We start from the raw sequence: 109,835 nt of genomic DNA, 5'->3' as shown, positions 1-109,835 counted from the left end.
ACTAACGACTCGTGAAGCTGACCGGTACTAATAGGCCGATAACTTACACCACACACCACACCCGTGAAACCGGTTCAAAAGCGGTTCCACACCAGGGTTGGTAAAAAGAAAAAACAAGACTGCTTGCGTCCACTATGTGGTTCCCGAACAACAAACCATTTGTTGCAGGGAACACCAACTGAATAACAACACCACCCTGCCCTCACACGGGCAGGAAAGCATGTTGTAACCACAACACTTCCCACCCCCGGGGACACACCCGGGCGGACGGGTAACAAGGTTACGGCGGTCATAGCGTGGGGGAAACGCCCGGTCCCATTCCGAACCCGGAAGCTAAGACCCACAGCGCCGATGGTACTGCACCCGGGAGGGTGTGGGAGAGTAGGTCACCGCCGGACAACCATTAGGTCGAGGCCCCAACCACCAGGTTGGGGCCTCCCGCATTTAACGCCCCCTCCCGTGGGACCCTCTCTCACTTAACGCCCCCTCCCGGGGTTCCCTCTCTCACTTAACGCCCCCTCCCGGGGGACCCTCTCTCACTTAACGCACCCCCCGTGGGTCCCTCTCTCACTGCCCGGCCGGGCCGCCGTCGACCACCAGCGCCAAACTGCGAGAGCACCCCAGGAAACCCCGCATCAACCGAGAGAGCATCGCCGAAAAACCCGCATCAACTGAGAGAGCGTGTGAATCTTGCCACGATGCCGGCGCCTGGGCTTTTACCGTACTGCCCGGTTGGGCGACTCCACTAGAATTGATGAAGATGTACGGACTTCGAAGCGCTTGATTTCGGGTTGCGTAGGAAACGAAACACGGATACGAGCGGCTGCAGTTGCGCCAGTGGTCGGCTCACAACAGGAGGAATCCACATGGCTGAGCACAACGGCGGCAACCGCGGCGGAAATGACCGCGGCGCCTTCCGCGGCAACAACAACTCAGGCGGCGATCCGCGTGGATTCCGTTCCCGCAGCAGCCGCGACAACAGCGATTCCGGCCCTGCCTCAGGCGGCGGTGAGCGTAAGCCGTTTGGGGACCGTGACAAGAAGCCTTTTGGTGACCGTCCGCGCCGTGACGGGGAAGGTGAGCGTAAGCCTTTCGGTGCTGGAGAGCGTAAGCCCTTCGGTTCGGGGGAGCGTAAGCCGTTTGGAGATCGTGACCGGAAGCCGTTCGGGGACCGTGACAAGAAGCCTTTTGGTGACCGTCCGCGCCGTGACGGCGAGGGTGAGCGTAAGCCTTTCGGTGCTGGAGAGCGTAAGCCGTTCGGAGACCGTGACCGCAAGCCTTACGGGGACCGTGAGAACCGGTCCTTTGGTGACCGTCCGCGCCGTGACGGCGAGGGTGAGCGTAAGCCGTTTGGGGACCGTGACCGGAAGCCGTTCGGCGATCGTGACCGGAAGCCGTTCGGGGACCGTGACAAGAAGCCTTTTGGTGACCGTCCCCGCCGTGACGGCGAGGGCGACCGTCGCAGCTTCGGCGGGGGAGAGAACCGGAAGCCTTTCGGTGAACGGACCGAACGGCCCGATCGGGGCGACCGCGCCGGCCGCGGCGACCGCCAGGACCGAGCACCCCGAAGTTTCGATCGGGGCTCCAGCCGGGAAGGTGCCGGACCCCGCAACTTTGGGCGGGACCGCCAGGAAGACCGTCCCGTCCGCGTGCCCAACGCCCGGGACCTCCGGAGCGCCAACCGCCCGGACCGGGAACGTTCTCCCGAAATCGACGAGGACGTCACTGGCAAGGAACTGGACCGCGCAACCCAGCACCAGATCAAGACCCTGGAAGCAAAAAGTGCTGAGTGGGTGGCCCGCCACCTGGTCATGGCCGGCAGGCTGATCGATGAAGAGCCGGAACTCGCGTTCCAGCACGCCCTGGCTGCCAGCCGGCGTGGGGGCCGGCTCGCCGCCGTCCGCGAAGCCGTCGGACTGACGGCGTACGCAGCCGGCCACTACGGCGAGGCCCTGCGCGAATTCCGCACCTACCGCCGCATCAGCGGCTCCAACGTCCACCTTCCGGTCATGGCCGACTGTGAACGAGGGTTGGGGCGCCCGGACCGTGCGCTGGACGTGGCCCGGTCCGAGGAAGCCCAGGACCTGGACGCTCCCGGCAAAGTCGAACTCGCTATCGTTGCCGCAGGTGCCCGGACCGACCTCGGACAGCTGGACGCTGCCGTAGCCGAACTGGAAATCCCGCAACTGGACATCAACCGGGCCTTCTCCTACAGCCCCCGGCTTTTCCGTGCCTACGCCGACGCCCTCGCCGGCGTAGGCCGCGAAGCTGAAGCCGAGAAATGGCGGAAGCAGGCCGTTGTGGCCGAGAACGCACTGGGCCAGGGCGTGGACGAGGAACCGGACATCATCGACCTCGGCTGGGATGAAGAAGAAGAGGCCAGGGAAGAAGCCGAACGCCGCCGCCTGCTGGAGCGCGCGTCCCAGGCATCGGAAACCGCCACAAGCGCCGTATCCTCTACCGATGCCGCCTCAGCCGCCGGTGCAGCTGGAGCCGACTTCGCTGCCGAGTCCGCTGAACAGCAGGACACCGCCATCGAGGACCAGGAGAGTGACTACTTCGCCTCCGACGACGCCGAGTCCGACGAAGACTCGGTGGAGCCGGACGAGCTGGAAACCTCCGGGGAGGCCGCAGATGGAGCCGAAGCCGGACGTGACGGCGAACCCGATCTGGAAGACCAGGCCGGGGACCAGCAGGACCGCCGGGAAGACTGACGCATGAGTGCCGTTCCCCTGATTTCCCTGTTCGACGCCCTCCTGGCAGATCTGGACGGCGTGGTCTATGCCGGACCGCACGCCATCCCCGGTGCGGTTGAGTCCCTGAAGCAGCTCTCCGGCCTTGGCGTGGGTCTGGGCTACGTGACCAACAACGCGTCCCGGTCACCGGCGCAGGTGGCTGCCCACCTCCGGGAACTCGGGGCGCCCGCCGAGGACCATCAGGTGGTCAGTTCCTCCCAGGCCGCTGCAGACCTGCTCGCCTCACTGCTGGCTCCGGGCTCCAGGGTACTCATCACCGGCAGTCCGGCGCTGGCCGCGGAGATCGAACTCGTGGGGCTCGTGCCGGTGTACGGCCAGGAGGAGGACCCGGTGGCGGTGGTCCAGGGATTCAACCCCGAGATCGGGTGGAAGGACCTGGCCGAAGCCACTTACGTGGTGAACGCGGGCGCCCTGTGGGTGGCCACCAACACGGACATGTCCATACCGCAGGCCCGCGGCATCGCTCCGGGAAACGGCACGCTGGTGCAGGCCGTGGCAGCCGCAACGGGCCAAACCCCGCGCGTGGCCGGCAAGCCCGAAGCGCCGCTCTTCCACTCCGCCGCCAAGCGGCTTGGCGCGGAACGCCCCCTGGTGGTGGGAGACCGCCTGGACACCGACATCCTGGGCGGAAACAACGCAGGCTTCGCCACGGTGGCGGTACTGACCGGCGTCGACACCCGGCAAACCATCCTGGCTGCCCGTGCCGCCGAACGCCCGGACTACATCATCAGCTCCCTTGGGGACCTGCACCGGGTGTACCCGGAGGTCACACACGACGACGGCACCTACTCCTGCGGCGAGGCCACGGCCCGGGTGGCCAACGGTGCGGTGGGCATCATCGGCAGCCAGGACAACCTGGATTCCTGGCGGGCCGCGTGTGCAGCCTGGTGGGCAGCCACCCCGGACGCCGCCGCACCCCAGGCGCCTGAACTCGTCTGGCTGGATCACTAGACTGGTGGAATGACTGAGCTGACCGAACCCCTCCCCGCAGCAGCCCAGCCTTCCCCGGACTGGCCTGGAACCGGCGGTGCAGGTGTCACGGACCCGGTAGTGGCGCAGGCCCTGGCACGGCTTGAAGCCTTGCCGCAGGTTCCGGTGGCGGAGCACGAGACCGTTTACAGCGAACTTCACGATGAACTGCTGGCCGCGCTGAACAGCGACCCCGCCAACAGCGACCCCGCCAACAGCGCACCCGCCAACAGCGACCCCGCCAACAGTGAGCATGGAAGCACTGATCCGACGGACGGCGCCGCCTGATGCCGGTGCGCCTCGACCAGGCGTTGGTGGCCCGTGGCCTTGCCCGGTCCCGCACCCACGCGGCCGCCCTGATCGCCGAGGGCAAGGTCAGTTCCGCCGGGCAGGTGCTCGCCAAGGCGTCCCTCCAGGTTGATGAGGGCCGGGACCTTGCCGTTCAGCATGATGAACAGGACGCCTACGCCAGCCGGGCAGGACACAAGCTGGCCGGTGCCCTTGACGCCTTCCCCGAGGTCTCGGCAGCGGGGAAAAGGTGCCTCGACGCCGGAGCCTCCACGGGCGGCTTCACGGACGTGCTGCTGAGGCGCGGTGCCGCGCACGTGGTGGCGGTCGACGTCGGGCATGGCCAGCTGGTGCCCCAGCTCAGGGAGGATCCCCGCGTGGAGGTCCACGAAGGACTCAACGTCCGCTACATGTCGCCCGCGGACATTGGCGGCCCCGCATCGCTTACCGTGGCTGACCTGTCCTTCATCTCCCTCACCCTGGTGGTGCAGCCGCTGGCTCTCTGCACCGAGCCCGGAGGTGACCTTGTGCTGATGGTGAAGCCGCAGTTTGAAATCGGAAAGGACCGGCTGGGACGGACCGGCGTGGTCACCTCCGAGCGGGAACGGCGGCTGGCGGTGGAGAAGGTGGCCAGGGCTGCGCTCGACGCCGGGCTTGACCTAAGGGGCCTCGCGCAGAGTCCGCTGCCGGGCCAGGACGGAAACGTTGAATACTTCCTGTGGATAAGACGCAGGATGAGCCAAGACTTGCCTAAGATCGAAGAGCGGGAGGCAGCGGCCGCTGCCTTGCTCGGACGAATCTGGCCGAACCACTAGAGAGCGGAACCTGATGAGCAGGCGTGTACTGGTCCTCGCCCATACCGGCCGCGAGGACTCACTGAAGGCCGCCTGGGAGGCGTGCGCCCTGCTGCATGCCTCGGGCATTGTGCCGGTCATGCAGGAGTCCGAACTCGGGGACATGGAGCGGTTCTTCGGACACCTGGCCCAGCCCGTGGAGATCCTCCACGACCACGTCCAGCTCCCGGACGTTGAACTTGTCATGGTCCTCGGGGGCGACGGCACCATCCTGCGCGCGGCCGAGCTTGTCCGTGAGGTGGACGTTCCGCTGCTCGGGGTGAACCTTGGCCATGTGGGCTTCCTCGCCGAAAGTGAGCGGGCGGACCTGGCCCAGACGGTGGAATGGATTGCCAGCCGTGAGTACACGGTGGAAGAGCGCATGACCATCGATGTCCAGGTCTGGGTGCGCGGCCAGAAGATCTGGCACACGTGGGCGCTGAATGAGGCCGCCATCGAGAAGGCCAACCGCGAACGCATGCTGGAGGTGGTCACCGAGGTGGATGAGCGTCCGCTGACGTCCTTCGGCTGCGACGGCATCGTGCTGGCCACGCCCACGGGTTCCACCGCGTACGGCTTTTCCGCCGGCGGCCCGGTGGTCTGGCCCGAGGTGGAGGCCCTGGTCATCGTCCCCATCAGCGCCCATGCCCTCTTCGCGAAACCCCTGGTGGTCTCGCCCCGCTCGCGGTTGGCGGTGGAAGTCCTGAACCGTACGGATGCCCTGGGCGTCCTCTGGTGTGACGGCAGGCGGTCAGTGGACCTGCCCCCGGGAGCCAGGGTGGAGGTCACGAAGTCCGCCACTCCGGTGCGGCTGGCGCGCACGCACCAGACGCCGTTTTCCGCGCGGCTGGTCCGGAAATTCCAGCTGCCCATTCACGGCTGGCGCGGCCCGGCCCCCAAGGCTGAGTCCGTTCACACCGGCCCCATCCCCATCATCCGGACGCCCCGCCCCATGCCCCCGCTCCAGGTACCGCAAGCGGGCCAGCCCGATGTCGAAACCGATCCGCCGACCGCAAAGTGAAGCCATGCTTGAAGAACTGAGAATCCGCGATCTGGGCGTCATTGCTGACGCAACGCTGCCGCTGGGGCCGGGCCTGAGCGTGGTGACCGGTGAGACGGGTGCGGGCAAGACCATGGTGGTCACCGCCGTCGGGCTCCTGCTGGGTGCCCGCTCCGACGCCGGGGCGGTGCGGAGCGGTGCCAAGAGTGCCACCGCCGAGGCAGTGCTCAAGCTCGACGCCGGCCATCCCGCCATAGCCAGGGCTTTGGAGGCGGGTGCCGAGACGGAGGAGTTCGACGGCGGCGCGGAGCTGATCCTTGCCCGTCGCCTTGGTTCCGACGGCCGCAGCCGTGCCTTCCTGGGCGGCAGGGCGGCGCCGGTGGGTGTCCTTGCCGAGATCGGCGAGACCCTGGTGGTGGTCCACGGCCAGTCGGACCAGATCCGGCTCAAGGGAGCCGCCGCCCAGCGGGGCGCCCTGGACAAGTTCGCCGGTGAATCGCTGGCCGGTCCGCTGGCCGCCTACCAGGACCTCTACAACCACTGGAAGTCCAGCCAGGCGGAGCTGGACAGCCTCCGCACTGCCGCCCGCGACAGGCTGCGTGAGGCCGAGTCCCTGGAGACCGCCCTGGCTGAGATTGATGAGGTGGATCCGCAGCCGGGGGAGGACGAGCTGCTCAAGGCCGAGGCCGTAAAGCTCGCCAACGTGGAGGAGCTCCGCATCGCAGCGAGCACCGCCCACCAGGCGCTTATCGCTGAGGACTTCGGCGAAGCGGGGGACGCCACCACCCTGGTTGATTCCGCCAAGCGGACTCTTGAGCATGTGGCAGAGCACGACGCCGAGCTCGGCTCAGCGGCTGCGCGGCTGGCTGAGGTGGGCTTCCTGCTCAACGACATCGCCACGGAGCTGGCCAGCTACCAGGCCGGCCTGGACACGGAGGGGCCGGAACGGCTCGCGGAAATTGAGGACCGGCGGGCCGCCCTGGCCAAACTGGTCCGCAAATATGCACCGACCATTGACGAGGTGCTCGTCTGGGCGGAGAACGCCCGCGTCCGCTACGACGAACTGCAGGACGACTCAACCCGGATCGAAACCCTGGACGCCGAAGTGGTGAAGGCTGAGGCGGACCTGAAGAAGCAGGCCGCCGCAATCAGCAAGGTCAGGGCCAAGGCCGCCAAGGACCTTTCGGCCCGGGTAAGCGCCGAGCTAAAGGCGCTGGCCATGGCCGATGCCACCCTCGTCATCACCATCGCCCCCGCCGGCCAGCTAACCCCATATGGCACGGACGAGATCAGCTTCCTGTTGCAGCCCCACTCCGGTGCGACCGCCCGGCCGTTGGGCAAGGGCGCGTCCGGCGGTGAACTCTCGCGCGTCATGCTCGCCATTGAGGTGGTGCTGGCTGCCGTGGACCCCGTTCCCACTTTCGTCTTCGACGAGGTGGACGCCGGCGTGGGCGGACGTGCCGCCGTCGAGATCGGCCGCAGGCTGGCCATGCTGGCCCGCCACGTCCAGGTGCTGGTGGTCACGCACCTTCCGCAGGTGGCCGCCTTCGCGGACCAGCACATCACGGTCACCAAAACCTCCGTCCGGGGAGCCGACGGCAAAACAGCCACGGGGTTCACCTCAAGTGATGTCCGCCTCCTTGACGGTTCCGAACGGGTCCGTGAACTGGCGCGCATGCTGGCCGGCCAGGAGGATTCGGAGTCGGCGCAGGCCCACGCCCAGGAACTGCTGGACGACGCGAAACTGCTGCCGCAGCGGGCCTGAAACCCGGCCTTGCCGGGGTGCCGGCCACCGGTCACCCCTTGCTCCCGGGGCGGCCGGACCGGCAGACTTGGGCATTTGGGAAGCACTCCCAGCGATCCGTGGAAGGCTCAAATGATGATAGGCTCGAATTCCGTGGTGCAGCGATCAAATTCCCGTGTAAATTCCCGGTTCCCGGGCTCGTCCAAGACGACCAAACACATCTTCGTAACCGGTGGTGTGGCGTCCTCGCTCGGTAAAGGACTGACGGCATCAAGCCTCGGTCACCTGTTGCGTGCGCGTGGCCTGTCTGTAACTATGCAGAAGCTGGATCCCTACCTGAACGTGGATCCGGGCACCATGAACCCCTTCCAGCACGGCGAAGTCTTCGTCACCGACGACGGCGCCGAAACGGACCTGGACATCGGACACTACGAGCGCTTCCTGGACGAAAACCTGGAAGGTTCGGCGAACGTAACCACGGGGCAGGTGTACTCCACGGTCATCGCCAAGGAACGCCGCGGCGAGTACCTCGGGGACACCGTCCAGGTCATCCCGCACATCACGGATGAGATCAAGCGCCGGATGCGCCTGCCCGCCGAGGGCAAGAACGCCCCGGACGTCATCATCACCGAAATCGGCGGCACGGTGGGGGACATCGAATCCCAGCCGTTCCTCGAATCGGCCCGCCAGGTGCGCCAGGACATCGGCCGCACCAACGTGTTCTTCCTCCACGTCTCGTTGGTCCCGTACATCGGGCCGTCCCAGGAGCTGAAGACCAAGCCCACCCAGCACTCCGTCGCAGCCCTGCGGTCCATCGGCATCCAGCCTGAGGCGATCGTTATCCGCTCGGACCGCGAGGTGCCCGACGCGATGCGGGAAAAGATCGGCCGGATGTGCGACGTCGACATCGACGCCGTGGTGAACGCCGCCGATGCCCCCAGCATCTACGACATCCCCAAGACCCTCCACACGCAGGGACTGGACTCGTACATCGTGCGCGCCCTGGACCTGCCGTTCAAGGACGTGGACTGGACCAGCTGGGACAAGCTGCTCGAAGCCGTGCACAACCCCAAGCACGAGGTTGAGATCGCGCTGGTGGGCAAGTACATCGACCTGCCCGACGCCTACCTGTCAGTGACAGAGGCCCTGCGTGCCGGCGGCTTCGCCAACGACACCAAGGTCAAGATCCGCTGGGTCCCCTCGGACGAATGCGAAACCCGCGAGGGCGCTATCAAGGCGCTCGACGGCGTCGACGCCATTTGCGTTCCCGGCGGCTTCGGCATCCGCGGACTTGAAGGCAAGCTCGGCGCCCTGAAGTTCGCCCGCGAAACCAAGCTGCCCGTCCTGGGACTGTGCCTGGGCCTGCAGTGCATGGTGATCGAATACGCCCGCAACGTGGTGGGGCTGGAAGGTGCGTCTTCCAGCGAGTTCGAGCCTGATTCCAAGTACCCGGTCATCGCCACCATGGAAGAGCAGCTGGAGTTCGTCGAGGGTCGCGGCGACCTCGGCGGCACCATGCGCCTGGGCCTTTACGAAGCCAAGCTCGACGCCGGATCCGTCATCGCCGAAACCTACGGCAAGACCACCGTCAGCGAACGCCACCGCCACCGCTACGAGGTCAACAACAAGTACCGCGAGCAGATCGCGGCCGCGGGCCTGGTCTTCTCCGGCACGTCACCGGACGGCAAGCTCGTGGAGTTCGTCGAACTGCCCGCTGACGTCCACCCGTACTACGTGGCCACCCAGGCGCACCCCGAGCTGAGCTCGCGCCCCACCCGGCCGCACCCGCTGTTCGCCGGCCTGGTGAAGGCCGCGCTGGACCACCAGCGGGGCTCCGACACGGCCGCCACCGTGGGGGTCGGCGCTGTCGAGGCCGAGCATTCCGGTACGGTAGCCGCTAAGTAGTTCCAACAGAAAAAGGACGGCGCGATGCCCGGCACACCTGAAAACACCCCTGCTGCAAAGCAGGTTTCGGATGCACCGAGCCCGCGCCGTCTTTTGTCTACCGAGAAGGTCTACGAGGGCCGGATCTGGGACGTGGTCAGCGACAGTTTCCAGCTGCAGGAGACCGGTGAGGCCCTGACCCGCGACTACATCGACCACCCCGGGGCAGTCGCGGTCCTGCCCATGAACGCCGACGGCGAAATCCTCCTACTCAGGCAATACCGCCACCCGGTGGGCATGGACCTCTGGGAAATCCCGGCCGGCCTGCTGGATATCGAAGGGGAGGACTTCGTGGTCGGGGCCGCCCGCGAACTGGCCGAGGAAGCGGACCTTGCCGCGGGAACGTGGAACGTCCTGGCCGACTTCTTCAATTCCCCCGGGTCCTCCAGCGAGGCCATCAGGATCTACCTTGCCCGGGACCTCATCGACATACCCCACCACGAACGCCACGAGCGGACGGATGAGGAAGCCGAGATCGAGTTCCACTGGATCAGCCTGGACGACGCCGTGGCGTCGGTGCTGGCCGGCAGGCTCCACAACCCGTCCGCCGTCGTCGGAATCCTGGCAGCGGCCGCGGCCCGCGCCGGCGGGTATGAAGGCCTCCGTCCAGCGGATGCGCCGTGGCCGGCCCACCCCAGCCAGCGCTGATGGTCCCCACTTCCTCCGCCGGGCTGGCCCCCGCAGGGCCCGCCCCGGCAACGCCGGTCCAGGATTCCGTACCACCGCCTGCCCCGCCAACCGCCGTTGACCGCGGCATCACCGACTACCTCCAGCACATGGGTGTGGAGCGCGGACTCGCGGCCAACACCCTGGCTGCCTACCGGCGGGATCTTGCCCGCTACTCCCGTTACCTTTCCGCCGCCGGCTGCCGCCGCCCGGAGGAGGTCACCCGGCGCCACGTGACGGGATTCGTCCAGGCCCTTTCTGACGGTTCCGACGGCGGCACCGCCCTGGGAGTGCGGTCCGCGGCCAGGACCGTGGTGGCAGTGCGAGGGCTCCACAAGTTCTGGGCCCTGGAGGGGCATACCCCCTTCGACCCTGCCAGTGAGGTCCACCCGCCGATGCCCGGGAAACGGCTGCCCAAGGCCATCAGCGTCGACGAGGTGACCAGGATCCTTGAGGCGGCGGGAACGGACACGGCAACGGGGCTGCGCGACCGGGCCCTCCTTGAGTTCCTGTATTCCACCGGGGCGCGGATCAGTGAGGCCGTGGGCCTGGACGTTGACGACATTTCCTTGGCGGAGGCCGAATCGGGCCCGGCCATCGTGCGGCTCTTCGGCAAGGGGTCCAAGGAACGGCTGGTACCCCTCGGCTCGTACGGCGCCCGGGCACTGGACGCCTACCTGGTGCGCGGACGTCCCCTGCTGGCGGCCAAGGGAAAGGGCACGCCCGCACTGTTCCTGAACGCCCGCGGCGGCCGCATCAGCCGCCAGAGTGCCTGGACCATCCTCAAGGCAGCAGCCGAAAAGGCGAACATCACCAAGGACGTCTCCCCGCACACCCTCCGGCACTCCTTCGCCACCCACCTGCTCGAAGGCGGCGCCGACGTCCGCGTGGTCCAGGAACTCCTGGGCCATGCCTCGGTGACCACCACCCAGGTGTATACCCTTGTCACTGCCGATACCCTGCGGGAGATCTACGCTGCCGCGCACCCCCGGGCGCTGGGCTGAGCATGGCGGCCGCTGCAGTGGCACTGTGTTTCCTGCTCCAAGAGGTGGACGGCGTTTCCCAGGTCCTGCTGGGGCTGAAGAAGACCGGCTTCGGGCGCGGAAAGATTGTCGGCATCGGCGGGCACGTCGAAGTGGGGGAGACCGAAGCGGAAGCAGTGATCCGCGAGGTGCGGGAGGAAACCGACGTCGGGCTCCGGCACGAGGACCTTCGGGATGCCGGGGTGGTGCGCTTCGTGTTTCCTGCCAAGCCGGAGTGGGACATGGACACCCGTCTGTTCACCGCTGTCCGCTGGGAAGGCGAACCCACCGAAAGCACCGAGATCGCTCCCGCCTGGTTCGATACCGCCGCGCTGCCCGTTGACCGGATGTGGCAGGATGCGGACCACTGGCTGCCGGTGGTGCTGGAGGGAGGCAGCGTCAACATCGTGGTGACCATGGACAACGACAACGAGGCCGTCGCCTCCTCGGAAAGCCTGCTGCCTTAAGCCGTTAGACGCCGACGGCGGGCCGGGCACCGCAGCGCCCTCCCGCCGTCGTCGTGGTTTCCGCAGCAGCGGCGCCTACGGCAGGTGCCGCTCCTCGGGGCCGTTGTACTCGCTCAGCGGCCGGATCAGCGAGTTGGAGTCCAGCTGCTCCATGATGTGCGCCGTCCAGCCCGTGATGCGGCTGGCAACGAACAGGGGAGTGAACGTTGCGGTGTCGAAGCCCATCAGGTGGTAGGTGGGCCCTGCCGGGTAGTCGAGGTTGGGCTTGATGGCCTTGGCTTCGTCCATGGCGGTTTCAAGCCCCTGGTACAGGCCCAGGATCTCGGGCCGCCCGTAGTGGGCGATCATCTTATCCAGCGCAGCCTTCATGGTGGGCACCCTGGAGTCGCCGTGCTTGTACACGCGGTGGCCGAAGCCCATCACTTTCCTCTTCTGGGCGAGCGCATTCTCCATCCACGCCTTGGCCCGGGCTGCTGCCTCCTCAAGGGACTCCTCGGGCCGGATCCCGATCTCGTCGAAGGTGTGCATGACGGCCTCGTTGGCTCCGCCGTGCAGTGGTCCCTTCAGCGCACCGATGGCTCCGGTGACCGCCGAGTGCAGGTCCGAGAGGGTGGACGTGATGACCCGTGCCGTGAACGTCGAGGCGTTAAAGCTGTGCTCGGCGTACAGGATCATGGAAACGTTGAAGGCCTCCACCACCTCCGGTACCTGCTCCTCGCCAAACGCCATCCAGAGGAAATTGGCCGAGTAGCCAAGGTCGTCGCGGGGCTCCACCACGGACTGCCCGTGCCTGCGGCGCTGGTCGTACGCCACCACGGCCGGCATGGCGGCGAAGAGGTCCACCGCTTTGGCCATGTTGGCCTCCCGCGACGAGTCTTCCGCCAGCGGATGCCTGGCCCCCATCACCGACGCGGCTGTCCGGCAGACATCCATGGGGTGCGAGCTGGTGGGCAGGGTATCGACCACCTGCTTGACCACCGGGTCCAGGGCGCGCCCGGCCCGCTCCCGGGCAGTGAATTCAGCTAGCTGGTCCTGGCTGGGCAGTTCCCCGTTCCAGAGCAGGTACGCAACTTCCTCGAAGCTGCACCGGGAGGCGAGCTCCTGGACCGGGTAGCCGCGGTACAGCAGTGAGTTGGTGTCCGGGTTGACCTTCGAAACGGATGTGTAATCCACTACGACGCCGGCGAGACCTTTTTTGATGTCCTGTTCAGCCATGCTGAAACTCCCTTGTTCCTGTCGCCTTTCGGATGCCGGCCGCGGCCGGCGGTGGTGGTTTTTAGTGCTTCCCGGGGACCTGGAAATTGAAGACCCCGGTGTCGAAGCGGTTGTAGGCCTCGTAGTCAACGAGGTCGTACAGCCGCGCACGGGTCAGCATGCTGCCCACCTGTGCCTCCTGTGTTCCCTCAGCCTTAATCGAGTCCAGCGTACGCTCAGCAGCGCCCATGGCACTACGGAGCAGGGTCACCGGATAAATCACCATGTTCACGCCCACCCCGGCGAGCTGGTCCACGGTGAAGAGTTCGCTCTTTCCGAACTCCGTCATGTTCGCCAGGATTGGCACGTCCACGGCGTCGCGGATGGCCTGGAACTCGTCCAGGGTGGCCATCGCTTCGGGGAAAATGGCGTCCGCACCGGCATCCACGAGGGCGCGGGCCCGGTCCTGGGCCGCTGCGAGTCCGTCGGTGGCGCGGATGTCGGTGCGGGCCATGATGAGGAAGTTCGGGTCGCGGCGTGCATCGGCCGCGGCGCGGATGCGCTTGGTGGCAGTCTCAAGGTCCACCACGTTCTTGCCGTCGAGGTGGCCGCAGCGCTTGGGGTTGAACTGGTCCTCGATGTGCAGCCCGGCCAGCCCGGCATTCTCGATTTCCTGGACGGTGCGGGCCACGTTCATGGGTTCACCGAAGCCGGTGTCCGCATCCACGATGGCGGGCAGGTCCGTCATGCGGGCGATCTGTCCGGCGCGGGTGGCGACTTCGGTGAGGGTAGTCAGGCCGATGTCCGGCAGGCCGAGGTCGTTGGCCAGCACGGCGCCGGAGATGTAGACGCCGGCGAAGCCCTTCTCCTCGATCAGCCGTGCCGAGAGCGGGTTGAAGGCGCCCGGGAACTGCTGGATGGTCCCGGAGGCCAGGAGTTCCCGGAACCGGATCCGCTTCTGCTCCGGAGTGGTCTTGGAGTACAGCATCAGAACAGGCCCTTCGGTGCCGCGCCCAGGTCGATGACCCCCGGCGCCGCAGTGATGTTCAGTTGGTCCAGTTCGCCGGCGGCGAGTTCCGGGAGGCGTTCGGCGGCGGCGAGGAACCTTTCGATTTCTGCTTCCTCCACCAGTCCGGCGGCGAGGGTGCGGAACTTGTTGACGTACTGCTCCCGGCCGAAGGGGCGCGCGCCGAGCGGATGGGCGTCGGCCACGGCGATCTCGTCCGTGATGACTGTGCCGTCCGCCAGGATGATCTCCACGGAACCGCCGAAGGCCTTCTCGGCAATGTCCAGCGAATGGTAGCGCCGCGTCCACTCAGGATCTTCCTCGGTGCTCACCTTCTGCCACAGGTCCACCGTGTCCGGGCGTGCGGCGCGTTCGGGGGCGTAGGAGTCCACGTGGTGCCACGCGCCGTCCTGCAGTGCCACCGTGAAAATGTAGGGGATGGAGTGGTCCAGGGTTTCCCGGCTGGCCTTGGGATCGTACTTCTGCGGATCGTTGGCGCCGGAGCCGATCACATAGTGCGTGTGGTGGCTCGTTTTGATCAGCACGGACTTCACGTTCGCGGGGTCGGTAGCCTCGGGGTGCTCACGGTTCAGCTTCCGCGCGAGGTCGATCCACGCCTGGGCCTGGTACTCGGCGGAATGTTCCTTGGTGTACGTGTCCAGGATCGCGCGCTTGGCCTCCCCGGCTTCCGGCAGCGGGACCATGTACGAGGCGTCCGGGCCGTCCAGCATCCAGGCGATCACCCCGTCCTCGCCTTCATAGATCGGCACGGGCGAGGTCTGGCCCCGCATGGCACGGTCCGCGGCCTCCACGGCCATCTTCCCTGCGAACGCCGGAGCGTGCGCCTTCCAGGTGGAGATTTCGCCCTTGCGCGACTGCCGCGTGGCGGTGGTGGTGTGCAGTGCCTGTCCCACGGACTGGAAGATGGTCTCGACGTCGAGCCCCAGGAGCGTGCCGATGCCCGCCGCAGCCGACGGGCCCAGGTGGGCCACGTGGTCGATCTTGTGCTTGTGCAGGCAGATGGCCTTGACCAGGTTCACCTGGATCTCGTACCCGGTGGCGATGCCCCTCACCAGGTCGTGTCCGCTGGCCCCGGTGTGCTGGGCAACGGCAAGGATCGGCGGGATGTTGTCGCCAGGGTGCGAATAGTCGGCCGCCAGGAAGGTGTCGTGGTAGTCCAGTTCGCGCACCGCCACCCCATTGGCCCATGCCGCCCATTCGGGGGAAACGCGCTCGCCGATACCGAAGACCTTGGCCCCCTGGCCCCCGGTGCTGGGACCATGCGCCAGCGCCTGGGCCCGGGCGGCCACGATGGGGCTGCGGTTCAAGGACGCGATGGCAACCGAGGCGTTGTCGATCACCCGGTTGATCACCATGTCTGTGACCTCGTCGGTGACCGGGACGGGATCGGTGGCTACCTTGGCGATCTTGTAGGCGAGCTGCTCCTCGCGGGGCAGGTTTTCCTCGCTCTTGTAAACGCGGACGTGGTGTTCCTTAACCATGGTGCTCCTTGTCGTGGGGCGTGTGCGTGTTTTTGACGTGTGAAAGGCTTCTGTGCAGGTGGAGCGTGGTGGCTGCCTCGGCCAGCCGGGGGTTTCCGGCGGCGATGGCCTCGGCGATGGCCGCGTGCTCGGCGGCAGCGGCAGTGAGCCGGTGCGCGTCGTCGGCGGCAAGCCTGCGGACCCGGACCAGGTGCACACGCAGGCCGCGCATGGCCTGGGCCAGGTAGGAGTTGGAAGCAGCAGCATCGATGGCCGCATCGAGGCGCCCCGCGAGCTCGTAATAAGCGTGCCGGCCCGGGTCGCTGCCATCGATGAGGGCGGGCGCTTCGAGGAATTCCTTCTGCAACTGCACGAACACGGCAGAGTCGCCGCGTTCGGCTGCGAGCGCTGCCGCTTTGCACTCCAGGGTTTCGCGGAGCTCGAAAAGTTCGTCGATGTCGTCGAGTGAAACGTCGGTGACGACGACGCCGCGGCTGCCGGCCGTCGTCGTCAGCCCTTCCGCCGTGAGACGGCTCAGCGCCTCCCGGAGGGGCGTGCGCGAGACGCCTAGGCGTTCCGACTGTTCCACCTCTGCCAGCACCGTGCCCGGCAGGAGGCGCCACTCGGTGATGTCATCGCGCAGCGCTTCGTAGGCCCTGTCGCTGGCGCGCATCGTTGCCTCCTTCGGTGGTTTGACCTTTCCAGTGTATACAGAACCCGGACAAAAACCAGCCCCTGGACGCAACTGTGGCAGAAATTCGCCACGCATGTATACATTGCTCTTGTTTTCCCTCCGACGGCCGGGCTAGCATGGCGTCATCACAATGTCGTGGACGGGATGCGCTTCATGGTTACCAACAGCTATCGGGACACGTACGAACACAGCCTCAGGGAGCCGGGGGAGTTTTGGCTCAGCGCGGCCGCAAGGGTCTCCTGGTCAACGCAGCCCCGGCGCGCCCTGGACTCCAGTAAAGCGCCGCTGTACGGCTGGTTTCCCGACGGTGTCCTCAATACCTCCTACAACGCCCTGGACCGCCATGTGGAGGCCGGCCGGGGGGACCAGGATGCCCTGATCTTCGATTCGGCCATGCTCGGCATCCAGCGCCGGTTCAGCTATGCGGAACTCACCGGCCTCGTGGCGCGCTTTGCCGGGGCCCTCCGCAACCGCGGCGTGGGCAAGGGCGACCGCGTGGTGATCTACATGCCGATGATTCCCGAGGCCGCCATTGCCATGCTTGCAACTGCACGGCTTGGGGCAGTGCATTCAGTGGTGTTTGGCGGATTCGCCCCAAAGGAGCTTGCGTCCCGCATTCGGGACGCCGCCCCCGCCCTCGTGGTCACTGCCTCGGGCGGAATCGAACCGTCGCGCCGCATTGAATACCTCCCCGCCGTCGCGGACGCCCTCGCCCTGGCCGGCGTGCCGGATCTCCCCGTTATTGTCACGGCACGGGAAGGTTTCGCCGCCACGGCAGCGGAGCACGGCTGGCTGGACTGGGATGCTGAAATGGCCGCCGCCGAACCGGCCGGGCCGGTGGATGTCGCTGCTACGGATCCGCTGTACATCCTGTACACCTCGGGTACTACCGGGACGCCCAAAGGCGTGGTCCGGGACAACGGCGGACACGCCGTCGCCCTCAGTTGGACGCTGGACAACATCTACGGCATCGGTCCGGGGGACGTCATGTGGACCGCCTCGGATGTCGGCTGGGTAGTGGGGCACTCCTATATCGTCTACGGCCCTCTGCTGGCCGGCGCCACAACGGTCCTCTACGAGGGAAAACCGGTTGGAACCCCGGATGCCGGCGCTTTCTGGCGCGTGGTCCAGGACCACGGCGTCAACGTCCTGTTCACGGCGCCCACGGCACTGCGGGCCATCCGGAAGGCGGACCCGGAAGCAACCCTGCTGGGCGCCTACGACATTTCCAGCCTGCGTACCCTCTTCACGGCAGGGGAGCGGCTGGACACGGACACGTTCCACTGGGCCTCGCGGACGGTGCGTGTTCCCGTGGTGGACCACTGGTGGCAGACGGAGACGGGCTGGGCGATCTGCGCCAATCCCCGGGGACTGGAAGAGCTGCCGATCAAACCGGGTTCGCCCAGCGTTCCCATGCCGGGGTTCAAACTCCGCATCGTGGACGGACTCGGGGAGGACTTGGGGCCCGGAAGCGAAGGCAACATTGTGCTGGACCTGCCGCTGCCGCCCGGGACGCTGGCAACGCTCTGGGGCGACGACGAACGCTACATCTCCTCCTACCTGCAGGCTTTCGAAGGCTGCTACGCCACCGGGGACTCCGGCTACCGGGACGGGGACGGCTACGTGTTCGTCATGGGGCGGACCGACGACATCATCAACGTTGCGGGGCACAGGCTGTCCACGGGCGCCATGGAACAGGTCATTGGGCAGCACCCGGCCGTGGCCGAGTGCGCGGTGATCGGCCTGGCGGATCCGCTGAAGGGCCAGCGTCCCAGCGGCTATGTTGTGCTCAAGTCCGGGGTCGACGTGCCGCAGGACGTCCTGGAAAAGGACCTGGTGGCGCTGGTGCGCCGGGATATCGGGGCCGTGGCGGACTTCAAGCACGTGACTGTGGTGGATGCCCTGCCCAAGACCCGGTCAGGAAAGATCCTCCGCAAGACCATGCGCCAGATTGCCGACGGCGGGGAATACACGGTGCCGTCCACCATCGAGGACGCCGGGGTGATAGACCAGCTCATCGGGATCCTCCGCCCCACGGCAGGGTGAGATCCCGGCGCAGTTCAGCGCCCGCTCCAGCGGTACTCGTTCTCCGGCCTGCCCGGGGTGCCATAGCGGGCAGTCCTGGAGACCGTACCTGCATCGGCCAAATACTCCAGGTAGCGCCGCGCAGTGACACGGGACATGCCGAGGGCGTCCATGACTTCCGTGGCCGAGACGGCATCGCGCTGCTGTTTGACGAAGTCCTGCACTGAGCCCAGCGTGGAAACCGAGAGGCCCTTGGGCAGGGGGAGTTCCGACGGTGCCCGCAGGCTGGCGAAAGCCTGGTCCACTTCGCTTTGGGACGCGCCGGTTTTCCCGGATCCTGCGTCATGGCCTGCGAGCTGCTGCCGGAACTGCCGGTAACTCTCCAGCTTGTCGGCGAAAGTGGCGAAGGTGAACGGCTTGATCAGGTACTGGACCACCCCAATGGCCACCGCGCTCCGGACGATCGCCAGTTCCCGCACGGCCGTGATGGCGATGATGTCCGCCAGGATGCCGGCCGCCCGCATGCGCCGCGCAATGTCCAGCCCGTGGAGGTCCGGGAGGTTCATGTCCAGGAGGACCAGCTCCACCGGGTTGCCTGCGGCGGAAAATTCGCCGAGCAGGCGGAGGGCAGACTGGCCGTCAGGAGCGCTTCCGGCCAGTTCAAAGCCCGGCAACCGCCCGATGTAGGCCGCGTGTGCGGCTGATGCGATGGCCTCGTCCTCAACGATGAGGACCCGGATGTTGCTCACGGTGTGTGCTCCTTCTGCGGGGACACCGCTGCGGGAAGAAATACTTCGAACTTCGCTCCGCGCCGTCCGTTGATGGTCAGCGTACCGCCCAGGCGGTGTACTGCCTGCCGGACCAGCGCCAGCCCGATGCCCCGTCCGCCGGGTCCGGAAGGCTTGGTGCTGAAGCCGTGCCGGAAGATGTTGTCCGCTGCCTGGGAGTCCAGCACGGCGCCGGAATCGTGGACGGCGATGTCCAGCCCTTCCTCGTCCGACTCCACTGTCAGCTGCACCCGCCGCGGCGGAGGAGCGTCTGCTGCCGCGTCAATCGCGTTGTCCAGCAGGTTTCCCAGGATGGTGACCAGGTCCTGCACCGCAACTCCCGCCACACTACCGGAACCCAGCGTGGCAACGTCCAGCTGGACGCCGCGTTCGTGGGCTTCAGCCACCTTGCCCATGACCAGGGCACCCAGCACGGGCTCATCCACCGAGCTGACCATGTCGTCGGTCAGCTGCTGGCTCAGTTCCAGGTCCCGGGTGGCAAAGTCCAGGGCTTCCTGGGTCCGGCCCAGTTCCAGGAGCGAGACCATCGTGTGGAGCCTGTTGGCGTGCTCGTGGGTCTGGGCCCGGAGCGCTCCGGAGAGGGTACGCATGGTTTCAAGCTCGTTGCCCAGCGCCTCAATCTCGGTCCGGTCCCGCAGCGTGGCCACCGTGCCGTAGACGGCTGACCTGCCGCGGTTCCCCGGAACCCCGGGCGCCTTGGCCGGTCCCTGGTTGACCACCAGGACCCGCGAGCCGGTAAGGACAATTTCGTCCTTGGCAGTCCGCCCCGACTCGAACAGCTCCCGGAGCTCCTCCTCGAGCGGCAGCTCCGCCAGTGTCGGCGGCCGGGTGGGGTCCTTGCTGCCGGACCCCTCAAGGCCCAGCAGTTCGGCCGCGTGGTCGTTGTACATCACCACGCGGCCCTTGGCATCGATGAGGATCAGCCCTTCCCGGACCGAGTGCAGGACGGACTCGTAGTATGCGAACAACTGCGAGAGCTGTTCCGGCCCCCAGCCGCGGGTGACCCGGCGAAGATACCGGCCCAGCAGCCAGGAGGCCAGCGAGCCTCCCAGCAGCAGGGCAAGGCCAATCGCCAGCAGGGCAGGCAGGCGTCCCGCGAACGCAACATCCACCGTGCGCACCGTGACACCCGCCGCCACCAGCGCCTTCACATTGCCGGCCTCATCCTTGACCGGGACAATCGTCCGCACTGACGGGCCCAGCGTCCCCGCCGTCACTTCCGTGTACTGCTCACCCCGCAAGGCGGCGTCGATCGAGCCGATGTAAGGCCGGCCGATTTCCTCCTCCCGCGGGTGCGTCCAGCGGGTCCGGTCGGGAGCCATGATGGTCACGAAGTCGACGTCGGCAGCGGACATAACGTCGCTGGCGTAGGGCTGCAGGACGGCTGAGGGGTCCGGGCCGGCAGCTGCCTCCAGCACCAGCGGGCTGGCTGCGATCGAAGCGGCGATCCCCGCCATGCGCATTCCGGCCTCGTCATAGGCGCGGTCACGGGCGTCAACGTAGGTGGCTGAACCAACGATGGCGATGAACACCACCACAATCAGCAGGTTCGCCACGAAGAGCCGGCGGGCGATACTCCAGGGGTGGATCATCCGTACCTCCCACGCACCTTCCACGACCAATATGAACGCAACGGTGAGCTGGGTCACGGCGTACCCAATGATGGATATCACACCGGAGGACGTGTTGAGCCCAGATACTGTGCCGCAGCGTCTATCAGATTATCCATACAAGGAGACACATCATGGCTTCTCAACGAGGAGAGTCGCTTGACACCGTGAAGACGCGGCGCAAGGGCATCGACAAATCGCACTACCTGTACATCGCCGTCATCGCCGCCGTGATCCTCGGCGCCGTGGTGGGCCTGATGTTCCCGGAGGTCGGCAAGTCCCTCAAGCCGCTCGGCGACGGGTTCATCAAACTCATTAAGATGATGATCGCCCCGGTCATCTTCTGCACCATCGTCCTTGGCATCGGCTCGATCGCGAAGGCTGCCACGGTGGGCAAGGTAGGCGGCCTGGCGCTGGGCTACTTCATCCTGATGTCCACGTTCGCGCTCGCCATCGGCCTGGTGGTGGGCAACCTGATCCACCCGGGTGAGGGCCTGAAGCTGGCCCCCTATGACCCTAACAAGAAGGCGGAAGTAGACAGCACCGTTGCTTTCCTCCTTGGCATCATTCCGGGAGATATTCCGGTCCTGCCCACCCTCTTTGCCGCCATCCTCGTAGGCTTCGCCCTCCAGAAGATGGGCCCGCAGGGCGCTCCCATCCTCAAGGCCATCGGCCACGGCCAGGTCCTCGTGTTCCGCATCCTGATCATGATCATGTGGCTCGCCCCCGTGGGTGCCTTCGGTGCCATCGCCGCCGTCGTGGGAGCCACCGGATTCCAGGCCATCGTCAGCATGTTCACCCTGATGGCTGCCTTCTACATCACCTGCGCACTGTTCATCGTGATCATCCTGGGCGGCCTGCTCAAGGTTGTCACCGGCGTCAACATCTTCAAGCTGATGAAGTACCTGGGCCGCGAATACCTGCTCATCTTCTCCACGTCCTCCTCTGAAGCTGCCCTGCCCCGCCTGATCGCCAAGATGGAACACCTCGGTGTCTCCAAGCCCGTTGTTGGCGTCACGGTGCCCACCGGCTACTCGTTCAACCTTGACGGCACGGCCATCTACCTGACCATGGCCTCCCTGTTCGTTGCCAACGCCATGGGCACGCCGCTGGACCTGGGCGCCCAGATCTCCCTGCTGATCTTCATGATCATTGCCTCCAAGGGTGCAGCCGGCGTCACCGGTGCCGGCCTCGCCACGCTGGCTGCCGGCCTCCAGGCCCACAAGCCCGAGCTGCTGGGCGGCGTAGGCATGATCGTGGGCATCGACCGGTTCATGTCCGAGGCCCGCGCCCTGACCAACTTCACCGGCAACGCCGTAGCCACCGTCCTGATTGGCACGTGGGTCAAGGAGATCGACGGCGTACAGGTCAACAGCGTCCTCTCCGGCGAGGAACCCTTCGACGAAGCAACCATGCTGGCCCACCACCACGGTGAAGCCGCTCCGGAGCAGGCTGAAGCCCGCCCGGTTCCGGCCAACGCCTGACCACTCCGGCCAACAGGCAACCGCCCCCGCAGCAAGCGCTGCGGGGGCGGTTCCTTGTCTGCGGAGCGGTAACCTTCGACCTCAGCTAGAGGGTCAAGGCTCAACATGGGCCGAAAGTCAAGTTCCCTCGAATGCCGTGTCGGTCGCTGTAACCTTGGGAAGAAGAAGGAACGGCGCTGGCAATCAGCGGCAGGAAATCACCGTCATCGAAAGTGTGGATAGATACGTGAGCAGCGAACAGGGTTCGGCAACTCTGGAGGGCACGGAATTTGACCTGGACAACGCGGTGATGGGGCCCACCGGGCGCCCATACCGCGAGTTTCCGGAACCCGCGCCGCTGTCCTCCCACGGTCCGGCCCGGGTCATCGCCATGGTGAACCAGAAGGGCGGCGTCGGCAAGACCACCTCAACGATCAACCTCGCCGCGGCGCTGGCGGAATACGGCCGCCGCGTCCTCCTGGTCGACTTCGATCCCCAGGGTGCGCTTTCGGCGGGCCTCGGCGTGAATCCACACGAGCTGGACCTCACTGTCTACAACGTGCTGATGGACCGCAAAGTGGACATCCGCGACGCCATCCACCAGACCGGCGTTGAGAACGTCGACCTGCTGCCGGCCAACATCGACCTCTCCGCCGCCGAAGTCCAGCTCGTCAATGAAGTTGCGCGCGAGCAGGTCCTGGACCGGGCCCTCAAGAAAGTCGAGGACGACTACGACGTCGTCCTCATCGACTGCCAGCCCTCCCTCGGGCTCCTGACCGTCAACGCGCTCACCGCGGCGCACGGCGTCATCATTCCGCTGATCTGCGAGTTCTTCGCCCTCCGCGCCGTGGCGCTGCTGGTGGAAACCATCGACAAGGTGCAGGACCGCCTCAACCCGCGCCTGCAGGTGGATGGCGTCCTTGCCACCATGTACGACGCACGGACGCTGCACAGCCGCGAGGTCATCACCCGGCTGGTGGAGGCCTTCGGCGACAAGGTCTTCGAGACCGTCATCAAGCGCTCCATCAAGTTCGCGGACGCCACCGTGGCCGCCGAGCCGATCACGAGCTACGCCGGCAACCACGTGGGCGCCGACGCCTACCGCCGCCTGGCCAAAGAGCTGATCTCGCGCGGCGGCGCACCCTAGCCACGCCGTGGCCGAAACCAAGCCCGGCTTCGAGGTGCGGCTGGCCAACTTCACGGGTCCGTTCGACCTCCTGCTGGGGCTGATCGCCAAGCACCAGTTGGACATCACCGAGGTGGCCATCGCCACGGTGACCGACGAATTCATCAAGTACATCCGGAAGCTGCAGGAACTGGGCGAGGACTGGGCCCTTGACGAAGCCAGTGAATTCCTGGTGATCGCCGCGACACTGCTGGACATCAAGGCTGCCAGGCTCCTTCCCGCCGGGGAAGTGGAAGACGATGAGGACATGGCCCTGCTCGAAGCCAGGGACCTGCTCTTCGCCCGGCTGCTCCAGTACAAGGCCTTTAAGCATGTGGCCGGGCTCCTGGGCGCAACCCTGCACCAGGAAGCACGGCGTTTTCCCCGGCAGGTTGCGCTGGAGGAACACTTCGCGGCGATGCTCCCTGAACTCGTCTGGAAGCACACGCCCGAACAGTTCGCAGCCATGGCCGAAGCGGCGCTGCAACCCAAGGCGCCCAAACCCACGGAGGTCGGGCTGGCCCACCTCCACGGCGGCAATGTCAGCGTCAAGGAGCAGGCAGAGATCGTGGGGTTGCGGCTCCAGCAGGAATCGCCGCTGACTTTCCGGGCCATCATTGCGGACGCCGAGTCCACCCTGGTGGTGGTGGCCAGGTTCCTGGCGCTGCTGGAGCTATTCCGGGACAAGGCAGTCTCCTTCGACCAGCTTTCGCCGCTGGCCGACCTTGCCGTCCACTGGACAGCCGGGGGCCGGCAGTGGTCGGCGGAGAACCTGAGCGAAGAATTCGAGGAGCAGCTGTGACCAAGGAAGCTACCGAAGCCATGCGCCAAGGGGAGGTGGACCTCGAAAGCCTTCCCGGCGGGGCCAAGGCTGCCATCGAGGCCGTGCTGATGGTCATCGACCAGCCGGCAACAGAGGAAGAACTGGCTGCCGGGCTTGGGCTGACCGTTGAAACGGTCAGCACCCTGCTGGCCGAACTTCAGCGCGAGTATACCGGCTATACTGTTAAAGCCCCGGATATGGAACAAGCCAGCGCCGCTGGTTTCGGCTCCAGCCCCCGGGGTTTTGAATTGCGGAACATCGCCGGTGGCTGGCGGATCTATTCCCGCGCGGAATTCGCCGACATTGTCGGCAAGTACGTGCTGGAAGGGCAAACGGCCAGGCTCACCCAGGCGGCCTTGGAAACGCTGGCGGTCATCGCGTACCGGCAGCCTGTCTCCAGGGCAAGGGTGTCCGCAATTCGGGGCGTCAATGTTGACTCTGTGGTCAGGACACTCGCCCAGCGCGGGTTGATCGAGGATTCGGGAACGGACCCGGAGTCCGGGGCCATCCTCTACCGGACCACATCGTATTTCCTGGAGCGGATGGGAATCGGCTCGGTGGCCGAGCTGCCGCAGCTGTCTCCACACCTTCCAGGGTTGGACGGCATCGCGGAGTACTACGACGCCGACGGGATCTAGGCGGGTTCGCCCGGCCTGGGCAAAGAGTATTTATCAGGGCAGACTATTTCTGCACGGCTGGTTAAGGTTGTCTGTGGACACCTTTCCGGCCAAACAATTGTAAGGACGGGTCATGACACAGGCGGGACGCCAGGGTTCACCACGTAACAGTTCGGGACGCAACGGTTCGGAACGAAACAGAACACAGCGCAACACCTCCCAGGGTGGGAGTTCAGCGGGCGGGTTCCGCAGCGGTGCCCCCAAGCGGGGCGGCGGGTTCGGCAGCGACCGCCCGCAACGCGCACCCAAGCCGCGCGAGGAGCGCTTCATCGATCCGGATTTGGCTTCGGACGGCCCGCAGCAGGGCCGCGGCGCGGTTGATCCAAAGGCGGCCAGGCCGTCCTCCCGGAAGCCTGCAGCCCGCAAACCCGGGGCCAAGAAAGCACCGGGCACTCCCGGCGCCCTCAAGCCGAAGCCACGCACCGGCGCCCCGGGCGCCGCGGCCTCCCGCGCGTTCGGCAGTGAACGCTTCGGCCAGAACCTGGGGCCGGTGCGCAGGCCGTCCCGCAAGAAGGGCCCGCGGGGCGATGTTCCCCAGTCGGAGCTTCACGACGCCGACGGCGTGCGCCTGCAGAAGGTCATGGCCTCGGCCGGGGTTGCCTCCCGCCGCGTCTGCGAAGAGATGATCGCCGAGGGCCGTGTGGAAGTGGACGGCCAGGTGGTCACCGAACTCGGCGTCCGCGTCGACCCCAAGACCGCCGTCATCCACGTGGACGGGCTGCGGATCCAGCTGGATGAAGACCTGGTGTACATGGTGTTCAACAAGCCCAAGGGCGTTGTTTCCACCATGGAGGACCCCGAGGGGCGTCCTTGCATCAGCGACTTCCTCAAGAACAGCAAGAACAAGGGCGAACGCCTGTTCCACGTTGGCCGCCTCGACGTCGCCACCGAAGGCCTGCTCCTGCTGACGAACGACGGCGAACTCGCCAACCGCCTGACGCACCCTTCCTACGAGGTTCCCAAGACCTACCTCGTGCAGGTCCGCGGTCCCTTCCCGCAGGGGATTGGCGCGCAGCTCAAGGAGGGTGTGGAACTCGAGGACGGCTTTGCGTCCGTGGACTCCTTCCGGCTTGTCGACTCCACTCCGGGCCACGTCCTGATCGAGGTAGTGCTGCACTCCGGCAAGAACCGCATTGTCCGCCGCCTGTTCGACGCCGTCGGCTTCCCGGTCCTGCGGCTGGTCCGCGTGAAGGTGGGCCCCATCGGCCTGGGAGACCAGCGACAGGGCAGCATCCGCAACCTCGGCAAGCAGGAAGTCGGCCACCTGCTGGCATCCGTAGGGCTCTGAGGCATGTCCGCTTTCCACAGCCAGGGCCGCGGGCACCTGGACGGTCCGGTCGTGGTCCTTGGCACCGGACTGCTGGGCACCAGCATCGGGCTGGGGCTGCGCGGGCGCGGCGTGCCCGTGTTCTTGTCCGACCCCTCGCCCACCAACCAGGCGGTCGCCGTGGATATCGGAGCGGGCCGGCCACTGGCTGAGCTGGATGGCAGGGTTCCGCAGCTCGTGGTGGTTGCCGCTCCGCCGGACGTCACGGCCGATGTCGTGGCAGCAGCCCTGTCCGAGTACCCTGACTCGGTTGTGGTGGACATCGCCAGCGTTAAGGCTGAGATCCTGGGCCAGCTGCGCCGCCGCGGCGTTGACCTCTCCCGCTACGTGGGAACCCATCCCATGGCCGGACGGGAAAAATCAGGTCCCGTAGCTGCGCGCGGCGAGCTGTTTACCTCGATGCCGTGGGTGGTGTGTCCGTCGGAGGAGACCTCCGCCGCCGCCCTCCAGACGGCCCGGTCCCTGGCCGCAGACCTGGGCGCCGTCGTCTCCCAGTTCACGGCCGACGAACATGACGAAGCCGTGGCCCTGGTCTCGCACCTGCCCCAGGTGATGTCGTCGCTGGTGGCGAGCCGGTTGCAGGGCACACCCCTGCACGCGCTGTCCCTGGCCGGCAACGGCCTGCGCGACGTCACCCGCATTGCTGCCAGCGATCCCGCCCTCTGGGTCCAGATCCTTGGCGGCAACGCGGCGAAGGTGGTGGACATCCTGTACGGCGTCCGGGATGACCTCAACCGGCTGATTGGCACCTTGGAAAAGCCCACAGCGCCTGGGGCGAGGCTGGACCTCGCCCAGCTCATGAGCGAAGGCAATGCCGGCCAGGCACGCATTCCGGGCAAGCACGGCGGACCCCCGCAGGCATACTCCTGGCTGACCGTCCTGGTGGATGACAAACCGGGGCAAATCGCCCGGCTCCTCACCGAAATCGGGGAGATCGGCGTCAACCTGGAGGACCTCCGCCTTGACCATTCGTCCGGCCAAAACGTGGGTATGGTGGAAATATCCGTGTTGCCGAACAAGCACGACCACCTGATCGAAGCACTAAACGACCGCGGATGGCGGGTACTTCAGTAATGACACAGGAACTTCTCGACACCATGCCCGCGCTCCGCGTCGGACGGCCGCTGGTGGTGGCCATTGACGGCCCCTCCGGCTCCGGCAAGTCCAGCGTGAGCAAGGAGGTGGCCCGCAGGCTCCGGCTCGCCTACCTGGACACCGGCGCGATGTACCGCGCCCTGACCTGGGATTGCGTCGCCAGGGGAATCGACCTCGACGACGCCGCAGCCGTGGAGCAGGCCGCCCGGGACCTGGTACTGGACCTGAGCACCAGCCCGCACGACGACTACGTCCGGGTTGACGGCGTGGACGTCACTGACGCCATCCGCGAACCGGCAATCTCTTCGGCCGTCAGCGCTGTGGCCACCACCCTCGGCGCCCGGACTGAACTTATCCGCCGCCAGCGGGAGCTCATCGAAAAGCACCACCGCCGCATGGTGGTGGAAGGCAGGGACATCACCACCGTCGTCGCGCCCGGGGCGGAAGTCCGCATGCTGCTCACCGCCAGCGAGGAAGCGCGGCTGCGCCGGCGCGGGATGCAGCTCGGCGGCACCCAGGACGCCGAGCAGCTGGCGGCCCAGGTGACCCACCGCGACGCGAAGGATTCCACGGTGGTGAACTTCACGAAGGCGGCCTCCGGGGTTGTCACGCTGGACTCATCGGACCTCGACTTCGAGCAGACCGTAGCAGCGGCCCTGGTGATCGTCACGAAGGCCCTCAACCGTGACTGACGGCAAGCGGGGTGTCCCGTCCGGGCTGACCATGACGTGGAGCAGGCCTGTGGGCTGGATCCTCGACCATCTGGTGTACCGGACCACCGTCACGGGCAAGGACAACGTGCCCACCGGAGGCCCGGTGATTTTCGCCGCGAACCACATCAGCTTCCTGGACGGGCCGGTCATGTTCGGTGCCTCGCCACGGCCCATGCACATCCTGGTCAAGCAGGAAATGTTCCAGGGATTCCTCGGCCGGGTGCTCAACGCCTCCGGCCAGTTGCCGGTGGACCGGAGGGGCGACCGCGCGGCACTGCAGCGCTGCAAGGAAGTGCTCGACGCCGGACGGTGCGTAGGGATCCTTCCCGAAGGTACCCGGGGGAGCGGGGCGGCTGCGGACATTAACGGCGGCGTGGCCTGGCTGGCGCTGAACTCCGGAGCGCCGGTGGTTCCGGTGGCCATCCTGGGTACGCGCAGAGGCGACGAACACCTTGATTCAGTGCCCCGGCCGGGCAGGCGTTTCCACGTCAGCTTCGGAAATGCCCTCACCCTTGGCCGCAGGGCCGGGGAAAGCGGGCGTGCTTCAATGGACAGGGCGGCGCTGGAAATCCGCGCTGCGCTGGCTGGGCACGTCCAGGACTCCGTTCAACTCAGCGGGCAGCCCCTGCCTACGGCAGATGCCCATAAAGACTTAACAGCAGTAGCCGGGACGCCGGCAGATGACCACTAAGGACAGTGCAATGAGCGATACGACTCAAACTCCCGGCCACCCCGGCGCCGGCGAAGACGACTACACGCCCACGGGCACGGACCAGGTGGCCGAACGGCTGGCTGCCATTGACGACGAGGAGGCCGAGCTCCGCGCCGCGTCCCTCCGGGCGGGCCTGGAGGACTATGACCTCGACGAGGAAGACGCCGCACTGCTCAGCGGCGAGTACGGCGACGAGGACTTCGACGGCCCCGTCAAGCTTGATCCGGTCCTGGCCATCATCGGACGGCCCAACGTGGGCAAGTCAACCCTCGTGAACCGCATCCTGGGCCGACGTGAAGCAGTGGTTGAAGACACCCCCGGTGTCACCCGCGACCGCGTCATGTACTCCGCCAGCTGGAACGGACGCAACTTCACCCTCGTGGACACCGGCGGCTGGGAACACGATGCCCGCGGTATCCACGCCCGCGTGGCCGAGCAGGCCGAGATGGCCGTTGAACTCGCCGACGCCGTGCTCTTCGTGGTGGACTCCGCAGTAGGGGCTACGGCCACCGATGAAGGCGTCATGAAGATGCTCCGCCGCAGCAAGAAGCCGGTCATCATGGTGGCCAACAAGGTGGACGACTTTGCGCAGGAAGCGGACTCGGCCACCCTGTGGGGCCTGGGCTTTGGTGAGCCCTACCCGGTGTCGGCGCTGCACGGCCGCGGGGTTGCGGACCTGCTGGACCACGTGATGGACGTGCTCCCCGAGTTCTCCACCATTGAGGGAACCGACCGTTCCGGCGGCCCGCGGCGCATTGCCCTGATCGGCCGCCCCAACGTGGGCAAGTCCTCGCTGCTGAACAAGCTGGCAGGCACCGAGCGCGTGGTGGTGGACAACACGGCCGGAACCACCCGCGACCCCGTGGACGAGTTCATCGAACTCGGCGGCCGGACGTGGCGCTTCGTGGACACGGCAGGCATCCGCCGCCGCCAGCACATGGCGCAGGGGGCGGACTTCTACGCCTCCCTGCGGACCCAGGCCGCACTCGAAAAGGCGGAGGTCGCCGTCGTGCTCCTCGCCGTGGATGAGGTCCTCAGCGAGCAGGACGTCCGGATCCTGCAGCTCGCCATTGAGTCCGGCCGTGCCCTGGTGCTGGCGTTCAACAAATGGGACCTGCTCGACGACGAACGCCGGCGCTACCTGGAACGTGAAATCGAGCAGGACCTGGCTCACGTGAACTGGGCACCCCGGGTGAACATCTCTGCCAAGACCGGGTGGCACAAGGACCGCCTGGTTCCCGCCCTGGACCTGGCACTGGAGAACTGGGACAAGCGCATCGCCACCGGCCGCCTGAACGCCTTCCTCGGCGAACTCGTTGCCGCGCACCCGCACCCCGTCCGAGGCGGCAAGCAGCCGCGCATCCTCTTCGGCACCCAGGCGTCCAGCCGGCCCCCGAAGTTCGTGCTGTTCACCACCGGATTCCTGGACCCGGGATACCGCCGCTTCATCACCCGCCGCCTCCGGGAAACCTTCGGCTTCGAGGGCACCCCCATCGAGGTCAGCATGCGGGTCCGGGAAAAGCGGGGCAAGAAGCGTTGATTCCGGTGATCTCCGCAACACGCGGAGCGCCGGAAGCCGGAAAGTGTCACTGGCACCCTCCGGAATCGTGTAAGCTCTTCTAGGTGGTTCGGCCGGACTGCTGGTGAACTCCTCGGAGTGATTTGAGGGTTCAGCTCAGCGGAGAACGGCGGAACCAGCGGGCTGTAGCGCAGCTTGGTAGCGCACTTGACTGGGGGTCAAGGGGTCGCAGGTTCAAATCCTGTCAGCCCGACCACAAAGCCGCGGAAACTTCAGGGTTTCCGCGGCTTTTTGCATTGGCGGGATTCCCGTGATGACGCGATGAGCCCGACCAACCTGACGATCGGCACCCACGGCGGGATCACCATCCGCCGCCGCCCGAGGGGTGCCCTGCACAGGGGCCAGCTAGCCGAGGGCGGCGTCGAGGGTGACGAAGCCGTAGCCTGCCGCCGGGAGCTGGGAGATCACCTCTGGGAGGGCCGCGGCGTCGAGCGTTGAGCCGTCGTCCGGGTTGGAGCCGAGGTGCATGAGGACGATCTCCCCGGGCTGCGCGGAAGCCAGGACGCGCTGGACGATGAAGCTCGGGCCGCGCGTTCCGTTCATGGTGCCTTGCCAGCCCAGGGTGTCAACGGTCCACCGGACCGCCGCGTAGCCAGCGGCGTTGACGTCTGCGATCGTGCGGGAATCGCGGGCGCCGAAGGGGAAGCGGAAGAACGGGCGCGGGTCTCCTCCAGCGGCCTCGATGGTCCTCTGCGCGCTGCTGATCTCGGCCGCGATCTGGGCGTCGGTCAGGGTTGTGAAATCTGGGTGGGTCATGGAGTGATTGCCGATCCGATGCCCCGCGTTGTAGATCAGCGCCGGGTTGGAGGGGAACTGGTTGACCCAGTCTCCGGTGAGGAAGAACGTGCCCGGGACGCCGTGGGCTGCGAGGGTGGCGAGGATCGATCGGAGGGCGGCGTCGTTGGCGCCGGCGTCGAACGTGAGTGCGACAACCTTCTGCGTGGTCGGAATGCGCTCAAGATCCACGCCTAGGAGCGCCGACGGGACGCTGGTGTAGATGACCTCGATCCTGCCGCTGGCCGCGTGCCACAGGATAGAACCGTGCTGGAAGTCGTTGCGGCGGCCGCCCGTGATGCTGTACTCGCCGCTGATCGGGTAGCCGAGCCGGCTGCGCTCCCAACCGAGGGCCACCCACTGGGCTCGGATGGCTCCGTACACCTCGTGGGCTCCCGTGGCAGGCGACCAGTAGATCGACGAGCCGGCGTTCGTGCCGCTGAAGTGGTTGAACCGACCGACCCCGTCGGGGGTGCCGGTCTCATCCGTCACGGGGAATCCAAGCACGCCGGCCGGTCCGCCGAGCTCCAGGTAGTGTCCGCGGATGGCTCCGTGGACCTCGTACGCTCCGGTGCCGGCGCTAAAGTAGATCGCCCCTCCGGCGAAGTTGTTGTGGCGGCCAGCGGCGCCGGGGGTGGAGGTCTCGTCGGTGAGCGGGAAGCCCAGGAAGCCGGCCGGTCCGCCGAGCTCCAGGTAGTGTCCGCGGATGGCTCCGTGGACCTCGTACGCTCCGGTGCCGGCGCTAAAGTAGATCGCCCCTCCGGCGAAGTTGTTGTGGCGGCCAGCGGCGCCGGGGGTGGAGGTCTCGTCGGTGAGCGGGAAGCCCAGGAAGCCGGCCGGTCCGCCGAGCTCCAGGTAGCGTCCGCGGATGGCTCCGTGGACCTCGTACGCTCCGGTGCCGGCGCTAAAGTAGATCGTGCCGCCGGTGTAGTCCTGGGCGCGGCCCCCAGCGACGTCGTACGCGCTGCCGACTGGCGTGCCGAGAAACGATGCGCTGCCGCCGAGCTGCTCATAGTGCTGGAGGATCGCGTCGTCGCCGGCCTGCTCGACCACCATCGACGCCGGAACGCTCCGTTGCGCAGCCACCGCTGATGCGGCGGACGCGGGCGGCCCCAAGGCCGTGCCCCCGAGGCCCCCGCCGAGGGCGAGGGCCAAGGCCATTCCGAGGACGGCGGATCGAGACCGGCGCATTGTGACCCCTTCGTGCTGACCGAGACATGCGAGCCTTGGTCAAGACGCTACGCCCCAGGGGCATGCCCGGGCAGGGGCAGAGGTCCCGAATCGCAATCAGATCACCCGCGACACCCCGTCCGCGGTGCTGCCGCAGTTGCCGCGTTCCGGGGTCCCATGTCATGTTCGAGCGGATGACCGCGGGCGGTACGCTGTTGCAGGACCAAGGCCTCATTTCCGCAGCCAAGTCGTCCACAATGACGGTCGACATCTACCAGCTTGGCTGCCGGATCTTCCTACTTCAGGAACTTAGAGGTCCTGCGGTCAGCCAGGATCTTGCCCTTGGTCTGGCAGGTGGGGCAGTACTGCAGGGCGGTATCGGCGAAGGAAACCTCGCGGACAGTATCTCCGCACACGGGGCACGGCTGACCGGCCCGCGCATGGACGCGCATGTGGCTCCGTTTGACGTCCTTCAGGTCCTTGGGCGGCTTGCCCTGCGCCTCGGCCATCGCCGTGCCAAGGATGGTGTGGATGGCGTCGTACAGGACCTGGACGGTTCCGCGGTCCAGGGACTTGGCCGTGGCAAAGGGGGAGATCCTTGCCGCATGCAGAATCTCGTCGCTGTAGGCGTTCCCAATCCCGGCGATGACGCCCTGGTTCCGCAGGAGCCCCTTGATCTGCTGGGAGCTGCCGGCAAGGATCTCAGCCAGCATGTCGGCGTCGAACGCCTCAGCGAAGGGGTCCGGCCCCAGCGACGCTATACCCGGCACTTCCTGCGGATCCCGGACCACGTAGACCGCAAGGCTCTTCTTCGTTCCGGCCTCGGTGAGGTCGAAGCCGCGCGGGCCCCCGGGGCCGGTGAAGGCAAGGCGGGCGGCGATGTGCCCTTTTCCCATTTTCAGCTGGGCGTCGGTGGGGGAGTCCGTGAAGCGGACCCAGCCGGCCCTGGCCAGGTGAAAGACGAAGGAGATGCCGCCGGTGTCAATGCTGATGAACTTGCCGAAGCGCCGTACGCCTGTGACGGTCCTGCCCTCGAGGGCGCTGAACGGGGGATCGGCCGTCTTGAGGACGGCGAAGGAAACGATCTGCACTTTTGACACGACCGCTCCCTGCAGGTGGTCACTCAGGAACCCGGCAAGGCCGGCGACCTCGGGCAGCTCAGGCATCCGCTAGCTGCCTTCCCCGACGTGGACGCCGGCTGTGCATGCGCTCATGCGTCCCATCTTGGCAGAAACCCCGCCGAACGCCCGGGCAGATGTGCCTATACTTTCAGCGGCGGCCCGTTCCGGGGCCCCGTTGACATTGGTGTTCGACCCGATGAAAGGCCCCTGATGAGCAACATTCCCGAAGATCTGTCCTACACAGCCGAACACGAGTGGGTCACCGCCCCCAATGCCGACGGCGTGGTCCGGGTAGGCATCACCGACTTTGCCCAGGACGCACTCGGGGACGTTGTCTACGCCCAGATGCCTGAAGTTGGCACCAAGATTACGGCGAACGAAGTTGTGGGCGAGGTGGAGTCCACCAAGAGCGTCAGCGACATCTATGCCCCTGTAACCGGCGAAGTTGTGGCCCGCAACGAGTCACTGGACACCGATTCCGCGCTGATCAACACAGATCCCTACGGTGAAGGGTGGCTCATTGAGATCAAGCTCGCCGAAGCTGACGCCGTTGAATCATTGCTCAGTGCATCGGAGTACGAACAGCAGGTAGGCTAAAGCTAACCGGTATTTCCGGTCCGGCCCCGCCGTGAAGGCAGAACGTCTTCGCACGTCAGCGGCCGGATCGGCGGGCCGGGACCGGGCCTGCGTTGCAGGTCCGGAGGGCAGATGTTGGTTGCAGGCCTGAGGGCAGCAACGGAAAGAGGAGGAGTCCATGGCTGGCCACACACAGAACCCTGCCGACGGGGAACACGGCTCGGGTGCGGCCAGGGCGTCGGAGACTACTTCGATCCATCTCACCCCGGTGAGGGATGAGCCCACGATTGCCCCCAAACTCTCGTCCGATGAGCGCAGCTCGGTTGAGGCGCTCCCGGCCGGGTCAGCACTGCTGGTTGCGCACAGCGGCCCCAACGCCGGCGCCCGCTTCCTGCTTGATTCCGATGTCACCACGGCCGGACGGCACCCGGATGCGGATATCTTCCTGGACGACGTCACCGTTTCCCGCCGCCATGTCGAGTTCCGGCGCACCGCCCGGAGTTTCGAAGTGGTGGACAAAAACAGCCTGAACGGCACCTACGTCAACCACGACCGCGTGGACAGCGTGGAGCTCAAGTCCGGCAGCGAAGTCCAGATCGGCAAGTTCCGCCTCACCTTCTACATGAGCCCTGCCAACGCTGCAGGCCGCGGCTGAACCGGGGACCGCTGCCTGTGGCAATGGCACAACCGGAACGCCGGGGACCCCAGGTCCTCAACATCGGGGAAGTCCTCGCACAGCTCAGCGGGGACTTTCCCGGCATGACTGCGTCCAAGATCAGGTTCCTTGAGGAAAAAGGGCTCATCAACCCGCGCAGGACACCGGCGGGCTACCGCCAGTACTCGGACGGCGACGTCGAGCGGCTGCGGTTCGTCCTGGCCCTGCAGCGTGACCAGTACCTCCCCCTGAAAGTCATCAAGGACTACCTCGATGCCATCGACAGGGGCGAACGCCCCGAGAACCTCCCGCCCGGCGTCGTGGTGTCCCCGCGCATCGTCTCGGATGAGCTGGCGGCGGAACTGCAGAACCGGGGGCGCAAGCTTACGGAAGAGCAGCTCCGCACGGAATCCGGTGCCAGTGTGCCGCTGCTGCAGTCCCTCCTGAGTTTCGGCCTGATTAGCCACAGCAATGGCCAGTTCGATGAGCACGCCCTCCAGGTGGCGCGCGCCTGCGTCCAGCTGGAGAGCCACGGGCTTGAACCCCGCCACCTCCGCCCCTTCCAGGCGGCTGCGGAACGGGAGTTTGGCCTGGTGGAGCGCGTCGTGGCGCCATTGGCGTCCCGCAAGGACTCCGCGTCCCAGGCACGGGCAGCTGAGGCCGCCCGTGAGATTAGCGACCTCTGCCTCACCCTGCACCGTGCCTTGGTGCAGGACCATATCTCACGCATGGACATCTGATGATTGAAGTCGAGATTGTGGGCGTTCGCATCGAACTGCCTTCCAACCAGCCACTGGTCCTGCTTCGGGAAATGCACGGGGAACGGCACGTCCCCATATGGATCGGGACGCCTGAAGCCAGTGCCATTGCCCTTGCCCAGCAGGGCGTGGTCCCGCCCCGCCCCATGACCCACGACCTCCTGGTGGACGTCGTGGAGTCGCTGGGGCACTCGGTGGTCAGCGTGAACATCGTTGCGGTGGAGGACAACATCTTCTACGGCCAGCTGCAGTTCGAGAACGGGACAACAGTCAGTTCGCGGGCCTCGGACGCGCTGGCCATAGCCCTGCGCGCAAAGTGCCGGATTTGGTGCGCGGATTCAGTCATGGATGAGGCCGGAGTCCGCATCACCGAGCATGACGAGGGCGAGGACACGGAACCCGGTCCCACCGTTGATGAAGAGCGCGAACTGCGCCGGTTCCGGGAGTTCCTGGACGATGTTGAGCCCGAGGACTTCGACGGCTGAGGTCACGTTAAGGTTAAAGTTGAGGGTGAATCTTTCGACACGCCCCTTTTAACCCTGCAGGGTCTTTGACCTTGCGACCCCCCGGGCCTAACGTCGAAGTATCGAGTTCCCATTGCTTACGGCAGCCGCGCAAGTCACACTGGAAAGTGCGCCCCGCGAAAATTACATGCATGGTCTTCATGCACTGCTGCTGCAGCAGTTTCCCCGGGAGCGTATGACAAGGAGGATCCAGGTGAGTCCCAAAGGTGAAGCAGGCGGGCTGAAGCAGCCCACGGCTGGTGTTGCTGTGCCGGCGAGCGGTGCCCAGGGCCTCCTGTTTACCGAAGACCTTCCTGTGCTGGATGAGGACGCGGGCTACCGCGGGCCCACCGCATGCAAGGCGGCCGGCATCACGTACCGCCAGCTCGACTACTGGGCACGCACCGGCCTGGTGGAGCCCGCGGTCCGCGGCGCCGCCGGTTCCGGCTCCCAGCGACTGTACGGCTTCCGCGACATCCTGGTCCTGAAAGTCGTCAAGAGGCTCCTGGACACAGGGGTATCGCTGCAGCAAATCCGCACCGCCGTGGAACACCTGCGGGAACGCGGCGTCGAAGACCTCGCCCAGATCACCCTGATGAGTGACGGCGCGAGCGTCTACGAGTGCACCTCCGCTGACGAGGTCATCGACCTCGTCCAGGGCGGCCAAGGTGTGTTCGGCATTGCCGTCGGACGGGTCTGGCGTGAGGTGGAGGGCAGCCTGGCCTCGCTTCCCAGCGAGCATGCCGCTGAGCCGTCCTTTCCGGACGACGAACTGAGCAAGCGCAGGGCAGCGCGCAAGATCAGCTGAAATATTGAGCAAGGGGCCGCTCTCCATCCGGAGGGCGGCCCCTTGGCTGTTAACCAGGCGGGTTGCCCTACCTGGCGCGGCTGCGCAGGCTGCTGCCCACAGCCATCAGGTTGGCCAGCAGTTCATCGAACAGGGCCGCAGCGGACTTCGCGGAATCACCGGGCCAGTGGTGCACGGGGTGGGCGGCGCCCTGGATCTGCTGCCAGTTGGCCTGTTCCGGAATCCGCGGGCTCAGGAGGAGTTCTCCGAACATGGACTCCATCTCCGCAAGCCGGTACGCGTGTTCCGAGGAACCCGACCGCACCCGGTTGGCCACGATGCCTGCCGGGGAAAGGTTGGGGGCGAACTCCTGGCGGAAAAGCTGGATGGCCCGCATGGTCCGCTCGGTGCCGGCCACCGAGAACAGGCCGGGCTCGGCAACCAGCGCCACCTTGTCGCTGGCGGACCAGGCCATCCGGGTCAGGCCGTTCAGGGACGGCGGGCAGTCCACTAGGACAAGCTGGTAGTCGTCCCCGGTGGCCAGGACAGAGGAGAGCCTGCGCAGGTCGCGGCGGCCCAGGTCCGGCCGGTCATAGATGCCGGTGTAGGCAGAGCCGACGGCGACGTCCAGTACGGCGGAGCCGGTGCCGTTGGACTGGGTCTTGGCGGTCCAGCTGCTGCGCACCACGTTTTCGGACAGCTTTGCCCGGCGGGGACTCTTGAGCATCCGGCCGATATCCAGCTGGTCGCCGGGCTGGACTCCCAACGCAGTGGTGGCATCCGCGTGCGGATCAAGGTCCACCACCAGCGTGCTGATGCCCGCGGCCAGCGCCGCAGACGCCAATCCTGTGGTGACGGAAGTCTTGCCGACTCCACCCTTAAGGCTGCTGATGCTGACTACTTGCACTTGAGAGACCAAAACCTAACGCCGGATGCCGTGTTGGGGGTAATGTTTGCTCCGGCAGTGCCGAAGCCGGACGGTCCTGCCGCCCTACTCATCATATGTTGATGCGTCGGCGAATCCTGCTTTATTGGGCGTCGGCATGGCACCGACTGTGCTGCCGGGGCGGTTTCCGCCCGAGCCGGCAGAAGGCTTCGGGACATGACGGGGAAATTAGTGATGGTGGCCACAAAGATTTGTGTTTGTCCTTGTAGGTCCTAGACACTGTGACCACTCACCGATCCACCCGCAATGATGCAGGAGAAGTATGTTTTCCAAAGTTCTGGTGGCCAACCGCGGCGAAATCGCGATCAGGGCCTTCCGCGCCGGCTACGAGCTGGGCGCCAAGACGGTTGCCGTTTTCCCCCATGAAGACAGAAACTCGATCCACCGCCAGAAAGCGGACGAGGCCTACCTGATTGGCGAAGAGGGCCACCCCGTCCGAGCTTACCTGGACGTAGAAGAAGTAGTGCGGGTGGCAAAGGAGTCCGGTGCGGACGCCATCTACCCGGGCTACGGGTTCCTTTCCGAGAACCCGGACCTCGCCCGGGCCGCGAAGGCCGCGGGCATCACCTTTGTTGGTCCGCCTGCTGAGGTCCTTGAACTCGCGGGCAACAAGGTAGCGGCGCTGAAGGCAGCCCGCGACGCCGGCGTTCCCGTCCTGAAGTCCAGCGCGCCCTCCAAGGACCTGGACGAACTGATCGCTGCGGCCGACGAGATCGGGTTCCCCATCTTCGCCAAGGCAGTGGCCGGCGGCGGCGGCCGCGGCATGCGCCGGGTGGACACCCGTGAGGCCCTGCCCGAAGCCCTGCAGTCAGCCATGCGCGAGGCCGATGCCGCCTTCGGCGATCCCACCATGTTCCTGGAACAGGCCGTCCTGCGCCCGCGGCACATTGAGGTCCAGATCCTGGCCGATGCCGAGGGCAACGTCATGCACCTCTTCGAACGCGACTGCTCCATCCAGCGGCGCCACCAGAAGGTCATCGAGATCGCCCCGGCCCCCAACCTCGACGAGGGCATCCGGCAGGCGCTGTACCGGGATGCCGTCAAGTTCGCCAAGGCCCTGAACTACGTCAACGCCGGCACGGTGGAGTTCCTGGTGGACACGGTCGGGGAGCGCGCCGGCCAGCACGTCTTCATCGAGATGAACCCGCGCATCCAGGTGGAACACACGGTCACCGAGGAAGTCACCGACGTCGACCTGGTGCAGGCACAGATGCGGATCGCCGCCGGAGAAACACTCGCCGACCTCGGCCTCTCCCAGGACACCGTCAAGCTGCGTGGCGCGGCGCTGCAGAGCCGCATCACCACGGAAGACCCCGCCAACGGCTTCCGTCCGGACGTCGGAAAGATCACCGGCTACCGTTCCGCCGGCGGCGCGGGTGTGAGACTCGACGGCGGCACCGTTTACTCCGGTGCCGAAATCAGCCCCCATTTCGACTCCATGCTCGTCAAGCTCACCTGCCGCGGCAGGGACTACCCGTCCGCCGTCGCCCGTGCACGCCGGGCCCTGGCGGAATTCCGCATCCGCGGCGTCTCCACCAACATTTCCTTCCTGCAGGCAGTGCTTGACGATCCCGACTTCATCGCGGGGGACGTCGCCACCTCCTTCATTGACGAGCGCCCGCAGCTGCTCAAGGCCCGCGTCTCTGCGGACCGCGGCACCAAGCTCCTCACCTGGCTGGCCGAGGTCACGGTCAACAAGCCCAACGGCGAACTCAAGGTCCACTCCAACCCGGCCAGCAAGCTGCCGTCGGTCAAGGACAAACAGGCCGTTCCGGGCTCCCGGCAGAGGCTCCTCGAGCTGGGCCCCGAAGGCTTTGCCAAGGCGCTTCGCGAACAGAACGCGGTGGCCGTCACGGACACCACGTTCAGGGACGCCCACCAGTCGCTGCTGGCAACCCGCGTCCGCACCCGCGACCTGGTGGCGGCCGGACCCGCCGTCACCGCGCTGCTGCCGGAACTGCTGTCCGTTGAAGCCTGGGGCGGGGCCACCTATGACGTGGCGCTCCGGTTCCTCGGCGAAGACCCCTGGGACCGCCTCGCTGCGCTGCGCAAGGCGCTCCCCAACGTGTGTTTGCAGATGCTGCTCCGTGGCCGCAACACCGTGGGCTACACGCCGTACCCTGAAGAGGTGACCGAAGCCTTCGTGAACGAGGCTGCCGCCACCGGCATCGACATCTTCCGGATCTTCGACGCCTTGAACGACGTCAGCCAGATGGCCCCGGCCATCCGTGCGGTCCGGGCCACCGGCACCGCGGTGGCCGAGGTGGCACTCTGCTACACCGGGGACATGCTGGACCCGGAAGAGACGCTCTACACGCTTGACTACTACCTGGGTCTTGCCCAGAAGATCGTTGACGCCGGCGCCCACATCCTGGCAATCAAGGACATGGCCGGCCTGCTCCGTCCCGCCGCGGGAGCGAAACTCGTTTCAGCCCTCCGGGAACGCTTCGACCTGCCGGTGCACCTGCACACCCACGACACGGCAGGAGGCCAGCTGGCCACGCTGCTGGCCGCCGTGGATGCCGGTGTTGACGCTGTGGACGTCGCGTCGGCGTCGCTGGCAGGAACCACCAGCCAGCCCTCGGCCTCTGCCCTGGTGGCAGCCCTGGCGCACACTCCGCGGGACACGGGGCTCAGCCTGGCTGCGGTCAGTTCGCTGGAACCGTACTGGGAAGCGGTCCGCCGCGTATACGCACCGTTCGAGTCCGGACTTCCCGGCCCCACCGGTCGCGTCTACCAGCATGAGATCCCCGGCGGCCAGCTCTCCAACCTGCGCCAGCAGGCCATTGCGCTGGGACTGGGGGAGCGCTTCGAAGCCATCGAGGACATGTACACCGCGGCCGACCGCATCCTTGGGCACCTGGTCAAGGTGACGCCGTCCTCCAAGGTGGTGGGCGACCTCGCCCTGCACCTGGTGGGCTTGAACGCGGACCCGGCGGACTTCAACGAGAACCCGCAGAACTACGACATCCCGGATTCCGTGATCGGCTTCCTGTCCGGCGAGCTCGGCGATCCGCCAGGAGGCTGGCCGGAGCCCTTCCGCACCAAGGCCCTGCAGGGCCGCAGCGTGAAGGTCAGGGACGTGGAGCTCAGCCCCGAGGACAGCGCTGCCCTGAAGTCCGATTCCAAGACCCGCCAGCACACGCTGAACCGGCTGCTCTTCGATGGACCCACCAAGGACTACCTGAAGAGCGTCGAGACCTATGGCAACATCTCCGTCCTGGATACCCGCGACTACCTCTACGGCCTGCAGCGTGGCACTGAGCACGAGATCCAGCTGGAGAAGGGCGTGCGGCTGATCGCGTCGCTGGAAGCGGTATCCGAGGCGGACGAAAAGGGCATGCGCACCGTCATGTGTACCCTCAACGGCCAGTCCCGGCCCGTCGTGGTGAGGGACCGCTCCGTGGTCAGCAACGTGAAGGCTGCCGAAAAGGCAGACCCGGCCCAGCCCGGCCACGTGGCCGCACCGTTCGCGGGCGCCGTTACGGTGACGGTCAAGGCCGGCGACGAGGTCAAGGCAGGAGACACGGTAGCCACCATCGAGGCGATGAAGATGGAAGCATCCATTACGACGCCGGTGGCCGGCAAAGTCTCACGGCTCGCCATCTCATCCATCGAGCAGGTGGAGGGCGGGGACCTGCTGCTGGTGGTCGAGCAGTAGAGCCCGGACGCTCGATTAACAATTGAAGGGTCCTCCCCGTCGGGAGGACCCTTCCTTGTGGTGGGCTGCGGTTGAGGCAGGGCCCGATCCTCTGCGTGCTATTCCCCCCGCCCTGCTAAGGCCGCTTCGCGGCGAGCGGGGGCGCGGGGCCCCTTTTACGCACGCTGCCGGACCGGGCCCTGCCTCTTTGCGGCGCTTCCTACGGACGGGGCGAGCTGTACATCTCCTCGATGACAGTTTCGAAGTCCTTCATGACCTGGGCCCGCTTGACCTTCATGGACGGCGTCAGGTGCCCGGACGCTTCGGTGAAGTCGGCCGGCACGATGCGGAAGGACTTGATGGCCTCGGCCTGGGAAACCGACGCATTCGCGGCCGTGATCAGGTCCTGGACTGCCGCCTTGACTACCGGGTTCTTGGCGGCGTCCGCCAGGGAAGTGTCTGCCGGGAGGTTGTGCCGCTGCAGCCAGCCGGGCAGGGCTTCCTGGTCCAGCGTGACCAGGGCGCCGATGAACGGCCGGTTGTCGCCGACCACCAGCACCTGCGAGACCAGCGCATCGGCCCGGATCTGGTCCTCGAGCAGGGCGGGGATGACGTTCTTGCCGCCCGCGGTGACAATGATCTCCTTCTTGCGCCCGGTAATCCACACAAAGCCGTCGTCATCGAGCCGGCCGATGTCCCCGGTACGGAACCATCCGTCGTCGAACGTTTCGCCGGTGAGGTCGGGCCGCTTGTAGTAGCCGCGCATTACGCACACGCCCTTGGCGAGGATCTCGCCGTCCTCGGCGATCTTCACGGCATTTCCGGGCAGGGGCTTTCCCACGGACCCGATCTTGATCAGCGACGGGGTGTTCACCGTAATGGGTGCCGTGGTTTCCGTCAGGCCGTAGCCTTCAAGCACCTGCAGCCCGATGCCCTGGAAAAAGTGGCCCAGCCGCTCGCCCAGCGGGCCGCCGCCGGACACCGCATGGGCAACATGGCCGCCCATCGCGGCCCGCAGTTTGCCGTAGACCAGTTTGTCGAACAGTGCGTGGCGCAGCCTGAGGCCCAGGCCGACGCGGCCCTCCTGCCGTGCCTTGGAGAAGGCGATGGCGGTATCGGCTGCCTTATGGAAGATGGCTCCCTTGCCGGCGTCCTCCGCCTTGGTCATGGCAGAGTTGTAGACCTTTTCGAAGACCCGCGGCACCGCCAGGATGAAGGTGGGCTCGTAGCTCTGGAGGTCCGCCAGGAGGTTCTTGATATCCGGTGTGTGCGCCACGGTGGTGCCGGCAGCCATGGCCAGGACGGAGATGAAGCGGGCAAAGACGTGCGCCAGCGGGAGGAACATGATGGTCTTCGCGTTCTCGTGGACGATCTCGCCAATGATGGCCAGTGCGTTGTCGGAAAGCTCGACGAAGTTGCCGTGCGTCAGTTCGCAGCCCTTGGGCCTGCCTGTGGTGCCGGACGTGTAGATGATGGTGGCGGTATCACCCAGGGTGGCTGTTTTCCTCCGGGCTTCAAGATCCTCGTCGCTGACCTCCCGGCCGGCTTCGCGGAGGGCGTCAAGTCCCTCGCCTTCCAGCTGCCACACGTGCTGGAGGGATGCCAGGCCTTCCGCCGTTACCGCCTGGCGGATGATGTCCTCATGGTGGGCTGCCTCGCCGAAAGCGGCCACCGCGCCGGAGTCGCCCAGGTTCCAGGCCACCTGGGAGGGCGAGGAAGTTTCGTAGATGGGGACGGAGACGGCGCCGGCGAACCAGATTGCGAAATCCACCAGGGACCATTCGTACCGGGTGCGGGACATGATGCCCACGCGGTCGCCGGCACCCACTCCGCTGGCCATCAGCCCCTTTGCCAGTGCCCGGACGTCGGCCACGAAATCAGTGGCGGAAATGTCCTGCCAGGACCCGGAGGCGTCGCGCCGCGAAAAGAGTGCGGGGTTGCCGGCCTTGGCTGCCTGCCGCAGCACCAGATCGGTGATGTTGGTTTCCGGTGGGACTACAACAAGAGGCGGAACACTGAATTCGCGCACTATAGCTCCTTTGATATCCGAGGTCCCGCACGGGGGCATGCCTAAAGCCTAGTACGCCGGTGCGGGGCCGTGCAGTATATAAAGTTACTGGCCAGTAACTTTCCCGTCAACGACGCCGGAAGACACGCGGGCGGCATCCGTGGCTGCCGCGGGCTTCGGCGGAATATGCGCACCTAGAATGGGGGATTATGTATGTACCGCCCCCCGGCGAACAGGCCGGGCCCCTCAGAAGACCTGCCCCCTGGAGGCGCCGGCCCACCACTTCCAGGGCAAGGACGCGGCACGACGGCGAAGGCTTCCGTGAGCACCTGCGCCTCGGCCGCAAGGGCCTCGCCATTGGGATCGACATCGGCGGGACGAAGGTGGCCGCCGGCGTCGTTGATGCAGACGGCCGCATCCTCAGCGAGGCACGGCGTGCCACCCCCGGCAGCGATCCCCGGGCAGTGGAAAAGGTCATCGTGGAGTTGGTCGAGGAACTGGGCAAGGGGCACCGGATCTGGTCCGTGGGCATCGGCGCCGCAGGGTGGATGGACCTCGACGGCGGGACGGTGCTTTTCAGCCCCCACCTCGCCTGGCGCAATGAACCACTACGCGCCAACCTGCAGCGGCTCCTGCGCCGGCCGGTGCTCCTTTCCAACGACGCCGACGCCGCCGCGTGGGCGGAATGGCGCTTCGGTGCGGGCCAGGGGGAAGACCGGCTGGTCTGCATCACGCTGGGTACCGGCATCGGCGGTGCCATGGTGATGGACGGCAGGGTGGAGCGCGGCCGTTTCGGTGTGGCAGGGGAATTCGGGCACCAGATCATCATGCCGGGCGGGCACCGCTGCGAATGCGGAAACCGCGGCTGCTGGGAACAGTACGCCTCCGGGAATGCGCTGGGCCGGGAAGCAAGGATCCTGGCGCGGGCCAACTCCCCGGTGGCGCAGGACCTGATAGCGGCCGTGGGCGGGCGGACCGAGGCCATCACCGGTGCGATCGTGACGGAACTGGCGCTGGCAGGCGACCCGGTATCACGTGAATTGCTTGAGGAAGTAGGGGAGTGGCTCGGGCTGGGACTCGCCAACCTTGCTGCCGCCCTGGACCCGGGACTTTTCGTCATCGGCGGCGGCCTGTGCTCGGCAGGGGACCTGCTGGTGGAACCTGCCCGCAAAGCTTTCGCCCGCAACCTGACGGGCCGCGGTTTCAGGCCTGCCGCGGGGATCCAGCTGGCGGCCCTGGGGCCGAATGCCGGACTCATCGGTGCTGCCGATCTGTCCCGCGTCAGCAGCAGGACGCGCCGCTAGACGCGGGCGCCGTCGTCGTCCTCGTCCTTCTCCTGCGGAAGCTGCATGATCAGGTACACGGTTCCCAGCACGAACACGGCGACGATTCCCACGATTGCCAGGAGCGGCGCGGAGCGCCAGAACATCGCTGAGAACAGCAGCGCCACCGGTCCGCCCACGGCGGCGAGCCAGGCAAGCATGGTCAGCGGATCCGTACCGGCGAGGCTGGGTGGTTCCTCCGGGACGAACGCACCGTCTTCCCCGTCCACGTCATAGTCGCGTGGCCCGGCTGGAGCGTCTGCGTCTGCGCCTGTGCCTGCGTCGTCCCCGGCAGCCTGCCGTTCGGCCGCAGACATCTCGGCAGGTGCCGCGCCAGCCAGGCCCAAGGGATCGAAGTCCCGGAACGAGGCTGGCCGTCCACCCGCCGTCGAATCGTCCCGTGGAGCGGCGGCAGCGCCCGGATCGGTGCCGGCGCCGTTGGCGCTGCCGGTGCCTCCGGCGGGGGAATCGGCTTCCAGCCGGGCCACCAGGTCCAGCCAGACGGCGTCATCCTGGTTGGCGCCCTGGTCAGGGGAGCCCGGGTCAGGCCTGTTCATGGGACGCGACCTCCAGCGTTGAGGGCGCACTTGCCGTTGAACGCCCGGGAGCCCCGCCGGAAGCAACCGAGCGGATGAACTCAACGGATCCCTGAAAAATCCGGTCGGCATCATTGTCCAGGGTTGCCACATGGTAGCTGTTCTCAAGGTAGACCAGGTCCAGGGGAGCATGGGTGAGCCCGCGGCGGAGCGCCACGAGGCTTGAGTCGGACACCACGTGGTCAACCGTGGAGCGGAAGGCCTTGACCGGGGCCGTGATCCGGGGAAGGAGCCTGATGGTGTCCTTGAACATCTTGTTGACTTCGTGCGCCGCAGCAACCGGGGTCCGGGGGTAGGCGCCCTCGTCCATGCCTTCCTTGAGAATGTCGTTGGCGATGGCCGGCGTACTTTTCATCACCAGCTTCAGGATCCCGGCGATCGGTGCGCGCGGGTCATCGATGACCAGCCCCGGGTTGACCACGATCACGCCGGCCACGGGCCGGGTGGCCGCAATCCGCAGCGCCAGCGCCCCGCCCATGCTCAGCCCGGCCGCAAAGACATAGTCGCAGTCCGCATCCAGTTCAAGGTAGGCCTCGTCCAACGCCCTGTGCCATTCCTGCCACCGCGTCCGTGCGAGTTCCTGCCAGCTGGTGCCGTGGCCGGGCAGCAGGGGCATACGGACGGCGAAGCCGGCATCGGCCAGGCTCCGGGCCCAGGCGCGCAGTCCGTGCGGACTGGCGGTAAAGCCATGTGAGAGGACCACGCCGACGCGGGGCCCGTCGCCGATGGAACTGCTGCTGAACGGGCTGTGGTCCGGGCCGGAGGTCATGGGGTCTCCAATGAGGTCTTCTGGCGGGCGAGGGCGTGGAAGAAAGCGCTGGATTTTGCATGGATCTCCGGCGCGTCCACGTCCAGCGTAGCCACATGTCCGCTGCTGTGGAGGTCCACCACTTCAGCAAGGTTTCCGCCCAGGCCTTTTCGGAGCAGTGCCAGCGAAGTTTGCGGAACCACCGCGTCCGTGCGCGACTTGAACACCTGGACCGGGGCAGCCACCGTGGGCAGGCACCGCGCCGCCGCACCAAAAAGTCTCTTCAGTTCGTGCACTGCCGCCAGGGGAGTGCGTGAATAGTCGCCGTCATTGGTGGCTGCCGCCGTCGGCTGTTCCTCCTGGATAGGAAGGGTTGTCCGCTGGAAATACTTCAGTACGCCGATCACCCGGACCCGCCGGTCGTAGAAACTCAGGCCCGGGTTGACCACGGACACTCCGGCCACGTTGTGCCGGGAAGCGGTCAGCAGCGCTATGGCGCCGCCCATCGAGAGTCCGGCCACAAAGGTTGTGTCGGTCCGTCCTTCCAACTCCAGGTAGGCAGCCTCAAAGCTGCGGTACCAGTCGCCCCAGCGTGTCCCTGCCAGTTGGCGCCAGTCGGTTCCGTGGCCCGGCAGCAGGGGAACGGTGACCGCATAACCCTGCGAAGCGAGGTGCTCAGCCCACGGCAGCAGGCTGAGCGGGCTGCCGGTGAAGCCGTGGCAGATGGCCACACCGGTGCGTGCATTGGTTCCGTGGCCGGGATAGCTGAAAGCGGCAGGAGGGGACGGGGTGCTGCTTTCGCTCATGCCTCCATCGTGTCACTGTTCCGGACAAATCTCACTAGAGTAGGGTTGCATTGAACTGCTGGCCAGGCCCGACGCGGGGTCCGGGGGCCGCCTTCCGGAGAGGTTTCTCACGTGTTCTATTGGGTCATGAAGCGGATTTTCCTTGGTCCTGTGCTGAAGCTTCTTTTCCGCCCCTGGGTTAAGGGGCTGGACAATATTCCTGCCGAGGGCGCGGCCATTATCGCCTCCAACCACCTGTCGTTTTCCGATTCGATTTTCATGCCGCTGATGGTGCGGCGCCCCGTGGTCTTCCTGGCCAAATCGGAGTACTTCACCGGAACCGGGATCAAGGGCAGGCTGACCGCGCTGTTCTTCCGCCTGACCAACCAGTTGCCCATGGACCGGTCCGGCGGGGCTGCATCGGCCGCCTCGCTGAGTGCCGGAATGGAGGTCCTCAACCACGGCGGCCTGCTGGGCATCTACCCCGAGGGCACCCGGAGTCCGGACTCGAAGCTGTACAGGGGCAAGGTGGGCGTGGCCAGGCTCGCGCTGCAGGCCGGAGTTCCGGTGATTCCGGTGGCCATGATCGGCACGGACAAGGTGCAGCCCATCGGCAAGCGGCTGCCAAACATCCGCAGGATCGGCATGATCTTTGGTGAGCCGCTTGACTTCAGCCGGTATCGGGACCAGGCAGAGGACCGGGATATCCAGCGGAAAGTCACGGACCAGATCATGTTCGAACTGATGCGGCTCTCCGGGCAGGAATACGTGGATGAGTACGCCGCCGTCGTGAAGCTCCGGCTGGCGGGAAAGCCCCCCGAACCCGTGGCCGCCGCGGAACCCCTGGTGTCGCCGGCGCCTGCCGGGGCCGGGGCCGGGAGTCCGTCCGGCGATGCGGGCCCGGCGGAAGGCGCCGGAGGCCTCCGGAAAGCGGAGGACGACGGCGGGGCTGCCGCCAGGGAGTGAAGCGGTTGTGACGCGCCCGGGCGGGTGCGTGACGGTACGGTGTCCCGGGGCCCGGCGCGACCGTTAGTCTTAGATGGTGACTGAGCTATCTGCAAAACCCGCCTTTTCGCTGTCCAGCACCGCCCAGAGCGGAGCAGCCAACTATCCCGGACTCGACGACTGGCGGGACCTCCCCATTTCCCAGCAGCCCAGCTGGCAGGACCGGGACGTGTTTGAAGCCTCCGTGAAGGAGCTCTCCGTACTTCCTCCCCTGGTGTTCGCCGGCGAGGTGGACGTCCTCCGCGAACGCCTGGCTGCCGCTGCCCAGGGCAAGGCTTTCCTCCTGCAGGGCGGTGACTGCGCGGAGACCTTCGAGGCCGCGACGGCGGACAAGATCAGCGCGCGCGTCAAGACCATCCTCCAGATGGCTGTGGTGCTCACGTACGGTGCGGCCATGCCGGTCATCAAGATGGGCCGCATGGCGGGCCAGTTCGCCAAGCCCCGCTCCTCCAACGACGAAACCCGCGACGGCGTGACCTTGCCCGCCTACCGCGGCGACATCGTCAACGGGTACGACTTCACGCCGGAGTCCCGGGGCCACGACGCCTCGCGCATGCTCCGCGCCTACCACACGTCCGCTTCCACGCTGAACCTCATCCGCGCCTTCACCCAGGGCGGGTTCGCCGACCTGCGCTCGGTGCACCAGTGGAACAAGGGCTTCACCGAGAACCCGGCACACGCACGCTATGAGTCCCTGGCCCGCGACATTGACCGCGCCATCAAGTTCATGGCCTCCTGCGGCGCCGACTTTGAGGCGCTCAAGCGCGTCGAGTTCTTCGCCAGCCACGAAGCCCTGCTGCTGGACTACGAGCGCGCGCTGACCCGGATCGATTCCCGCACCGGATTCCCCTACGACACCTCCGCGCACTTCCTCTGGATCGGGGAGCGGACCCGCGAACTGGACCACGCGCACGTCGACTTCCTGTCGCGGGTGCGGAACCCCATCGGCGTGAAGCTGGGCCCGTCCACCACCGGCGACGATGCTCTCCGCCTGATTGACAAGCTTGACCCGGAGCGCGAACCCGGCCGGCTGACCTTCATCACCCGCATGGGTGCGGGCAACATCCGCGAGAAGCTGCCCGCCGTCGTCGAGAAGGTCACCGCGTCAGGCGCGCAGGTGCTCTGGGTTACCGACCCCATGCACGGCAACACCGTCACGTCCCCCAACGGGTACAAGACACGCAACTTCGACGACGTCATTGACGAAGTGCGCGGCTTCTTCGAAGTGCACCACGCCCTTGGCACCGTTCCCGGCGGCCTGCACGTTGAAATGACCGGCGACGACGTCGCGGAGTGCCTTGGCGGCGCCGACCCGGTGGACCAGGACGCCTTCCTGGACCGCTACGAGTCAGTCTGCGATCCGCGGCTGAACCACATGCAGTCGCTGGAAATGGCGTTCCTGGTGGCCGGCGCCCTCGCCAAGCACTAGGCGGCGCGCACTTCCCACGTGAACGGTGGTGCGGCCGGCAGGTCCGGCTACACCACCGTCAGGGTAACGACTGATCCCTCCGGAACCTCCTTGTTAACCGGATCCTGGTCCCGGACCGTGCCGAAGAAGCCGCCCAGGATATTGTTCACGCGTACCTGGAAGCCCAGGCCCTCCAAGGCCTTCCGGGCATCAGCGGCCTGCTTGCCGATGAAGCTGGGCACCTGCACCATCCGGGGTCCCTTGGAAATGGTCAGCGTGACGGTGCCGCCGCGGGTAAGCGTTCCGGTAGCCGGAGCCTGGCTGACAACCGCGCCCTTCGGGACGTCCCTGCTGAACACTTCCTCGCGCGCAACCTCAGCCGTGAGGCCGGCCTCCTCGATGGCATCAACGGCATCCTTCTCGTCCTGGCCCACCACCGAAGGGACAGGAATGGGCTCGGGACCCTTTGAAACCACCAGGCTGACGGGCGTGCCATGCCGGACGGCCGTACCGGGAGCGGGGTCCTGGGACAGGACTGTGCCGGCAGGGACCTTCTCATGAAACTGTTCCGTCACCGGGCCGAGCGCCATTTCCGCCGCGTTGAGGCCAGTCTTGGCCTGCTCCAAGGTGCCGCCGTCCAGCTTCGGCAGCGGGAACAGCTGGGGACCCTTGGAAACAAGTAGCGAGACCGGCTGGAACTTGCGGATTTCGGCGCCCGCCGCGGGTTCGCTGCCCACCACGAGGCCTGAGGGCACGTCGTCGTCGAAAATGTCCTTGGTGGTGGACCGGAACCCGGCCTCGTCCAGGAGCTGCTGTGCCTGCGCCACTGTCTTGTTGGCCACGGAAGGGATGGTGGCGGCGGCGCCCGGGCCCATGCCGAAGAACCAGCCCGCCCCGGTTGCCAGGAGGGCAGCAATCAGCAGGACAACTATCCACAGGATTCCCCGGCGGCGCGGGCTGCCCTCACGCAGCGTACGGGCCGGGGTGGCGGCCGCACGGGCCCGTGCCCTCTCGTCCTCCTTGTCCGCCTTGCGCTGGGCGCGCTTGCCCAGCGTCGGAGGCGGTGGAGACCACGGCTCGACATCGTCGCCGGGCGGTGTGAGGGTGTGCCGGGCAGCTTCGGGTTGGGCAGGACCGGCGTAACGAGGCTGGCCCTGTGACGGCGGGTAGGCGGGCGCAGCCGGCTTGCCGAACGGCATCACAGTTGTTGGATTGTTGGCCCGGCCGATTACCTCTGTGGGGTTCTGGTGGCCAGGATCCTGGAACCGCCCGGGATCGGTGGGCGGTGCGGGAACCTGGGAGTGGGCCATGGCGCCTCCGGCCGCAGCCGCCGGCGGATGCAGGTCCAGCTCCGCATCGGTGAGGTTGGTCCGGATATGCCGAAGCTCCTGGAGCAGCGCGTTCCCGTCCACGGGCCGGTTTTCCGGATCATTGGAGGTGCACCACTGCACCAGCTCGTCCACTTCAGCAGCCAGTCCGGGAACCAGGGCCGAAGGCGGTCCCACTGTCCCGTTCACATGCTGGTACGCCACCTGGATGGGGACATCGCCGTTAAACGGCTGCTGCCCCGTGAGCATTTCGAACAGCATGATGCCCACGGAGTAGATGTCGCTGCGCGCGTCCGCCGGCTTTCCAAGGACGAGCTCAGGGGGGAGGTACGCAACTGTTCCGAGCAGGGCGCCGGTGCTCGTGGAAGTGGTGACGGCGCGTGCCAGCCCGAAATCTCCAATTTTGATCCGTCCATCGTCGGAAATCAGGACGTTTTCCGGCTTGACGTCACGATGGATGAAGCCGGCGGCATGCGCAGCGCCTAGTCCTTCAACCACCGGGTCGATCAGCGCGAGGGCAAGTCGGGGCGGCAGCGCACCCTTCTCGGCGATGACGTCACGAAGGGTGTGGCCCCTGATGTATTCCATGACCAGATACGCAGTACGGCCGTCGTTCCCCTGGTCGAGCACCCCCACCACATGGGGGTGGGACAACCTGGCTGCCGCCTTCGCCTCCCGCCCCAGCCTGCCCAGGAAATTCTCGTCTGCCGAAAGGTGCGGATGCAGCACCTTGAGCGCCACGTCCCGTTCCAACCGCTGGTCCGTGGCCAGGTAGACAGTGGACATTCCGCCCCGCGCAAGCTTGGACCTGACGGCATACCGGTTGTCCACCAGTGTCCCAACAAGGGGGTCTGACACGTGTTCCTGCACCCTTCGATCCTAGTCCCCGCAATGAAACGGGCCCGAACCGTTGCCGGTCCGGACCCAAGTCAAATCTTCCTGCGAGCCGGCTGCGGGTGGTGCCGGGCGGTGCAGGTCAGCCGAAGTTCTTCTGGTGGGCCTTGATGGCGGCGACGTAGGCCTTGGTGTCGTCGTACATCCCGTATTTGCTCACTGAGTATTGGCCCTGGTAGTAGCCCGCAATGGCAGTGTCCGTGTCCTTGCTGGTGGCGAGGAGACGGCGGATGATGGCGACGCCGGCCGTTGCATTGTCGTAGGGGTCCAGGAGGTTCAGCTTGCGCCCCACCAGATCCGATGCCCACTGCCCGGAGCTCGGGATGACCTGCATGGTTCCGATGGCGTTCGCCGGAGACACTGCGCGCTGGTCAAACCCGGATTCCTGGTGCGCAAATGCAAGGGCGAGCGAGGGTTCCACGCCCATCCTGCGCGCGGTGTCAGCCACGATGTTCCGCATTTCGCTGCGGGAGGGCACCGGAGAGGCGTTCAACAGGGCTTTGTTCTCGTTGGCCGAGCTGACCACCGCAGAAGGGTAACTGAATCCGAGGAATGAACTTGGGACGAGGGGCGTCACTGAGGCAGCCGGCTGCGGGGCCGCCGGCTGGGCCGAGGCTCCAGGGATGGCCAGTTTGTTGCCCGGGTAGATGACACTGGTCATGCTCAGGCGGTTGGCAGAGAGCAGTTCGGAGAGTTTTACGCCGTGGCGCGTGGCGATGGCCGAAAGGGTATCTCCGGCTTTCACCGTGTAGGAGCCGGAAGCCGGCGCCGGAGCCGGAGCCGCCGGTACCGGCGCAGCCGGCGCGGACGTTGAGGCCAGGCCTGCCGAAGCAGGAGCGGCAGCGGGGGCCGGGGCAGTTTCGCCGGCGCCCACCTTGATCTTCTGGCCCGGGTAGATGATGGAGCGCATGCTGAGGTTGTTCCAGGCAAATACGTCAGCCAGGCCCACGTTATGCCGGGCCGCAATGGCGCCCAGCGTGTCGCCTGCCTTGACGGTATAGGTGGCACCGGATGCCGCGGCGGGAGCGGGAGCGGCAGGTGCAGGAGCGGCAGCGGGGGCGGCCGGCGCAGCGGCTGAGCCTGAGAGCTTGATCTTCTGGCCCGGGTAAATGATGGTGTTCGGCTGGAGGTTGTTCAGTTTCAGGATGTCAGCGGTGTTGAGGCCGAACTTTCCAGCGATCGCACTGATGGTATCGCCGCGCGCAATGGTGTACTCGGCGGGCGCCTGCGGCTGGGTAGGCCTAAAGGCGGCCGGGATGGCAGTGGACACGGCGGAGGCGGGGATGACCGCCGCAGTGGCTTTTGCAGCCTGGGCTTTCATGGCTGCGGCAAGCGTTCCCGGGATGGCACGGACTGGTTGCACGGCTGCAGCGGGCTGGGCCAAGGCCAAGGATGACAATACAACCGCTGGCAACGCCGCAGTGGTGGCAGCAAGCATTGGCAGGCTCGGCTTGGGGGGCTGCTTGTGCGAGCGGGACATCGTCATGGAAAGAATCCTCTTCTCAACTGCGGGCGCGGGCGGGGGTGCCGCTGTCATTTCTCGATACTACTGTTACTGCTGTTAATTTTGTTACGTATGTGGTCAATGAGAATCTCTCACGGATTTCGAAATAGCACAAGAATTCCGGGAATGGCCGCAAGGAAGAATTCCGGGTGTGTCTGCAGGTCAGGAGCGCCCTATAGGGGTATCGACTAGGCGGCAGGGCGCACAGCGTGGCAACCTTGATCCGTGAGTAATGTAGAAGAGCTTGTGGGCGAATGGTTGCCCCTACCCGACGTCGCCCGTTTATTGGATGTTTCCATCACCAGGGTTCACAGCCTGCTTGATGAGCGTGCCCTTGCGGCATTGCGTGTCGGGGAACGAAGAATCCGTTCCGTGCCGGCCGAGTTTATCCAGGACGGCCAGGTTGTAGACAGCCTCAAGGGCACGATTGTTGTCCTGGCTGACGCCGGGTATTCCGATGAGGACCTGATCGTTTGGCTTTTTACCCCGGATGAATCGCTGCGGGGACGGCCCATTGACGCCCTGCGCGAGGGCCGCAAAACGGAAATCAGGCGACGGGCCCAAACCCTCGCCTGGTAAACCACTGGCCGGGGATGTTCGGCAACACCAAAAGCCCGCCATCCCCGGCCAACAAAGCGTGGTTGCTCAGGAGGCGCGGCTGACTGTAGCTTCAGCCAGCCTCCGCAGGGCGGTTTTCGGCAGTTCGTCCAGGGGGAGCGATTCAAGCGCCTCGAATGCGGCCGCCCCAAATTCATTGATGAGGACTTCGGTGGCCGCCAACGCACCGGATTCCTCGATAATGCGCCGGAGTTCAAGGATGTCCTCTTCGGAGAGGTCCGGGCTGCCAAGCCTGGCATCGATGAAGGCAGACTCGGCTGCCGATGCCTGGTCCAGCGCCAGGGCAACCAGCACAGTGCGCTTTCCTTCCCGCAAATCGTCCCCGGCAGGCTTGCCGGTTGTCAGCGGATCACCGAAGACACCCAGCACGTCGTCCCGGAGTTGGAAGGCTTCGCCCAAGGGCAACGCAAAAGCGGAGTAGCCGCGGAGCAGCTCATCCGAGGCTCCTGCCAATGCTCCACCCAGGGCCAGTGGATGCTCCGTGGAGTATTTTGCGGACTTGAACCGGATGATGGACTGTGCGCGGGTCACGGCCCCGGCCCGGTCCCTTACCGGACCGGCAACTTCTTCCAGGATGTCCAGGTACTGGCCGGCCATCACCTCCGCCCGCATGAGGTTGAAAATCAGCCTGGCCCTGGTGCCGGCGGCTGCCCGCTCGCCAATGTCCGTGAACGCCTCTTCGCTGAAGGAGAGGCACAGGTCACCTGTCAGGATTGCCGCCGCGTGCCCGAACCGTTCGCTGTCCAGCGCCCAGCCCCGCGACCCGTGCAGTTCGCTGAAACGGCGGTGGACGCTTGGGCCGCCCCGCCTGGTATCCGACCGGTCGATGATGTCGTCGTGGATCAGGGCCGCCGCCTGGAACAATTCCAGTGCGGCGCCTGCGGTCACCACCTGTTGTGCGGCGGGCTGTCCGCCCGCGCCTCGCCAGCCCCAGTAGCACATCAGCGCGCGCAGGCGCTTACCGCCCGTGACCAGGTTGGAGATGGAACCCATAAGGGGTTCGATATCCGGAGAGATGCCGGACATGATGGCCTGCCGGGAGGTGAGGAACCCCGTCAGCTCGCCGGCAACCGCCGCAACGAAGTCTGCCTGTTCATTCCTCAGCTGTTCCGCTGCCGTCACTTGGCGGACTCAGCTGCCACGTTGGCGCCGATGGTGAATGTGGCAACGCCCGAAGCTTCAACCACCGAGAGGTTGACCGTTTCGTTGTCCCCGCGGACAAAGTCCTTGGACGCCACTGCTCCCACGGCTTCGCCAGGAACTGCCTTGAAGCCCTGCCCTTCAAGGGCCTTGGTGTAATAGTCCACAACCGCAGCGGTGGGGGCTGCGATGCTTCCCACCAGGGCGGCAGTGGCGGGGGCTGACGCCTTGTCAAAACTGCTCGATACCACCTTGGCTCCCGGCATAAGGGGAAGGAGCTGCTGCGGGAAGCCCTCCACCACCGCCCCGACGGTCGCCGAGGTATTGGGCGACGCGGAGGGGCTGGGGGAAGCTGTGATGGTTGATCCGGCAGTTCCCGGAGTCGAAGCGGAGGCAGAAGGATCCGGGGCTGCTGACGGAGTCGGGCTGCAGGCTGCAAGCAGCAAAGCCGCGCCGGCAGCGAATACTGCCAACCCTGCTGGCTTAAGGTTTCCAAAGACCGTCACAGGGACATTCCTCCTGGTGTTGATGCCGGATTCAGCCTCCAGTTTAGTCAGTACAAAACGGATAGGATTGCAGCCGTGGGGCCCGAAGGTAAGAACCAGCCGCCCGGAGCGCGCCTTCCGGGACGCAGGCGCAAGTGCATCATGCACGTGGACATGGATGCCTTCTATGTCTCGGTGGAGCTGAGGACCCGTCCTGAACTCATGGGCAGGCCCGTCATCGTCGGGTTCCCCGCGGACCGTTCCGTGGTCCTCTCAGCCTCCTACGAAGCCAGGGCATTCGGCGTGAAGTCGGCCATGCCGATGGCCGTGGCCGCCCGCATGTGCCCCCACGCGGTCATCATCGAACCGCGCCACAAGCTGTACTACGAAGTGTCCGCCCAGCTGATGGGCATTTTCGAATCCATTACGGAGCTCGTCGAACCCCTCAGCGTCGATGAGGCCTTCCTCGACGTCACCGGCGCCATCAGACGCCTGGGTGCGCCGAAGGGAATTGGGGAAATGATCCGGCGGCAGGTTAGCTCTGAGCTGGGCATCACGGCGTCGGTGGGGATAGCGGAATCAAAATTCGTGGCGAAAATTGCCTCCACCCGCTGCAAGCCGGACGGACTGCTCATGATCGCGCCCGATGAGACCGTGCCGTATCTTCATAGCCTGCCGGTCGGCGCCCTGTGGGGAGTAGGTGCCAAGACGGCGGAGGTGCTCGCGAGGATGGGCATCAGGACCGTTGCGGACGTGGCGGCAACGCCGGTCTCTTCCCTGAAGAAGATGCTGGGCGCCACGGGGGAGCACGTCCACCAGCTTTCCTGGGGCATAGACCCCCGGCCCGTCACCCCGGTCCGGCTGGAGAAGAGTATCGGGGCGGAAGAAACGTTTGCCGTTGACACCGCCGACGACGCCCTGCTCCACCGGGAACTGCTGCGCCTCTCCCACCGCACGGCCGCGCGCCTGAGGAGTTCAGGCATGGTGGCCCGGACCGTCGCCCTGAAGCTCCGGTTCGCGGACTTCTCCACCATCACGCGCAGCAGGACGGTCCAGACTCCCGTGGACAGCGCCCAGCTGATCTACGCAGTCGCCCTGCAGCTGCTCGAGTCCGTGGGGGACAGGGCAATGACCGTTCGGCTTGTGGGGGTGCGCGCCGAGCAGCTCGAAGACGCTGCCCGGACCTCGCTTCAGCTCAGCATCGACCGGCGGGACGACAACTGGCGGGCGGCTGAGCAGGCACTCGACGAAGTGGCACGCAAATTCGGCAGCAAGTCCGTCCTTCCCGCCCGCCTCATGGAGCCCGGAAACACCCCCGAATAACGGCCGCCGGAAGCCTTGGCGGGGCCGCCGCCAAAGTCTTTTCCGTCTTTCAGAACAGCCCTCGACAAACTATCCTTAGATATACATAGTTTTCGAGTGACTGGACTTACTGCCGGACCCTCTTGGACATGCTCCCGCTCCTGCGACGGCATGCCGGGTTACCGATTTCCGCTTTTGCCGGCGGAGCGGGAACCTCTTAGGCATAACAGCCGTTAAGGGTGCAGAAGTAGTGGCTGGGATCAGCCCGGACGTTGGCCTACAAAAGGAGGTCGTGATGCCGCTGTCGGAGCACGAACAGAAGCTGCTTGAGCAGCTGGAGAAGCAGCTTCACGAGGACGACCCGAAGTTCGCGAATTCCATGGGTTCAGACCCGGGGCGTTCATGGTCCACGAGGCACGTGGTGATTGGCGTCCTCTGCGCCCTGGCTGGCGTCTTCCTGCTACTCGTGGGTGTCACTCTCCAAAACATCTTCGTCGGAGTCCTGGGCTTTGTGGTGATGGGCGGCGGCGTCTATTTCGCCACCATGCGGAGCAGTTCGGCCGGGGCGAAGCCGGGATCCAAGGCCGGCGGCCGAAAGCCGGGGAAGTCCAGGAGTTCCTTTATGAGCAGCCTTGAGGAACGGTGGGATGAAAGGCGCAGGGGAGAACCCTAAACGCCTCCCGCCGAATTACTCCCGGCACCTCCACTTCGCTCCCTGTTGGAGGGGGCAGGCGAAAAGACCCGCACTTTGCGGGTCTTTCCGCATTTAAAACGCGCCCGATAAATACGGCCGGAATTGAAGAACGTCGTGGATGCGGCGCATGCCGGGCGATCACCAGCAGTTTTGCCGGCAGGTGATGCCGGCGCCAGGAACTTGCCGTCAGCCCGTGGGGCAAAAGTCCTCCACTTTCCACCACCGGCAGGAATCCCTGCAATTCCGGCGTTCTTTTCCCATAAATAACCTGCCATCGGGCCGCGTTCGCGTTGACTGTGGGGGAAAGTGGAGTAATGTGGAGGACATAAGAGGGTGGTTGCAACATAGGGGATGTGCAGTTCCTGACAGCGGACAGGCGGTGGGCCAGTGTTTCTGGGCACTCACTCGCCACGTCTGGATGAAAAGGGACGGATCATTCTCCCCGCCAAGTTCCGGGAGGAACTTGCCAGCGGGCTGGTGCTCACAAGGGGCCAGGAACGTTGCATCTACGTCTTCAGCGAGAAGGAATTTGCGCGGGTCCACGAGCAAATGCGGGAGGCGCCAATCTCCTCTAAGCAGGCACGCGACTATATCCGCGTCTTTCTCTCTGGAGCCTCTGACGAGGTACCTGACAAGCAGGGGCGCGTTACCATTCCACCCGCGCTCCGGGAATACGCAGGCCTCGGCAGGGAACTCGCCGTGATAGGCGCCGGATCCCGGGCCGAGATCTGGGACGCCCAGGCTTGGAATGAATACCTCGCGGAGAAGGAAACAGCCTTCTCTGAAACTGATGACCCCATTCCGGGCATTCTCTGACCGGAACAGGACAGCAGGCAGCTTCTTGGATGAGATCTCCAGCCGCCCATCGGCTGGCCATCCTGGCTCACTTCCCCGGAGCCAGGCTGGCGGACGATAGGCGCGGATGGGGATCTGGTCCCAGAAGCCACCACAAGGTGACACCAACGGCGAGAAAGGACGAGGCATGAACGAACACCCCAAGCCAACGTCCGAACGCCATGTGCCGGTCCTGCGGGACCGGTGCATCAATTTGTTGGCACCTGGATTCGAGGCGGCCAGGCTCCGCGGCGAAACGCCGGTGGCCGTCGACGCGACCCTGGGCATGGGCGGCCACTCCGAGGCCATGCTGCAGCGCTTTCCGGACCTGCACCTCATCGGCATAGACAGGGACGAGGAAGCACTCGCCCTCGCCGGGGAGAGGCTGGCCCCTTTCGCCGCCCGCACGGACCTGGTGCACGCCGTTTACGACGAGATAGCGGACGTCCTGGCGGACCTGGGCGTCGCTGAAGTCCACGGAATCCTGATGGACCTCGGAGTGTCATCCCTCCAGTTGGACGAACGCGAACGCGGCTTCGCCTACTCCTTCGACGCCCCGCTGGACATGCGGATGGACACCAGCCGTGGGCAGACCGCGGCAGACGTAGTAAACAACTACAGCGAAGAGGAACTCGTCCGGATCATCCGGAAGTGGGGCGAGGAGAAGTTCGCCGGCCGGATCGCCAACAGGATTGTCACCGCCCGTGCCACCAAGCCCTTCACCACCACCGGAGAACTCGTGGAGCAGATCCGGGCGGTAGTTCCGGCAGCGGCGGCCAAGTCCGGCGGGCACCCCGCCAAGCGCACTTTCCAGGCGCTGCGGATCGAAGTGAACGAAGAACTCGACGTCCTTGAACGCGCCGTGCCTGCCGCCGTCGACTCCTTGGCCCTGGGCGGGCGCATCGTGGTCATGTCCTACCACTCCCTCGAGGACAAGATCGTCAAGAGCGTCCTGCAGGCACGTTCCAAATCCTCAGCTCCGCTCGGGTTCCCGGTGGAGCTGGAAGAACACAAGGCCGAACTTAAGACCCTGACCAAAGGCACCGAGGTGCCCACCGCCGTCGAGATCGCCGAAAACCCGCGCGCTGCATCAGCAAGGCTGCGCGCGGCGGAACGAATCAGAGCCAGGAGAGCTGCATGAGCACCGCTGCCGTCAAGAACTTTCCCGCCGCGTCCGGCAGTTCGGCGGCCGGCAGGGCCCTTCCGGCACACACCCCCGCGGACGGCCGGAAGGGCCGGACTCCGCTGTCAGTGGTGCGCACCGTACCCCGCAAGCGCCGCGCACCATTCGTAGTGCTCTGCTTCGCCCTGCTTGCCGTGGCCCTGGTGGCCGTGCTGGTGTTGAACATCTCCGTGTCCACCGCGCAGTACCAGCTGGTGGAGCTGCGGGCACGGCAGAGCACGCTGACCAAGCAGAACCAGGACCTCACCCAGCAGGTGCAGAACTTCGAAGCGCCCCAGAACCTGGCGGCCAAAGCTTCGGAGCTCGGTATGGTGGCCTCCACGGTCAAGGGCCAGATCGACCTGTCCACCCTGACGGTCACGGGCAAGGCGACACCGGCAGTTAAGGGCGGTCCCGCCGGGGCCGTTATTCCCGCACCTGCCGTGGCAGGGCAGCTGATTGTGGTTCCGCCGGCAACCAGGGGTGAACCGCTGGCAAGCCGCAAACCGGCAGAGGCGGGAGCCCAGGGTGCTGCAGCGGCTGATGCTGCGGGCTCCAAAGCAGCGACCCCGGATGCGGCCACGCCTGCCGGTCCACCTGCCGGCCTTCCCGCAGCGGCGGCTGCCGCAGCGGCTGCTGCAGCAGTGGAGCTCCACGGCGGATCCGTCCCCGCACCCGAGCAGAAGGTGCCCGGGCAGTAAAACGGCAGGTCTGACAGGCAGCAGGGTCGAGCAGCAAGGAATTTCACGGTGGCGCAGAGGTCCGGCAAGGCAGTCAACAGCAAGGTGCCCAATGCCACCAAGCGCTTGCGCCTGGGGCTTGGCATCATGCTGACGCTCCTGTTGGTGGTGGGCGGCAAACTCTTCCTCGTCCAGGGGCTCGATGTAGGGGGCATGGCGGAAGCCGCCCTCAACAGCCGGATGAAACAGACCGTCCTGCCGGCGGAACGGGGCAGCATCCTGGACTCCCGGGGCACCGTGCTGGCCAACAGCGTGATCCGCTACAACGTGGTGGTGGACCAGCGGGTCAACACAAAAACGGAGACTTTCAAGCGCCTGGACGACGCCAAGGAGAAACTGGTTGATGTCAGCCGGGAACAGGGGCTGACGGAACTGGCGGCTGCCCTGGGCATGGAGAAGGACGCCATCCGCGAGGCCGTCACCGGGCAGCAGCCGTATTACATCGTGGCCAAGGACGTAAAGCCCGATGTCGAGGACCGCATCTCGCAGCTCCAGATTCCCGGCATCGTGACCGAAGGCATCAGCAAGCGCGTCTATCCCAACGGGTCGGTTGCCGGCGGGATCATCGGCTTCCTCCAGGACGGCACCACCGGCCAGGCCGGCATTGAACAGACCCAGGACGAACTCCTGAAGGGCTCGGACGGCAAACGGCTCTTTGAGATCGGTGCGGACGGCCTGCGGATCCCCGTGGGGGTTGACGAACTGACGCCCCCGCAGGACGGGAAGGACGTCAAGCTCACCCTCAACTCGGACCTCCAGTACTTCGCCCAGCAGGCGATCCAGAGCCAGTCCGACAAACTGGGCGCCGAGTGGGGCGTCATCATCGTGATGGACGTCAAGACGGGCAACCTGGTTGCCATGGCCGACACCAATTCGCCGGATCCGAATGACCCTGGCCGGGTAGCGGCCAAGGACCGCGGCGTCCGTGCCGTTACGGCCGCCTACGAGCCCGGTTCGGTTGAGAAGATGATGACGGCGGCGGCGCTCATCGAAGAGGGCAAAGCCAAGCCGCTGGACACGTTCACCCTCGGACCCACCTACACGGTGGACGGGCAGACCTTCAGCGACTCCTTTGCCCATGGAACCGAGGAGCGGACCCTGGCCGGCATCCTGGGCTATTCGATGAACACCGGCACCGTCATGGCCGGGCAGCGCCTGAGCAAGGAACAGCGCTACGACTGGCTGAAGAAGTTCGGGGTGGGCGAAGCCCCGGACATCGGACTGCCGGCCACTGCCTCCGGCATCCTGACGCCCTGGGAACAGTGGGACGGCCGGCAGGAATATACAGTCCTGTTCGGGCAGGGGGTTTCGCAGTCCACCCTGCAGACAGTGCGCGCGTTCCAGTCCATCGCGAACAATGGCGTGATGCTCCAGCCCCGCCTGATCGACTCCTATGTCTCCGCTGACGGAACAGAGGAAAAGGTTCCGGCCGCGGAGCCGCGGCAGATCGTTTCCGAGGACACCGCCCAGCAGGTCCAGGACATCCTCGAAAGCGCAGTCACCGAGGGCCAGATCAAGGACGCGGCCATCGACGGGTACCGGGTGGGAGCCAAGACGGGCACCTCCGAGTCTCCCTGCGACGACGGCAAGTCCGGGTTCTGCGGCTACACGGCCTCAATGGTGGGCATGGCACCCATGGATGATCCGCGGTTTATTGTGGAGGTGGTACTCCAGCGGCCCAAGGGCAGCATCTACGGGATTACCAACGGGCCGGTCTTCCGGTCGGTCATGAGCCAGGCACTGCGGACCTACAACGTCCAGCCGTCCACGGGCGAGCCGGCCAGACTGCCCCAGTTCGCCAAGTAACACCCCGGCAGCATCCGGAGCAGCCGCCGCTGCTACGGTTCATCCATGCCGGACACGGTCCACTAGCACCATCGGAGATCCCTTGTCAGAGTTCAACCCGTCCCACCATCATGCAGCCCCGCAGGGACAAGCCCCGCAGGGACAAGCACAGGACGAACAAGCACAGGACGAACAAGCCCTGCAAGGACCCGCACGGCTGGGACCGGACCAGCCCCGCTTCCGGCCGTCCGCCGTTGATGCCGTCCGGCTGGACAGCATCGGCGAGGCGGTCGGCGTCGTAGTTCCGGGAGCCTCCGCTGACGTGGCGGTGACCGGCATCTCCCTGAACTCCCGGACGGTTGAACCGGGCGACCTGTACGTCGCCCTTCCGGGCGCAACCCGGCACGGCGCCGACTTCGCTGCCCAGGCCATTGCGGCGGGAGCGGCGGCCATTGTGACGGACGACGCCGGTGCCCGCCTCCTGGCCTTGTCCTCCGACACGTCGGTTCCGGTGCTGGTGGTCGATGCCCCGCGGAACGTGGTGGGCCCGCTGTCCGCCATGATCTACCGGGGCAGCCAGGAGGGGGCGGCGCTGCAGCTTTTCGGCGTGACGGGCACGAACGGCAAGACCACCACCACCTACTTCATCACCTCGCTGCTGCGGTCCCTGGGCAAAAAGCCGGGCCTGATCGGGACCATCGCGATCCTGGCCGGCGGCGAACCGATTCCGAGCCTCCTGACCACGCCGGAGTCCCCGGAAGTCCACGGGCTGCTGGCACTGATGCGGGAGAAAGGACTTGCTGCGGCCGCGATGGAAGTCTCCTCGCACGCCATCTCCTACCAGCGCGTGGACGGAGTGCAGTTCGACGTTGCAGGGTTCACCAACCTCACCCAGGACCACCTTGACCTGCACCACACCATGGAGGACTACTTCGCCACGAAGACCGAACTGTTCACGCCCGCCCGCGCGCGGAAGGCCGTGGTGACGGTCGACGACGAATGGGGGCGCCGCCTCGCAGCCAGCACCCAGGTGCCCGTCACCACGCTCGCCACCGTGCCCGGAAACAGTGCCGACTGGACCGTCACGGAGGCAAAGCCCCGCGGGCTTGGCACGGAGTTCACGCTCAGCGGGCCCGGCGGCACTGTCCTGACGGTCCACACGGGGCTTCCCGGGACCTTCAACGTTGCCAACGCAGCCCTGGCCGCGGTCATGGTCCTCACAGGCGGCGTTGACGCCGCTACGCTGCAGGCGGCCCTGCATGCGGGCGACCCCTTCACGGTGGCCGTCCCGGGGCGCATGCAGCTGGTCTCCGAGCGGCCGGCCGCCGTGGTGGACTTCGCACACAACACGGACGCGCTGGCCAGGGCGCTGGAAGCCGTCCGGTCGGCCGAACCGGAATCCCGGCTGATCGTGGTGTTTGGCGCCACAGGCCAGCGCGACCAGGGCAAACGGCCGGCCATGGGCGCGATCGCGGCCCGGCTTGCGGACACCGTGATCGTCACGGACGACGACCCCCACGACGAGGACGCCGCAGCCATCCGCGCCGACGTCCTCGCAGGGGCGCTGGAAGCCCGGGCCAGTGAGTCCCTGCCCTGCGAGGTGCTGGAGGTTTTCCCCCGCGACAAGGCCATTCAACGAGCCGTGGAACTCGCCCGGCCACAGGACAGCATCCTGGTTGCCGGCCGCGGCCATGAAGTATGGCAGGAGGTGAAAGGCGTCAACCTCGCACTGGATGACAGGGTGGAACTGCGCAGCGCCTTGACAGCCAGGGGATTCAACGTTCTCCAAGACGACCGGATAGAGTCCTAGACCGAGATGATTGCATTTACCGCGGCGGAAATCGCCGACATCACTAAAGGGCGCCTGGACGCCGATCCCGGGATCACGCCTCTGTCGGTGGTCACCGATTCCCGCGAAGCCACGCCGGGATCGCTCTACGTCGCAAAACCCGGCGAGTATGCGGACGGACACGACTTCGTCGAAGCCGCCTTCACCGCCGGTGCCGCCCTGGCACTAGTGGAGCGCCCAGTGGCAGCACCGGACGGTTCGCCGTACCCGTCCGTGGTGGTTCCCGACGCCGTGCTCGCGATGGGCGCGCTGGCCGCGGAAGCCGTCCGGAGGATCCGTGCCGCCCGCGCGGAGGCCAACGAAGAACTGACTGTCATCGGCATCACCGGCTCTGCCGGAAAGACCACCACCAAGGACCTGCTTGCCGGCATACTTTCCCGGCACGGCGCCACTGTGGCGCCGCAGGGGTCCTACAACGGTGAAATCGGAGTGCCGCTCACCGTCTTCACCGCCGGAACCGACACCCGCTACCTCGTGATCGAGATGGGCGCCACCGGCATCGGCCACATCAGGTACCTGGCCGAGATGGTCAGGCCTGACATCGGAGTGGTGCTCGGCGTCGGGACAGCGCACGCCGGCGAATTCGGGGGAGTGGAGAACATCGCCCGCGCCAAGGGCGAACTCGTGGAAGGCCTGGCAGCCTCCGGCACAGCCATCATCAACCTCGACGACGAGAGGGTGGCGGACATGCGCGCACGCACCTCCGCGTCCGTCGTCGGCTTCTCCGCCGAAGGCCGGCCCGGCGCCGGCGTGCAGGCGCTCAATGCGGACACCAACGCGGAGGGCCACCCGGAATTCGAACTCCTCCTTCCCGGTGCGGACACGACCCACCACGTCAGCAGCCGCCTGATTGGTGCCCACCATGTCAGCAACTTGCTGGCAGCGGCCGCAGCCGCGTGGGCGGCAGGAATTCCCGGCACGGACATCGCCGCGGCCCTCAGCGGCCAAACGGCAGCCAGCCGGTGGCGCATGGAGCGCACCGAGCGGGAGGACGGCGTCACCATCATCAACGACGCCTACAACGCCAACCCGGAGTCAATGCGCGCAGCCCTGCGCACACTCGCGGACCTGGGCCAAGGAAGGCGCACCTGGGCAGTCCTGGGCGCCATGCTCGAACTCGGCGAGGATTCCATCCGCGAGCATACGGCCGTGGGCACCCAGGTGGTGCGCCTTAACATTTCCCGGCTGGTGGTAGTGGGCCGGGAAGCCCGTGCCCTCTACGTATCCGCCGTCCAGGAGGGCTCCTGGGGTGACGAATGCGTCTTCGCCGAGACCGCCGACGACGCGTACGAGCTGCTGTCAGCGGAACTCAAACCCGGCGACCTGGTGCTGTTCAAATCATCCAACAGCGTGGGACTTCGCCATTTGGGCGATCGGATAGCATTACCCCCACAAACCCCGCAGCCCGCCGATGAAAGGAGCACACAGCTGTGATTGCACTTTTGATCGGCGCCGGACTGGCGCTCCTCTTCGCCCTGGTGGGCACGCCGCTGTTCATCCGGCTCCTGGTCCGCCGCGGCTACGGCCAGTTCATCCGCGACGACGGCCCGACCTCCCACCACACCAAACGCGGAACACCCACCATGGGCGGGACCGTCGTGGTGGCAGCGGTCCTTTTGAGTTACGGCCTGACGCACCTCATCATGCTCATGGTGAATCCGGATTCGCCTGGCCCGTCCGCCTCCGCCCTGATCCTGCTGTTCCTCATGGTGGGGATGGGGCTTGTCGGATTCCTGGATGACTTCATCAAGATTTCGCGGCAGCGCAGCCTGGGGCTCAACGCCAAGGCGAAGCTGATCCTGCAGGCAGCAGTGGGCGTCATCTTCGCTGTGCTGGCCCTCAACTTTCCGGATGAAGACGGCCTCGCGCCGGCCTCCACCAAGATCTCCCTGGTCCGGGACCTGCCCTGGCTGGACCTCGCCTTCGGCGGAACCGTGCTGGGCGCCATCCTTTTCGTCATCTGGTCCAATCTGATCGTCACTGCCGCCACCAACGGCGTAAACCTCACGGACGGCCTTGACGGACTGGCGGCCGGGGCCTCGGTCATGGTCTTCGGCGCCTATACGCTGATGGGCATTTGGCAGAGCAACCAGGCCTGCGGCTCGCCCCGGGAAGCCGGCAGCGGGTGCTACCAGGTCCGGGACCCCCTGGACCTGGCCCTGCTGGCCGCCATCATGAGCGCTGCCCTGGTGGGATTCCTTTGGTGGAACACCTCGCCGGCCAAGATCTTCATGGGGGATACCGGCTCCCTCGCCATTGGCGGTGCGATCGCAGGTTTTGCCATCCTTTCCAGGACGGAGCTGTTGCTGGGGATCATTGGCGGACTGTTCGTCCTGATCACGCTTTCGGTGATCATCCAGGTGGGTTATTTCAAAGCCACAGGCGGTAAACGCGTCTTCAAGATGGCGCCGCTGCAGCACCACTTCGAACTGAAGGGGTGGGCTGAAGTGACCGTGGTGGTCCGGTTCTGGATCCTCGGCGGGCTCTTCGTCGCCGTGGGCCTGGGAATTTTCTACGCTGAATGGGTTGTGCTGCTGTGACCGTTTCCCCACGCCTCCAGGAGCTCGTGAGCTGGGATTCAGACTGGGCCGGGCTGCGGGTGGCAGTCACCGGCATCGGCGTGTCAGGGTTCGCCGCCGCTGACACGCTGATTGAACTCGGTGCCCGCGTGGTGGTGGTTGACGCCGCCACCAGCGATACAGCGAAAGCCCACGCTGAAACCCTGAAGATCGTCGGCGCCGCCGACGTCCTGCTCGGCGATGATGCAGTGACGCGCCTGCCAAAGATCGACGGCAAACTTCCGGAGCTGATCGTGACATCGCCGGGCTGGCGTCCGGACCAGGCCCTGCTGGCCGCTGCTGCGCGGGCGCACATCCCGGTATGGGGCGACGTTGAACTCGCCTGGCGGGTGCGCGTGCGGGAGGGCCGCAAGACAGCGGACTGGCTGGCCATCACCGGAACCAACGGAAAGACCACCACGGTGGGACTTACCGAATCCATGCTGCGCGCCGCCGGACTGAAGGCCATCGCCGTGGGCAACGTGGGTACGCCGATTCTGGATGCCATTCGGGACCCGGTCGAGTACGACGTTTTCGCCGTCGAACTCTCCAGCTTCCAGCTGCACTGGTCGGAATCCCTCTCGCCGGTGGCCAGCGTGTGCCTCAACGTCGCCGAGGACCACGTTGACTGGCACGGCTCCTACGACTCCTACCTTGCGGACAAGGCCAAGGTCTACGAACGCACCCAGAAAGCCTGCCTCTACAACGCCGAGCAGATTGAAACCGAGCGGATGGTGGAAAACGCCGACGTGGTGGAGGGCTGCCGGGCCGTCGGTTTCACTACCCTCACCCCCGCCATCAGCATGCTGGGCGTGGTGGAAGGCCTGCTGGTGGACAGGGCATTCATCGAAGAGCGAAGGGACAGCGCCGCGGAACTTGCCTCGATGGCCGACCTTGGCGCCATTGCACCCCGGCACATGGTGGCCAACGCACTGGCGGCCGCAGGCCTGGTACGCGCCTACGGCGTGGAGCCCAGGGCCGTGCGGCAGGGGATCCAGGACTACGTGCCCGGGAACCACCGCATCCAGCCGGTGGCCCGCCACAACGGAGTCCTGTGGATCAATGATTCCAAGGCCACCAACCCGCATGCGGCCGCCGCTTCGCTCGCTGCATTCAGCAACGTCATCTGGATCGCGGGAGGACTCTCCAAGGGTGTCACCTACGACGACCTTGTGCGGGAGCACGCGCACCGGCTCAAGGCGGTGGTCCTGATCGGAACAGACACTTCCGCGCTGGCCGGCGCCCTCTCGCGACACGCGCCCGATGTCCCGGTGATCCAGCCGGCGGCGGGTGACACTGGACAGGTGCAGACTGCTGCAACAGACGGCATCCAGGCCGGTTCCCCCCTGGCCGGGAAACCGGTGATGGCCCGGGCGGTTGCGTCAGCAGCCCAGCTGGCCGGTTCCGGCGATACTGTGCTGATGGCCCCGGCAGCTGCTTCCATGGATCAGTTCTCTTCCTACGCTCACCGCGGTGACACTTTCATCGAAGCTGTCCGCGAGCTGGTGGAAGGGCAGGCCCAGACCGGCGAGGAGTAACAATGGTCAGCACGCCAACACGCCCGCCTGCCCGGCAGCAGGCCGGCAAGCCGCGTCCCGGCTCCTCGGCATCGCCGGCCAGCCGTCCCGCCACTGCCGTAACCCGGCTGCGGGCCGGCTACCGCAAGTTCTGGTCGGCGCTGGAAGGAACCGGAACTTCCCGGAACGGCTCCACCTACTACCTCATCCTGGGATCCACCCTGGCGCTGACGGCGATCGGCATCATGATGGTGCTCTCTGCGTCCAGCGTCGAGTCGATCGCCGCCGGCAAGTCACCCTACGGCGATGCCCTAAAGCAGGGGATGTTCGCCGCAATCGGCATCTTCACCATGTTCGTGCTGTCCCGCATCAATGTGGTGTGGCTCAAGCGGCTCGCATGGCCCGCCATCATCGGCGCCGTGGTCCTCCTGGGACTGGTGCAGCTTGTGGGTGCGGAGGTCAACGGCAACAAGAACTGGATCGACCTCGGCGGCATCACCTTCCAGCCGTCCGAAGCGTCCAAGCTGGCCCTCGCCCTGTGGATGGCTACCGTTTTGGCCAGGAAGGGAAAGCTCCTCAGCCTCTGGCAGCACGTCGCGGTCCCTGCCGTCCCGATGGCCATCATCATCGTGGTGCTGGTCCTGGTGGGCAATGACCTCGGAACGGCCATGATCATCATGATGATCACGGCTGCCGCCCTCTTTTTTGCCGGGGCACCCCTGTATCTCTTCGGTATCGCAGGCCTGGTGGCCGCCGCCGGAACGGCCGTCATGGCTGTGACCAGTTCGAACCGCATGTGCCGGATCACTTCGTGGTGGACCGGCGAGTCCTGCGCCGACGGCATCGACGCCAACTACCAGGCCACCAACGGGCTCTACGGGCTGGCGTCGGGTGGCTGGTTCGGCGTTGGGCTGGGGCAGAGCCGGCAGAAGTACAGCTGGATCCCCGAAGCCCACAACGACTTCATCTTTGCCATCATCGGCGAGGAACTCGGCCTGGTGGGGACCGTCGTCGTCCTCATCCTCTTCGCCATCCTGGGCGCCGCGATCTACCGTGTGGTAGTGGCGCAGGCGGACATGTTCCACCGCGTGCTGGCCGGCACCATCATGGTGTGGCTGCTGGGCCAGGCCACGGTCAACATGTCCGTGGTGACCGGCCTGATGCCCGTCATCGGTGTGCCGCTGCCGTTCATCTCCTACGGCGGCTCGGCGCTGCTGATGTCGCTCTGCGCCATCGGCGTGGTGCTCTCCCTGGCCAGGGAGCAGATGGCCCCGTCCATCCGGCCCAAGCGGATGCTCAAGTTCAAGGCCAAGCCGGCGCGGAAAGACGCGGCCCGGAAGAAGACTGCAAGAAAGCGTGCCTAGCCCTCCATGACCTCCAAAACCCCTTCCATCGTCCTGGCAGGCGGCGGCACCGCCGGGCACATCAGCCCGCTGCTGGCCATCGCCGCCGCCCTCCGGAGCGCGTCTCCCGCTGCCGCCATCCTTGCCGTCGGCACGCCGTCCGGGATGGAAACCAGGCTTGTTCCGGCTGCAGGAGTGGAGCTGGCGACCATCGACAGGGTTCCGTTCCCACGGAAACCTTCGGCTGACCTGGTGCGGCTTCCCGCCCGGCTCGCCGGCGCCGTGCGCCAGGCCGGAGCCATCCTGGACAAAGCGGCTGCGGACGTCCTGGTGGGCGTCGGCGGCTACGTGTGCACGCCCATGTACCTGGCTGCCCGCAAACGGCGCATCCCCATCGTCATCCACGAGGCAAATGCCCGGCCGGGCCTCGCAAACCGGGTGGGTGCCCTGATGACCCACAGGGTGGCCGTCGCCTTCGCCAACACCCCTCTGCGCCATGCAACCCACGTGGGAATGCCGATGCGTTCCGAGATTTCCGGGCTGGACAGGGCCGCGGCGCGCACCGCCGCCCGGGAGGCCCTGGGCCTGGACCCGGCACAGCCGGCGCTGATCGTCACCGGGGGATCCTCCGGGGCGCAGAGCATCAACAGGACCATCGCCGCCGCAGTGGACCGCCTTGCCGGCGCGGGCATCCAGACCCTGCACATCACCGGGCGCGGCAAGACCGTCCTGGACGCCGCCGGCAACCCCCTCGCGGCCGACGGCTACCGGCAGGTGGAATACATCGACGGCATGGAGCTTGCCTATGCCGCGGCGGACGTACTGCTCGCCCGTTCAGGTGCGGCCACGGTATGCGAGGTTGCCGCGGCGGGGGTACCGGCAGTCCTGGTGCCGCTGCCCATTGGCAACGGCGAGCAGGCCCTGAACGCTGCAGGATTGGTGGCTGCCGGGGGCGCGATCCTGGTCAGCGACCGGGACTTCACGGCCGAATGGGTGGACAAGGAGCTGGTTCCGCTGGTCACGGACCAGCCACGGCTTGCCGCAATGTCAGCCAGTTCCTACCGGCTTGGCATCCGGAACGCCGATCAGCGGATGGCTGATCTCATCCTGGAAGCGGTGAAAGCATGAACCACGCCAAAATTCCGGCCCTTGAATCGCTGGGCAGGGTCCACTTCGTGGGCATCGGGGGCGTCGGCATGTCAGCCGTGGCCAGGATCATGGTGGCCCGCGGCGTTCCGGTCAGCGGCTCCGACGCCAAGGACCTGCCGGTCATGGCCGACCTCGCGGCGGCCGGTGCGCGCATCGCCGTCGGATATGCCGCCGCGAACCTTGGTGACGCCCAGACGGTTGTGGCCGGCTCGGCCATCCGCCCGGACAACCCGGAGCTTGTTGCGGCGAGGGAAGCCGGCCTGCCGGTGCTGCACCGGTCCGAGGCGTTGGCGGCCACCATGGGCGGCGACACGGTGGTTACCGTGGCGGGAACCCACGGCAAGTCCACCACCACCTCCATGGTCACCGTCCTGCTCCAGGGCGCGGGCCTGGACCCCTCGTTCGCCATCGGCGCCAATGTCCCCGCGCTCGGCGTCAACGCCGCCCACGGAAGCTCCGGGATCTTCGTGGCGGAGGCCGACGAGTCCGACGGATCCTTCCTCAACTACCGGCCCAGGATCGCCGTGGTCACCAACGTGGAGCCGGACCACCTGGACCACTACGGAACGGCTGAAGCGGTCTACGAATCCTTTGACCGGTTCACCGCGCTGCTGCCCGCCGACGGGGTGCTGGTTGCCTGCGCGGACGACGCCGGCGCGCTGGCCCTCGCCGAAAGGACCCGGCAGCGGGGCACCACGCGCGTGGTGCTTTACGGAACCGGAGAGGGTGCGGACCTCCTGCTGCACGACGGCGGTCCCGGCGACACGGCCGTCTCCACACCGTCGGGCCGCTATCCGCTTGACCTGCAGGTGCCAGGGCGGCACAACGCGCTGAACGCGGCGGCCGCCTTCGCTGTCGCCCTTGAACTGGGAGTTGACCCCGGCATTGCGGCCGCCGCCCTGGCGCACTTTTCCGGTGCCTCCCGCCGCTTTGAGCTCAAGGGCGAGGCGAGGGGAGTGCGGGTGTTCGACGACTACGCCCACCACCCGACGGAAGTCCGCGCTGCCCTCGCCGCAGCCCGCTCCGTTGCGGGGGACCACAAGGTACACGTCCTCTTCCAGCCGCACCTGTTTTCCCGCACCCGGGAGTTCGCGCAGGAGTTCGCCGATGCCCTCAACCTGGCCGACACCGCCTTGGTCCTGGACATCTATCCCGCCCGTGAGGATCCCATCCCGGGTGTAACCAGCCAGCTCATAGCCGACCACCTGGATGAGGGCGGCCGGCTGGTGGCGGCCGGGGACGCCGTCGCACTCCTGGCTGCTTCCGCCGCGGACGGGGACATCGTGTTGACCGCAGGCGCCGGTGATGTCACCGCGTATGGACCGCAGATCGTAGAGGCCCTGCGTGGCTAGCACCCGCCGGCCCACCTACACCTCCACCGGCCGGTCCGGCGGAGGCGGTGGCGGGGACGATGTCATTTCGGCGTCCCGGAGTGTCCCCGAGCCTGCTCCCGAAAAACCGCAGAAGCCGAAGAAGCCCCGGCAACCCGCAAAAGCGGTCATCCGCGGTTTCGGCCGTGGCAACGGTAAGGGGAACAAGGCGGAGGCCCCGGCGCCGTCCGGGACAGCCGGGGCGAACGTGGTGGCTTTCCCCGAGCCGAAAGGGAAGCGGCGGAAACGGAATCTCCTGACGGCGGCGGGCATCCTCGTTGCGGTTGTGGCGGGGCTGCTGGCAACGGCCATTTTTTCCCCGGTCCTGGCTGTCCACACCATCTCCGTGTCCGGGACGCGCCTGCTGACGCCTGCCCAGGTGCAGGCCGCGCTGGAGCCATTGCAGGGGAAGCCATTGCCGCAGGTCACCGACGAAGAGGTGGCCCGGCTGCTGGAACCGCTGGTCCAGGTCAAGTCCGTGTCCGCGCAGGCGAGGCCGCCGTCCGGCCTTGCCGTGGCTGTGCGGGAAAGGGTGCCGGTGGCGCTGGTCAAGCAGGGGGAGCAGTACCAGCTGGTGGACGTAGACGGCGTGCAGTTGGCTGCCACGGCCGATCCTGCCTCGGTGTCGCTGCCGGTGATCGACGGCGGCGCGGGCACCATCGGCCAGGATCTCTTCCGTGCCACGGCCGCAGTCCTTGGCGCCTTGCCGGCAGACGTGCTGGCGAAGCTGTCCAACGCCTCCGCCCAATCGGTGGACGCGGTGGAGCTCAAGCTCGTGGACGGCCAGACCATCATCTGGGGCAACGCCGGCGAAAGGGAACTCAAGGCCAAAGTGCTGGCCGCGCTCCTGAAGGTTCCGGCCGACCCCAAGAATCCCGTGAGGGTCTACGACGTGAGCGTGCCCCGGCACCCGGTGACCCGCTAACGCTTTATTTTCCGGTATTAATCCGACACGCGGAGCCGGTTATTGAATGTGGCAACCAGAGGAAATACCGTCACAGACATGAGTTACTTGACATAACTATAACCTTCAACTCGAAGGTTAAGGTTGCAGGCTTCAAGCTCTCCATCAGTTTTCGCAATAAGACACGAACAAGGGACACGTAACGTGGCAGCTCCGCAGAATTACTTGGCCGTCATCAAAGTCGTCGGCATCGGCGGCGGTGGCGTGAACGCAGTCAACCGCATGATCGAGGTCGGCCTTCGAGGTGTTGAATTCATCGCCATCAATACCGACGCCCAGGCCCTGCTCATGAGCGACGCGGACGTGAAGCTCGACGTCGGACGCGAGCTGACCCGCGGGCTGGGAGCAGGCGCCAACCCCGAGGTGGGGAAGCAGGCCGCCGAGGACCATGCGGACGAGATCGAGGAAGTCCTGCGCGGCGCCGACATGGTCTTCGTGACGGCCGGCGAAGGAGGCGGCACCGGCACCGGCGGCGCTCCCGTCGTCGCCCGCATCGCCCGTTCCCTGGGTGCGCTGACCATTGGCGTGGTCACCCGCCCCTTCACGTTCGAAGGCCGCCGCCGTGCGGGTTCCGCAGAAGCAGGCATCGACGCCCTGCGTGACGAAGTCGACACGCTGATCGTGATTCCCAACGATCGACTCCTGTCCATCAGCGACCGCAACGTTTCCGTGCTGGACGCCTTCCGGTCTGCCGACCAGGTGCTGCTGTCGGGCGTCCAGGGCATTACGGACCTCATCACCACCCCGGGCCTGATCAACCTCGACTTCGCGGACGTCAAGTCCGTTATGCAGGGTGCGGGCTCCGCGCTCATGGGCATCGGCTCCGCGCGCGGCGAGGACCGGGCGGTCAAGGCTGCCGAACTCGCCATCGCGTCCCCGCTGCTGGAGGCCTCGATCGACGGTGCCCACGGCGTCCTGCTGTCCATCCAGGGCGGTTCCGACCTCGGCCTGTTCGAGATCAACGAGGCCGCGCGGCTGGTGCAGGAAGTTGCCCACCCGGAGGCAAACATCATTTTCGGCGCCGTGATCGACGACGCCCTGGGTGACGAGGCCCGGGTGACGGTCATCGCTGCCGGCTTCGACGACGTCAAGGCCACTTCGCCCTCCATGGACCAGTCCCAGCCGCAGGTGGCGCCCCAGCGGCCCGCCGCTCCGGCCGCTGCTCCCGCCCCGTCCCAGGCGCCGTCCGCCGGCAGCCACCAGGCGCACGTCCAGCCTGTCCATGCAGGGGTAGGTGCAGGCCTCAGCAACTGGGGGCAGCAGCGCCCGTCCGCCGTTCCGGCTGACTCCGGCTTCGATGTGGACCTTCCCTCCGTGGTGGAACCTGACCTGACCGGCAGCCACTCGGATGACCTGGATGTCCCCGACTTCCTGAAGTAGGCCGCGGCTTGTTCCATTGGCGCGCCGAGATCCTGCCCGGGGTGTCTGCGGCGTTCACTGACACCGGTGCCGGAAACCTTGCACTCCACGTGGGCGACGACCCCCTGGCGGTGCGGCGGCGCCGTGAACAGCTGGAGGCTGCCACGGGTATCGGGCCTGACGGCCTGCGGTTCATGAACCAGGTTCACGGAACTGCCGTTGCCGTGATGGAGCGCGCCAGCGTGGCTCCGCAGGCCGACGCCATGGTTTCGCACGGGCTGCCGCTCGCGGTGATGGTGGCCGACTGCATTCCGGTCCTCCTCGCCGGCGAGTCCGCCGACGGTCCCGTCCTGGCCGCCGTGCACGCGGGGCGGCCAGGCGTGGCCAACGGCGTCATCCCCTCGGCCGTGGACAGCATGAGGTCCTTGGGCGCTTCGGGCATAAAAGCCTGGCTTGGGCCATCCATCTGCGGCAGCTGCTACGAGGTTCCTACGGCACTGCGGGATGAGGTGGCCGCCCTTGTGCCCGCGACGCGGTCCACCACCTCCTGGGGCACGCCGGCACTGGACCTGCCGGCCGGCGCCCGGAGCCAGCTGGAGCGCGCCGGGGTAGACGTGGAGTACGCCGGTCCGTGCACCTTCGAGACGAACTCGCTCTATTCATACCGCCGCGACAGGAACACGGGGCGTTTCGCCGGCTTGGTCTGGTGCCATGGGTGAGCCCTCCGCGAACGGCGGCGAGGCTGGCCGCCGGGATGCGCCCGGCAGGGATCCACGCACCGCAGAGTTGGCCGGCCGGCTGGAAGCGGTCCGCGGCCGGATCGGTGCTGCCGCCGCGGCGGCCGGACGTGGGGACCGGCTGCCCACACTGATCGTTGTCACCAAGTTCCATCCGGTGGAGGACATCCGGCGGCTCGCGTCCCTCGGCGTCACCGACGTCGGGGAAAACCGCGACCAGGAGGCAGCCGGTAAAGCGGAACTCCTGGCCGACTGCGGGCTCACCTGGCACTTTGTGGGACAGCTGCAGACCAAGAAAGCCAAGTCGGTGGTCCGCTATGCCGCCGCCGTCCATTCGGTGGACCGGCCCCAGCTTGTGGATGCCTTGGCCAAGGCCATGCGGATCCAGCAGGACAGCACGGTACGGGCGCCCCTGGACTGCTTCATCCAGGTCAGCCTGGAAGAGGACGCCGGTGCCCACCGGGGCGGCGCCGCCCCGTCCGAGGTGCCGCTGCTGGCCGACCGGATAGCAGCAGAGGAGGGCCTTCGCCTGGCAGGCCTGATGGCCGTGGCCCCGCTTGGCGCTCCGCCCGGGCCCGCCTTCGAGAAGCTTGCCGGGCTTTCGGCCCTGCTGGTTGCACAGCATCCCGGTGCCACCGCCATCTCCGCCGGCATGAGCCAGGATCTTGAAGCCGCCATAGCCTTCGGGGCGACACACCTGCGAATCGGTTCCGATATTCTCGGATCGCGTCCCCCGGTGGGGTAGCGTCGGTCCTATTGGAAGTGATGGGCGGGGGACTCCAGTGCTGTCAAGTCATTGGGCGGCCCGCATACGGGACACGATTAGGAGTCGACCATGGCCGGCGCTCTGCGCAAGACAATGATCTATCTTGGGCTCGCCGACGGCGATGAGCATTACGAGTCCGAGCACCAGTCAACACGTAAGGATGAGGACGAAACTATGGAAGCTGACCGCGAGGAGCGCCGTGCACCTGCACCCGTCCGCGAGGTCAGCCGCGAAGCGTCCTACACCCCCGAAGAGGAATACCGCGCCCCAGTGACTCCCATTAAGCGAGCGGCCTCGAGCCGCGAAGAAACCAGCGGACTTCGCCAGATCACCACAATCCACCCCCGTTCATACAACGATGCCAAGCTCATCGGCGAGAGCTTCCGGGACGGCATTCCGGTGATCATGAACGTTACCGACATGGGCGAGGCCGATGCGAAGCGCCTGGTGGACTTCTCCGCCGGCCTGGTTTTTGGACTCCGCGGGAGCATCGAGCGGGTCACCAACAAGGTCTTCCTGCTGTCGCCGTCATACGTTGAGGTCATCGGCGATGACAAGAAAGCCAGCGAAACACAGGCAAGCTTCTTCAACCAAAGCTGAGCACCAGGCGGTGCGTGGATGCCAGACAGGGACACCTGTCTGGCATCTGTGCTGAAATAGAACGGACACATCGGCAGCACGCCGCGGTGCACATATGGACATGGAGATATGAGTTAAGTCATGGGAATCGCTTTCGGACTTGTCTATCTCGCGCTGCTTCTGTTCTTTGTTGCACTGATCATCCGACTGGTCTTTGACTGGGTGCAGATGTTTGCGCGGGAGTGGCGCCCGCGGGGCGTAGCCCTGGTGGTGGCCCACGCCGTGTATTCAATCACCGATCCGCCCCTGAAAGTGCTTCGCCGGCTGATCCCGCCCCTGCGTTTGGGCGGCATCTCCCTGGACCTTGGTTTCCTGATCCTCTTCATTGCCGTCAGCATTGCGATGGGGATCACCAGGGGACTTGCCTGATTTACCCGAAATAGACCTAGCAGCGCAGGTGGACCCGTCCGGGAACAGCTACTGTGAAGCGAAGAAAACTCGTGTTTGACACCGCAGTGTTGAATTAGAGTAACCAGACCAAATTTAGGTACCGTAGTTTTGACGGCCGGAAGGCCTACTGACTAACTAGACCAGTGAGGTGACCAGATGGCTTTGACGCCAGAAGACGTTGTCAACAAGCGCTTTCAGCCGACCAAGTTCCGCGAGGGCTACGACCAGGACGAAGTTGATGACTTCCTGGACGAGATCGTTGTTGAGCTCCGCCGCCTGAACCAGGAGAACGACGAACTTCGCAAGAAGCTCGCCGAAGCCGGGTCCAGCGTTCCGGCCAGCTCGGCCGCTTCCCCCGTTGTGGAGAAGGTCCCCGCGCCCGTCAAGGCCGACAAGGATGAGGCACGCGAAAAGGCGGAAGCCGAAGCCAAGGCTGCCGAAGCAGCGAAGAAGAAGGACGTTCAGCCGTCCGCCCCTGCCGCGGCAGCCCCCGCAGTCTCCACCGCGGTCGGAACCCCCTCCGCTGAGTCCGCAGCCGGCCTGCTGGCCATGGCCCAGCAGATGCACGATCGGCACGTCGCCGACGGCCAGGCCCAGAAGGACAAGATCATCGCCGAAGCGCAGATCGAAGCCAGCAGCCTGGTCAACGACGCACAGGAGAAGTCCCGCAAGATCCTTGGCGCCCTCGAGCAGCAGCGCTCCGTCCTGGAGCGCAAGGTTGAACAGCTCCGCGGCTTCGAACGCGACTACCGTTCACGCCTCAAGGCCTACATCGAAGGCCAGCTGCGCGACCTGGATGCCCGCGGTTCCGTTGCTACGCCGGAAGTCAGCGAAGCCAACTAATCCGTCAAGCACGTATTCTGAAAGCCGGTGGCTGAGGATTCCTCGGCCACCGGCTTTTGGCATTGACACCGGTTTTATGAATGAAAGCACCATGACTGACGAACTTGCTGCGGACCCCGCACGCCCTGTCCCACCTGCCCCGCGTCCAGGCCGCGGGGTGCTGCTCTCCGTCTTCGCAGGGTTTGCACTTTTCGCCTACATCCTGGACCAGCTCACCAAGCTGTGGGTGACGTCCAGCATGGTGGAAGGCGAACGGATCCCGGTGCTCCCGCCGCTGCTGCACTGGTACTTCATTCGGAATTCCGGCGCGGCGTTTTCCATCGGAGAGAACGTCACCTGGGTGTTTTCCATCATCATGGCCGGTGTGGCTGTGGCAATTCTCTTCCAGATCCGGAAACTGGGGTCGCTCTGGTGGTCCCTCGCGCTGGGCCTGCTCCTGGGCGGTGCACTGGGCAACCTTACCGACCGGCTCTTCCGGGAACCGTCCTTCGGCATGGGACACGTGGTGGACTTCATCCAGCTTCCCAACTTCGCGATCTTCAACATCGCCGACTCGGCGGTGGTTTCCGCCGTGTCCATCATCTGCATCCTGACACTGCGCGGCATAGCCCTGGACGGCAGCCGGCTCACCGCTGAACGCAAGGACAAGTCCGGCGATGCCTGAAACGATGCCTGAGCGGATTGTCGTTGCCGACGAATACGGAGGAACGCGGGCCGATGCCGGCCTTGCCGGACTCCTGGGCATCTCGCGTTCCCTTGCCGCGTCCCTCCTTGCCGAGGGCCATGTGCAGAGCAAGGGCAAAACGCTGGGCAAGTCGGAAAAGCTGGTTGCGGGCGACGTGCTCCACGTCAGCAGGCCGGAACGGCGTGACCCCCTGGAAGTCGTGGAGGAAGTTGTGGAAGGCCTGAAGATCCTGCTGGATGACGAGGATTTCGTCGTCGTTGACAAGCCGGTGGGCGTTGCCGCCCATCCGTCGCCCGGGTGGGTCGGGCCCACGGTGGTGGGTGGCCTGGCCGGGGCCGGCTACCGCATCTCCACCTCCGGATCGCCGGAGCGGGCGGGCATCGTGCACCGGCTCGACGTCGGAACGTCGGGTGTCATGGTGGTGGCAAAGTCCGAGCGCGCCTACACGGCCCTGAAGCGGGCCTTCAAGGAACGAACGGTGGACAAGGTCTACCACGCCGTTGTCCAGGGCCTTCCGGACCCGCTGGCGGGAACCATTGATGCACCCATCGGCCGGCACCCGGGGCATGACTGGCGCTTCGCGGTCATCGAGGACGGACGCCACTCCGTCACGCACTATGAGGTGATTGAAGCCTTCGGCAAAGCCAGCCTGGTGGAAGTCCACCTGGAAACCGGCCGCACCCACCAGATCCGCGTGCACTTTTCCGCGCTGCGGCATCCCTGTGCCGGAGACCTGACCTACGGTGCCGATCCGCGGCTTGCTGCCACCCTTGGCCTGACGCGGCAGTGGCTGCATGCCCGCGAACTGGGATTCGAGCACCCGGTGACGGGGGAGCCCGTCCGGGTCACCAGTGATTATCCGCAGGACCTCGCTTTTGCCCTGGAAGTGCTCGCGTCCGGGCAGGCCTGACGCAGGCCAGCCACACCCGGCGCATAGAATAGTGCGGTGACTTCCAGCAACGACTCGTTTGTCCATCTCCACAACCACACCGAGTATTCGATGCTGGACGGCGCCGCCAGGCTCGGCGAGCTGTTCGATGAGACGGAGCGGCTGGGCATGCCGGCCCTCGCCACCACGGACCACGGCTATCTCTTCGGGGCCTTCGACTTCTGGAAAAAGGCCACCGACAAAGGGATCAAGCCGATCATCGGCGTCGAAGCCTACGTGACTCCGGGAACTGCCCGCGGCGACAAGAGCCGCGTGCGCTGGGGTGAGGAACACCAGCGCAAGGACGATATTTCCGGCGGCGGCTCCTACACCCACATGACCCTGCTCAGCTACAACAACGCAGGCATGCGGAACCTGTTCCGGGCGTCCTCCATCGCCTCGCTGGATGCAGTCTTCGGCAAATGGCCGCGCCTGGACCGGGAGCTGCTGAACACCTACTCGGAGGGCCTGATCGCCACCACGGGCTGCCCGTCCGGTGAAATACAGACGCGGCTGCGGCTGGGCCAGTACCGCGAGGCGCTCGAGGCCGCAGCCGAGTTTCGGGACATTTTCGGGGCGGAGAACTACTTCTGCGAACTCATGGACCACGGGCTGGACATCGAGCGGCGCGTCACCGGGGATCTGCTGCGGCTCGCCAAGGAGCTGAACCTCCCCCTGGTGGCCACGAACGACCTCCACTACACCCACGAGCACGATGCCAAGGCCCACGAGGCCCTGCTGGCCATCCAGTCCGGTTCAACCCTCCTGGAACCCACGTACGACAACGGCGGGTCCCGCTTCGCCTTCTCCGGCAGCGGCTACTACCTGAAGTCGCCCCGGGAAATGCGGGAACTGTTCCGCGACCACCCCGACGCATGCGACAACACCCTCCTGATCGCCGAACGCTGCGAAGTGTCCTTCAACACCGGGGCCAACTACATGCCGCGGTTCCCCTGCCCGCCGGGCGAGGATGAAACGTCCTGGCTGGTCAAGGAAGTGGCCAAGGGACTTGAGTACCGGTATCCGGGCGGCGTCCCCGACAACGTCCGCGCCCAGGCCGACTACGAACTGGGCGTCATCACCTCCATGGGTTTCCCCGGCTACTTCCTGGTGGTGGCGGACTTCATCAACTGGGCCAAGAACAACGGCATCAGGGTTGGCCCCGGCCGTGGTTCCGGCGCCGGCTCGATGGTGGCCTACGCCATGCGCATCACCGACCTGGACCCCCTGCGCCACGGCCTGATCTTCGAACGGTTCCTGAACCCGGACCGCGTCTCCATGCCCGACTTCGACGTCGACTTCGATGACCGGCGCCGCTCCGAAGTCATCGACTACGTGACCCGGAAGTACGGCGACGAACGCGTGGCCATGATCGTCACGTACGGCACCATCAAGACCAAGCAGGCGCTGAAGGACTCCTCGCGCGTGCTGGGCTACCCGTTCAGCATGGGTGAAACGCTCACCAAGGCCCTGCCGCCGGCGGTGATGGCCAAGGACATCCCGCTGGCGGATATCCAGAACCCGGAGGCCAAGCGCTACGGCGAAGCGGGCGACTTCCGCCAGCTCATCAGCACGGACCCCGAAGCTGCGAAAGTCTTTGAGACCGCGCTGGGCATCGAGGGCCTGAAACGGCAGTGGGGCGTGCACGCAGCCGGCGTCATCATGTCCTCGGATCCGATCATCGACGTCATTCCCATCATGCGCCGGATCCAGGACGGCCAGGTCATTACCCAGTTCGACTACCCCACATGTGAGGGCCTCGGCCTGATCAAGATGGACTTCCTGGGCCTGCGGAACCTGACGATCATTTCCGACGCCCTGGAAAACATCAAGATGAACCGCGGCATCGACCTGGACCTGGAAAACCTGGAACTCGACGACGCCCCTTCCTATGAGCTGCTGGCCCGCGGCGACACCCTGGGCGTCTTCCAGCTCGACGGCGGACCCATGCGGTCCCTGCTCAAGCTGATGAAGCCTGACAACTTCGAAGACATTTCCGCCGTGCTCGCCCTGTACCGGCCGGGCCCCATGGGCGCGAACGCCCACACGGACTATGCGCTGCGGAAGAACGGGATCCAGGAAGTCATTCCCATCCACCCGGAACTGAAGGAACCCCTTGCGGAGATCCTGGGCGGAACGTACGGCTTGATCGTGTACCAGGAACAGGTTATGGCGGTCGCCCAGAAGCTGGCCGGCTACTCGCTGGGCCAGGCAGACATCCTCCGCCGCGCCATGGGCAAGAAGAAGAAATCGGAACTGGACAAGCAGTTCGCCGGTTTCTCCCAGGGCATGCAGGACAACGGGTACTCCATGGAAGCCGTGAAAACCCTCTGGGACATCCTGCTTCCCTTCTCCGACTACGCCTTCAACAAGGCACACTCGGCCGCCTACGGCGTCATTTCCTACTGGACCGCTTACCTCAAGGCGCACTACGCGCCGGAGTACATGGCCGCGCTCCTGACCTCCGTGGGTGATGACAAGGACAAGTCGGCGATCTACCTCAACGAATGCCGGCGCATGGGCATCACCGTGCTGCCGCCGGACGTGAACGAGTCCGCGCTGAACTTCACCCCGGTGGGCAACGACATCCGCTTCGGCATGGGCGCCATCCGCAACGTCGGCGTCAACGTGGTGGAGGCCATGGTGGCTGCCCGCGAAAGCGAGGGCGCGTTTACGTCGTTCAAGGACTATCTGATGAAGGTCCCCGCCGTGGTCTGCAACAAGCGGACCATTGAATCGCTGATCAAGTCCGGCGCCTTCGACTCGCTGGGCCACCACCGCCGGGCCCTGGCCATGATCCACGAAGAGGCCATCGACTCCGTCATCACGCTCAAGCGGAACGAAGCGATCGGACAGTTCGACCTCTTCGCAGGGTTCGACGAAGCCGAATCCGAGTCATCCCTGAGCATCGAGATCCCGGACCTGCCGGAGTGGGAGAAGAAGGACAAACTCTCCTTCGAACGGGACATGCTGGGACTCTACGTTTCGGACCACCCCCTGCAGGGCCTCGAAGGGCTGCTGAGCCAGCATGCGGAGATGAGCATCACCTCCGTCCTGGGCGAAGACGGACCGCAGGATGGCGCGATCATCACCATCGCCGGCATGATCACGTCGCTGAGCAGGCGCATTGCCAAGGCCAGCGGCAACGCCTACGCCAGGGCCGAAGTGGAGGACCTGGGCGGCTCGATGGAAGTCATGTTCTTCGGCCAGGTCTACGGCCCCATCGCATCTGTCCTCGCCGAGGACCTGATCGTGGTGGTGAAGGGGCGCCTGCAAAAGCGCGACGACGGCGCCATCACCCTGAACTGCATGGAACTGTCCGTTCCGGACCTCAGCGAGGGGCTCAACGGCCCGCTGGTGATCACCATGCCCACCTACAAGGCCACGGAAGCGGTGGTCACCGAACTGGGCGACGTCCTCCGTACCCACCGCGGGAACTCCGAAGTGCGGCTGCACCTGCAGGGTGACACCCGGACGGAGATCATGGGCCTGCCGGTCCACCTGCGCGTGAACCCCAGCCCGTCCCTGTTCGGCGACCTGAAAGTGCTCCTCGGGCCCGCCTGCCTGGACGCCTGACGGAGGCACGGACGACGGCGGGCGGCAAGTACCGCCGTCGTCGTCCGGAGCTAGTGCCTCAGATCTCGTAATCCAGCGGGACCGGCTGGCCGTACGCCCCGCCGTGGTACAACAGGGGAGAGCCGTCCCCGCCCACCTGCCCGTCCACCACCTGGACCACAACAACGGCGTTGTTTTCGAAGGACAGGCGCATCTGCACTTCGCCGATCAGCCAACCGGCTACGCCCTTAAGCACCGGCACGCCGTGCGGACCCACCTCCCAGTGGTCCCCCTCAAAGCGGTTGCCGGCACCGGCAAACCTGTCAGCGAGCTGCTGGTTCTCCAGGCCCAGCATATGGACCCCCAGGTAGGTGGTGTTTGCCACGGCCGGCCACGACCGTGAGCTGCGGGCCATGTTGAAGGTGAAGCGCGGCGGCTGCGCGGAAAGCGAGGCAACGGAGGTGGCGGTGAAACCGTAGGGCTGGTCCTGGTAGTTCACCGTGATGATGGCGACGCCCGCGGCATGGCGCCGGAACATCTCCTTGAACGTCCGTTCGAACGGAACGTCAGCTGTTGTCACGGAAACTCCTGGTGGGCTGGATGGTTTGGTATTTATGTTCTCCTTCAAGGGTATGGGTCCGGCGCGCCGGTGGAGAATCCCCTGGAGCCCGCGCACGGCGGCTATCCTGCCGAAACATTTGTTAAGGTTTGTTGCATGACGAAAGCCACCCGCCGCACGCGCCCGCGGCTGTCCTGGGCGTTGTTCGCGGTCCCTGCAGCGGCGGGTGTCCCGGTGGGCATCCTGTGGTGGCTCCTGGCTCCTGGCGGCCTCAACCTGGTCACCCGGGATCCGGCCCTCTCCAGCGGCACCAATCCGGTTGTCTGGCTCCCGCGGGACCTGACGCTGGCCGGCCTGCTGGTCCTTGCCGGGTGCCTCCTGGCCGTTTTCCTGGCGGACCGGAAGCGCGCGGATCCGCAGGCGGACCTCCTGATGGGCCTGGCTGGTGCCCTGTGCGGCGCAGTGGTCGCCTGGCAGGCGGGGCTCCTCAGCGCGCAGTTATGGGCGCCCGCCGTCGATGCCTCGGCGAATGCCAGCATCGCTTTTTCGCTGCGCGCCTGGCCGGTGCTGCTCCTATGGCCCGCCGCCACGGCCGTGTCCGTTTTCGCGCTGGAGCTTCTTAACCTCTTGGGCGGGAAGTCCGACGACGGCACCCACCAGTCGCGGCACGCTGCGGCGGGGCCCGTAAAATAGACCAGTGACCATTTCTTCGGAGAATCCCGCCAGCCCAGCCGCCGCCGTCGTAAACTTCCGCACCGTTGACCTGCGCGGCCAAAGCCTGACCCTCGCCGGCTTGCGCGCCGCTGTCCCGCGCGCCCAGGGCCAGACCGTGGCGGACGCTGAAGAAAAGGTCCTGGACATCATTGCGGCCGTCCGGCGGGGCGGCTTCGAGGCACTGGGAGAACTGGCCCTTCGCTTCGACGGCGTGCAGCAGCGCCACCCGCTGGTTCCGCAGGAGGCCCTGGCCGCCGCGCTCGAGGAACTCGAGCCGTCCGTCCGCAGCGCACTGGAGGAGTCCATCAGCCGCGCACGGCGCTTCGCCGACGGCCAGCGTCCCCGGAACATCGAGGTCCGGCTCGGCGACGGGGCCGTGGTGGCGCAGAACTGGGTGCCGGTTGCGAGGGTGGGACTCTACGTCCCCGGCGGCCTCGCCGTCTACCCGTCCTCTGTGATCATGAACGTTGTTCCGGCCCTCGCTGCAGGGGTGCGCTCGATTGCCCTGGCCTCGCCTCCGCAGAAGGAGTTCGCAGGACTGCCGCACCCCACCATCCTTGCCGCCGCCGCACTGCTGGGAATCACCGAGGTGTATGCCATCGGCGGCGCCCAGGCCATCGCCGCGTTCGCCTACGGTGTTGAGGCAACGGATGCCGGCCCGGCGCTGGAGCCGGTGGATGTGGTGACCGGGCCGGGCAATATTTTCGTTGCCACCGCCAAGCGCCTGGTCAAGGGCGTCGTGGGGATCGATTCGGAGGCCGGCACTACGGAGATCGCCATCCTGGCAGACTCCACGGCCCGGCCGGCCCTCGTGGCCGCCGACCTCATCAGCCAGGCTGAGCACGACCCCAAGGCGGCCTCGGTGCTGATCACCGATTCCGAGGACCTCGCCACGGCGGTCCGCGCCGAACTCGGCCGCCAGGCGGCGGCAACCAAGCACTCGGCGCGCGTCCTCGAAGCGCTGTCCGGCCCGCAGTCCGGGGTGGTGCTGGTGGACAACCTGGAGCAGGGCATCGCCGCCTGCGACGCCTATGCGGCCGAGCACCTGGAGATCATGACCCGGGACGCCGCCGGCGTCGCCGCCAGGATCCGGAACGCCGGCGCCATCTTTGTGGGCGACTACAGCCCCGTCAGCCTGGGGGACTACTGCGCGGGGTCCAACCACGTCCTGCCCACCAGCGGCACCGCCGCTTTCTCATCCGGCCTGAACGTCACCACGTTCCTGCGGGCCATCCAGGTGGTCAACTACAGCCGGGAAGCGCTTGCCGAGGTCAGCGGGCACATCGTCAGCCTGTCCGGCGCGGAGGACCTTCCCGCGCACGGGGAGGCAGTGACGGCCAGGTTCGCCTGAAAACCCCCAGGAACCGATATCTAGTAGCCCCAACCACAACATGTAGTATTACACGCTTGTTATTAGCGGTGCCCAGGACATAAAATGGAGGCGCTGAAGTTGCGCCTGCACTGGCGCCTGGGAAGGAGGGTGGCACTATGTACTGTCCGTTCTGCCGCAACCCGGACTCCCGGGTAGTGGACAGCCGCATGGCGGATGACGGCTCAGCCATCCGCCGGCGCCGCCAGTGCCCGGAATGCGGCCGGAGATTCACCACGGTGGAAACCACCAGCCTTTCCGTGATCAAGCGGTCCGGCGTGGGGGAGCCCTTCAGCCGCAGCAAGGTGATCAACGGAGTACGGAAGGCCTGCCAAGGGCGGCCCGTCAGCGAAGACGACCTCGCGCTGCTGGCGCAGGAGGTCGAAGAGCAGATCCGTTCCTCTGGCGCTGCCGAGATCGACGCCCACGAGGTGGGCCTGGTCATCCTCGGTCCGCTGCAGAAGCTTGACAAGGTCGCCTACCTGCGGTTTGCTAGCGTCTACCAGGCTTTCGAATCCCTTGAGGACTTCGAAACTGCTATCGCCCTGCTCCGGCAGGAAGAGGATGGCGCCCCGGGAATTGCCGCGAAGGGCGCGAAGAGCTCCGAGAAGAGCCCCCTGTAGTCTCCGGTGGCGGCAGCGGAGGGGAAGCCGCAGCCGCCACCGAAAGACTGAGCCGTGCCGCCGTCGACTGCCGGGCAGTTGGCGGCGGCACGGCTTTTGCTACTTTGCGAGCTTGTGCTTCAGGGCGATTTCGATGGCGGCACCTACGATGCCGGCCTCGTTGCGAAGGACCGCCGGCACGATGGGGGTCCGGAGTCGAAGGTTGGGCAGGTACTCGTCGGCACGCTTGGAGATGCCGCCGCCCACAATGAACAGTTCGGGCGAGAACAGGAATTCGACGTGGGAGAAGTAGCGCTGCAGCAGGACGCTGTATTCGTCCCAGGACAGCCCGTCGCGTTCCCGTGCCACCGCCGAGGCTTTGGATTCGGCGTCGTGGCCGTCGATTTCCAGGTGTCCCAGTTCAGCATTGGGGACCAGCTTGCCATCGAAGATAAAGGCCGAACCGATTCCCGTGCCCAGGGTGATCACCAGGACGGTGCCCTTGACGCCGGCCCCGGCGCCGTAGCGGGCTTCCGCCAGCCCGGCAGCGTCGGCGTCGTTGATGACCTCCACCGGCCGGCCCAGCCGGGCGGTCAGGAGCGCGTCGATGTCCGTGTTGAGCCAGCTCTTGTCCACGTTGGCCGCGGAGTGCACCACGCCGTGCTGGATGATGCCGGGGAAGGTCACGCCCACGGGCGAGCCGGCGGCCGGGGCCTCGGGCCGGGCAGAAAGCTCGGAAACCACCAGCGCCACGGCCTCGGCAACGGATTCCGGGGTAGCCGGCTGGGGGGTGGGGACCCGGAACCGTTCACCCAGCAGTTTGCCCTTCTTCAAGTCGACGATGCCGCCCTTGATTCCGGTGCCACCGATGTCGATGCCGATCAGGGGGGCGTTCTTGTTCGACTTTTCGTCATTCTTGGCCAATGGGTATCCGTTCGTGGCAGAGGCGGGCAGGGTAGGAGCGGCCGGAAAGCCGCCTGGGATTTGTGTCCGGTCAGGAACCGGGGAGGGCGTGCAGCGATCAGTACATCAGGCTGGAGGCCAGGTGAACAGGCTACGGCAGGGTCAGGATCTCCGCGCCGGAGTCCGTCACCAGCAGGGTGTGCTCGAATTGGGCAGTGCGCTTCCGGTCCTTCGTGACCACTGTCCAGTCATCCGCCCACATGTCCCACTCCACGGTGCCGAGCGTCAGCATCGGCTCGATGGTGAAGACCATGCCGGCCTCGATCACCGTGTTGTAGGCCGGGGCGGCGTCGTAGTGCGGAATGATGAGCCCTGTGTGGAAGGCTTCACCCACGCCGTGGCCGGTGAAATCCCGCACAACACCGTAGCCGAAGCGCTTGGCGTAGGACTGGATGGCGCGGCCGATCACGTTGATTTCCCGGCCCGGTGCCACTGCCTTGATGGCCCGGTTCAGCGACTCCTGTGTCCGTTCCACCAGCAGCCGGGATTCCTCGTCCACATCGCCCACCAGGAAGGTGTAGTTGGTGTCTCCGTGGACACCGTTGATGAAGGCGGTGATGTCGATGTTGAGGATGTCGCCGTCGTGGACCACGGTGCTGTCCGGGATGCCGTGGCAAATGACCTCGTTCAGGGACGCGCACAGCGACTTGGGGAAGCCCCGGTAGCCCAGGGTGGAAGGGTAGGCGTGGTGGTCAAGGAGGAACTCGTGGCCCACCTTGTCCAGCTGGTCCGTGGTGACGCCCGGCTGGATGTGTTTGCCCACTTCCACGATGGCCTGGGCGGCGATCTTCGAAGCTACCCGGATCTTTTCGATCGTTTCGGGGGATTTGACCTCGGAGCCGGTGAACTTTGCCGGGGCAGGCTTGCCCACGTACTCCGGCCGGGGGATGGACGCCGGGACGGGACGCTGCGGACCTATGGTCCCCGGGGTGAGGGTGCCGATGGGTGCAGTCGAGGCAAGGGAAGGCATAGATTGATCATATAAGGCACTGCAGAACGCCAAACAACCGGAAGCCGCGCGGGACCTGCGAAAGAATCTACGTTACGCGGATCACGCCGCGGCTTCCCCGCCGCCGGAACGAGGAGCAACGATGACTGAGTACTGGTACAACGTCAGGACGCATGAGATCGAAGAGGACCGGCTGTCCGACTGGAGCCAGCTGATCGGGCCTTACAAGACGCGGGAAGAAGCCGAACACGCCCTTGAAAAGGTCCGTGCCCGCAACGAGGCGTGGGAAAAGGACGACGACGACTGACCGCGGGGATGGCAGGCCCGCCTGGTGCGGGCGTGCGTTGCCGGCGGCCGGCCGCCCGGCGGTGGAACCTGTCCGGCGCTAGAACGAGTGTTCAGGACCGGGGAACCGGCCGGACCTGACGTCCTCGGCGTAGGCAGTGGCCGCATCCATCAGCGTGCTCCGCAGGTCCGCGTACTGCTTGACGAACTTGGCCATCCGGCCGCCCCGAAGCCCCGCCATGTCCTGCCAGACGAGCACCTGCCCGGTTGTTTCCTTGCCGGCGCCTATCCCTACGGTGGGAACGGAGACCGCCGCATCCACTGCGGCCGCCGTTTCGGCCGGAACCATTTCCATCAGCACGCTGAAGGCCCCCGCATCAGCCAGCGCGACGGCGTCGTCAATCAACCGCTGTGCGTCGCCGCCGCGGCCCTGGACGCGATACCCGCCCAGTGCGTGCTCGCTCTGGGGGGTGAAGCCGATGTGCGCCATCACCGGAATGCCGGCCTGCACCATGGCTTTCACGGTGGGGGCATAGTATTTGCCGCCCTCGATCTTCACGGCGTGCGCCAGGCCTTCCTTGAGGAACCGGACACCCGCGGCCACGGCCTGCTCAGGGGAAACCTCGTAGCTTCCAAACGGCAGGTCGGCCACGATCAGCGCGCGCTTGGCGGACCGCGCCACCGCCCGGCACAGCGGGAGCAGCTCGTCCACGGTCACCGGAAGGCTGGTTTCGTTGCCGAAGACGTTGTTCGAGGCCGAGTCGCCCACGAGGAGCACCTCGATGCCGGCAGCGTCGAAGATCTCCGCCGTGTACTGCTCATAGGCGGTCAGCATCGCGAACCTGGTCCCGTCCCTCTTGGCCTGCTGGAGGTGGTGGATGCGGACCTTGGCGGGCTTCCGTTCCGAAGCGGACGCAGCCGCCTGCCCGGGCCCGCTGCCGTAGGGGGCGGGGACGTCGGCGGACATGCTGGAGTCGGAGCTGTTGCTTGAGGCCATGGCACGAGCGTAGTGCGGTACCGGCCGTCCTAGCTACCGGCGGTCATCGCCCCCGGTGGTGATAAGCGTCATAGAAAGGCGCCGGAGCAGGTCCCCGGAAGCGGGCGAGGGGTGCACTCCGGAGGCAAAATCGGGCGGGGAGGTGTTAACGCTGTGTTACGCGCGGGGCAGGCTCCAGCATCGGGGCCGAATGCTTAGTACAGTGTTGGTGAACTGCTGCCGGCTTTTCCCCTCTGCGGACCCGGAGCATGGACGTTGACCGGAGAAGAGGCCATCATGGACCGCCAGCAAGAGTTTGTCCTGCGCACAATCGAAGAGCGCGACGTACGGTTCGTACGCCTGTGGTTCACCGACGTCGTGGGCTCGCTCAAGTCCGTGGCACTTGCCCCCGCTGAAGTTGAGGGCGCCTTCGAGGAAGGCCTGGGGTTCGACGGTTCCGCGATCGAAGGCCTGGCCCGGGTGTTCGAATCCGACATGCTGGCCCAGCCTGATCCCTCCACGTTCCAGATCCTGCCGTGGCGCGGCGAAACGGAGCAGACCTCCAGGATGTTCTGCGACATCCTCACGCCCGACGGCGAGCCGTCCGCGGCGGATCCGCGCAATGTGCTGAAGCGGACCCTCGCGAAGGCGGCGGACATGGGCTTCACCTGCTACACCCACCCGGAAATCGAGTTCTACCTCCTCAAGTCGCAGGAACCCGGGCCGGACGGTGCACCCGTGCCGGTGGACGAGGGCGGCTATTTCGACCACGTTCCCGGCGGCGTGGCACAGGACTTCCGCCGCACGGCAGTGACAATGCTCGAATCCGTGGGCATCTCGGTGGAGTTCAGCCACCATGAGGCAGGCCCCGGCCAGAACGAAATCGACCTCCGCTATGCGGATGCACTTCAGACGGCGGACAACATCATGACGTTCCGCACCGTAATCAAGGAAGTGGCACTCCAGCAGGGCACCTACGCCACCTTCATGCCCAAGCCGTTCACCGCCCATCCCGGATCCGGCATGCACACACACTTCTCCCTGTTCGAGGGGGACACCAACGCCTTCTATGAGGCCGGCGCGGAGTTCCAGCTGTCCAAGACCGCCCGCCAGTTCATCGCAGGCATCCTCAAGCACGCCCCCGAATTCACTGCGGTGACCAACCAGTTCGTCAACTCCTACAAACGGCTCTGGGGCGGCGGGGAAGCTCCCAGCTACCTGAGCTGGGGGCACAACAACCGCTCGGCGCTGGTCCGGGTTCCGCTGTACAAGCCGGGCAAGGGCCAGTCCGCCCGGATCGAGTACCGCGGCATCGATTCCGCGGCCAATCCCTACCTGGCCTACGCCGTCCTGCTGGGCGCCGGCCTGAAGGGCATCGAGGAAGGCTACGACCTTCCCGCCGCCGCCGAGGACGACGTCTGGTCGCTCAGCTCGGCGGAACGCCGCGCCATGGGCCACGATCCGCTTCCCGCCAGCCTCCATGACGCCATCCGGACCATGGAAGAGTCCGAACTGATGCCGCAGATCCTGGGAGAGCAGGTTTTTGAGCACTTCCTGCGCAACAAGCGCGCCGAGTGGCAGGACTACCGCCTGCAGGTGACGCCCTACGAGCTGCAGCGCAACCTCGGCATCCTCTAGGCGGCGGGCGTGAGCCTGGCACGCCGCCTCATTGCGGCCGGTTTCAGCGACCTTGAAAAGGGTGAGCGGTTCCTGGCTGCCCCGGAGCTGGAAGGACTGGACCAGGACAGGCTGTTCGCGGGCCTGCACATGGCAGCCAGCCCGGACACTGCCCTCCAGTCCCTGGTCCGCCTGATCGAAAAGCACCCGGACCTCCGGGACCTGGCCGCCGCCGACCCCGACACCAGCGAACCGATGTACAGGGTGCTCGGTGCGTCCGAGGCGCTGGGGGAGTTCCTGATCCGCCACCCGGAACACCTGGAGGCCTTCCGGGTCCGGGCGAGCCCCGAGCCGCTGCAGTCCGATCCTGCCACCCTGCGCGAAGTCCTCCTGCAGTCCGTGGGCGCCGACCCGCGTGCCGAGCGCCCGATGGCAACCAGCACCGGAGCCGACGCCTATGCCGCCCTGCGCACGGCCTACCGCAGGGGGGTGGTGGACCTCGCCGTCAAGGACCTGTGCGCCGCCGATCCGTTGGACTTCCTGCCGGCCGTGGGCGGCGAACTCGCAGACCTCGCCGGGGCAGCCATCGAGGCGGCCCTCGCGGTCTCGCGTGCCGAAGCCGCCGGCCAGTACGGCGCGGACGCCGTCGCCGGCGTCGGACTGGCCGTCATCGGCATGGGCAAATGCGGCGCCCGGGAGCTGAACTACATTTCCGATGTCGACGTCATTTACGTCGTGGACCCCGGCGCCCTTGAGGACGCGCAGGCGAGCACCATCGGCTCTGCCCTTGCCAGCGGCATATCCCGTGCCATTTCCTCCGTGGCGCGCGAACCGGGCCTGTGGGAGGTGGACGCCAACCTGCGGCCGGAAGGTAAGTCGGGGCCCCTGGTGCGCACCTTGGCCTCGCACGAGACGTACTATGCCCGCTGGGCCGAAAGCTGGGAGTTCCAGGCACTGCTGAAAGCGAGGACCATTGCCGGTGACGCCGCCCTGGGCCGCCGCTACGAGGAAGCCGTCGCGCCGCTGATCTGGAGTTCGGCAAGCCGTGACGGTTTCGTGGAATCCGTCCAGGCGATGCGGCGCCGGGTCACCGAGCACATTCCGGCCGCGGAGGAGCAGCGGCAGATCAAACTGGGCCGCGGCGGGCTCCGCGACGTTGAGTTCACCGTCCAGCTCCTTCAGCTTGTGCATGGAAAGGCAGATGAAACGCTGCGACGGCGTGACACCACCTCTGCCATCGCCGCGCTGTCCGCCGGAGGGTACATCGGGCGCGCCGACGCTGCTGCGTTCGACAACGCCTACAGGTACCTGCGGCTGCTGGAGCACCGTATCCAGCTTTTCCAGCTGCGCAGGACCCATCTCATGCCGGTGGCTGAACCGGCCCTCCGGTCGCTGGCCAAGGCCGTGCTGGGGCCCTTCTCAAACGAGCGGCCCCATCCTGACGCACTGCTGGCCACGTGGCAGAAAACCAAGCGTTCGGTACGGGAACTGCACGAGCGTATCTTCTACCGGCCGCTGCTCAACACGGCGGCCAAGCTCAGCAGCGAGGACGCGAAGCTGACCCCGGAAGCCGCCCAGGGCAGGCTGGCAGCCCTCGGATATCGGGATCCGCAGGGCGCCATGCGCCACATCGAGGCACTCACGGCGGGGGTCAGCAGGCGCGCCGCCCTGCAGCGGCAGCTGCTGCCAATCCTGCTGGACTGGCTGGCCGAGGGCGTGGACCCGGATGCCGGGCTGCTTGCGTTCCGGCGCGTCAGTGAAGCCCTGGGAACCACGCACTGGTACCTGGGAATGCTCCGGGACTCCAGCGCCGCAGCAGAACGCCTGTGCCACGTGCTCTCGAATTCCAGGCTGATAGCCGATCTCCTGGAGGTCTCGCCCGAGTCCGTGGCCTGGCTGGGCCACGACAAGGACCTGGTCCCCTTGAGCTTCGAAGCGCAGTGGCAGGAGATCACCTCCAAGATGTCCCGGCATGCGGATCCGGAGAGTGCCATGCGGCTGATCCGGCTGATTCGGCGGCGGGAAATCCTCCGGATCGCCGTGGCAGATTCAGCCGGGCTGCTGGCCCAGGACCGGGTGGGGACGGCGCTGGCGGACACCGACCGTGCTGCCGTCCTGGGTGCCCTGCGGGTGGCCGAAGGCATCGTCTCCGCCGGCGGGCCGCTTAAGACGGCCGTCCTGGTGGTGGCCATGGGCAGGCAGGGCGGCCGCGAGATCGGCTACGGTTCGGATGCGGACGTTATGTATGTGCACAGGGCCCTGCCCGGTTTCAGCCAGGAGGAAGCGCAGGAGCAGGCCGCACGGATCGTCGCGAAGGTCTCCACCCTGCTGACGCAGCCCCTTAAGCCGGCCATCATGGCCGAGCGCGTCCTGCAAATGGACGCGGACCTGCGGCCGGAGGGAAAGAACGGGGCCATGGTCCGCTCCTTGGACTCCTTTGCCGAGTACTACCGGAGATGGTCCCTGATCTGGGAAGCCCAAGCGCTCCTGAGGGCACGCCCCATGGCCGGTAACGACGATCTTGCCAAGGATTTCATCGAGCTCATTGACCCCATCAGGTACCCGGAAAGCATTGCGGATACCGAGGTGCGGGAAATCAGGCGGATCAAGGCGCGCGTGGAGGCAGAACGGCTTCCCCGCGGGGCAGATCCCGCACGGCACCTGAAACTGGGCCGAGGCGGGCTGAGCGACGTCGAATGGCTGGTGCAGCTACTCCAGCTTCGGCACGCCGGCCGGCACCCCGAACTGCGGACAACCTCGACCCTTGCGGCGCTGGAAGCCGCCGCCCAGCTGGGCTTGCTGGCCCGGGCGGATGCCGACCTCCTGGCCCGTGCCTGGCGCCTGGCCAGCCGCATCCGGTCCGCCAACGTGATCTGGAGCGGAAAGGCCTCGGACCTGCTGCCCTCTTCCCGCCGCGACCTGGAAGCCGTGGCGCGGTGGTGCGGGTACGAGCCCGGCCAGGCAGCCGTCCTTGAAGAGGACTACCTGCGGGTCAGCAGGCGGGCCCGGGCAGTCTTCGAGCGGGTTTTTTACGGACAGTAGCCGCCCCAGGCAGCCGGGCGACTCCCTGGCGATGGCTGCGATTGGCTGACACCCGCCCTGGCCGGTGCTACTTTGAGCCCATGGCAACCCAAATCTATTTCAACCTGCCCGTCAAAGACCTGAAACGCTCGGTGGACTTTTTTGCGGCCCTTGGCTTCTCCTTCAACCCGGACTATACCGACGAGAATGCCACCTGCATGATCGTCAACGAGAACGCCTACGTCATGCTCCTGGTGGAGTCCTTCTTCAAGACCTTTACCTCCAAGGACGTTGCGGACAGCAAGGGCTCCGCGGAGGCGATCATCGCCTACTCCGTGGACAGCCGGGAGGCCGTGGATGAGGCCGTCAGGACAGCCCTGTCCTCCGGCGGGTCCCCGTCCGAGAAACCCCAGGACTACGGATTCATGTATAACCACAGCTTCCAGGATCCGGACGGCCACCTCTGGGAAGTGATGTGGATGGATCCGGCCGGTCCGCCGGCCGAGTCCGCAGCCGGCGGCAATTCCGCCGGGCCGCAGGCCTGAGCGGCATGGGCCGGAGCGTATGGCTCATCCCGCTCCAGGACCTCGACGCCGACGCCCGGGCTGTCCAGCTGGGAGCCGTGGCAACCCTGGAGCCGGGCCCCGGGCAGGAGCGGTTCGTCGGTGACCCGCTCCGGATGGCCCTGGCAGGACTGGCTGAGGAATCGCGGCGGCCCTACGTCATTGAGTGCGCCGGCAGGGCCGTCGGCGTGCTGACCCTGCAGGCCGGGGCAGCACGCCTGGCAGGATGGCCGGACGAGGCGTCTGCGTGGCTGCTGAGGGGTTTCCTGATCGACCGGCGGGAACAAGGCCGCGGGCTCGGCGGCCTCGCCGCAGCCGCCGCTGTGGCGGCCGCTGAAAAACTCACCGCCCGGCACCAAACCCGGGAGGCCGGCGTCGTCCTTTCAGTCAACGAAGCCAATCCTGCGGGCGTGTCCGCCTACCGCCGGGCCGGGTTCGAGGACCGGGGCCAGTACACCGGAGGGGCGGCAGGACCCCAACGCATCATGTTCCGAAGTTTTCGGCCACAATAGCGTCTCGGCGCGGGGGCGCCGTTTGCACTGAGAAAGCGATTGCCCGATCATGTGGATTGGCGGTGTTCTCCAACCTTGTTGGGGGGAAGGCTGGAACGGTCTTCATCCCGGGGGGCATTCGTCAGGGGGTCCGGTTCCCGGTCTCAGCACGTCTGGAACCGGGCCCCCACCTCCATTTCCGTCCCGGGTGCGACTTTCCCGGGCACGCAAAAGGCGGCCACCGGATAACCGGTGGCCGCCTTCGCTGCCTTAGGAGTCCTGGAGACCAGGTCCGGGACTACACGCCGTAGTAGAGCTCGAACTCGTAGGGGTTCGGGCGCAGGGACAGCGGACGGATCTCGTTCTCGTACTTGTACTCGATCCAGGTATCGATCAGGTCCTGGGTGAAGACACCGCCGGCCTGCAGGAACTCGTTGTCCTCGCGCAGGGCCTCCAGTGCTTCTTCAAGCGTGCCCGGAGCCTTGGGGATGTCCTTGGCCTCTTCGGCGGGGAGCTCGTAGAGGTCCTTGTCGATCGGGGCCGGGGGCTCGATGCGGTTGCGGATGCCGTCAATGCCGGCCATCAGCTGGGCAGCGAACGCCAGGTACGGGTTGGAGGAGGGGTCCGGCGCGCGGAACTCGATGCGCTTGGCCTTCGGGTTGGTGCCCGTGATGGGGATACGGATACCGGCGGAGCGGTTGCCCTGCGAGTAGACCATGTTGACCGGAGCTTCGAAGCCCTTGACCAGGCGGCGGTAGGAGTTCACCGTCGGGTTGGTGAAGGCCAGGACGGCGGAGGCGTGCTTGAGCAGGCCGCCGATGTACCAGCGGGCGGTGTCGGACAGGCCGGCGTAGCCCTTCTCGTCGTAGAACAGCGGCTCGCCACCGTTCCAGAGCGACTGGTGGCAGTGCATGCCGGATCCGTTGTCGCCGAAGACCGGCTTGGGCATGAAGGTTACGGACTTGCCCCAGGCGTCCGCGGTGTTCTTGATGACGTACTTGAACTTCTGCAGGTCATCGGCAGCGTGGGTCAGCGTGGTGAACTTGTAGTTGATCTCAGCCTGGCCGGCGGAGCCAACTTCGTGGTGGCTGCGCTCGACCTCGAGGCCGGCTTCGTCCAGTGCAACACACATGGCGTCGCGGAGGTCAGCCTGCTTGTCGGTGGGGGAGACCGGGAAGTAACCGCCCTTGACGGGGGTCTTGTAGCCGAGGTTTCCGCCCTCTTCCTCGCGGCCGGTGTTCCAGTGGGCTTCCTCGGAATCGATCTTGTAGAAGCTGCCCTGCGGGGAGGACTGGTACTGGACGTTGTCGAACACGAAGAACTCGGCTTCGGGAGCGAAGAACGCGGTGTCCGCGATGCCGGTGGATGCCAGGTACGCCTCAGCCTTCTCGGCAACGCCGCGGGGGTCGCGGTGGTACGGATCGCCGGTGCGCGGGTTGACGATGGAGAAGTTCAGCGCGAGGGTCTTCTCCATGCGGAAGGTGTCCAGGAACGCCGTGGTGACGTCGGGGATGAGCTGCATGTCAGACTCAGCGATGCCCTGGAAGCCGCGGATGGAGGATCCGTCGAAGAGCTGGCCGTTGATGAAGAAGTCGGCGTCAACACTCTTCGCAGGGACGTTGAAGTGCTGCTGGACGCCCGGAAGATCGGTGAAACGGATGTCGACGAACTTAATATCTTCGTCCTTGATGAACTTGAGGACTTCGTCCGCAGTCTTGAACATCTATGCTCCTTACGCATATGTAAATATCTGGCGTGCAAGCCAGCTGATCCAGCGCAATCCGAAGGCAGGGAAACAACGCGGTGTTCCCCTGCCTTCAGTACCCTGCCGCAATAGCCTGCCGTGTACTACCTGCTGTGTCTTGCCTTCCGGCGGATTGCTTGAAACTGGTAACAGCCTATGGACGCGGCATTTCCCGTCCATGTCCGCATTGTTTCGGGCAGGTTACAGAATGCCCTGATATGGCAACGCTATCCTCTGTCCACACTGTGGTCTAACCCCATCCACAGTGTGGTCGGCAGGAAGTCGCTAAACTTGGACGGTGGTAGATCGCAAAGACATCGGCTCCTGGCTCTCCGGCCCCGACACCTCCGGCATATCCAAGTATCCGGGGGAGCGGCTGGGACTGCCGGAGTCAGGGCCGGGCTCCATTGCGCGGGCGGGCCGCAGGATCGCCGCGATCACGATCGACTGGACCGTTGCGCTGCTGATCAGCAACTTCGCCTTCGCGGGCGACGCCTGGGCCACCCTCGCAATCTTCGCCGTAGAACAGGCCCTGCTGGTAGGGACCCTCGGCTACAGCATTGGACACCGTGCGGTGGGCATCCACGTGGTGAGGGCCGGGGGTGGTGCGCCGGGTCCTCTGGCCGCACTGGTAAGGTCCCTGCTGCTTTGCCTGGTGATTCCCGCGGTGATTTTCGATCCTGACCACCGCGGCCTCCACGACAAGGCAATGAATACGCTGCTGCTCCGCCGCTAGGGGCTCGAAGCCCCGGCGGCGCGGAGCGCACCCGGCATGCTAGACCGAACTTGGTTCCCGGACAGTGGCTGCGCCGGAAGGTGCCCCGGCAACGCTGAGGTACCGGCGCTGTCCTGCCCACCGTTCGAACAGGATGGTGGCGAACGGGAACACGGCGGACAGGCCCGCGAACAGGGCCACCACAAAGGGCCAACGCTGCAGCCGCCAGAGTCCCAGGGCGCAGACGCCATACCCCACGAACAGGGCTCCGTGAATGGGGCCCGCCACCTGGACGCCAATTTCCGTGGTGCCGGCGATCCACTTGAAGTACATGCCGATGAGGAGGGCCGCCCAGCTGAAGGCTTCCGCGACGGCCAGGATCCGGAACGCGCGGATCACTGCTTTGGTGAGGGTCATGGTGTTGTCCTGTCCTGCCTTGGGGGCTGCAAAGAAAACGCCCCGGCTGCCGGCCTAAGCCGGAACCGGGGCGGGTTCAAAACCTAGCGTCCGCGGTTGGGACGCGCCTTGTAGGGGTCAATGCCCTTGGGAATCGGGAGGCGGTTGCCCAGGGATGCAATCCGCTTCGACACCGCATTCACCTCAAGCTTGGTCAGTTCCTTCTTGAGCTTGCCCATCTTCTTGGCCACTTCGCTGAGGGGAACCTGGCCCTCGCCGCGGCCGCTTTCAATGACGTGCACGGTGACGTTGGGCAGGATGCGCGCGAGGCGCTTGCGCTCGGCCTCCAGCAGCGGCTTTACGCGGTGCGTGGGGCCTTCGCTGACGAGCACGACGCCGGGACGGCCAATTGCGCGGAAGACGGCGTCCTGCGTGCGGGGGTTGACGGCAACGGGCTGTTCCTCGGTGATCCAGCCGCGCCGCAGGGTGCCCAGGGCAGCGCCGGAGGCGCCGGGCTGATCCTCGATCTGCGCGAAGGCGGCACGCTCGGCCCGGCGCGACAAGATGAACGTGGCACCGAGCAGGCCCAGCGGGAGGCCGATGATCAGGCCGGTGATCCAGTTGTCCAGCCAGAAGCCGACCAGGAAGCTGACAGCCACAACGCCAAGGAAGACCAGCAGCATAAGCCACGGAACCATGGGGTCATGACGGCGCGTCATGGTGAAGACTTCGCCGATCTGCTTGAGCCGGCTGGGCTTCTTGACCTTGGCCTCTTTGGGCTTCCGCGAGAAGAGGCCACGCTTGACTGCGCTGGAGCCAGACGGAGTGGAGTTGCTGGAATCAGGGGATTTCGCCATAGTTCCTCAATTCTACGTGACCAAAGCCCAAGGGCCGGCACCGGAGTCTTCCGGTGCCGGCCCTTGGGTGGCGCTGTGATTTTGTGGCGGTGCGCAGCTCAGGAACGGGCGGCGAGCAGTGAGCTGGCTTCCTGGCGGGTGGTGCCGGAGTCCTGGATGCCGTCGGCGATGTGGGCGAGTTCGGCGGGGATGTCGCGGCCCTTCTTCCGCATCGCGGTGGCCCAGAGCCGGCCGGCGCGGTAGGAGGAACGGACCAGCGGGCCGGACATGACGCCCAGGAAGCCGATCTCGTTGGCCTCGTCCTGGAGGTCCACGAATTCCTGCGGCTTGACCCAGCGGTCCACCGGCAGGTGCCGCTCGGACGGGCGCAGGTACTGGGTGATGGTGATCAGGTCGCAGCCGGCCTCGTGCAGGTCCCGCAGCGCCTCGGAGATCTCTTCCCGGGTTTCGCCCATGCCAAGGATCAGGTTGGACTTGGTCACCATGCCCAGGTTCCGGCCCTGCGTGATCACGTCCAGGGACCGCTCATAGCGGAACGCGGGCCGGATCCGCTTGAAAATCCTCGGCACCGTCTCCACGTTGTGCGCGAAGACCTCGGGCCTGGAGTCGCAGATCGCTTCGATGTGTTCGGGTTTGCCGGAGAAGTCCGGGATCAGCAGCTCCACCCCGGTGCCGGGGTTCAGTTCGTGGATCTTGCGGACCGTTTCGGCGTACAGCCACACGCCCTCGTCCTCGAGGTCGTCGCGGGCCACCCCGGTGACGGTGGCGTAGCGCAGCTGCATGGCCTGCACGGAGCGGGCCACCTTGGTGGGTTCGAACCTGTCCACCGGGGAGGGCTTGCCGGTATCGATCTGGCAGAAGTCACACCGCCGGGTGCACTCGGACCCGCCGATCAGGAACGTGGCTTCCTTGTCCTCCCAGCACTCGAAGATGTTGGGGCAGCCGGCCTCCTCGCACACCGTGTGCAGGCCTTCCTTCTTGACCAGGTTCTTGAGCTGGACGAACTCCGGGCCCATCTGGACCTTGGCCTTGATCCAGTCCGGCTTCCGCTCCACCGGGACAGCCGAGTTGCGCTGTTCAACGCGCAAAAGCTTCCGGCCTTCAGGTGCCAATGTCACAGTAGAGCTCCTTCGGGGGTAGCGACCAGGGCGTCTTCATTCTTGCGCAGTTCTTCGGTGATCCGGGAAACAAGGTCAGCGGGGGCAACGTCATGGCCGGTTTCCCGGGCAATGGTTGTCACGCCGGCATCCGTGATTCCGCAGGCGATGATCTGCGAGTACGGTGCAAGATCGTTGTTGCAGTTGATGGCGAAGCCGTGCATGGTCACGCCCTCGTGCACCCGGATGCCGATGGCGGCGATCTTCCGGTCCGGACCCTTGCTGTCCGCGGTGATCCACACCCCGGCCCTGCCCTTGATGCGCACGGCGTTGATCCCGTAGTCAGCGAGGACCGCGATGATCACGGATTCCAGGCGTTCGACGTAATCGCGGATGCCTGCCCGGTTCTTCAGTTTGATAATGGGGTATCCCACCAGCTGGCCCGGACCGTGCCAGGTCAGTTTCCCGCCGCGGTCCACCGGGACCACCGGGGTGCCGTCGAACGGCCGTTCGTGGTCCTCGGTCCGTTTTCCGGCGGTATACACCGGTGCGTGTTCCAGGAGGAGGACAGTGCTGGGTGCCATCCCCGCGACCACTTTGTCATGGAGTTCGCTCTGGATTTCCCAACCACGTGTGTAATCGACAAAATCCGGAGCAAGACCCAGCTGTGAAAACTCAAGAGTCATGGCATCCAGCTTAGACCCCGCGGCGTCCCGCGCCCGGTTTAGTGGTTAAGCTCACCCACCTGCAGGGGGCACGTCACAGGGGCTCCGGCACAAGCGCGGAGCCCCTGATGGCATGCCTGTGGATAACTTCTGCAGGCCCTGCCGGATTCGGCTAGACATGAGCTATGGAAGATTTGCAGGCACCCGAGGTGCCGGGCTTCGCCGTCGAACGCCTGCTAGGGCAGGGCGGGAGCGCGGTTGTGTGGCTGGCCAGGGAGCAGAAGACGGGGCGGAGCTTCGCGGTGAAATGCTTCCGCTCAGGCCCGGCCCGGTCAATCCGCCCGGAGACGGTGACGGAAGACGCCGTGCGGCGTGAGATCCGGATCCTGTCCGTCCTGGACCACCAGCACCTGGTCAAAGCGCGTGACGCCGTCCGGCTGGGAGGACAGCCGGACGGCGGGACGGCGCTGGTCATGGACTACGCTTCCGGCGGGTCCCTGGCCGCCCTTGTATCCAGCCGCGGCCGGCTCACTGTTGGCGAAACAGTGACGGTACTGACGCCCCTGGCCCAGGTCCTGGGCTACCTGCACAGCAAGGGATTCACCCACTCGGACGTCTCCCCGGGAAATGTCCTGTTCACCGGACAGGGCAAACCGCTCCTGTCCGATCTCGGCATAGCGCGGATGCTGGGTGACCCGGGCAGTACCGCGCTTTCCGGGACGCCCGGCTTCGTGGACCCGGCCCCGGTGGACGCAGTGCGGGGCCTCCAACCGGAACGGGACGTCTATGCGACGGCGGCACTCGGCTGGTTTTGCCTGACCGGCCAGGCTCCGCCCCGTACGGTTGACCGGCCGCCGCTTTCCCTCCTGGTTCCGGATGTTCCACGGGAGCTGGCGGCCGCCCTGGAGGCCGGGCTCAATGAAGACCGGAGGCGCCGGCCCACGGCGGCTGCCCTGGCCACGGCCGTCTACCGCAGTGCCTCGCCCCGGCCGTTGGACCTCGCGGCCTCGGTCCATCCCACGGTGATCCCGGAATTGATGACCCGCCGGCACATCCCGGCGCCGTCCCGGCGCGGAGCAGTCAAGGACAGGGCCGCGGCCGCCGGCAGGCGGTTCGCCGCTGCGAAGTGGGGGGCGCTGCCGCTTTCCAGGCAACGCATGCCCTTCCCGAATGCCACGGGTGAGGTTCGTCCTTCCCAAGGAAGGCACGCTCTCGCAGCGCCGGGCAGGGGGCGGCGCCGTTCTCCGGTGTTGCGGCGAGTGCTGCCGGCGGCCGCGGCGGTGGCTGCCGCAGGCGTGTGGTGGCTCGCTGGAACCGGTGGTACGGCCGCCGAAACTGCCCCCGCCGCCCGGGGATCAGCTGCCGCCGCTGCGCCGCCACCCGCGGCTGCCGGTACGGCAGCCGCTGGAACAGGGAGCGCCACTGAGGGCGGGGCAGGCCCTGCCGATGCCGCCAGGCAGCAGGCCGGGGACTCCGATCCCGTCCAGGCGGTGGAGGGACTCGCCCTCCTGCGGGACCTGGCTTTCAGCAGGGGCTATTGGGAACTGCTGGCAGAAGTCAATGCCAAGGATTCGCCGGCAGCGGCCTCGGACCAGCAGGCAGTGGAGCGCCTGCGCAGCTCCGGCCACATCCTCGACGGGTTCGCCAGCAACCTTGCGGAGCTTCGCACCGAGGACGGCGCAACAGCCGAGCGCGCCGTGGTGCGTGTCTTGTCCAGTTCCTCCGCCTATGAGGAGAAGGACGCCCAGGGCGTGGTCGTTGGGGCCGGGCCGGCCGCCGGAGCGCGCCAGCTCAGGCTGGTCCTCGTAGCCGGGGACGGCAGGTGGCGGATCAGCGAGATCCTGCCGGGCTCCTGATCTTGCCGGGCTCCTGATCCTGCCGCAGCGGCCGGCTGCCTTAGCCCAGGCCGGCCCCTTCTTTGCCGGCAACCTTGTCTTGGCCCGCAACCCACTGCGCGGCCTGTGCCAGCGTGGGATGCTGCCACTGGAATCCGGCCGCCCGAAGCACGGCAGGCTCCATGCGCTGGCTGGACAGCAGGAGTTCGTCCGCCAGCGCACGCATCACCAGCCGGAGGACCGGGGCAGGTACCCGCAGGGCCGCGGGGCGGTGCACGGCGCGGGCAAGCGCCGACACCAGGGTATTGACGTCGGCGTCCTCGGGAGCACACAGGTTGACCGGCCCGCTAACGCGGGACTCCAGCAAAAAGAGGAACGCCGCGGAAACATCCGGAAGGGTAATCCAGGGCCAGTACTGGCGGCCGTTTCCCAGCGGGCCGCCCACGCCCAGCCGGATCAGCGGCATCAGCCTGCCCAGGGCGCCTCCCTTCCGGCTGAGTACCACGCCCGTCCGGGTCACCACCACCCGCACACCCGGGGGAGCGGTGGCAGCGGCGTCCTCCCACTCCCCGCAGATCGCGGCCAGCGTCCCGGAACCCCGCGGCGCATCTTCACGGAGCACAGTATTTCCCGCGTTGCCGTAGTAGTTGGAGCCGGACTGGCTCAGCAGGACATGCGGCGGGGAATCCATCTGCTGCATCGCCCGGGTGAGGGTACGCGTTGAATCCACCCGCGAGCGGAAGAGCTCCTCAACGCGCCTGCGGGTCCATGGCCGGTCACCGATGCCGGCGCCGGAGAGATTGACGACGGCGTCAGCCCCGGCCAGGGCCTGCGGGTCCAGTTCCCCCGCGGCAGGGTTCCACCGGACTTCCGCGGCCGTGCCGGGCTTCCGCCTGACCAAGGACACGACGTCGTGTCCGGCGTTCCGGAAGGTTGCTGACATGGATTTGCCGATCAGCCCGGAGGCCCCGGCCATGACGATACGCATGGTCCATCTCACCACGCCACGTGCGCGGCGGCACCTCCCGACAGGCCGCAGGGGGGTTGACTATGATCGAACGATGACCTTTTCGAGCTACTTCCGTTTCCCGCATCTGCATGGTGATCTGGTCACTTTCGTGGCCGAGGATGACGTGTGGATTGCGCCCCTGGGCGGCGGCCGCGCCTGGCGCGTCTCGGCACTCCAGCTGCCCGCCCGCAATCCCCGCTTCACTCCCGACGGGAAGCGGCTGGTGTGGACAGTGGTCCAGGGAACGGCGCCTGAGGTGGTATCGGCGGAGGTCGACGGCGGGGGATACCGCCAGCTGACGTACTTCGGCCACAGCACCACGAGGGTAAAGGGCTTCACCGCCGGCGGTGCGGTAGTGGTCACGAGTGCCTTCCGCCAGGCCGAAAGCAGGCACACGCACGCGTACAGTGTCCCGCTGGAGGGCGGCTGGGCCGAGGAACTCCCGTACGGGCCGGTTGAGTCCGTGGCCTTTGGCCCGGAGGTGGGTGACGAGCGGCCAGTGGTGGTGGGCAGCGTGCTGTCCCGCGAACCCGCCTGGTGGAAGCGCTACCGCGGCGGCACGGCAGGGAAGCTGTGGATCGACACCGACGGCAACGGGGAGTTCGAGCGCCTCCTTCCGGAGCTTGAGGGCAACCTCGCTGATCCAATGTGGGTGGATGGCCGCATTGCGTTCCTTTCCGACCACGAGGGTTACGGCAACCTGTATTCGGTCCTGCCGGGCGGAAAGGACCTGCGCCGGCATACGGACCACGAGGACTTCTATGTCCGGCACGCCTCCACAGACGGCAAACGCGTGATCTTCGAGTCCGCCGGTGAGCTCTGGGTGCTGCACGACCTCAGTTCCGACGCCGTCCGGCTGGACATCAGCCTGGGCTCCGCATCGCAGTCCAGGCGCCCTGCACTGCTGAAGGCGGCCAAACACCTCGGCGCGGTGGTACCGGACACCAGCGGCACTGCAAGTGCGGTCGAGGCCCACGGCACCATCCACTGGCTCCGCCACAAGGATGGTCCGTCCCGCATCATTGAGGCAACGCCGGGGGTCCGCGCCCGCCTGCCCCGGCCCCTTGGCGACGGCCGGCTTGCCTACCTGGCGGACCACGATGGCGTGGAGGCGCTGTACATCAAGGACATCGCGGCCCCTGTGCCGCACCCTGCCGCTGCAGCCGGCACGGCTGCAGCGGGCACAAAGGGGACCAGCGCGGCATTGGACAACGGCGCGCCGCCGGAGGACGCCGTGGTGCTGCCGCAGCCCGTCCCTGCTGCCGGCGCTGCCGTGCTCGCCGGGAACACGCCGGCCGCCCATGCCTCGGACGAGCAGGCCGACGTCGCGCCTGAATCCGGCGCCCCGGCTGCGGAGGCACCGGCAGGGCCGGCCGCAACCCGCATCGCCTTCCCCAAGCCGTCGCGTGCCAGTGCCCTCGAGGCGAGCCCGGACGGTCGCCGGATAGCCCTGGGCACATCCTTCGGTGAGGTCTACGTGGCAGACACGCGCACGGGCGAGCTGACACTGGTGTCCAGCATCGGCGAGGGCACGGTTGCGGACCTCGCATGGTCCGGGGACTCGCAATGGCTCGTATGGTCGGAGCCGGTCACGTCCTTTGGTTCGCGCAGCCGGCTGCGGCTGGCCAACGTGGCAAAGCCCGGAGCCCCGGTGGAAGTCACCGACGGGCGCTTCTGTGACCAGTCGCCGGCCTTCACCCCCGACGGCAAGTTCCTGGCCTTCCTCTCCAACCGCAGCTTCGATCCGGTGTACGACGGACACTCCTTCGACCTCTCCTTCCCCAGCCCCATCAAGCCATACCTTGTAGCACTCGCCTCGGAGACGCCGTCGCCCTTCGGCCCCGCCGTGGACTCCGACGGTGCAGGCACGCCGTCCGCCGAGGCAGCCGGGCAGCAGGACGGCACCGGCCCGGAGCAGCCGGAGGTCCGGGTGGATCCCGAGGGCCTGGCGCACCGGGTCATCACCGTGCCCGTGCCGCAGGGCAACTACACGTCCCTGAAGGCCGCCGAGGGGGCGCTGCTGTGGCTCGACTGGGCCTTGGCCGGCGTGACCGGTGATGGAAAAGCCAGCCAGGAGGACAAGGATTCCCGGCCCAGCCTGGTCCGGTACGACCTTGGCCGGCGCAAGCAGGCCACCCTCGTGGACGCGCTGGACAGCTACCGGCTGTCAGGGGACCGCAGCAAGGTGGTGCTGATCTCGGACAAGCAGGTGACAGTGGTCCCGGCCGACGCCAAGGTGGACGAGGAGTCCGGGAAGCTGGTCAAGGTTGACCTCGGCCGGATCAGGGTCATGATGGACCCGCTCAGTGTCTGGGGGCAGGCTTTTGACGAGGCCTGGCGGCTGCAGCGCGATTTCTTCTGGACCGAGGACATGGCGGGGCAGGACTGGGATTCCATCCACCGGCGTTACCGTCCCCTGGTGGAGCGCCTCGGCTCGCACGATGATTTGGTGGACCTCCTGTGGGAGCTGCACGGCGAGCTGGGGACGTCCCATGCCTACGTCCGGCCGGCGCCCGTCACCGAAAACGGCAGCCACGGCCAGGGCAGGCTCGGCGCGGACCTGGCGTACGTCTCCGGCGGGTGGGAGATCACCCGGATCCTTGCCGGCGAGTCCTCCGATCCGCTGGCCACTTCACCCCTGACCAGGCCGGGAGTCGGCGCAAAGGCCGGCGACTTCCTGCTGGCTGTCGACGGCGTGCCGCTGTCCGAAGGCATCACCCCGGCCATGCAGCTGGTGGGAGCAGCCGGGCGGGCTGTGGAGCTCACCCTCCTGAATGGTCCGGCACACGGGGCCGCAGCAGGCACCCAGCGCCGCGTCGCCGTCGTTCCCGTCAAGGACGAGGAGCGCCTGCGGTACCAGGAATGGGTGGCCTCAAACCGGCGCACCGTCCGCGAAGCCTCCGGGGGCAAGTTCGGCTACCTGCACATTCCGGACATGATGGCCAACGGCTGGGCACAGCTGCACCGGGACCTTGACACGGAAACTGCGCTTGACGGCCTCATTGTCGATGTCCGCCGCAACCGTGGCGGGCACACCTCGCAACTGGTCGCAGAACTGATCGGCCGCAAGGTGACCGGTTGGAGCATGCCACGCGGGGAAAAGCCGCGAACCTACCCGCACCACGCACCGCGCGGACCCGTGATCATTCTGGCCGACGAATTCGCTGGCTCGGACGGCGACATCATCACCCAGGTGTCCAAGCTCAGGGGGATCGGACCGGTCATCGGCACCCGCACCTGGGGCGGCGTGGTGGGCATCGACAACCGCTTCTCACTTGCCGACGGCACCGGCGTGACGCAGCCGCGGTACGCCACCTGGTTCGGCGGCGGCGTGGGCTGGGGCGTGGAGAACTACGGCGTCGACCCGGACATCGAGGTCACCTACCCGCCGCACGCCTATGCGGCGGGCCGGGACCCACAGCTGGAGTACGGCATTGGGGCGCTGAAGGAAATGGTCCAGGAGCTGCCCACGGACCGTCCGCCGGCCCGGGAAGGGTACCGCCGGCTGCGTCCGGCTCCGCTCCCGGCGCGCCGACAAGGCAACTGACCGGGGCCGCGCGGGAAGCAGAAAAAGGCCCCGCCTGTCCGGAACATTCCGGACAGGCGGGGCCTTTTGCCATCAGCGCCGGATCAGGACTCCAGCGTTGCATCCAGGGTGATGTCGATGCTGGCCAGGGCGCCCGAAACGGGGCAGCCCACCTTGGCCTCGCCCGCGATCTTCTGGAACTCCTCCTCGGAAATGCCGGGGACCCGTGCCGACATGGTCAGGTGGCTGCCGGTGATTCCGGTACCGGGGACAAACGTCACGTCAGCCTTGGTGCGGACTTCCTCAGGCGCGTGGCCCGCCTTATCGAGTTCGTTGCTGAACGCCATCGAGAAGCACGCGGCATGGGCTGCGGCGATGAGTTCCTCCGGGCTGGTCTTGCCGTTGGCCGCTTCGGTACGGGCCTTCCAGGTGACATCGAACGTGCCCAGGCCTGAGGTGGCCAGGCTGGTGGTACCGGCGCCTTCCGTCAGGTTGCCGTTCCATACTGCGTTTGCTGAACGCGTTGCTGCCATGTTCACTCCTCAGATTGATCGAATCCGGGGCAGGCCGCTGCCTGGACCCCGCCGTGTCCCATCCTAGGGACTTCGGCGGCTGCTTGCACCGGGTGTCCGCTGTCAGTGGATTATGACCCGGCGGCGGGCTGCCGCCGGCGGACCATCACTTCCAGATGGTGGCGATGGCGATGTTCAGCAGCGCGAGTCCGCCCACGGCGTGCGCCAGGCCGGTGCTGATTGGCTCGTTGTTCTTGTACTTGCGGCGGCCGATGAACGCCAGTACGCCGACGGCGAGGGCGATCACGAACTTGATGCCCAGCTTGGCGTAGTTGGCGTCCATATCCAGGGCCGGGATCAGTCCCATCAGCGCGACCCCGGTCAGCAGCTGGAGCATGGCGCCGTCGAACTGGCGGGGGTGGACGGTGGGCTTCTTCATCTGGCCGATCCAGATGCCGACGATCATGGCGGCGCCGACGATGTGCAGGAAAACCACGATGTTATAGACGATGTTCATGGGACCAGTGTAGCCAAGGGTTCTACGGCTTGTAGTAGTCAGGTTCCGTAGCAGTTAAATGACGACGGCGGTGCAGGCCGCCCAGTGGATCCCTACCGGTGCCTGCACCGCCGTCGTGCGTTCCGGCCTGTTACAGCCCCAGGTCAGCCTCGAAGGCGCCTTCTTCAAGGCGTGCCTTCAGGGTCTGGAGGAACCGGCCGGCGTCCGCGCCGTCCACCAGGCGGTGGTCGTACGTCAGGGACAGGTACATCATGGAGCGGATGGCGATCGAGTCGTCGCCGTTCTCATCGGCCACCACCACGGCGCGCTTGACGATGGCGCCGGTGCCGAGGATGCCCACCTGCGGCTGGTTGATGATCGGGGTGTCGAACAGGGCCCCGACCGAGCCGATGTTGGTGATGCTGAACGTGCCGCCGGACAGTTCGTCCGGACCGATCTTGCCGTCGCGGGTGCGGCCGGCTACGTCGGCGATCTTGCCCGCCAGTCCGGCGAGGTTAAGGCTGCCGGCGTCGGAGATAACAGGGACCAGCAGGCCCTTGTCGGTGTCGACGGCGATCGCCAGGTGCTCGGCGTTGTGGTAGGTGATTTCCTGCTTGTCCTCGTCGTACGCAGCGTTGAGCTTGGGGTGCTGCTTGAGGGCCTCGGCCACCGCCTTGGCGATGAACGGCAGGAAGGTCAGCTTGACGCCGTTCTGCGCCTGGAAGGAGTTCTTGGCGCGGGCACGGAGCTTGGCAACCTTGGTCATGTCCACTTCGTGGACCTGCGTGAGCTGCGTGGAGACCTCAAGGGATTCGCGCATGCGGCGGGCAATGACCTGGCGGATGCGCGGCGCTTTCTGCGTGGTTCCGCGCAGCGAGGAGACTGCGCCGTTGGATGCTGCAGCGGCGGATGCTGCCGGCGCGGACGCGGCCGGAGCTGCTGCCGGTGCAGCCTTTGCCTCGGCTGCGGCAATGACATCCTGCTTGCGGATGCGGCCGCCGACGCCGGTGCCGGAGAGGGAGGTGATGTCCACACCGTGCTGGTTTGCCAGCTTTCGGACCAGGGGAGTGACGTAGCCGGACTCGCCGCCGGCGGCGGGTGCCTCGGCTGCGGCCGGAGCGGCCTGCGGTGCCGGTGCCGGAGCTGCCGCGGGGGCCGGAGCTGCTGCCGGTGCAGGTGCTGCTGCGGGGGCTTCCTGCTTCGGCTCTTCCTGCTTGGGGGCTTCCTGGGCGGGGGCGGCCTGCGGTGCTGCGGGTGCGGGCGCTGCTGCCGCGCCTGAGCCGATGACGGCCAGGACGGAGCCCACCTCTGCGGTTTCGTCCTCGTTGACGCGGATCTCCTGGAGGGTGCCGGCCACGGGGGAGGGGATTTCGGTGTCTACCTTGTCCGTGGACACCTCCAGCAGGGGCTCGTCCACCTCGACGGCGTCGCCGACGGCTTTCAGCCAGCGGGTGACCGTGCCCTCGGTGACGCTCTCGCCGAGGGCCGGGAGGGTGACCTCGTGGCTCTCGCCGCCGCCGGCGGCCGGAGCCTCAGGCGCGGAAGCTTCCTGGGCGGGGGCCTCCTGTGCAGGTGCCTCCTGTGCAGGGGCTTCGTCCGGTGCGGGGGCTTCAGTGGACGGGGCCTCGGCCGGTGCGGCCTGCTCAGCGGCAGGGGCCTCTTCGGCGGGGGCGCCGGCGCCGGAGCCGTCGCCGATGCGGACCAAGGGAGCGCCGACCTCGGCGGTCTCGTCCTCGGCAACCAGGATTTCCTCAATCACGCCAGCTACAGGAGAGGGGATTTCAGTGTCTACTTTGTCGGTGGAGACTTCGAGCAGCGGCTCGTCCACCTCTACCCGGTCACCTACCTGCTTGAGCCAGCGGGTGACGGTTCCTTCGGTGACGCTCTCACCGAGGGCGGGCAAGTTAACGGATTCAGACATGTCGTCCCCGTTCTCCTTATTGATCTTTAGTGCGGATGGTTGCTGCCTGTTGGCCAGCCTAGTGCACCCGGCATTCCGTGCCGGGTGCACCAGGCCCTTTGGTGCTGAGGGAAACTAGCCGTGAAGCGGCTTGCCCGCGAGTGCCAGGTGGGCTTCGCCCAGGGACTCGTTCTGCGTGGGGTGGGCGTGCACCAGCTGGGCCACATCCTCCGGGTAGGCTTCCCAGTTGACGATCAGCTGGGCTTCGCCGACCTGCTCGCCCATGCGGGCGCCGATCATGTGGACGCCCACCACGGGGCCGTCCTTCTGGCGGACCAGTTTGACCAGGCCGGACGTGCCCAGGATGGAGCTCTTGCCGTTGCCGGCGAGGTTGTATTCCTGGGTCTGCACCTGGTCCTCACCAAACTTTTCCTTGGCAGCCTTTTCGGTGTAGCCGACGGTGGCGATTTCGGGGTCGGAGTAGGTGACCTTCGGGATGTTGATGTCCTCGACGACCACCGGCTTCAGGCCGGCGATTTCCTCGGCCACGAAAATGCCCTGCTGGTAGCCGCGGTGCGCCAGCTGCACGCCCGGCACGATGTCGCCGACGGCGTAGATGTTGCCGACGCCGGTGTGCAGGCGTTCGTTGGTGATGACGAAGCCGCGGTCGATTGTGACGCCCGCTTCCTCGTAGCCAAGGTTGGCGGTGACGGGGCCGCGGCCTACGGCAACGAGGAGGAGATCGGCTTCGAAGGTCTTGCCGTCCACCAGGGTGACCTTGACGCCGTCGTCATTCTGCTCGACGCCCTGGAAGAACACGCCGGTGGAGAACTTGATGCCGCGCTTCTTGAAGGCCCGTTCGAAGTTCTTCACGATGGTGGCGTCCTCGTTGGGAACCAGCGAGGGCAGGCCCTCGACGATCGTGACGTCCACGCCGAAGGACTTCCAGACGGAGGCGAATTCGACGCCGATCACGCCGCCGCCCAGGATGAT

General features: G+C 66.4%; 95 protein-coding genes, 1 tRNA gene and 1 rRNA gene (1 of these 97 running past the window's edge). 66 read left to right on the top strand and 31 right to left on the bottom strand.

Annotation, left to right across the window (positions count from 1 at the left end; all coding sequences use genetic code 11):
• The first annotated feature begins 281 nt into the window (after positions 1 to 281).
• The 11 genes from rrf (at position 282) to U7114_RS11485 (ending at position 11,689) form a co-directional block, all read left to right on the top strand.
• A 5S ribosomal RNA gene (gene rrf, locus U7114_RS11535) occupies positions 282 to 398 on the top strand.
• Between the two features lie 468 nt (positions 399 to 866).
• Positions 867 to 2,714 carry a hypothetical protein gene (locus tag U7114_RS11530; protein WP_321215897.1) on the top strand — a complete coding sequence of 616 codons (1,848 nt, stop codon included), beginning with the start codon at positions 867 to 869 and terminating at the stop codon, positions 2,712 to 2,714.
• Positions 2,715 to 2,717: 3 nt separating this feature from the next.
• Complete coding sequence (locus U7114_RS11525; RefSeq protein WP_323057410.1) at positions 2,718 to 3,707, top strand: HAD-IIA family hydrolase; 990 nt, start codon at positions 2,718 to 2,720, stop codon at positions 3,705 to 3,707.
• A gap of 9 nt (positions 3,708 to 3,716) precedes the next feature.
• Positions 3,717 to 4,013: a hypothetical protein gene (locus U7114_RS11520; protein ID WP_323057409.1), complete on the top strand. Its 297-nt coding sequence runs from the start codon at positions 3,717 to 3,719 to the stop codon at positions 4,011 to 4,013.
• Positions 4,013 to 4,828, top strand: coding sequence for a TlyA family RNA methyltransferase (locus tag U7114_RS11515; protein ID WP_323057408.1), 816 nt, complete (start codon positions 4,013 to 4,015; stop codon positions 4,826 to 4,828). The genes U7114_RS11520 and U7114_RS11515 overlap by 1 nt, the downstream gene beginning before the upstream one ends.
• A gap of 13 nt (positions 4,829 to 4,841) precedes the next feature.
• Positions 4,842 to 5,867, top strand: coding sequence for an NAD kinase (locus tag U7114_RS11510; protein WP_157238544.1), 1,026 nt, complete (start codon positions 4,842 to 4,844; stop codon positions 5,865 to 5,867).
• Positions 5,868 to 5,871: 4 nt separating this feature from the next.
• Entirely contained in the window at positions 5,872 to 7,611 is a 1,740-nt protein-coding gene (gene recN / locus U7114_RS11505; RefSeq protein ID WP_323057407.1) for a DNA repair protein RecN, read from the top strand.
• A gap of 114 nt (positions 7,612 to 7,725) precedes the next feature.
• Positions 7,726 to 9,495 (top strand): CTP synthase, encoded by a 1,770-nt coding sequence (locus U7114_RS11500; RefSeq protein WP_157242551.1) that lies wholly within the window; start codon positions 7,726 to 7,728, stop codon positions 9,493 to 9,495.
• 24 nt (positions 9,496 to 9,519) lie between these two features.
• The gene (locus tag U7114_RS11495; RefSeq protein WP_157238542.1) at positions 9,520 to 10,182 is read left to right on the top strand and encodes an NUDIX domain-containing protein; all 663 of its coding nucleotides are present in this window, start codon (positions 9,520 to 9,522) and stop codon (positions 10,180 to 10,182) included.
• Positions 10,182 to 11,204 (top strand): site-specific tyrosine recombinase XerD, encoded by a 1,023-nt coding sequence (xerD, locus tag U7114_RS11490; RefSeq protein ID WP_323057406.1) that lies wholly within the window; start codon positions 10,182 to 10,184, stop codon positions 11,202 to 11,204. The genes U7114_RS11495 and xerD overlap by 1 nt, the downstream gene beginning before the upstream one ends.
• Positions 11,205 to 11,206: 2 nt before the next feature.
• The gene (locus U7114_RS11485; RefSeq protein ID WP_157238540.1) at positions 11,207 to 11,689 is read left to right on the top strand and encodes an 8-oxo-dGTP diphosphatase; all 483 of its coding nucleotides are present in this window, start codon (positions 11,207 to 11,209) and stop codon (positions 11,687 to 11,689) included.
• A gap of 75 nt (positions 11,690 to 11,764) precedes the next feature.
• Here the strand turns inward: U7114_RS11485 and U7114_RS11480 are convergent, their stop codons facing one another.
• The 4 genes from U7114_RS11480 to U7114_RS11465 all read right to left on the bottom strand — a co-directional run bounded on the left by U7114_RS11480 (position 11,765) and on the right by U7114_RS11465 (position 16,043).
• Positions 11,765 to 12,904: a bifunctional 2-methylcitrate synthase/citrate synthase gene (locus U7114_RS11480; protein ID WP_157238539.1), complete on the bottom strand. Its 1,140-nt coding sequence runs from the start codon at positions 12,902 to 12,904 to the stop codon at positions 11,765 to 11,767.
• A 61-nt stretch (positions 12,905 to 12,965) separates the two neighbouring features.
• Complete coding sequence (gene prpB / locus U7114_RS11475; RefSeq protein WP_157238538.1) at positions 12,966 to 13,871, bottom strand: methylisocitrate lyase; 906 nt, start codon at positions 13,869 to 13,871, stop codon at positions 12,966 to 12,968.
• Positions 13,871 to 15,391, bottom strand: a complete 1,521-nt coding sequence (locus U7114_RS11470; protein WP_323057405.1) for an MmgE/PrpD family protein — start codon at positions 15,389 to 15,391, stop codon at positions 13,871 to 13,873. The genes prpB and U7114_RS11470 overlap by 1 nt, the downstream gene beginning before the upstream one ends.
• Complete coding sequence (locus U7114_RS11465; RefSeq protein ID WP_157238536.1) at positions 15,384 to 16,043, bottom strand: GntR family transcriptional regulator; 660 nt, start codon at positions 16,041 to 16,043, stop codon at positions 15,384 to 15,386. The genes U7114_RS11470 and U7114_RS11465 overlap by 8 nt, the downstream gene beginning before the upstream one ends.
• Positions 16,044 to 16,217: 174 nt before the next feature.
• Between U7114_RS11465 and U7114_RS11460 the strand changes: the two genes are divergently transcribed.
• Entirely contained in the window at positions 16,218 to 18,110 is a 1,893-nt protein-coding gene (locus U7114_RS11460) for an AMP-binding protein (RefSeq protein ID WP_157238535.1), read from the top strand.
• Positions 18,111 to 18,124: 14 nt separating this feature from the next.
• Here the strand turns inward: U7114_RS11460 and U7114_RS11455 are convergent, their stop codons facing one another.
• Both U7114_RS11455 and U7114_RS11450 read right to left on the bottom strand, forming a co-directional pair.
• Positions 18,125 to 18,838: a response regulator gene (locus tag U7114_RS11455; RefSeq protein WP_323057404.1), complete on the bottom strand. Its 714-nt coding sequence runs from the start codon at positions 18,836 to 18,838 to the stop codon at positions 18,125 to 18,127.
• Positions 18,835 to 20,469: a sensor histidine kinase gene (locus U7114_RS11450; RefSeq protein WP_157238534.1), complete on the bottom strand. Its 1,635-nt coding sequence runs from the start codon at positions 20,467 to 20,469 to the stop codon at positions 18,835 to 18,837. The genes U7114_RS11455 and U7114_RS11450 overlap by 4 nt, the downstream gene beginning before the upstream one ends.
• A gap of 152 nt (positions 20,470 to 20,621) precedes the next feature.
• Between U7114_RS11450 and U7114_RS11445 the strand changes: the two genes are divergently transcribed.
• From U7114_RS11445 to U7114_RS11400, 10 genes are all read left to right on the top strand, one after another.
• Complete coding sequence (locus U7114_RS11445) at positions 20,622 to 21,971, top strand: cation:dicarboxylate symporter family transporter (RefSeq protein ID WP_157238533.1); 1,350 nt, start codon at positions 20,622 to 20,624, stop codon at positions 21,969 to 21,971.
• A gap of 226 nt (positions 21,972 to 22,197) precedes the next feature.
• Entirely contained in the window at positions 22,198 to 23,097 is a 900-nt protein-coding gene (locus U7114_RS11440) for a ParA family protein (RefSeq protein ID WP_013600617.1), read from the top strand.
• A gap of 7 nt (positions 23,098 to 23,104) precedes the next feature.
• Positions 23,105 to 23,917 (top strand): ScpA family protein, encoded by an 813-nt coding sequence (locus tag U7114_RS11435; RefSeq protein ID WP_321215908.1) that lies wholly within the window; start codon positions 23,105 to 23,107, stop codon positions 23,915 to 23,917.
• A gap of 20 nt (positions 23,918 to 23,937) precedes the next feature.
• Positions 23,938 to 24,576: an SMC-Scp complex subunit ScpB gene (gene scpB, locus U7114_RS11430; RefSeq protein WP_157242548.1), complete on the top strand. Its 639-nt coding sequence runs from the start codon at positions 23,938 to 23,940 to the stop codon at positions 24,574 to 24,576.
• Between the two features lie 112 nt (positions 24,577 to 24,688).
• Entirely contained in the window at positions 24,689 to 25,903 is a 1,215-nt protein-coding gene (locus tag U7114_RS11425) for a pseudouridine synthase (RefSeq protein ID WP_157238532.1), read from the top strand.
• A gap of 3 nt (positions 25,904 to 25,906) precedes the next feature.
• Entirely contained in the window at positions 25,907 to 27,016 is a 1,110-nt protein-coding gene (locus tag U7114_RS11420; RefSeq protein WP_323057403.1) for a prephenate dehydrogenase, read from the top strand.
• Entirely contained in the window at positions 27,016 to 27,729 is a 714-nt protein-coding gene (cmk, locus tag U7114_RS11415) for a (d)CMP kinase (protein ID WP_323057402.1), read from the top strand. The genes U7114_RS11420 and cmk overlap by 1 nt, the downstream gene beginning before the upstream one ends.
• Positions 27,730 to 27,760: 31 nt before the next feature.
• Entirely contained in the window at positions 27,761 to 28,441 is a 681-nt protein-coding gene (locus tag U7114_RS11410; protein ID WP_157242547.1) for a lysophospholipid acyltransferase family protein, read from the top strand.
• A gap of 10 nt (positions 28,442 to 28,451) precedes the next feature.
• Positions 28,452 to 30,002 (top strand): ribosome biogenesis GTPase Der, encoded by a 1,551-nt coding sequence (der, locus tag U7114_RS11405; protein WP_157238529.1) that lies wholly within the window; start codon positions 28,452 to 28,454, stop codon positions 30,000 to 30,002.
• Positions 30,003 to 30,160: 158 nt separating this feature from the next.
• Positions 30,161 to 30,237: transfer RNA gene (locus U7114_RS11400), tRNA-Pro, on the top strand.
• Between the two features lie 149 nt (positions 30,238 to 30,386).
• Here U7114_RS11400 and U7114_RS11395 read toward each other — a convergent pair.
• Together U7114_RS11395 and U7114_RS11390 are read right to left on the bottom strand one after the other, a co-directional pair.
• Complete coding sequence (locus U7114_RS11395) at positions 30,387 to 32,006, bottom strand: polysaccharide deacetylase family protein (protein WP_323057401.1); 1,620 nt, start codon at positions 32,004 to 32,006, stop codon at positions 30,387 to 30,389.
• A 275-nt stretch (positions 32,007 to 32,281) separates the two neighbouring features.
• Complete coding sequence (locus tag U7114_RS11390) at positions 32,282 to 33,151, bottom strand: Fpg/Nei family DNA glycosylase (RefSeq protein ID WP_157238527.1); 870 nt, start codon at positions 33,149 to 33,151, stop codon at positions 32,282 to 32,284.
• Positions 33,152 to 33,316: 165 nt separating this feature from the next.
• Between U7114_RS11390 and gcvH the strand changes: the two genes are divergently transcribed.
• The 5 genes from gcvH to U7114_RS11365 all read left to right on the top strand — a co-directional run bounded on the left by gcvH (position 33,317) and on the right by U7114_RS11365 (position 36,406).
• Positions 33,317 to 33,703: a glycine cleavage system protein GcvH gene (gene gcvH, locus U7114_RS11385; protein WP_157238526.1), complete on the top strand. Its 387-nt coding sequence runs from the start codon at positions 33,317 to 33,319 to the stop codon at positions 33,701 to 33,703.
• A 157-nt stretch (positions 33,704 to 33,860) separates the two neighbouring features.
• Positions 33,861 to 34,337: an FHA domain-containing protein gene (locus tag U7114_RS11380; protein ID WP_157238525.1), complete on the top strand. Its 477-nt coding sequence runs from the start codon at positions 33,861 to 33,863 to the stop codon at positions 34,335 to 34,337.
• Positions 34,338 to 34,360: 23 nt separating this feature from the next.
• The gene (locus tag U7114_RS11375) at positions 34,361 to 35,077 is read left to right on the top strand and encodes a MerR family transcriptional regulator (RefSeq protein ID WP_104997481.1); all 717 of its coding nucleotides are present in this window, start codon (positions 34,361 to 34,363) and stop codon (positions 35,075 to 35,077) included.
• Positions 35,077 to 35,580 carry a bifunctional nuclease family protein gene (locus U7114_RS11370; RefSeq protein WP_013600629.1) on the top strand — a complete coding sequence of 168 codons (504 nt, stop codon included), beginning with the start codon at positions 35,077 to 35,079 and terminating at the stop codon, positions 35,578 to 35,580. Before U7114_RS11375 ends, U7114_RS11370 begins: the two co-directional genes overlap by 1 nt.
• A gap of 232 nt (positions 35,581 to 35,812) precedes the next feature.
• Positions 35,813 to 36,406 (top strand): MerR family transcriptional regulator, encoded by a 594-nt coding sequence (locus tag U7114_RS11365; RefSeq protein ID WP_321215910.1) that lies wholly within the window; start codon positions 35,813 to 35,815, stop codon positions 36,404 to 36,406.
• A 67-nt stretch (positions 36,407 to 36,473) separates the two neighbouring features.
• On the opposite strand, the gene U7114_RS11360 is transcribed toward U7114_RS11365, so the two are convergent.
• Positions 36,474 to 37,292, bottom strand: a complete 819-nt coding sequence (locus U7114_RS11360; protein ID WP_323057400.1) for a ParA family protein — start codon at positions 37,290 to 37,292, stop codon at positions 36,474 to 36,476.
• A 301-nt stretch (positions 37,293 to 37,593) separates the two neighbouring features.
• On the opposite strand from U7114_RS11360, the gene U7114_RS11355 reads away from it, so the two are divergent.
• Positions 37,594 to 40,992: a pyruvate carboxylase gene (locus tag U7114_RS11355; RefSeq protein ID WP_157238523.1), complete on the top strand. Its 3,399-nt coding sequence runs from the start codon at positions 37,594 to 37,596 to the stop codon at positions 40,990 to 40,992.
• Between the two features lie 199 nt (positions 40,993 to 41,191).
• Here U7114_RS11355 and U7114_RS11350 read toward each other — a convergent pair whose 3' ends face one another.
• The gene (locus U7114_RS11350) at positions 41,192 to 43,000 is read right to left on the bottom strand and encodes an AMP-dependent synthetase/ligase (protein ID WP_323057399.1); all 1,809 of its coding nucleotides are present in this window, start codon (positions 42,998 to 43,000) and stop codon (positions 41,192 to 41,194) included.
• Positions 43,001 to 43,188: 188 nt separating this feature from the next.
• Between U7114_RS11350 and U7114_RS11345 the strand changes: the two genes are divergently transcribed.
• Positions 43,189 to 44,283 (top strand): ROK family glucokinase, encoded by a 1,095-nt coding sequence (locus U7114_RS11345; RefSeq protein WP_157238521.1) that lies wholly within the window; start codon positions 43,189 to 43,191, stop codon positions 44,281 to 44,283.
• Here the strand turns inward: U7114_RS11345 and U7114_RS11340 are convergent.
• Genes U7114_RS11340 through U7114_RS11330 form a run of 3 tightly spaced genes read right to left on the bottom strand, consistent with a single transcriptional unit; the run spans position 44,280 to position 46,451 of the window.
• Positions 44,280 to 44,858: a hypothetical protein gene (locus U7114_RS11340; protein ID WP_321215913.1), complete on the bottom strand. Its 579-nt coding sequence runs from the start codon at positions 44,856 to 44,858 to the stop codon at positions 44,280 to 44,282. The genes U7114_RS11345 and U7114_RS11340 overlap by 4 nt on opposite strands.
• On the bottom strand, positions 44,845 to 45,666 hold the full coding sequence (locus U7114_RS11335) for an alpha/beta hydrolase (protein ID WP_321215914.1): 822 nt from the start codon (positions 45,664 to 45,666) through the stop codon (positions 44,845 to 44,847). Before U7114_RS11335 ends, U7114_RS11340 begins: the two co-directional genes overlap by 14 nt.
• On the bottom strand, positions 45,663 to 46,451 hold the full coding sequence (locus U7114_RS11330) for an alpha/beta hydrolase (RefSeq protein ID WP_323057398.1): 789 nt from the start codon (positions 46,449 to 46,451) through the stop codon (positions 45,663 to 45,665). Before U7114_RS11330 ends, U7114_RS11335 begins: the two co-directional genes overlap by 4 nt.
• A 111-nt stretch (positions 46,452 to 46,562) precedes the next feature.
• Between U7114_RS11330 and U7114_RS11325 the strand changes: the two genes are divergently transcribed.
• Positions 46,563 to 47,396: a lysophospholipid acyltransferase family protein gene (locus tag U7114_RS11325; RefSeq protein WP_323057397.1), complete on the top strand. Its 834-nt coding sequence runs from the start codon at positions 46,563 to 46,565 to the stop codon at positions 47,394 to 47,396.
• A 73-nt stretch (positions 47,397 to 47,469) separates the two neighbouring features.
• Positions 47,470 to 48,864 (top strand): class II 3-deoxy-7-phosphoheptulonate synthase, encoded by a 1,395-nt coding sequence (locus U7114_RS11320; protein WP_104997491.1) that lies wholly within the window; start codon positions 47,470 to 47,472, stop codon positions 48,862 to 48,864.
• 47 nt (positions 48,865 to 48,911) lie between these two features.
• Here the strand turns inward: U7114_RS11320 and U7114_RS11315 are convergent, their stop codons facing one another.
• Both U7114_RS11315 and U7114_RS11310 read right to left on the bottom strand, forming a co-directional pair.
• The gene (locus U7114_RS11315) at positions 48,912 to 51,041 is read right to left on the bottom strand and encodes a Stk1 family PASTA domain-containing Ser/Thr kinase (RefSeq protein WP_323057396.1); all 2,130 of its coding nucleotides are present in this window, start codon (positions 51,039 to 51,041) and stop codon (positions 48,912 to 48,914) included.
• Between the two features lie 106 nt (positions 51,042 to 51,147).
• A complete protein-coding gene (locus U7114_RS11310) occupies positions 51,148 to 52,551 on the bottom strand; it encodes a LysM peptidoglycan-binding domain-containing protein (protein WP_323057395.1) in 1,404 nt (467 codons plus the stop codon).
• Between the two features lie 243 nt (positions 52,552 to 52,794).
• On the opposite strand from U7114_RS11310, the gene U7114_RS11305 reads away from it, so the two are divergent.
• Positions 52,795 to 53,148 (top strand): Rv2175c family DNA-binding protein, encoded by a 354-nt coding sequence (locus U7114_RS11305; RefSeq protein WP_321215918.1) that lies wholly within the window; start codon positions 52,795 to 52,797, stop codon positions 53,146 to 53,148.
• Positions 53,149 to 53,214: 66 nt separating this feature from the next.
• On the opposite strand, the gene U7114_RS11300 is transcribed toward U7114_RS11305, so the two are convergent.
• Entirely contained in the window at positions 53,215 to 54,309 is a 1,095-nt protein-coding gene (locus U7114_RS11300; protein WP_321215919.1) for a polyprenyl synthetase family protein, read from the bottom strand.
• Complete coding sequence (locus U7114_RS11295) at positions 54,306 to 54,833, bottom strand: hypothetical protein (RefSeq protein ID WP_323057394.1); 528 nt, start codon at positions 54,831 to 54,833, stop codon at positions 54,306 to 54,308. Before U7114_RS11295 ends, U7114_RS11300 begins: the two co-directional genes overlap by 4 nt.
• Positions 54,834 to 54,908: 75 nt before the next feature.
• On the opposite strand from U7114_RS11295, the gene dinB reads away from it, so the two are divergent.
• The 23 genes from dinB (at position 54,909) to dnaE (ending at position 82,002) form a co-directional block, all read left to right on the top strand.
• A complete protein-coding gene (dinB, locus tag U7114_RS11290) occupies positions 54,909 to 56,135 on the top strand; it encodes a DNA polymerase IV (protein WP_321215921.1) in 1,227 nt (408 codons plus the stop codon).
• A gap of 274 nt (positions 56,136 to 56,409) precedes the next feature.
• A complete protein-coding gene (locus U7114_RS11285) occupies positions 56,410 to 56,787 on the top strand; it encodes a DUF3040 domain-containing protein (RefSeq protein ID WP_157238514.1) in 378 nt (125 codons plus the stop codon).
• Positions 56,788 to 57,195: 408 nt separating this feature from the next.
• Complete coding sequence (mraZ, locus tag U7114_RS11280; RefSeq protein ID WP_009358613.1) at positions 57,196 to 57,624, top strand: division/cell wall cluster transcriptional repressor MraZ; 429 nt, start codon at positions 57,196 to 57,198, stop codon at positions 57,622 to 57,624.
• A 166-nt stretch (positions 57,625 to 57,790) separates the two neighbouring features.
• On the top strand, positions 57,791 to 58,783 hold the full coding sequence (gene rsmH / locus U7114_RS11275; RefSeq protein WP_323057393.1) for a 16S rRNA (cytosine(1402)-N(4))-methyltransferase RsmH: 993 nt from the start codon (positions 57,791 to 57,793) through the stop codon (positions 58,781 to 58,783).
• Positions 58,780 to 59,505 carry a hypothetical protein gene (locus tag U7114_RS11270; RefSeq protein WP_321215923.1) on the top strand — a complete coding sequence of 242 codons (726 nt, stop codon included), beginning with the start codon at positions 58,780 to 58,782 and terminating at the stop codon, positions 59,503 to 59,505. The genes rsmH and U7114_RS11270 overlap by 4 nt, the downstream gene beginning before the upstream one ends.
• A gap of 48 nt (positions 59,506 to 59,553) precedes the next feature.
• A complete protein-coding gene (locus U7114_RS11265; RefSeq protein ID WP_323057392.1) occupies positions 59,554 to 61,350 on the top strand; it encodes a penicillin-binding protein 2 in 1,797 nt (598 codons plus the stop codon).
• Positions 61,351 to 61,528: 178 nt separating this feature from the next.
• On the top strand, positions 61,529 to 63,139 hold the full coding sequence (locus U7114_RS11260; protein ID WP_323057419.1) for a UDP-N-acetylmuramoyl-L-alanyl-D-glutamate--2,6-diaminopimelate ligase: 1,611 nt from the start codon (positions 61,529 to 61,531) through the stop codon (positions 63,137 to 63,139).
• Positions 63,140 to 63,145: 6 nt separating this feature from the next.
• Entirely contained in the window at positions 63,146 to 64,612 is a 1,467-nt protein-coding gene (locus U7114_RS11255; RefSeq protein WP_323057391.1) for a UDP-N-acetylmuramoyl-tripeptide--D-alanyl-D-alanine ligase, read from the top strand.
• The gene (mraY, locus tag U7114_RS11250) at positions 64,609 to 65,718 is read left to right on the top strand and encodes a phospho-N-acetylmuramoyl-pentapeptide-transferase (protein WP_321215926.1); all 1,110 of its coding nucleotides are present in this window, start codon (positions 64,609 to 64,611) and stop codon (positions 65,716 to 65,718) included. Before U7114_RS11255 ends, mraY begins: the two co-directional genes overlap by 4 nt.
• A complete protein-coding gene (gene murD, locus U7114_RS11245) occupies positions 65,700 to 67,274 on the top strand; it encodes a UDP-N-acetylmuramoyl-L-alanine--D-glutamate ligase (RefSeq protein WP_323057390.1) in 1,575 nt (524 codons plus the stop codon). Before mraY ends, murD begins: the two co-directional genes overlap by 19 nt.
• A 2-nt stretch (positions 67,275 to 67,276) precedes the next feature.
• The gene (gene ftsW, locus U7114_RS11240) at positions 67,277 to 68,617 is read left to right on the top strand and encodes a putative lipid II flippase FtsW (protein WP_157238509.1); all 1,341 of its coding nucleotides are present in this window, start codon (positions 67,277 to 67,279) and stop codon (positions 68,615 to 68,617) included.
• A 6-nt stretch (positions 68,618 to 68,623) separates the two neighbouring features.
• Complete coding sequence (gene murG, locus U7114_RS11235; RefSeq protein WP_323057389.1) at positions 68,624 to 69,724, top strand: undecaprenyldiphospho-muramoylpentapeptide beta-N-acetylglucosaminyltransferase; 1,101 nt, start codon at positions 68,624 to 68,626, stop codon at positions 69,722 to 69,724.
• Positions 69,721 to 71,097, top strand: a complete 1,377-nt coding sequence (murC, locus tag U7114_RS11230) for a UDP-N-acetylmuramate--L-alanine ligase (protein ID WP_157238507.1) — start codon at positions 69,721 to 69,723, stop codon at positions 71,095 to 71,097. The genes murG and murC overlap by 4 nt, the downstream gene beginning before the upstream one ends.
• Positions 71,090 to 72,040 (top strand): cell division protein FtsQ/DivIB, encoded by a 951-nt coding sequence (locus tag U7114_RS11225; RefSeq protein WP_323057388.1) that lies wholly within the window; start codon positions 71,090 to 71,092, stop codon positions 72,038 to 72,040. The genes murC and U7114_RS11225 overlap by 8 nt, the downstream gene beginning before the upstream one ends.
• A gap of 183 nt (positions 72,041 to 72,223) precedes the next feature.
• Positions 72,224 to 73,459 carry a cell division protein FtsZ gene (gene ftsZ / locus U7114_RS11220; protein WP_321215930.1) on the top strand — a complete coding sequence of 412 codons (1,236 nt, stop codon included), beginning with the start codon at positions 72,224 to 72,226 and terminating at the stop codon, positions 73,457 to 73,459.
• 8 nt (positions 73,460 to 73,467) lie between these two features.
• A complete protein-coding gene (locus U7114_RS11215; protein WP_323057387.1) occupies positions 73,468 to 74,157 on the top strand; it encodes a polyphenol oxidase family protein in 690 nt (229 codons plus the stop codon).
• The gene (locus tag U7114_RS11210) at positions 74,150 to 74,920 is read left to right on the top strand and encodes a YggS family pyridoxal phosphate-dependent enzyme (protein WP_323057386.1); all 771 of its coding nucleotides are present in this window, start codon (positions 74,150 to 74,152) and stop codon (positions 74,918 to 74,920) included. Before U7114_RS11215 ends, U7114_RS11210 begins: the two co-directional genes overlap by 8 nt.
• A gap of 90 nt (positions 74,921 to 75,010) precedes the next feature.
• Positions 75,011 to 75,541, top strand: coding sequence for a cell division protein SepF (locus tag U7114_RS11205; RefSeq protein ID WP_104997513.1), 531 nt, complete (start codon positions 75,011 to 75,013; stop codon positions 75,539 to 75,541).
• A gap of 120 nt (positions 75,542 to 75,661) precedes the next feature.
• A complete protein-coding gene (locus U7114_RS11200) occupies positions 75,662 to 75,949 on the top strand; it encodes a YggT family protein (RefSeq protein ID WP_139028864.1) in 288 nt (95 codons plus the stop codon).
• Between the two features lie 177 nt (positions 75,950 to 76,126).
• A complete protein-coding gene (locus U7114_RS11195; protein WP_157238503.1) occupies positions 76,127 to 76,813 on the top strand; it encodes a DivIVA domain-containing protein in 687 nt (228 codons plus the stop codon).
• Positions 76,814 to 76,904: 91 nt separating this feature from the next.
• The gene (gene lspA / locus U7114_RS11190; RefSeq protein WP_323057385.1) at positions 76,905 to 77,477 is read left to right on the top strand and encodes a signal peptidase II; all 573 of its coding nucleotides are present in this window, start codon (positions 76,905 to 76,907) and stop codon (positions 77,475 to 77,477) included.
• A gap of 4 nt (positions 77,478 to 77,481) precedes the next feature.
• Entirely contained in the window at positions 77,482 to 78,408 is a 927-nt protein-coding gene (locus tag U7114_RS11185) for an RluA family pseudouridine synthase (RefSeq protein WP_157242536.1), read from the top strand.
• 36 nt (positions 78,409 to 78,444) lie between these two features.
• On the top strand, positions 78,445 to 82,002 hold the full coding sequence (dnaE, locus tag U7114_RS11180) for a DNA polymerase III subunit alpha (RefSeq protein WP_323057384.1): 3,558 nt from the start codon (positions 78,445 to 78,447) through the stop codon (positions 82,000 to 82,002).
• A 58-nt stretch (positions 82,003 to 82,060) separates the two neighbouring features.
• On the opposite strand, the gene U7114_RS11175 is transcribed toward dnaE, so the two are convergent.
• Entirely contained in the window at positions 82,061 to 82,519 is a 459-nt protein-coding gene (locus tag U7114_RS11175) for a flavin reductase family protein (RefSeq protein WP_104999690.1), read from the bottom strand.
• Positions 82,520 to 82,696: 177 nt separating this feature from the next.
• Here U7114_RS11175 and U7114_RS11170 point away from each other — a divergent pair, with 177 nt between their 5' ends.
• The 3 genes from U7114_RS11170 (at position 82,697) to nrdR (ending at position 85,246) form a co-directional block, all read left to right on the top strand.
• The gene (locus tag U7114_RS11170) at positions 82,697 to 83,233 is read left to right on the top strand and encodes a hypothetical protein (protein ID WP_321215934.1); all 537 of its coding nucleotides are present in this window, start codon (positions 82,697 to 82,699) and stop codon (positions 83,231 to 83,233) included.
• A 4-nt stretch (positions 83,234 to 83,237) separates the two neighbouring features.
• Complete coding sequence (gene hisD / locus U7114_RS11165; protein WP_321215935.1) at positions 83,238 to 84,605, top strand: histidinol dehydrogenase; 1,368 nt, start codon at positions 83,238 to 83,240, stop codon at positions 84,603 to 84,605.
• A gap of 137 nt (positions 84,606 to 84,742) precedes the next feature.
• Positions 84,743 to 85,246 (top strand): transcriptional regulator NrdR, encoded by a 504-nt coding sequence (gene nrdR, locus U7114_RS11160; RefSeq protein ID WP_157238500.1) that lies wholly within the window; start codon positions 84,743 to 84,745, stop codon positions 85,244 to 85,246.
• A 99-nt stretch (positions 85,247 to 85,345) separates the two neighbouring features.
• On the opposite strand, the gene ppgK is transcribed toward nrdR, so the two are convergent.
• Positions 85,346 to 86,149 carry a polyphosphate--glucose phosphotransferase gene (gene ppgK, locus U7114_RS11155; protein ID WP_157238499.1) on the bottom strand — a complete coding sequence of 268 codons (804 nt, stop codon included), beginning with the start codon at positions 86,147 to 86,149 and terminating at the stop codon, positions 85,346 to 85,348.
• Between the two features lie 130 nt (positions 86,150 to 86,279).
• Complete coding sequence (gene map, locus U7114_RS11150) at positions 86,280 to 87,158, bottom strand: type I methionyl aminopeptidase (RefSeq protein WP_157238498.1); 879 nt, start codon at positions 87,156 to 87,158, stop codon at positions 86,280 to 86,282.
• Between the two features lie 121 nt (positions 87,159 to 87,279).
• Between map and U7114_RS11145 the strand changes: the two genes are divergently transcribed.
• On the top strand, positions 87,280 to 87,444 hold the full coding sequence (locus U7114_RS11145) for an SPOR domain-containing protein (protein ID WP_120691318.1): 165 nt from the start codon (positions 87,280 to 87,282) through the stop codon (positions 87,442 to 87,444).
• Positions 87,445 to 87,522: 78 nt separating this feature from the next.
• On the opposite strand, the gene panB is transcribed toward U7114_RS11145, so the two are convergent.
• Positions 87,523 to 88,419: a 3-methyl-2-oxobutanoate hydroxymethyltransferase gene (gene panB, locus U7114_RS11140; RefSeq protein ID WP_157238497.1), complete on the bottom strand. Its 897-nt coding sequence runs from the start codon at positions 88,417 to 88,419 to the stop codon at positions 87,523 to 87,525.
• Between the two features lie 276 nt (positions 88,420 to 88,695).
• On the opposite strand from panB, the gene glnA (U7114_RS11135) reads away from it, so the two are divergent.
• From glnA (U7114_RS11135) to U7114_RS11120, 4 genes are all read left to right on the top strand, one after another.
• On the top strand, positions 88,696 to 90,036 hold the full coding sequence (gene glnA, locus U7114_RS11135) for a type I glutamate--ammonia ligase (protein ID WP_157238496.1): 1,341 nt from the start codon (positions 88,696 to 88,698) through the stop codon (positions 90,034 to 90,036).
• A gap of 9 nt (positions 90,037 to 90,045) precedes the next feature.
• Positions 90,046 to 93,057, top strand: a complete 3,012-nt coding sequence (locus tag U7114_RS11130) for a bifunctional [glutamine synthetase] adenylyltransferase/[glutamine synthetase]-adenylyl-L-tyrosine phosphorylase (protein ID WP_323057383.1) — start codon at positions 90,046 to 90,048, stop codon at positions 93,055 to 93,057.
• Positions 93,058 to 93,137: 80 nt separating this feature from the next.
• The gene (locus U7114_RS11125) at positions 93,138 to 93,581 is read left to right on the top strand and encodes a VOC family protein (RefSeq protein ID WP_323057382.1); all 444 of its coding nucleotides are present in this window, start codon (positions 93,138 to 93,140) and stop codon (positions 93,579 to 93,581) included.
• A gap of 5 nt (positions 93,582 to 93,586) precedes the next feature.
• A complete protein-coding gene (locus U7114_RS11120; RefSeq protein WP_157238494.1) occupies positions 93,587 to 94,111 on the top strand; it encodes a GNAT family N-acetyltransferase in 525 nt (174 codons plus the stop codon).
• A gap of 277 nt (positions 94,112 to 94,388) precedes the next feature.
• Here the strand turns inward: U7114_RS11120 and glnA (U7114_RS11115) are convergent, their stop codons facing one another.
• The gene (glnA, locus tag U7114_RS11115) at positions 94,389 to 95,813 is read right to left on the bottom strand and encodes a type I glutamate--ammonia ligase (RefSeq protein WP_139028876.1); all 1,425 of its coding nucleotides are present in this window, start codon (positions 95,811 to 95,813) and stop codon (positions 94,389 to 94,391) included.
• Between the two features lie 319 nt (positions 95,814 to 96,132).
• On the opposite strand from glnA (U7114_RS11115), the gene U7114_RS11110 reads away from it, so the two are divergent.
• Positions 96,133 to 96,570, top strand: coding sequence for an RDD family protein (locus tag U7114_RS11110; RefSeq protein ID WP_321215938.1), 438 nt, complete (start codon positions 96,133 to 96,135; stop codon positions 96,568 to 96,570).
• 39 nt (positions 96,571 to 96,609) lie between these two features.
• Here the strand turns inward: U7114_RS11110 and U7114_RS11105 are convergent, their stop codons facing one another.
• The 4 genes from U7114_RS11105 to lipB all read right to left on the bottom strand — a co-directional run bounded on the left by U7114_RS11105 (position 96,610) and on the right by lipB (position 99,585).
• A complete protein-coding gene (locus U7114_RS11105) occupies positions 96,610 to 96,966 on the bottom strand; it encodes a DUF3817 domain-containing protein (RefSeq protein ID WP_157238493.1) in 357 nt (118 codons plus the stop codon).
• 83 nt (positions 96,967 to 97,049) lie between these two features.
• Positions 97,050 to 97,802, bottom strand: a complete 753-nt coding sequence (locus U7114_RS11100; RefSeq protein ID WP_323057381.1) for a DUF4191 domain-containing protein — start codon at positions 97,800 to 97,802, stop codon at positions 97,050 to 97,052.
• 98 nt (positions 97,803 to 97,900) lie between these two features.
• Entirely contained in the window at positions 97,901 to 98,920 is a 1,020-nt protein-coding gene (gene lipA, locus U7114_RS11095) for a lipoyl synthase (RefSeq protein ID WP_321215939.1), read from the bottom strand.
• Positions 98,917 to 99,585, bottom strand: coding sequence for a lipoyl(octanoyl) transferase LipB (lipB, locus tag U7114_RS11090; protein WP_321215940.1), 669 nt, complete (start codon positions 99,583 to 99,585; stop codon positions 98,917 to 98,919). The genes lipA and lipB overlap by 4 nt, the downstream gene beginning before the upstream one ends.
• 164 nt (positions 99,586 to 99,749) lie before the next feature.
• On the opposite strand from lipB, the gene U7114_RS11085 reads away from it, so the two are divergent.
• Positions 99,750 to 101,420, top strand: coding sequence for a serine/threonine-protein kinase (locus U7114_RS11085; RefSeq protein ID WP_323057380.1), 1,671 nt, complete (start codon positions 99,750 to 99,752; stop codon positions 101,418 to 101,420).
• Between the two features lie 40 nt (positions 101,421 to 101,460).
• On the opposite strand, the gene U7114_RS11080 is transcribed toward U7114_RS11085, so the two are convergent.
• Complete coding sequence (locus tag U7114_RS11080) at positions 101,461 to 102,387, bottom strand: TIGR01777 family oxidoreductase (protein ID WP_323057379.1); 927 nt, start codon at positions 102,385 to 102,387, stop codon at positions 101,461 to 101,463.
• A 73-nt stretch (positions 102,388 to 102,460) separates the two neighbouring features.
• On the opposite strand from U7114_RS11080, the gene U7114_RS11075 reads away from it, so the two are divergent.
• A complete protein-coding gene (locus U7114_RS11075; RefSeq protein WP_323057378.1) occupies positions 102,461 to 105,955 on the top strand; it encodes a S41 family peptidase in 3,495 nt (1,164 codons plus the stop codon).
• An 83-nt stretch (positions 105,956 to 106,038) separates the two neighbouring features.
• Here the strand turns inward: U7114_RS11075 and U7114_RS11070 are convergent, their stop codons facing one another.
• The 4 genes from U7114_RS11070 to lpdA form a co-directional block, all read right to left on the bottom strand.
• Positions 106,039 to 106,467, bottom strand: coding sequence for an OsmC family peroxiredoxin (locus tag U7114_RS11070; RefSeq protein ID WP_157238487.1), 429 nt, complete (start codon positions 106,465 to 106,467; stop codon positions 106,039 to 106,041).
• Between the two features lie 145 nt (positions 106,468 to 106,612).
• Complete coding sequence (locus U7114_RS11065; RefSeq protein WP_157238486.1) at positions 106,613 to 106,963, bottom strand: hypothetical protein; 351 nt, start codon at positions 106,961 to 106,963, stop codon at positions 106,613 to 106,615.
• A 130-nt stretch (positions 106,964 to 107,093) separates the two neighbouring features.
• Positions 107,094 to 108,863, bottom strand: coding sequence for a 2-oxoglutarate dehydrogenase, E2 component, dihydrolipoamide succinyltransferase (sucB, locus tag U7114_RS11060; RefSeq protein ID WP_157238485.1), 1,770 nt, complete (start codon positions 108,861 to 108,863; stop codon positions 107,094 to 107,096).
• Positions 108,864 to 108,977: 114 nt separating this feature from the next.
• Positions 108,978 to 109,835: the 3' portion of a dihydrolipoyl dehydrogenase gene (gene lpdA / locus U7114_RS11055; RefSeq protein WP_321215945.1), read on the bottom strand. Its footprint extends 525 nt past the window's final position; the window shows 858 of its 1,383 coding nt (coding positions 526-1,383); its start codon lies beyond the right edge, outside the window; it ends in the stop codon at positions 108,978 to 108,980.

It is taken from the genome of Pseudarthrobacter sp. C1, assembly GCF_034720455.1.
Classification (GTDB): Bacteria; Actinomycetota; Actinomycetes; order Actinomycetales; family Micrococcaceae; genus Arthrobacter.
The sequence above is the reverse complement of the archived record's forward strand: the minus strand, read 5'-3'. Positions and strand labels throughout refer to the sequence as shown.

Excerpts from the sequence above, each read along its gene's own strand:
- U7114_RS11530 (WP_321215897.1), top strand. The coding sequence starts at position 867 with ATGGCTGAGCACAACGGCGGCAACCGCGGCGGAAATGACCGCGGCGCC.
- U7114_RS11525 (WP_323057410.1), top strand. The coding sequence starts at position 2,718 with ATGAGTGCCGTTCCCCTGATTTCCCTGTTCGACGCCCTCCTGGCAGAT.
- U7114_RS11520 (WP_323057409.1), top strand. The coding sequence starts at position 3,717 with ATGACTGAGCTGACCGAACCCCTCCCCGCAGCAGCCCAGCCTTCCCCG.
- U7114_RS11515 (WP_323057408.1), top strand. The coding sequence starts at position 4,013 with ATGCCGGTGCGCCTCGACCAGGCGTTGGTGGCCCGTGGCCTTGCCCGG.
- U7114_RS11510 (WP_157238544.1), top strand. The coding sequence starts at position 4,842 with ATGAGCAGGCGTGTACTGGTCCTCGCCCATACCGGCCGCGAGGACTCA.
- recN (WP_323057407.1), top strand. The coding sequence starts at position 5,872 with ATGCTTGAAGAACTGAGAATCCGCGATCTGGGCGTCATTGCTGACGCA.
- U7114_RS11500 (WP_157242551.1), top strand. The coding sequence starts at position 7,726 with ATGATAGGCTCGAATTCCGTGGTGCAGCGATCAAATTCCCGTGTAAAT.
- U7114_RS11495 (WP_157238542.1), top strand. The coding sequence starts at position 9,520 with ATGCCCGGCACACCTGAAAACACCCCTGCTGCAAAGCAGGTTTCGGAT.
- xerD (WP_323057406.1), top strand. The coding sequence starts at position 10,182 with ATGGTCCCCACTTCCTCCGCCGGGCTGGCCCCCGCAGGGCCCGCCCCG.
- U7114_RS11485 (WP_157238540.1), top strand. The coding sequence starts at position 11,207 with ATGGCGGCCGCTGCAGTGGCACTGTGTTTCCTGCTCCAAGAGGTGGAC.
- U7114_RS11480 (WP_157238539.1), bottom strand. The coding sequence starts at position 12,904 with ATGGCTGAACAGGACATCAAAAAAGGTCTCGCCGGCGTCGTAGTGGAT.
- prpB (WP_157238538.1), bottom strand. The coding sequence starts at position 13,871 with ATGCTGTACTCCAAGACCACTCCGGAGCAGAAGCGGATCCGGTTCCGG.
- U7114_RS11470 (WP_323057405.1), bottom strand. The coding sequence starts at position 15,391 with ATGGTTAAGGAACACCACGTCCGCGTTTACAAGAGCGAGGAAAACCTG.
- U7114_RS11465 (WP_157238536.1), bottom strand. The coding sequence starts at position 16,043 with ATGCGCGCCAGCGACAGGGCCTACGAAGCGCTGCGCGATGACATCACC.
- U7114_RS11460 (WP_157238535.1), top strand. The coding sequence starts at position 16,218 with ATGGTTACCAACAGCTATCGGGACACGTACGAACACAGCCTCAGGGAG.
- U7114_RS11450 (WP_157238534.1), bottom strand. The coding sequence starts at position 20,469 with ATGATCCACCCCTGGAGTATCGCCCGCCGGCTCTTCGTGGCGAACCTG.
- U7114_RS11445 (WP_157238533.1), top strand. The coding sequence starts at position 20,622 with ATGGCTTCTCAACGAGGAGAGTCGCTTGACACCGTGAAGACGCGGCGC.
- scpB (WP_157242548.1), top strand. The coding sequence starts at position 23,938 with ATGCGCCAAGGGGAGGTGGACCTCGAAAGCCTTCCCGGCGGGGCCAAG.
- U7114_RS11425 (WP_157238532.1), top strand. The coding sequence starts at position 24,689 with ATGACACAGGCGGGACGCCAGGGTTCACCACGTAACAGTTCGGGACGC.
- U7114_RS11420 (WP_323057403.1), top strand. The coding sequence starts at position 25,907 with ATGTCCGCTTTCCACAGCCAGGGCCGCGGGCACCTGGACGGTCCGGTC.
- cmk (WP_323057402.1), top strand. The coding sequence starts at position 27,016 with ATGACACAGGAACTTCTCGACACCATGCCCGCGCTCCGCGTCGGACGG.
- U7114_RS11410 (WP_157242547.1), top strand. The coding sequence starts at position 27,761 with ATGACGTGGAGCAGGCCTGTGGGCTGGATCCTCGACCATCTGGTGTAC.
- der (WP_157238529.1), top strand. The coding sequence starts at position 28,452 with ATGAGCGATACGACTCAAACTCCCGGCCACCCCGGCGCCGGCGAAGAC.
- U7114_RS11395 (WP_323057401.1), bottom strand. The coding sequence starts at position 32,006 with ATGCGCCGGTCTCGATCCGCCGTCCTCGGAATGGCCTTGGCCCTCGCC.
- U7114_RS11390 (WP_157238527.1), bottom strand. The coding sequence starts at position 33,151 with ATGCCTGAGCTGCCCGAGGTCGCCGGCCTTGCCGGGTTCCTGAGTGAC.
- gcvH (WP_157238526.1), top strand. The coding sequence starts at position 33,317 with ATGAGCAACATTCCCGAAGATCTGTCCTACACAGCCGAACACGAGTGG.
- U7114_RS11380 (WP_157238525.1), top strand. The coding sequence starts at position 33,861 with ATGGCTGGCCACACACAGAACCCTGCCGACGGGGAACACGGCTCGGGT.
- U7114_RS11375 (WP_104997481.1), top strand. The coding sequence starts at position 34,361 with ATGGCACAACCGGAACGCCGGGGACCCCAGGTCCTCAACATCGGGGAA.
- U7114_RS11370 (WP_013600629.1), top strand. The coding sequence starts at position 35,077 with ATGATTGAAGTCGAGATTGTGGGCGTTCGCATCGAACTGCCTTCCAAC.
- U7114_RS11355 (WP_157238523.1), top strand. The coding sequence starts at position 37,594 with ATGTTTTCCAAAGTTCTGGTGGCCAACCGCGGCGAAATCGCGATCAGG.
- U7114_RS11345 (WP_157238521.1), top strand. The coding sequence starts at position 43,189 with ATGTATGTACCGCCCCCCGGCGAACAGGCCGGGCCCCTCAGAAGACCT.
- U7114_RS11340 (WP_321215913.1), bottom strand. The coding sequence starts at position 44,858 with ATGAACAGGCCTGACCCGGGCTCCCCTGACCAGGGCGCCAACCAGGAT.
- U7114_RS11335 (WP_321215914.1), bottom strand. The coding sequence starts at position 45,666 with ATGACCTCCGGCCCGGACCACAGCCCGTTCAGCAGCAGTTCCATCGGC.
- U7114_RS11330 (WP_323057398.1), bottom strand. The coding sequence starts at position 46,451 with ATGAGCGAAAGCAGCACCCCGTCCCCTCCTGCCGCTTTCAGCTATCCC.
- U7114_RS11320 (WP_104997491.1), top strand. The coding sequence starts at position 47,470 with ATGGTGACTGAGCTATCTGCAAAACCCGCCTTTTCGCTGTCCAGCACC.
- U7114_RS11310 (WP_323057395.1), bottom strand. The coding sequence starts at position 52,551 with ATGACGATGTCCCGCTCGCACAAGCAGCCCCCCAAGCCGAGCCTGCCA.
- U7114_RS11285 (WP_157238514.1), top strand. The coding sequence starts at position 56,410 with ATGCCGCTGTCGGAGCACGAACAGAAGCTGCTTGAGCAGCTGGAGAAG.
- rsmH (WP_323057393.1), top strand. The coding sequence starts at position 57,791 with ATGAACGAACACCCCAAGCCAACGTCCGAACGCCATGTGCCGGTCCTG.
- U7114_RS11270 (WP_321215923.1), top strand. The coding sequence starts at position 58,780 with ATGAGCACCGCTGCCGTCAAGAACTTTCCCGCCGCGTCCGGCAGTTCG.
- U7114_RS11255 (WP_323057391.1), top strand. The coding sequence starts at position 63,146 with ATGATTGCATTTACCGCGGCGGAAATCGCCGACATCACTAAAGGGCGC.
- murD (WP_323057390.1), top strand. The coding sequence starts at position 65,700 with ATGGGTTGTGCTGCTGTGACCGTTTCCCCACGCCTCCAGGAGCTCGTG.
- ftsW (WP_157238509.1), top strand. The coding sequence starts at position 67,277 with ATGGTCAGCACGCCAACACGCCCGCCTGCCCGGCAGCAGGCCGGCAAG.
- murG (WP_323057389.1), top strand. The coding sequence starts at position 68,624 with ATGACCTCCAAAACCCCTTCCATCGTCCTGGCAGGCGGCGGCACCGCC.
- murC (WP_157238507.1), top strand. The coding sequence starts at position 69,721 with ATGAACCACGCCAAAATTCCGGCCCTTGAATCGCTGGGCAGGGTCCAC.
- U7114_RS11210 (WP_323057386.1), top strand. The coding sequence starts at position 74,150 with ATGGGTGAGCCCTCCGCGAACGGCGGCGAGGCTGGCCGCCGGGATGCG.
- U7114_RS11205 (WP_104997513.1), top strand. The coding sequence starts at position 75,011 with ATGGCCGGCGCTCTGCGCAAGACAATGATCTATCTTGGGCTCGCCGAC.
- U7114_RS11200 (WP_139028864.1), top strand. The coding sequence starts at position 75,662 with ATGGGAATCGCTTTCGGACTTGTCTATCTCGCGCTGCTTCTGTTCTTT.
- U7114_RS11195 (WP_157238503.1), top strand. The coding sequence starts at position 76,127 with ATGGCTTTGACGCCAGAAGACGTTGTCAACAAGCGCTTTCAGCCGACC.
- lspA (WP_323057385.1), top strand. The coding sequence starts at position 76,905 with ATGACTGACGAACTTGCTGCGGACCCCGCACGCCCTGTCCCACCTGCC.
- U7114_RS11185 (WP_157242536.1), top strand. The coding sequence starts at position 77,482 with ATGCCTGAGCGGATTGTCGTTGCCGACGAATACGGAGGAACGCGGGCC.
- U7114_RS11175 (WP_104999690.1), bottom strand. The coding sequence starts at position 82,519 with ATGTTCCGGCGCCATGCCGCGGGCGTCGCCATCATCACGGTGAACTAC.
- U7114_RS11170 (WP_321215934.1), top strand. The coding sequence starts at position 82,697 with ATGACGAAAGCCACCCGCCGCACGCGCCCGCGGCTGTCCTGGGCGTTG.
- nrdR (WP_157238500.1), top strand. The coding sequence starts at position 84,743 with ATGTACTGTCCGTTCTGCCGCAACCCGGACTCCCGGGTAGTGGACAGC.
- map (WP_157238498.1), bottom strand. The coding sequence starts at position 87,158 with ATGCCTTCCCTTGCCTCGACTGCACCCATCGGCACCCTCACCCCGGGG.
- U7114_RS11145 (WP_120691318.1), top strand. The coding sequence starts at position 87,280 with ATGACTGAGTACTGGTACAACGTCAGGACGCATGAGATCGAAGAGGAC.
- panB (WP_157238497.1), bottom strand. The coding sequence starts at position 88,419 with ATGGCCTCAAGCAACAGCTCCGACTCCAGCATGTCCGCCGACGTCCCC.
- glnA (WP_157238496.1), top strand. The coding sequence starts at position 88,696 with ATGGACCGCCAGCAAGAGTTTGTCCTGCGCACAATCGAAGAGCGCGAC.
- U7114_RS11125 (WP_323057382.1), top strand. The coding sequence starts at position 93,138 with ATGGCAACCCAAATCTATTTCAACCTGCCCGTCAAAGACCTGAAACGC.
- U7114_RS11120 (WP_157238494.1), top strand. The coding sequence starts at position 93,587 with ATGGGCCGGAGCGTATGGCTCATCCCGCTCCAGGACCTCGACGCCGAC.
- glnA (WP_139028876.1), bottom strand. The coding sequence starts at position 95,813 with ATGTTCAAGACTGCGGACGAAGTCCTCAAGTTCATCAAGGACGAAGAT.
- U7114_RS11105 (WP_157238493.1), bottom strand. The coding sequence starts at position 96,966 with ATGACCCTCACCAAAGCAGTGATCCGCGCGTTCCGGATCCTGGCCGTC.
- U7114_RS11100 (WP_323057381.1), bottom strand. The coding sequence starts at position 97,802 with ATGGCGAAATCCCCTGATTCCAGCAACTCCACTCCGTCTGGCTCCAGC.
- lipB (WP_321215940.1), bottom strand. The coding sequence starts at position 99,585 with ATGACTCTTGAGTTTTCACAGCTGGGTCTTGCTCCGGATTTTGTCGAT.
- U7114_RS11085 (WP_323057380.1), top strand. The coding sequence starts at position 99,750 with ATGGAAGATTTGCAGGCACCCGAGGTGCCGGGCTTCGCCGTCGAACGC.
- U7114_RS11080 (WP_323057379.1), bottom strand. The coding sequence starts at position 102,387 with ATGCGTATCGTCATGGCCGGGGCCTCCGGGCTGATCGGCAAATCCATG.
- U7114_RS11075 (WP_323057378.1), top strand. The coding sequence starts at position 102,461 with ATGACCTTTTCGAGCTACTTCCGTTTCCCGCATCTGCATGGTGATCTG.
- U7114_RS11070 (WP_157238487.1), bottom strand. The coding sequence starts at position 106,467 with ATGGCAGCAACGCGTTCAGCAAACGCAGTATGGAACGGCAACCTGACG.
- U7114_RS11065 (WP_157238486.1), bottom strand. The coding sequence starts at position 106,963 with ATGAACATCGTCTATAACATCGTGGTTTTCCTGCACATCGTCGGCGCC.
- sucB (WP_157238485.1), bottom strand. The coding sequence starts at position 108,863 with ATGTCTGAATCCGTTAACTTGCCCGCCCTCGGTGAGAGCGTCACCGAA.